The sequence below is a fragment of the Streptomyces tauricus genome (assembly GCF_014650955.1).
Taxonomy (GTDB): Bacteria; Actinomycetota; Actinomycetes; order Streptomycetales; family Streptomycetaceae; genus Streptomyces; species Streptomyces tauricus.
This window is the reverse complement of record NZ_BMVY01000011.1, coordinates 1-115,343: the sequence shown is the minus strand read 5'-3', so window position 1 is coordinate 115,343 and position 115,343 is coordinate 1. Positions and strand designations below refer to the sequence as shown.

Below are 115,343 nucleotides of genomic sequence, written 5' to 3'. Positions count from 1 at the left end.
CCGTACTGGTCCTCGTACTCGGTGACGCGCCCGGCGGCGGGGCTTTCGGCCGGGCGTACGCGCTGACCGCCGTCCTCGCCCTGGTGGCCGCCGGAGTGGCACTGCGGACCCTGTCACCTCCTGCGGCGGCCGTCCGGGCGGATGCCGGGGACGAGCGGTGACGCTCCCCCGGGTGATCGAGCCCGGAGCCGGTCCCACCACCGTCGTCGGCGGCACCCCCGTCTCCTTCCTCGTCACCGGGGACGACACGGCCGGCCGCTTCGGCCTCACCGAGCACCGGCTCCCGCCCCGCGCACCGGGCGCACCCCTGCACTTCCACAACGAACTGACCGAGATGTTCTACGTGGCGGGCGGCGACGTCCTGCTCACCCTGGGCGCGGAGCGGCGCATCGCCGGACCCGGCACGTTCATGATGGTGCCGCCCGGCACGAACCACGCGTTCGGCAACCCCGGCGCCGACCCCGCCACCCTGCTGGTGATGTTCACCCCGGACGGCGGCCGGGAGAAGTACTTCCGCGAACTGGGTGAGCTGCTGAACTCCTCGCCCGAACCGACCCCCGAGATGATGGCGGAACTGGCGCGCAGATTCGACCAGTTCCCGGCGACCGAGGGCCTCATCACCCCTGAGAAGTCCCCCGACACATCCTTCGACGCACACAACGAATGAGGAGAGAACCGTGCCTGTGGTGACCGTGGACTGGTGGAAGGGCAACGACCGACAGAAACGAGCCGATCTCGTGGACGAGTTGACCACGACCGTGGCCCGGATCGCGGGATGCCCGAGAGAGGTCGTGACCGTGCTCGTGCGGGACGTCGAGCAGGATCACTGGGGCCGTGGAGGCGTGCTGGCCGACACGCCGATCGAGGAGCCGGCGGAGCCCGCGCCGGTGCCCCCGGACGCCGAACCCGTGCTGTCGAGGCGCCCTTGACAACAACGGACGCACACGGCCGGTGGCCGACGGTTCCCGCTGTCGGCCACCGGCCGTGTGCGCTCGCGCGCTCGTTCTCGAACGCTGTTCGGGCCGGGGACTTCGTCCGCGGGCCCGTGGGGGCTGGTCGCACGGTTCCCCCCGTCCCTGGAATGCGGGCCCGCGCTCCCGCCTCTCGGCCCGGCCGGGAAGCGGACGGGAACTACGCTCTGCGACACAGCCGCTGCAGAAACGATGCTTCCCGCCGTGCCGTTCCCGCGCGCCGGGAACGGCCTCTTCGCGGCAGCGGCACCCGGCCCTCAACACCCGCCCGCGGTACACCCGTTGCGCCCGGTCCGTTCACGCGTCGGCGACCTGCGCAAAGCCTAAACCCCTACAAAAACTTGTCCGATATCCACCAGCGCGCCCCACGCCGCCGACACGAGACATATGAAGCCGCACCGGTCGGTACACATTGTGGGCCAGGATGTACACGACACGACGGCCGCCCAGCGCGGTTCCCTGCGGACATCGAGGAACGGGAAGCGCTCCGCGGTCCCGCCGCGAGCTCCTCCCCGCAGGCGAGCAGCGGGATGGCGGCCGCCCCCGGACCGAGGAGAGGGCACGCGCCATGCGCCAAACACCGCCCGTACGCTTTCGCATCCTCGGATCTCTGGAATGTTGGGACGGGGACGAGCGCGTCCACGTCGGCGGGCCCGTCAGCGAACGCGTCCTGGTGACGCTGCTCCTCGAACCCCAGCGCGTCCTGCCGGTGCACCGGCTCGTCGAGGCGGTCTGGGACGAGGACGCCCCCGCCACCGCGGCACACCAGGTGCGCAAGGCCGTCGCCGAACTGCGCCAGCGCATCCCCGACGGACGCACCCTCATCGCGACGGACGGCCCCGGCTACCGTGCCGCGGTCACCCCCGAACAACTGGACCTGCTGCAGTTCACCGACGCCCTGCGGCGGGCCCGCGACCACGCCGCCGCGGGCCTCACCGCGGAGGCGACGGCACTCCTGCGCGAAGCCGTCGCCCTGTGGCGCGGCCCGGTGCTGTCCGGCAACGGCGGGGCGGTCGTCGACGCGGCCTCCGCGTCGCTGGAGGAACGCCGCATGACCGCCGTGGAGCAGCTCTTCGACCTCAGGCTGGAGGCCGGCGAGGGCGCCGAACTGGTGGCCGGGATCCGCGAGGCGATCGGCGGCAACCCGCTGCGCGAGACCCTGCGCGGCCAGCTCATGCTCGCCCTGTACCGCTCGGGCCGCCAGGCCGAGGCTCTGGAGGAGTACGGGAACATCCGCGCGCTGCTCGACGAGGAACTCGGCATCCAGCCGGGCGACGCCCTGCGCGAGCTGCACCAGGCCATCCTGCGCAACGACCCCTCGCTGACCGTCGCCGCCGCACCCTCGCCGGCCGCGGCCCCCGCGGTGACGGGCAGCCGTTCCACCCTGCCTTACGACCTGCGGGACTTCACCGGCCGCGAGGAGGAACTGCACAAGCTGCTGGGCTTCGTGGAGGGCGCCACCGGCTCCGGCCCGCTCATCATCGCCATCGACGGCATGGGAGGCAGCGGCAAGACCTCCCTCGCCGTGCGCGCCGCACACCAGCTCGCCGAGCAGTACCCCGACGCCCAGCTCCACCTCGACCTGCGCGGCTACACCCCGGGCGAGGAACCCCTCGCCCCGCCCGCCGCGGCCGAGGCCCTGCTGCGCATGCTCGGCATCCCGGGCGAACGCATCCCCGACGACCCGCAGGGCCGGATCAACCTGTGGCGCTCCACCATGACCAAGCACCGGATGATCCTGCTCCTTGACAACGTAGTCGACGAGGCTCAGGTCAAGCCGCTCCTCGCCTCGCCCACCGGCACGGTCGTCCTGATCACCAGCCGCGCCCTGCTCGTGGACCTCGACGCGGCGCACTCCGTCTCCCTGGGCACGATGGCGCCGCCGGACAGCGTCGCCCTGATCGTCGGCATCATCGGGGAGCGCCGGGCGGAGGCCGAGCCCTCGGCCGTCGCCGACCTCGCCGACCTGGCCGGCCACCTCCCGCTCGCCCTGCGCATCGCCGCGGCACGGCTGCGCAAACGACCCCGCTGGACCGTGCGCTACCTCGTGGACCGGCTCCGTGACGACACCCACCGCCTCGCCGAACTCAGCGCCGGCGAACGCAGCGTGGAGGTCACCCTGCGCCTGTCGTACGAGGGACTGGGCGCCGACTACCGCAAGTCCTTCCGGCTCCTCGGCCAGTACCCGGGCGCCGATCTCGACGTCTACACGGCGGCGGCCCTGCTCGACCTGGGAGTACGGGACGCCGAGGACGTCCTGGAGTACCTGCTCGACATGCACCTCGTCCAGCAGCACGAGCCCGGCCGCTACGCGTTCCACGACCTGGTGCGCAGTTTCGCCCTCCTGCTGTCCCACACCCGGTCCTCCGGCGGCACCGGCGAGTTCTCCGAGGAGGCGGCGGGCGCGGTACGCCGGCTTCTGGAGTTCTCGCTCACCGCCTCGGACGCCGCCTGCGACCTGCTCTTCCCCGGCCGGGTGCGGATGGCCCGCCCGGCGCCCTCGTTCCGGCCGGAACTGGCCCCGCTGTCCACGCCGGAAGCCGCCCGCGACTGGTTCGAACGCGAGCAGGACAGTCTGCTCGCGGCGATCGCCCTGGCCTTCCGCCGGGGCCTGGACCGCGAGGTCGCCCTGCTCGCCGCGAACGTCGTCTTCCACCTCGATCTGCGGGGCAGGCTCGACGACTTCCTCGCCCTGTGCCGCACCGCGCTCGCCGCGGCCCGCCGGCTGAACGAGGCCGATCTCCTGCGGCTGAGTCTGTCCAACCTGGCGGTCGCCTGCTGGAAACGCGGCAGGTTCGAGGACGGCATAGCGGCGGCCGTCGAGGCCCACGAACTGGCCGTGGAACTGGGCGACCGGCGCGGCCAGGCCAAGGACACCGGCGTACTGGGCCTGCTGCTCGCCACCACCGGCCGCTTCGACGAGGCGCTGCCCCGCCTGGAGCAGTCGATCGCCCTCAAGCGCGAACTCGGCGCCGAACGGGCCGAGTCGGAGTCCCTGTCGAACGTCAGCGGCGTCTACATGGAACGCGGCTGCTTCGAGGAGGCGGTGAGCGCGGCGACCCGCTCCATCGAACTCGCCCGCACACTGGGCGCGTCGGAGAAGGAGCTGGTGGGGCTGACCGATCTCGCGCAGGTCCAGCTGGCCATGGGTGAGGTGGCGACGGCCGCCCGTACGCTGGCGGCGGCCCGCGAGCGTGCCCCCGGGGCGCTGGCCCCGGCCGACCGGGCGCTGCAGCTCGTCCTCTCCGCGGAGGCCGAGGGGCGGCTCGGGCGGCGGCAGCAGGTGCTGTCCTGGGTGGAGGAGGCCCTTGCCACCAAGGGTCTTGAGGACGCGCCCGTACGGGAGGTCACCGTGTGGAACACCGCGGGGCGGTTCTTCCACCGGGACGGCGACCACGAGCGGGCGCTGGGCCTGCACCGGCAGGCCCATGTGTCCGCGGCCCGGCTCGGCCACCGGGTGGAGGAGGCCTACGCCCTGGACGGCATCGCCCGGGCGCTGGCGGCGCTCGGTGACGCCGAGGGGGCGGCCGAGCGGGGGGCTGCCGCGGAGGAGGCGTTCCGCGCCATGGGGATTCCGGGGCGGTTCCGCCGCGCGGACTGACGTCCGGACTGATGTCTCTGCCGGGTGAACGACCACATGCCGATGCCCGCCGTTCGTCACGGCGGGCATCGGCAGGTGGGGCGAGGTTCGGCGGTTCGGCGGTTCAGCGGGCGGGGCGGACGCGCCGCCCGGGGACCGAACCTTCAAGCGGCTCAAGCGGCTCAAGCGGCTCAAGCGGCTCAGGCGGCTCAGGCTGCGAGGAAGTTGGGCCCCTCGTCACCGTTCACACCGGCCGTGACGACATTCGGACCCTCGTCGCCCTCCACACCCGCCGTGACGACATTCGGACCCTCGTCGCCCTCCACACCCGCCGTGACGACATTCGGACCCTCGTCGCCCTCCACACCCGCCGTGACGACATTCGGGCCTTCGTCGCCTTCCACGCCGATCGTGATGATGTTCGGGCCCTCGTCGGAGGCGGGCGTCGAAGCCGGGCCGCGGTCCGAGGCGATGTCCTGGGCGAGGGAGAGGCCGGGGACGGCGTTCGGGCCCTCGTCCGAGGCGGGGCTCGCGGCGGCCGTCCCGGCGGCGACACCGGCTGCGAGAGCCAGAGTGACCGCCGCGGAGGCGAAGAGACCGGCCGAGGTTCCGAAGCCCTTGAGAATCATGATGTCCGCCTTCTGTCGTCGCGATCTGCGGTGCTGACAGAAAGAAAGGTCGCGTCGGGCGCTCCCGGCCCGTTCCGCTTCCGTTACCGGCCCGTCGGGTGCGGCGGGGAAGCACCCGGGAACCCCGTCGGTACTGCCCGCGCACGCCGACGACGACCGCCCGCACGGCCTGCTGCGGGCCGTGCGGGCGGCGTACGACATACGAGTACGACAGGGGTGTACGACAGCGGCGTACCGGACCTCAGATGTGGTCGGGGCGCCGGCTCACCTCCGCGCGCAGCAGCCGTGCCGCCGCGGTGACCGTCTCCGCCGCCTCCTGCGTGGACTCCGCGCTCAGCAGCACATAGCCGTCCTCGCCGCCGCCGTGGCCGGGGATGTCGTCCCCGGACGCGTACGGGAAGTGGACCCGGTGCACGCCGGGCAGCTCGGACACCGACTCGAGGCCCGACACCGACAACAGCCGTCCCACGGGCAGCCGGTAGGACGCGACGGCGGCGTACCGGTCGGCCGTCGGCACGTTCACGGGTTTCCCGGCCAGCGCCTGGACGAGTTCCGCCTCGGCGCTGAAGCCCGTCGCGAGCTCGATCAGCGAGGCGAGCGGCTCGTCCGGGTAGTCGGCCCGGGAACGCACCACGCGTGGGCCGTCGGCCGTCAGGACGACCACGGTGTAGGCGTAGCCGAACTCGTACCCGGCGAGGTCGAGCAGCTCGGTCGCGATCGCGCGGGCCTCCGCCTCGTCCCGTTCCCCCAGGGGCGCGGGGAAGAGATGGCTGCTGGGATGCCAGGCGCCGTGCAGTGCCACGACGCCCACGACCCGGTGCATCCCGTCGACGGTGAGCGTCACGACCCCGTACTCCGGGCCCTCCAGATACTGCTCCACGAGATAGGAACGCTCACCCGCCGGCTCGCTGCGACAGGCCGCGCTCTGCGCGGAGGGCGGCAGGGTGCGTACGGTGACCGGCGCGCCGATCTCCTCGACCGCGGCGGGCAGTTCCTGGGCCGTACGGGCCTGTGCGGCGGGCACGTACGAGTGCCTGCTGCCGTTGAGCAGGGCCCTCATGGCCGCGGGCTCGCCCAGCAGTCGGGCCGCGTCGACCGGGTTGGGGGTCACGTCCAGGCGGGCCGCGGTCTTCGCGACGGCGGGCAGGGCCGCCGTGCCCGCGAAGGCGAGCAGCCGCTGCGTCCCGTGGACGCGGACCGCGGCCTCGATGGCCTCGGTCAGCGCGGTCTCGTCCGTGAGGTCGACGAGATCCACCGGTGTCCCGGGGGGAACGCCGTCGTCCGGACAGTCCGCGGAAGCCGGCGAGTCCGGGGGAAGAGAGGCGTCCGCGAGCACCCGTACGGCAAAACCCGCCGCGACGGCCTCGCGGACGAGGCGGGTCGAAGGACAGAGCAGCAGCAGGCGCTGCGGGGCACTGTCCGGGGGGTGAGGCTCTCGGTAGCGGTCGGCCGTCGCGCTCATGGCTGGCTCCTCGTCTCCTCGACGGCGGGCGGGATCCGGCGGCTGTCGCGCTCGCCCGTGTCCCGCGTGCCCCGGACAACTGACGGCCGGGCACCTGATGGCCGGTCAACTGGTGGTTCGTACATGTGTGGATGCTTCCTTGATACATGGCGGCGCCGGACCGACTGTTCCGGTCATACCCACGCGTTTCCGCGCGGAGTGGCGCTCGACGGGAGTGTCCCGCCGCCCGTTCCCGGATCCCTCCCCGTACGTTCCCGGCCGGGCCCGCGAGCCGCTCCCGCGCGCCGGTGGACGGGGGGAACGGGGCGGGAAGGGAGCGGGAACGGGCTGGGGCACGGTCTTCTCGGGACCTCGACCACAGGTGCGGCCGTCGGGCTCCCCCCTCCTCACCGGGAGCGGAACGTCCCCCGCGTACCGTCCCGGACCCGTCCACGGCCGCCTCTTCCTCACCGACTGGAGCCCCCTTGAGCGCCACCGACAAGGAACCCGCTGACAAGGAGCCCGCCTCTGTCCTGCCCTTCCGGCGGACCGACGCGGCCGGCACCCGGGCCGCCGTGCCGACGGCCACCCCTCCCTCCCTCCCCGGTACCGGTCCGCTGCGCCTGGCACGGGTGATGCGGGAGGACCTGCGTGTCGTCGTCGAGCGCGACCCCTCCGTCCGCGGCCGTCTCGAAGCCGCGCTGCACCCCGCGCTGACCGCCCTGTGGACGCACCGGATCGCGCACCGGCTGCACACGGGCGGACACCGGATGACGGCACGGCTGCTGGCCCGCTGGGCCCGCCGGCTGACCGCCGTCGAGATCCACCCCGGAGCGGTACTGGGCCGCCGGGTGTTCATCGACCACGGAGCCGCGGTCGTCATCGGTGAGACGTGCACGGTCGGCGACGACGTGACGATCTACCACCAGGTGACGCTCGGCGCGGTCGGCTGGTGGAGCGACAACAACAGGCCGCAGGGCGATCGCCGGCATCCGGTCGTGGGCCGCAACGTCATCCTCGGCACCAACGCCACCGTGCTCGGCCCGGTGACCGTCGGCGACGACGCGATCATCGGCGCGCAGGCCCTCGTCAACAAGGACGTGCCGGAAGGGGCGCGGATGCTGGCCGCCACCGCTTCCGGGCGCAGGCCGGGACGGCCGTCCGAGGACACCATCGCGAGCATCGCCTCGGCCGGTTCCTGGTAGCGGGTCCTCCGCCGCCCGCTCCCCCGTCGCCCGCCCCTCCGCCTTCCGCGCCACCGGGCCGCCTCCCTCGGGTCCGTCTCCCACCGGTCCGTCCCCCACCGGTCCTTCCGCCCGCGGGCCGGTCTTCCCGCCCCTTCCGCCCGCAGGCCCAGATCTGACAAGGAATCACACAATGCGCACCCTCGCACCGCACACCTCCCGACCGTCCCTGGTCCGGCCGGCCGTCGCCGACGGCATCGACGACCTGGTGGGCGCCACACCGCTGGTCCGGCTGAGGCTCGAAGGCCTGGCGCCGGGCGCCGAGATACTGGCCAAGCTGGAGGCCGCCAACCCGATGTCCAGCAGTAAGGACCGGGCGGCCCTGTACATGCTCAGGGCGGCCGAGGCGCGCGGTGACCTGGCGCCGGGCGGCACGATCGTCGAGGCCACCTCGGGCAACACCGGTATCTCGCTCGCCGCCCTGGCCGCGGCCCGCGGCTACCGCTGCGTCATCGTGCTGCCCGACAACGCGACGACCGAGCGGGTGCGGCTGCTGGCGGCGCTGGGCGCCGAGGTCGTCCAGACCCCCGCCGACCGGGGCTACCCGGGAGCGATCGAGAAGGCCGAGGAGATCCACGCGTTCACCCCGGGCTCCTGGTTCCCCTGCCAGCACGAGAACACGGACAACGTCGAGGCCCACTACGCCACCACCGGTCCCGAGATCACCGCCGCGCTCACCGCGACCGGCCGCCGCGTCGACACCCTCGTCTGCGCGGTGGGCACCGGCGGAACCCTCACCGGGATCGCCCGTCATCTGCGGGAGCACGACTCCGGGGTACGGATCGTCGCGGTCGAGCCGCAGGGGTCCCCGCTGCTGTCGGGCGGACAGGCCGGGCGGCACCGCATCCCCGGCCTCAACGGCGGTTTCATCGCCCCGACGACCGACGTCTCCCTGATCGACGAGGTGATCGCCGTCAGCGACGCCGACGCGCTGCACACCGCCCGTCGACTCGCCGCCGGGCAGGGCCTGTTCGTCGGGGTCTCCTCCGGTGCGGCCGTGCACGCCGCGCAGTCGGTGGCCGCCCGCCCCGAGTACCGGGACAAGACCGTCGTCACCGTCCTGCCGGACACCGGCGAGCGGTACCTGAGCATGTGGGAGGACCCGTCATGACGCTGCTGGTCTCGACGCTGAAGAGGTTCGGCGACGCCGTCAAGGTCCGGATCGGGGAGACGACCACCACCCGGTACATCGCGCTCGCCGAGACCACCGACGGCCGCCTCGGCCTCTTCCACCACCACATGCTGCCGGGCGCCGCCGGAGCGGCCCCGCACTACCACACCCGTATCTCGGAGTCCTTCTACGTCATCTCGGGCGAGGTCACCGTCCACGACGGCACGGGGTGGCACAAGGCCCACGCCGGCGACTTCCTGCACGTGCCGGAGCACGCCGTGCACGGCTTCCGCAACGACAGCGACGCACCGGCGGAGATGCTGATCATCTTCACGCCGGCGGAGAACCGCGAGGCCTACTTCACGGGTCTGGCGGAGCTGCTGGCCAACGGCAACACGCCGTCCCGGGCCGAGATGGTCGCGCTCATGGAGAAGTACGACCAGTTCGAGATCGACGAGCCCTGACCTCCCACCTCCGTCCCTGTTCCTCCGCTCCCGTCCCGCTCGGCAACCCTCACCTCAGGAGTCATCACATGCATCCCGTCAACTGGGCCCGATTCGGCCTGCTCGCCGCCCTGTGGGGGTGCAGCTTCGCCTTCATCAAGGTGTCGCTGGACGCCTTCGCCCCGCTCCAACTCGCCTTCGGGCGGCTCCTCGTGGGCGCCCTCGTCGTCGGTCTGATCCTCGCCGTGAGCAAGGGCTCCTTCCCGCAGCGCAAGGTCTGGGGGCACATCGCCGTCGCCTCGGTGTTCGGCAACGTCGTGCCGTTCACCCTCTTCGCCGTCGGCGAGCAGCACACCACCGCGACCATCGCCGGGGTCATCCAGGGCGCCACGCCGCTGGTCACCCTCGGGCTCGCCGCCGTGGCCATCCGCACGGAGAAGCCCACGGCGCGCAAGGTGACCGGGCTCGTCATCGGCTTCGTCGGACTGATCGTCGTGGTCGGACCGTGGCGGACCCACGGCTTCGGCTCCATCGGCGGCCAACTGGCGTGTGTCGGGGCGGCCGTCAGCTACGCGATCAGCTTCGTCTACCTGCGTCGCTTCATCTCCCCGTACAAGATCCCGGCGCTCGCCGTGACCGCGGCGCAGCTCACCTCCGCCATGGTCATCACCGGTCTGATCACCACGTTCAGCATCGGCTGGGACCTGCCGGGCGAGCTGACGGCCGGTCCGCTGCTGTCCCTCCTGGTCCTCGGCGGCGCCTCCACCGGTATCGCCTTCGTCCTGATGAACCGGCTCATCGCGGACGCGGGTCCGACCACGGCCTCCGGCGTCAACTACCTGGTCCCGGTGTTCTCCGTGATCGTCGGTGCGGCGGCCCTCGGCGAGTCCGTCACCTGGAACGTGCCGGTGGGCGGCGCGGTGGTCATCGCGGCGCTGGCTCTCGCGGAGGGCCGGCTGCCGCTGCCGGCGCGCCGCGCCACGGAGGCGCCGGCCGCCGCCGCGGTACCGCCCGCGCCGGTCCCGCCCGCTCCCGACCCGACGGACCGGGCCGACCCGATCGACCGGACCGAGCGGGCCGACCGGGCCCAGCCCGTGGTCGCCCGGGAGGTCTGCTGAGCCGGCCTGTCCCGGCCTGTTCGGGCCCACCCGGACCGGTCGCGGCCTCTCCAGGCGACTCCGCGCACAGCAGCACGCCGCACGGCGCGCCCCCTGCTCAGGGGGCGCGCCGTGCGGCGTTCGCGTGGGGCCGGCTGCCGGCTGCCCGCGTGTCCCGGCCCCGAGGTCCGGGGCCTCGGGCCCGGGGCCCGGGGCCCGGGTACGTGAGGGCGAGCCGCGCAGTTCCCCGCGCCCCTCAAGGCAAAAAGACTGCGCCGTTCCCCGCGCCCCTTGCGGGGCGCAGCCCCGAGGGGCGCGGGGAACCGCGCGACCGGCCCCACCGGCCCCGCGGCCGAGAACGCGCACCTCCCTGTGCCCGCAGCGCGGCGCGCACCACCCCGCGCGCACCACCCGGCGCCCGTCGCCCCGCGCGCCCCGCCCGGTTCCCGCGTGCGCTCCCCCCTCCGGGAGCGACGTGGGACACGACCGGGAACCCGCCGCGCGAGTCTGCGTGAGGCAGAGAGAAGGAGCCACAGCAGCCCCTCCGGCCACTGCGACCCCATCCGCACACCTCTCCCGCCTCCCCCATCTCCCCTCCCCCAACTCCCCCACCGCGTCAGCGGGTCGGCGCCACCGCGCCGGCCCTCGTACACAGGAAGCAGCCACCGGCATGCCCCCATCCACCGCATCCGCCTCCGCACCCGTGTCCTCTCCGGGCGTCACCGCCCTCGGTGATGCCCGGATCATCACCGCGGCCGAGTTCGAGTTCCGCCCCGTCGCGGGCGCCGGCTCCGGCGCGCGCACCACGGTCGCCACGCCCGTCAGTCCGGCCGCGGGCGCCACCCACGTCACCCTGCACGTCGTCCGGATAGCCGCCGGCGAGTCGTTCACCCCCGAGCACAGCGCAGCCGAGGAGAACACCGTCGTGGTCTTCTCGGGCACCGGCACCGCGTCCGTCGGCGACCTCGACGCGCCCGTCGAGCGCGGATCCGCCGCCTACGCGCCCACCGGTCGCGCCCTCACCCTGACGGCGGACGGCAGGGGGCTGACCGCGTACGTGTGGCGCACCCCCCTCGCGGGCGCCCCCGTCGGCAGCGACCCGAACCTGCACTCCTCCCTCTGGGACGACACCACCCAGCTGCGCGGCTTCGGCGGCACCGGGCAGGTCGACGCCGCAGAGCGCCGGGCCACCATGAACTTCGTCTTCTGGCCCGGCAACGGCAGCAGCCGTCTGTGCCTGCACTGCGGTATCCAGCAACCGGGCGAGACCTTCAACGTCCATCTGCACCCCGACAGCGACGAGGCGTTCATCGCCTTCGAGGGCGTCGGCCAGATGTATCTGCGCGACCGCTGGATCGACGTGAGCGCGGGCGACGTCCTGTACGCGTCCCCCGGAGTGCTGCACGGCGCCCGCAACCCGCACACCGGTCCCACCGCCCGCCGCTTCGTGACGTGCGGCGGACCCAGCCCCTTCGACCCGGCGCTCTACTCCGCCGCCGGCTACTCCTCACAGGTCAGGTGAACGCAGCGTGTGCCGCATATACGGAACCTTCAACGTCCAGTCCGACGAGGCCGAACTGCGCCGCGTCGCCGATCTGATGCACCACGGCGGCCCCGACGCCCAGGGGGTCGCGCACCGGCCCGACTGGGCCCTCGGCAACAACCGTCTGTCGATCATGGACCCGGAGGGGGGCGCCCAGCCCTACCACCTCGGTCGCGTCACCGTGGTCTTCAACGGTGAGATCTACAACCACCACGAGCTGCGTTCGCGCCTGGCCGGCCTCGGCTTCCACTTCGACGACCTGTGCGACGGCTCGATCCTGCCCGCGCTGTACATCACCTACGGGGACCGGTTCGCCGAGCACCTGGACGGTATGTACTCGGTGGCGGTCATGGACCTGCGGGAGACCCCCCGCATGGTGCTGGCCACCGACGACTCGGGCATGAAGCCGCTCTACTACCACTGGGACCGTGCCGCGGGCCGCTTCCACTTCGCCTCCGAACTGCCCGCGCTGCTGGGCTTCGCCGGGGTGAGGGCCGAGGAGGACGAGGCGGGTCTCGACGCCTACCTGACCTCCAAGACGCCGTTCGGCAACCGGACCATGTTCCGCGGGGTGCAGGTGTTCCCGCCGGCCGCCACCGTCGTCCTCACCCACCGGGACGGACTGCGGATCAAGCAGCGTCCGATGGCCCACGAGCAGGGCCTGCGCCCCGACAAGGACCGCACCCTGGAGGAGGCGGGCGACCAGCTGCGCGCCCTGCTGTCCGAGGAGGTGTCCCGCCTCCTGATCGCGGACGCGCCCGTCGCGGCCGTCACCTCCGGCGGCCTCGACTCCAGCCTCGTCACCGCGCTCGCGGCCCGGGCGTTGCGTGACGGCGGCGGCACCGGCAGCCTGCACACCTTCAACATCGCCTACACCGGCACCTGGCCCAGCGACGAACGCGCCTACGCCGCCGAGGTGGCCCGCGCCGCCGGCACCACCCACCACCAGGTCGAGGTCGATCCCGCCACCTTCCCCGACCTCATGACCGACGTCGTACGCCACCTGGGGCAGCCCAACGCCGACCCCATCACCCTGTCCACGTTCTCCCTCTTCCGCGCGGTCCGTGACGCCGGCTTCAAGGTCGCCCTCACCGGCGACGCGGCCGACGAACTGTTCAGCGGCTACTCCCGGATGACCCAGGCGGTCGCGGCGCACCACGGTTCGAGCTGGATCGACGGCTACCTCGACCACCTCGCCGCCGTCCCGCGGGCGCTGCGCCAGAGCCTGTACACCGACGAGTACGCCTTCGCGGTGAACGCCGTGGGCCCCGCCCTGCCGTCCGGCATCCGGCGGATCCTGCACAGCAGCCCCGGCACCCGGCTGCAGCGCATCGGCGCGGTCGAGCAGCGCTACCGGCTGCCCGCCTACCACCTGCGGCGCGTCGACCATCTGTCGATGGCCAGCTCGGTCGAGGTGCGGCTGCCGTTCACCCAGCCGTCCGTCGTGCGCTTCGCCTCCACCCTCACCGACGAGCAGCGGCTCGTACCTGGCCTCGGGGTGAAGCGGGCCCTGTACCAGGCCGCGCAGGGGCTGATCCCGCGCAGTGTGCTGGAACGGCCCAAGCAGCCCTTCACGCTCCCCGTCACCGCGATGCTCACACCCGGCCAGCGGCTGTGGACCCTCGCCCGTGACGTCCTGTCCCCGCACACCCTGCGCGCCGACGGCCGGATCCGCCCCGAGCGGGTCGACGCCCTCTTCGACGAGCAGGCCACCCGCCCCAGCGACACCGTCTCCCTGGCCCTGTGGTCCCTGATGTCGCACCAGCTGTGGCGCCAGGAGTTCTTCGCCACGGCCGGCACCCCGATCACCCTCCACACTCCGGTACGCGTTCTCCAGGAGGCGGCGTGACTGTCAGCCTCGCCCGAGCGCACGGCACCCCGTGCCCGACGGCCGTCATGGACGCGCGCACCCTGCCCGACTCGGAACCCGAACTCCTGGCCCGGCTCACCGAGTTACGGACGGCCCTCGCCGACCAGGGAGCCTCCGACGTCCTGAAGAACGCCCTCGTCCAGCCCTCCCGGCATCCCCTGTTCGACCTGGACTACCGCTTCGTCCAGTCGATGCCGGACCGTCTCGACAGCTTCGACCTGCGCGGCTCCTGCGGCCACTCCATCCTGGCGGCGGTCGAGGCGGCGGCCCGTACCGGCATGATCCAGCCCCTCGTGGCGGGCTGCCGGGTCCGGGTCAACGTCCTCAACAACGGGGACAACGTGGTGTGCGAGGCGGAGGAGACCGACGACGGCGGCACCCGTTTCACCGCCCACTTCCTCTGCTCGCCGCCACGGCCGGTGAACGAGCTGCTGATCACCGGTGAGCCCGTCACCGGCATCCCCTTCGAGGGGCGTACGGTCCCCGTCTCGCTGGTCTCCATGGGCAATCCGTACCTCTTCGTGCACGCCGCCGAGCTCGGCGCCCACACGGTCGAGGACCTCTTCGCCGACGACCTCGTCCTGTTCGACCGGATGAAGAGGCTGCGTCTCGCGGTCTGCCGGGCCCAGGGCTGGGACACCACCGGTGCCTTCCCCAAGGTGGCGGCACTGCTCCCCGACGGTCCGGGCGCCCTCGCGGTCCGCGCCATCTCCGTACCGTCCTGGCACCCGACGGTGGCACTGACCGGCGCCACCTGCCTCGCCGCGGGCGCCGCCGTGGAGGGCACGATCCCCTACCTGCTGTCCGGTGTCTCGGAGCAGCCGGACAACGACATGCTCTCCCTGCGCACACCGGGTGCCACGGTCCGCGCCTCGGCCCGTATCGCGGGCGGCCCCGGCGACCGCCGGCTCGCCTGGATCTCCGTCGCGGAGAAGCAGGTCGACTACCGCGGCCTCTTCCTGCCCGCCCCCACCTCCGAGGAGTTGTCATGGCTTCCGCTGACAGCCTGACCGTGCCCGAAGCCCCGGCGCTGACCGACGTGCCGCTCCCCGCGCCGGCCACCGGGCTGCCCGCCGGCCCGTCCACCGGGCTGACCCCGGCGATACGTGAGCGTCTCGCCGCCGCCGCCCGCGACGCCGACGTGAGCGGCGAACCCGACCGGCCGGCGCTGGCCCTGCTGCGCGAGAGCGGACTGCTCGGGCTCGCCCTGCCGTACGAGTACGGCGGCACCGGCGCCGACGCGCACGGCCTCAACTCGGCGGTCGCGCAGGTCGCGCAGGTCAACGCCTCCGCCTCGATCATGCTGTTCCAGCACTACGCGGTCAGCAGGCGCATCCTCGAACACGGCAGTCCCGCCCTGCGGCGCCGGCTGCTGCCCCAACTCGCCCGCGGTGACTGGCTCGCCGCCTCCGCCTGGAGCGAGACGGGTGCGGGCGCGAACAAGAAGCACCTGTCCACCGTCGCCCGCCGCACCCCCGACGGAGGCTGGGTCCTGGACGGCGCCAAGTCCTTCACGACCAGCGCCGGTCTGGCCGACATCTACCTGGTGCTCGCCCAGACCGAGGAGCCCGCGCCGGACGCCGCCCCGGACACCGGCTACGGCTCCGCCGGCCAGACCTTCTTCCTCGTACCGGCGGACGCGCCCGGTCTGGAACCCGACACCTCGCTGCGGCTGACCGGCATGCGCGGTTCGGCGACCGGTTTCGTCTCCGTGCGCGACTGCCACGTACCCGACACCGCGCGGCTCGGCCCGATCGGCGCCGCCGCCTCGATCATCGCCGGGGTCCGGGACAGCGGTGCCACGCTCGGTGCCGTGTCCGTCGGCCTGGCCGAGGCGGCCCTCGATCTCGCCCACCGGCATGCCGAGCGGCGGGGTCTGCTGGCCCAACAGGCCGTCCGGCACCGGCTGGTGGAGATCGCGGGCGAGGTCGAGGCCGCCCGCGCGATCGTCGAGCGGGCCGGCCGGCGGACCGCCGACGACCCGGGGATCGCCACGCTCCACTCCAAGCTCGTCGCCTCCTCGGCCGCCGAGCGTGTCATCAACGCCGTCGAGCGGATGCTCGGCTCGGCCGGCTATGTCGCCTCGAACGAGATCAACCGCTACGGACGCGACGCACGTGCCGTCGCCCTGATGGGACCGACCAACGACCTCTGCAAGGAACTGGTGAGTCTGCCGTGGAACAGTTGAATCCCGAATCCGCCGACCTTCCCGCCCTCTTGTCCGCCGACCTCCGTACCGTCTCGTCGGCCGACCTGCCCGCCGAGCTGGTCGTCGAAGGGGGCCGGCTCGTCACCCCGGACGGTGTCCGCGACGGCACGGTGGTCGTCCGGGACGGGCACATAGCGGCCCTCCTCGCGCCGGGCGAGCCGCTGCCGCCGGGCCCGCGTCTCGACGCCGCCGGCCGTTACGTCCTGCCGGGCCTGATCGACTCCCACGTGCACTTCCGCACACCGGGACTGGAGTACAAGGAGGACTGGGAACACGGCAGCCGGGCCGCCCTCGTCGGCGGGGTGACGACCGTGCTGGACATGCCCAACACCCGTCCGCCGTCGCTGGACGAGTCCAGCATGCTCGCCAAGGCCGCGGTGATCCAGGGCACTTCGTGGATCGACTACCGCTTCCACATGGGCGCCGACCCCGACCACCCGGAGCTGCTGGCCGAACTGGACCCGCGGATCGCCAGCTCGGCGAAGGTGTTCATGGCCGGCCATCACACGGCCCCGGTCGTGTTCCGCGACGGCGAGCAGCTGCGGCGGGCCTTCGCCGCCGCCGCCCGCGGTGGTGTCCGGCTCGTCCTGCACGCGGAGGACCAGCACGTCTTCGACCTGCTCGACGCGAGTGCGGGCGCCCCGGACTCGTACGCCGGGTACGAGCCGCACCGGCCGCGGTCCGGTGGGATCGTCGCCGTCGCCAATGTCGTCCGGTTGGTGCGGGAGTTCGGCACGAAGACGCACATCCTCCATGTGTCGTCGGCCGAGGAGGCCGACCTGCTGTCCGCCGCGGCGGCCGAAGGGCTGCCGCTCACCTACGAGGTGACGGGGCATCACCTCTCGTTCACCCACGACGACACCACCCGGCGCGGTCCACGGACCCGGCTCTCCCCCGCCATCCGCGAGTGCCGTGACCAGAAACGGCTGTGGCAGGCCGTGCTGCGCGGCGAAGTCGTCACCCTGGGCAGTGACCACGCCCCGCACACCGTGGAGGAGAAGAACCGTCCGCCGGCCGACGCGCCGCCCGGTCTGCCCGGCGTCCAGGAGCTGGCCACGGCCGTCTGGACCGGTCTGCGGACCCGGGACATCGCCCCGGACGAGGCAGCCTCGCATCTGGCCCGGCTCATGGGCGAGGGACCCGCCCGGCTCTTCGACCTGCCCGGCAAGGGCCGCCTCGAAGCGGGCGCGGACGCGGACCTGACCCTGCTGAACCCGTCCGACCGCTGGCAGTTCTCCGCGCACGACGTCCAGGCGCTGTGCGGCTGGTCCGCGTACGAGGGCTGGACCTTCACCGGACGCTTCACCACCACGGTGAAGGGCGGCCAGGTCGTGTGGGACATCCGGGACGGCTTCTCCGGCCGCCCCGAGGGCCGCTGGCTGCAGGGCTCGGCCCGGCCTCTGGAGGTGGCCCGATGACGTCGACCCTGCTCGAATCCCAGTCACCGCCCGGCACGTCTGCGCCCAGCACGTCGCAGCCCGGCGCGTCTCAGCCCGTATCGCCGGCTCAGGATCTCGCGGAGGCCTTCCGCGCCGCGATGTCCGCCCTGGCCGCCCCCGTCACCCTGGTCACCTGCTACGACGACCTGGGCAGGCCGCGCGGCCTGACGGCCAGTGCCGTCAGCTCGCTGTCGCTGGCCCCGCCGCTGTTCCTCGTCTGCCTCGACCGCACCTCCCGTACGCACGACACGCTGACCGGCGCCGAGGACTTCGCCGTGCACCTGCTCGGCCCGGGCGAGGAACACCTCGTCAAACGCTTCATGCGGCCGGCCGAGCACCGCTTCGACGGCATACCCCTGGCCGCGGATTCCCACCGGGCCCCCGTCATCAGGGACGCCTCTCTCACCCTGCGCTGTGTCCGCCACGACGTCCTGGAAGGAGGCGACCACACGATCCTCGTGGGACGGGTGACCGCTGTGGGCGGCGAGCCCGCGCACTCGGGCGGCCTGCTCTGGCACCGACGGGGCTTCGCCCACGCGCGACGCCCATGACCCGGACGGGGGCTGCCGACCGCGTCGCGGTCGGCAGCCCCCGTCCGGGATCCGGCACCCTGTGATCGAACAGGTCAGAAAAAGACAGCAGACAGTTCGTCGCCGGTGTGGTTACCATGCGGGCGATGAACACCTTCTCCTTTTCCGGATTGGGGGAATCATTCGCGCAAGGTGAGTGCTGATGGCACCTCACTTCGCGAATGGGATTCCTTCCCACCTGCTGATGTGGCGGCGCGTACGTGAGTACGCCGTGCCACCGTCCATGATCGAGAACGCCACCGCACGGCGTGCGGTCGGCGACTGGGCGGGGGCTTGCGCCGCCGCTCGTGTATACGTCGATCTCGATCTGCGCGCCGTGCGCCGTCGCCACGGCACCCATGTAGTCACCCGGCTCCGGGACGACCTGCGCCGACTGGCGCCGGATCTGCTCCGCTGGCACATGCCCCGGATCGCCCCGGACGGGCGGCTCCGGCCAGGCCTCACGCTCTCGCTGGCCCGTTACGGACCTTCCGGCGGCGCGCCCCTGCATCTCGTGGTGCGGACACCGCCGGCCTGGGCGGACGGCGGGCAGCGCATGTCCCTGGCGCTGTGGGAGGGGTCGGCGAACGGCCTCCCCGCGCACCACCCCCATCCCCATCCCGAACGGCGTTTCCGGCTCGATCTGCACCGGCATCTCTGGGACGCCGGGCGCAGCGGTGAACTGGCGGCGCGCTGCGGGGCAGCGGACACCTCGCCCTGGGCGAAGCGGAGTTGGGCCGCCGAGGCCCAGTCGCTGTTCCGGGCGGAAGGGCTGCCCCGTGGAGCCTTCACCGTGCGGCTCGGGGCGGGCAGGCGCGCCGTACTCGAACTCGTCGCCCCCGACGACAGCCATGTACCGACGGTCCGTTCCCTGCGCGAGGGGGCGCTGCCGCCGCAGGAGGTCGCGGCCCTTCCGGTGCTGCCGGAGGTGGCGGCCCGGGTCCTGCCGGACCTGGAACTGCTGCGGACGGGGCTCCTTCCGCCCGGGCGGCTGCATCCGCTCGTCGCCGCGGCCCTTTCGGGACACGGATCGGCGCCGGTCCGCGGCCCCGTTCCCGAGCCCGGCGATCCGCATCGCGTGGAGTGCCGTGGCGAGACCCACCGGATCGCGCTGCGGGACGGAGTGCTGACCGCGGTCGACCACGACCCCGCCCAACTGCGGCGCGAGGAACTGCTCGTGGCGCTCGGCGGGCCCGCGCTGCCCTGTCTGCGGGCGATCGACACGGTGCACCGGGATCCCGAGGCACTGCCCGCGGTCCGGGAACGGCTCCGCCACGGTGATGTCACCGGGGCACTGGCCGTTGTCGAAGGCCTGCTCGGCCCTGACGCGGTCCTGCGGGACGGGCCGCTCCGCGAGGAGCTGGAGCAGGCCGCGGCCCGCCATGTCGACCACGGGCTCTTCCGCTCGGGACTGGTCGCCGTGCACCCCGCCGCCGGTACGGCGGGGGACGAGGACGGCTCGGGGACGGTACGGGCCAAGGCCGGCCACCGCCCCCGGCTCGACCGTTCCGTCCCGCTTCCGATGCGCAGCAAGCTGACCGGCCGGTCCCGGCCCCGCGCCGGCCTGGCCTCGTGACCGGCGACGTCCTCGCCGAAGCCCCTTTCCTTTCTCCAGACCCCCTCCAGGTGATGCCCATGACGCTCAGCACCCTCCTGCCCACCCCCGTCCCGGCCGACGGCAGCCCCGTACCCGTACCCGCTCGTGGATCCGGAGCGGACGCGGACACCCATCTCGCCGTCGCCGACGGCCTGCTGGCCCTCCTGCGGACGACCACCACCGAGCCGCGCCCCGACGAACAGCTCGAAGCGCTCATGCTGGCCGTGGCGGCGGACCTGCCCGTGCTGCTCTGGGGTGAGCCGGGGATCGGCAAGACCGCGGCGCTGACCCAGCTCGCCGCCTCTCTCGACCTGCCGCTGACGACCGTCATCGCCAGCGTCCATGAACCGTCCGACTTCTCCGGGCTGCCCATCGTGGGCGAGGACCCCGCGGTGCAGGGCGTGCCGATGGCACCGCCGCAGTGGGCCGTGGAACTCGTACGGGCCGGCCGCGGGCTCCTCTTCCTGGACGAACTGTCCACCGCCACCCCGGCCGTGCAGGCCGCCCTGCTCCGGGTCGTCCTGGAGCGGCGGGTCGGCGCGCTGCAACTGCCGCCGGGCGTACGGATCGTGGCCGCCGCCAATCCGCGCGCGTCGGCGGCGGACGGTTGGGAGCTGAGCCCGCCGCTGGCCAACCGGTTCGTGCATCTGTACTGGGTGCACGACCAGGAGGTGGTGGTGCGCGGACTGGGCGGTGTCTGGCCGCGTGCCGAACTGCCCCGGTTGGCGCCGGAGTCGCTGCCGGAGGCGGTGGCGTTCGCCCGGCGCGTGGTCTGCGGCTTCCTGACCGCCCGGCCGACGCTGATCCACCGGCTGCCGAGCACCGAGACACGGCGCGGCGGTGCGTGGCCCTCCCCCCGGAGCTGGGACGCCGCGCTGACCCTGCTGGCCTTCGGTACGGCCGCCTCGGTCTCCCGCGAGGTGCTGGCCCTGCTCGTACGGGGTGCGGTCGGCGACGGGCCCGGACTCGAACTCCTCGCCCATCTGGACCGGATGGACCTGCCGGACCCGGAGACCCTGCTCGCCGACCCGGCCGCCGCCGAGCTGCCGGAGCGGGGTGACCTGCGGCAGGCCGCGCTGGAGGCGGTCGTGGCCGCCGTCGGAGCACGGCCGGAACGGGCACGCTGGGAGGCGGGCTGGGCCGTACTGGTACGGGCGTTGGAGACCGGCACCGCAGACCTGCTGGTCGCCCCGGCGACGGCCCTGGCCGCGCTGCGGCGCGACGACTGGGAGGTGCCAGGGACCATGGACCGGCTGGCCGGAGTGGTGGGTCTCGTCCGGCGGGCGGACCGGTCGGTGGAGCGGGTCGCGGCGGCGGCCGCGGCGGCCGAGCGCGCGGCGGCGGGGACCTGCCGATGACGGACACCCCAAGGGTCCCGAGGACCTCGAAGCCCCCGGCGCCGCACCCACGGTCGCCCGCCCGGCCGCGTCCGCTGCCCCGGCCCGCGCCGCCGCGACCTGTGCGGGCCGCCCCGCCCAGGGCTCCCGGCCGCGTCAGCGGGCCGGCCGACCGGGCCGGACTCCCCCTGGACATGGAGAAGTTGCTGGCCGCCCGGCTGCACGCGGTGAAGGTACGCCCCTACCTCGCCGGTGCGCTCTTCGCCCTGCATGTGGTGGAGGACCGGTCGGTGCCGACGATGGCGGTGGACGCGCACTGGCGCTGCTATGTGTCCCCCGCGTTCGTGGCGCGCCTGCCGGTGGAGGAACTGGCGGGTGTGTGGGTGCACGAGGTCTCCCATCTGCTCCGGGACCACCACGGCCGGGGCGAGCGGTACGCGCGGCGGCAGGAGGAGTTCGGACCGGGCGAGCGAAGCGAGATGGGGGTCCCCCCAGCCGAAGGCTGGGGGAGGCTGCGCCGGAACATCGCCGCGGACTTCGAGATCAACGACGACATCTACGGTGACGGTCTGCCCCGGCCCACCGGAGCGGTGCTTCCGTCACTGCTGGGGCTGCCGGAGGGGCTGCTGATGGAGGAGTACCTGGCGAGGTCGTCGATGCTGGGGGTCTCCTCGGACCTGGCCTGGCTGGACTGCGGCAGCGGCGCCGACGGGCAGCACCGGCCGTGGGAACTGGGGCCCGACGGAGCACACGCGCTGAGCCGGCAGCAGCAGGACGCGGTCCGCTTCCGGGTCGCGGAGGGCATCAAGGGCCGGCCGGGCGAGGCGCCGGAAGGATGGCGCCGGTGGGCGGACGAGGCGTTCCAACCGCCGCAGCCGTGGCGGCAGTTGCTGGGCGCGGCGGTGCGGTCGGCGGCGGGTGCGCCGGGCGCGGGCGAGAACCACAGCTACCGGCGCCCGTCCCGGCGCTCGGCCGGTGTCCCCGGGGTGGTGCTGCCGAGTCTGCGCCGTACGCCGCCCGGTGTCTGCGTCGTCATCGACACCTCCGGGTCCGTGAGCGACGCCGAACTGGGCAGCGCGCTGCTGGAGGTGGCGGCGATCTCACGGGCCGTGGGCGGGCGGCGCGACCTGGTCTCGGTGATCTCCTGCGACGCGGCGGCCGGCGTCGCCGTGCCGCTCTGCCGCGCGGAGAACATCGAGCTGGTCGGCGGCGGGGGCACGGATCTGCGCTCCGGGTTCGCCCGGGCCCTGCGTGCCCGGCCGCGCCCCGACGTGATCGTCGCCCTCACGGACGGCCAGACCCCCTGGCCGTCCGCGCCACCGCCCTGCCGTACGGTCGTCGGTCTCTTCCCCCGTCCGGCCCGCGCCGCGGACGAGGAGGACCCCGACTACGTACCGGACGCTCCGCCTTCCTGGGCGCGGGTCGTCACGATCGGCTGAGGGGCCGGGTGGCGGTCGCCGCTGCCGCTCAAGTGGCCACCGCCGCCGCGGAGCCGGCCGAGGTGAGGCGTCGCTCGGCGATCCGCCGGGCGGCCCGCACCGGGGTGACGCCACTCGTGCGCGCGAGGCCGAGGATGTGGCCGACGGTGTCCCCGATGCCCGCCACCCGCTCCAGGGCGGCCTCGTGCCCGTAGCCCTCCGACTCGCGGCTGAGCGTGTAGGCGACACCTCCGGCGCCGGCCACGTAGTCCGGCACCCAGACGATGCCGCGCTCCGCGAGGGCATCGGCGACCGACTCCTCGGCGAGCTGGTTGTTGGCCGGGCCGACGACCAGCGGCGCGGTGAGCCGGGCAACACTCGCCGCGTCGAACACCCCGCCCACGGCGGCCGGCACGAGAATGTCGGCCGGGGCCGACAGGGCCCGGCCGGGCTCCACCCACCCGTACCCGCTCGCCAGCGCGGCCTCCTTGCGGGAGGGGTCCACGTCCGACACCACGACGTGCGCCCCCTCCGCGGCCAGACCGGCGGCGACCCGGCTGCCGACCGAGCCGAACCCGCTGACGACCACCGTCCTGCCGGCGCAGGAGGCGTCGCCGAAGACATGCCGGGCGCCGGCCCGCAGAGCGGCCAGGACACCGGTGGCGGTGGGGCCGCCGGAGTCCCCGGTGCCGCCGTGCTCCTCGGGCGCGCAGTACGCGTACGGCGAGAAGCGGCGCAGGACCACCATGTCCGCGGGGCCGGTGCCGATGTCGGGACCGGTGCGGTAGGAACCGTCGAAGGAGGCGACCAGTTCGCCCAGGTCCTCCAGTGCGGACTCCCGCAGCTCCGGGGTGAGTTCGGTGTCCCTGTCCAGGGCGATCACGCTCTTGCCGCCCCCGAAGTCCAGTCCGGCCACCGCCGACTTGTACGTCATCGCCTCCGACAGGCGCAGCGCGTCGGTCAGTCCGTCCTGCCAGGTGTCGTAGCGGCGCATCCTGCAGCCGCCGGCCGCCGGCCCCAGCACGCGGGAGTGGATGGCGACGATCAGCGACAGGCCGGAGCGCTGTCCGCGGCGGACGACGACCTCTTCATGTGCGAATGCTTGACTCATGGCGCCGAAGCTAGGCTGATGCGCGGACCACCGGGAGTTGCGCCGAATCAAATTCGGCGGGCGGACAGGGGAGGAAGCCGTGGACGAACTTGATTCGGCGATCGTGCGCGAACTGCAGGCCGACGGTCGGCAGTCCAACCGCGCCCTCGCCGGGAAGCTCGGCATCGCCCCCTCGACCTGTCTGGAACGCACGAGGCTCCTGCAGCGGCGCGGCATCATCCAGGGCTACCGGGCCGAGGTCTCCTTCAAGGCCCTCAACCGCTCGGTCCAGGCCATGGTGTTCACCCAGGTACGCCCGCTGCGCCGGGACGTGGTCACCGCGTTCGAGCAGTCGGTGACCCGGCTGCCGGAAGTCGTCTCCGTGTACACGATGGCCGGGAGCGACGACTTCCTCGTGCATGTCACGGCCCAGGACATCGACCACCTGCACGCCTTCCTCCTGGACCAGTTCACCAACCGCCGCGAGATCATCGCCTTCCGCACCTCGATCATCTACCAGCACCTGACCAACCCGGTCCTCGGCCCGCTGCCGCCCGCGGAGTAGGGACGCGGCGGCGGCGTGACGGACCGCTCTTGCGACCCGACCGAGCAATGACACGACCACGGCGGTCACTTCATCCCGTGGGAGAACCCCGACGCCTGGATGGGCGACCTGCGCCGCATGTTCCGGGGCCGCAGGCCCTGAGCGTGCGCGGGCGCCAGACGTCCCGGCTCGACGCCCGAGGGCCCGTACAGCATCAGCTGTACGGGCCCTCGGAAACGAGTAGCGGGGACAGGATTTGAACCTGCGACCTCTGGGTTATGAGCCCAGCGAGCTACCGAGCTGCTCCACCCCGCGTCGATGCCTCCACCCTACGGCATGGACGGCACCTCTCTGACCAGGGGCGCAGGAGATCGGGAGGACATACCCGGACCGCGGTGTGGGTAACTTCCCCCGCATGGCTGCCGTGTTGTTCGACTTCTCCGGGACCCTCTTCCGTATCGAATCCACCGAGACCTGGCTGCGGGCCGTACTGGCCGAGGCCGGGACATCCCTGCCGGAGCAGGAGCTGCTCCGGACGGTGAAGGAACTGGAGGCGGCGGGCGCGCTGCCCGGCGGGGCTCCGCACAGGGGCCCCGTGCCGCCGGAACTGGCCTCGCTGTGGGGCATCCGCGACGAGAGCGCCGAGGCGCACCGGGCCGCGTACACCGGAGCGTGCCGTCAGGTGGCGCTGCCCGCTCCGGAGCTGTACGACGCGCTGTACGACCGGCACATGGACCCGGTGGCCTGGCGTCCGTACGCCGACGCGATCGACGTGCTGCACACGCTTCGCGACCGCGGGGTCGCGATCGGGGTGGTGAGCAACATCGGCTGGGATCTGCGGCCCGTGTTCCGCGAGCACGGCCTCGACGCGTACGTGGGGGCCTACGTCCTGTCGTACGAGCACGGTGTCCAGAAGCCGGACGCCCGGCTCTTCGCGACCGCCTGCGACGCGCTCGGGGCCGATCCGCGCGAGACCCTGATGGTCGGGGACGACCGGCAGGCGGACGGCGGAGCGGCGACCCTGGGGTGCCGGGTCCACTTCGTCGACCATCTCCCGGTGAGCGACCGGCCGAACGGACTCCGCCCGGTACTGGACCTGATTCCCGCCTGATCCCCGCCCGACCCGCGCCAGATCCCGGGCCGTCCCTCAGCTCCGAGGAGCCCCGCAGGAAGGGCGCGCCGGTTCCTTGCCGACCGCCCGGGACGATCCCCCGCGTCGCCCCGGACGGACGGCAGCCCGGAAGTGATCCCCGAGGGGACCGGCCCGGACGCGCTGAGTATAGTTGGCTGGCAGCCAGTCAACGCAGGAGTACATAGGATGTCCCCTCGCAGCGCATCGGTCAATGAAGAGTTGCGTCGGCGTTCCCGCGAGAGGCTTCTGCAGGCGGCGCTGGAGCTCGTCGGCGAGCGGGGGTACGACGCCACGACGCTGGGCGACATCGCGGACCGCGCGGGCTCCGCCCGGGGCCTCGTCTCGTACTACTTCCCCGGCAAGCGTCTGCTCGTCCAGTCCGCGGTGCACCGGCTGATGCACCGCACGCTGGAGGAGGCGCTGGAGCGCGAGCCGCGCACCGAGGACGGTCAGGAGCGGATGGCGCGGGCCATCGACGCGATTCTGGGCCTGGCCCGGGACCACCCGGTGCTGATGCGCCAGCACATGGCGGGCATCCTCCAGGGCGAGGGGTTCAAGCAGTGTCCGGAGCAGCGCCGGCTGGCGGAACTGCTGAGCGACACCATGTCCCGCTACGGCTCACCGGACACCGCCGCCGACTACCCGATGCTGCGGGCGCTGCTGATGGGCGCGGTGTACGCGGCCCTGGTGCCCGGGGTCCCGATGCCGGTACCGGTGCTGCGGGCCGAGCTGTTCCGGCGTTACGGGCTGGAGTGGGAGCGGGGTGCCCCGCCGGGCGCCGAAGCGCCCGGCGGGACGTACCACGAGGACCTCTCACGGTTCTTCGCTCCCGGGAGCCGCGAGCTCGACGAAGGCCGCGGTCACGGTGGCGTGGCGAACCAGGAGACGGACGCGGCCGGTCAGTCGAAGTAGTCCGGCTGCGTCTGGACGTTCAGCTCGTTCAGCCGGTTCTTCTTCGCCGGATCCGTACGACGGTCATTGATCTTCAGAACGTCGAAGCCCTTGGCGATGTCGTTCGAGTAGATGTAGCCGTTGTAGTAGTACGCGGACCAGGAGCCGCCGGTGACCATGGTCGTGGTGCTCAGCGGACCGCGCTCGAAGAAGGCGATCTCCTTGGGCTTCGAGGAGTTCGTGAAGTCCCAGACGGAGATACCGCCCTGGTACCAGGCCTGGACCATGATGTCCTTGCCCTTGACCGGGATCAGCGAGCCGTTGTGGGCCACGCAGTTCTCGGTGTCGGCCTGGTGGCGCGGGATCTTGAAGTAGCTCTTGAAGACGAGCTTGCGCTTGTCACCCTTGCCGACGATGTCGTAGATGCCGTCCGCGCCGCGGTTCGGGCCCACGGCCTCGTTGCAGGTGGCCGCGCCGCCGCCGCCCAGCTCGTCCGTGAAGACGACCTTGTCGGCCTTCTGGTTGAAGCTCGCCGAGTGCCAGAACGCGAAGTTCACGTTGTCCTGGACCTGGTCGATGATCTTCGGGTTCTCCGGGTCCTTGATGGAGAACAGGATGCCGTCACCCATGCAGGCGCCCGCGGCGAGGTCCTTGGAGGGCAGCACGGTGATGTCGTGGCAGCCGGTGGTCTTGGAGACGCCCGGGTTGGTCGGGCCACCCGGGTTGCCGCCGCCGTCCGCGCCCTCACCGGGGAACAGGACGGGGAAGTTGACGACCGCTGCCTTCTCGGGCGCCTTGCGCGGCACCTTGATGATCGAGATGCCGTCGTGCGGCGGCTGGCAGTCGGGGAACGTGGCGCTCGGCGAGTACGAGGACACGTAGATGTAGACGTTCTTGCGCTCCGGCACCAGCGTGTGGGTGTGGGAGCCGCAGGCGGTCTCGACGGCGGCGACGTACTTCGGGTTCTTCTTGTCGCTGATGTCGAAGACCTTCATGCCCTCCCAGGAGGACTTCTCGGTCGCGGGCTGCGTGGTGCTGCTGCAGGAGTTGTCGCTGCGCGAGGAGTCCGTGGACAGGAAGAGCAGGTCGCCGGAGACGGTGATGTCGTTCTGCGAGCCCGGGCAGAGCACCTGGGAGACCGTCTTCGGGGCCTTCGGGTTGCTGATGTCGAAGATGCGGAAGCCGTCGTAGTTGCCGGCGAACGCGTACTTGCCCTGGAAGGCGAGGTCCGAGTTGGTGCCGGGCAACGCGTCCTTGGGGATGTTCGCGAGGTGCTGGATGTTGTCCGAGTGGACGATCTCGTCCTGCCCGGGTATCTCGCCGCTCGCTATCGCCGCTCGGGCCTCGGCCGCCTCGCTCTTGGAGACCTTCTCCGAAGTCACCGGAGCGTCCCCGGGGTCGGGGGTCGCGACCGCGGGACCTGCCGTGAGCAGGGCGGCCAGCAGGCCGGCCGCGGTGGCGGCAACTCCCAGGCGTCTGCGCCGCGTTCGGTGATTGTTCAACAGGGTCACTGCGTCCTCCCTAGTAGCCGTTCGCAGTCGAACGGTTCAGGTACCTCCGCAGTATCGTCTTCAGCATGCACAGATCAACAGGTGGCAACGCATTCGTAATGAATGTTTTTGATCATTGGCGCGCGGAAGCGTGCTAGGACGGTCATCAACACTCACGAGGTGTCTGCCGATTCATGTGCCGCAGGAGGTCACTGTGCTAGCTCGCCGTACGTCCCGCCGTCTGATCACGGCGTCCGTGACGGCCGCCGTCCTCGCGCTCGGCGGCTGCACGGGCTCCGACGACGACACCAAGGCCGCGCCCGAGACCGGCCCTTCGGTGATCGCACCGGGCAAACCGGGTGAAGCCGCCGAGACGCTGTCCGCCTCGGACGCCGCGAAACAGCGCTCCGACGACGACACCCCCAACTCCGCGGACTTCGACTACGCCCGGATGATGATCGAGCATCACACCCAGGCCATCGAGATGACCGAACTCGCCCCGAAGCAGGCCTCGTCGACGCCGGTGAAACGGCTCGCCGAGCGGATCGCCGCCTCCCAGGGCCCGGAGGTCGAGACGATGGAGGCCTGGCTCAAGAACCACGGCGGCGACAAGAAGAGCGGCAAGGGCACCGGGCACCACCACGACGTGATGCCGGGCATGGCGACCGAGGCGCAGCTGAAGACGCTGCGCGCGGCGAAGGGCAAGGCGTTCGACGAGCTCTTCCTGAAGCTGATGATCACCCATCACAACGGGGCGATCACCATGGCCACGGACGTCCTCTCCCAGGGCAACAACATCCAGATAGGCGAGATGGCCGACGACGTGATCGCCCAGCAGACAAGCGAGATCAGCCGCATGCGAGAGATGTGACGCGCCCCTTCAAGGACGCCCCTCAGGGGCGCGGGGAACTGCGCGGCGGGCCACGACGAACCCGCACCCGAGAGCCACGTGGCGGGCGGCGGGCGGCGGGCCAACTCGACAGCTGACGTCAACGCCGAACGTGGCGCGGCGCCAAGAGCCCCGCGTCCCGCGCCCCCGCGATCAGCCGAAGCGACCGCCGCCGGCTGTACCCCGTCGCGGACATCACCGCGAGCACCGGATCCCGCCCCGCCCGCTGGGCCGCCAGATACTCCCCGGCGACCAGGCGACGGCTCTCGACACCGCGCGGCAGCGCAGGGCGCGCGTGCCGCTTGTCCGGGCTCCCGTCACCGCCCGCGGCGCCCGCCTCCACGGCCGCGCCCCCGCACGCCTCGAGGAGCGGCCCCTCGATCCAGTCGGCGAGGACCGCCATGTCGTCGAGGGAGAGAGCGGGCCGGGCGCGTACGTCCTCGATGCAGACGCAGCCCTCGCACACCGCCGCGAGCAGGTCGACACCGGCGCCGTCGGCGAAGCTCAGCCGGACGTCGCACCACGTCGTGGCGGTGTCGTTCTCCCGCACTTCCCAGGCGCGCCGCACGGACACCGCCCCGTCCGGCTCATCACGATCAGAAAGATTAAGAAAGGATGTTTCCAGCACATACGCAACGTAACCTCATGATCACATTCATTGCGGACAGGCACGCACGGGAGGTCCGCGCGGCACACTGTCGGCGCAGCGACCGGTCCCGGCCGGTTCCCGCCCCTCCCCCGGCGCGCGGTGCGGTGCGATGCTGGAAGACCAGCGAGCTCCTCGTTCTCCTCGGGGAAGGGGTTGTGCCGTGCTGCAGGTCGCCGTCGTCGGCTCGGGGCCGAGTGGGGTGTACGCCGCACAGGGTCTCGTCCAGCAGGACCAGGTGCCCGGGATCCGGGTGGACGTGCTGGACCGGCTGCCGTGCCCGTACGGCCTGGTGCGCTACGGGGTGGCGCCCGACCACGAGAAGATCAAGTCGTTGCAGGGCACGCTGCGTACGGTCCTGGAGCACGAGCGGGTGCGGTTCCTCGGCGGGATCCGGATCGGCCCGGACGGTCTGCCCGCCACCCGGCTGCGCGACCTCTACCACGCGGTCGTGTACTGCGTGGGCGCCGCCACCGACCGGCGTCTCGGGGTGCCGGGCGAGGAGTTGCCGGGCAGCTGGTCGGCGACCGACTTCGTGTCCTGGTACAGCGCGCATCCGGATGTCGAGTCCGACGGCTTCGTGGTCGGCGCGCGGGCCGCGGTCGTCATCGGCGTGGGGAACGTGGCGGTGGACGTGACCCGGATCCTGGCGCGCGGCGCCGCGGAACTGAGTGCGACCGACATGCCGCAGGCGGCCCTCGCCGCACTGGCCGGGAGCCAGGTGCGGGAGATCCAGATGGTGGGGCGGCGCGGTCCCTCGCAGGCCCGCTTCACCACCAAGGAACTGCGTGAGCTGGGCGGCCTGCCGGACACCGAGGTGGTCGTGGATCCGGCGGAGCTGGCGCTCGATCCGGCGTACCTGGATCCGTCCGCGCTGCCCGCCGCGCAGCGCCGCAACGTGGAGGTGCTGCGCGGGTGGACCGAGCGTCCGCCGGCCGCCGGTTCCCGGCGGATCCGGCTCCGCTTCTTCCTGCGACCGGTCGAACTGCTCCCCGACGGCATCGGGCACGTGGGCGCGGTCCGCTTCGAACGGACCCTCCCGGACGGCCTCGGCGGCGTGACGGGGACGGGGCGGTACGAGGACGTCGAGGCCCAGTTGGTCCTGCGCTCGGTCGGCTACCGCGGGGTGCCGCTGGAGGGGCTGCCGTTCGACGCGGACCGCGGTACCGTCCCGCACCTCGCGGGCCGCGTCCTGCGGGCGGGCTCGGTCGCGCCCGGCGAGTACGTGGCGGGCTGGATCAAGCGCGGCCCGACGGGCGTCATCGGCACGAACCGCCCCTGCGCGAAGGAGACGGTGACGTCACTGCTGGAGGACGCCCCCGCCCTCGTGCACCGCGAGGTCCCGCGCGACCCGCTGGCCGCGCTGCGCGCGGAGGGTCTGCGCCCGGTCGAATGGTCCGGCTGGCAGGCGATCGAACGGGCGGAGGCGGCCCTGGGCGCCTCCCTGGGCCGGGGCGTGGTCAAACTCCCCGACTGGCAGGCCCTGATGACGGCGGCCGAGGCCAAAGACCCCCTGTAGCGGCCACCCCGTCAGGGCCGCGGAACCGCGCGAGCAGCAGCCCCTTCAAGGGCTTCAGGGGCGCGGGGGAACTGCGCGACCGGCCCCCACCGGCCCGCGGATATCCACGAACCCCTCCGGGCAGGACACCAGGCGGCAACACCCCGGAAATCAACAAACTGTTTAACGCCCGTACGGTCACGTGCAGTCCCCACTCCCCCGCCGCTCCTGGAGTGCCCATGGCAACCCCTGCCCCCGTACCCACCCCCGCTCCCGCTCCCGCACGGCAAGTGCACCCCGTGGACGAGGTCCCGCCCGTCCACAAACTGGCCGCGTTCGGCCTCCAGCACGTCCTCGCGATGTACGCGGGCGCCGTCGCCGTCCCCCTGATCGTCGGCAGCGCGATGAAGCTGTCGCCCGCGGACATGGCGTACCTGATCACCGCGGACCTGCTGGTGTGCGGCATCGCGACGCTCATCCAGTGCGTCGGCTTCTGGCGGTTCGGGGTACGGCTGCCGATCATGCAGGGCTGCACCTTCGCGGCCGTGTCTCCGATGGTGCTGATCGGGACGGGCGGCGGCGGACTGCCCGCGATCTACGGCTCGGTGATCGTCGCCGGTCTCGCGATCATGCTGCTCGCACCGGTCTTCGGGAAGCTGCTGCGGTTCTTCCCGCCGCTCGTCACGGGCACGGTGATCCTGATCATCGGCCTCTCGCTGCTGCCGGTGGCCGGCAACTGGGCGGCGGGCGGCGCGGGTTCACCCGACTTCGGCGAGCCGAAGAACCTGGCTCTCGCCGCCTTCGTACTCGCGGTGGTCCTCGGCGTGCAGCGGTTCGCGCCGGCGTTCCTGAGCCGGATCGCCGTACTGATCGGCATCGTCGTGGGCCTCGCGGTCGCGGTCCCGTTCGGCTTCACGGACTTCGGCGGGGTCGGGGACGCGCACTGGCTCGGCATCAGCACGCCGTTCCACTTCGGCGCCCCCACCTTCGAGGCGTCGGCGATCGCGTCGATGCTGGTCGTGGCACTGGTGACGATGACCGAGACGACCGGCGACTTCATCGCGGTGGGCGAGATGACCGACCGGCGGATCGAGCCCCGGACGCTGGCCGACGGCCTGCGCGCGGATGGTCTGTCCACCGTCCTGGGCGGCGTGTTCAACACCTTCCCGTACACGGCGTACGCGCAGAACGTCGGCCTGGTCGGCATGACACGGGTCCGCAGCCGCTGGGTCGTGGCCGCCGCGGGTGGCATCCTCGTCCTGCTCGGACTGCTGCCCAAGCTGGGCGCGGTGGTCGCGGCGATACCGGCTCCGGTGCTCGGCGGCGCGGGCCTGGTCATGTTCGGCACGGTCGCCGCGAGCGGGCTGCGGACCCTGGCCCAGGTGGACTTCAAGGGCAACGACAACCTGACGGTCGTGGCCGTCTCGGTGGCCGTGGGCATGCTGCCGGTCGGCGTTCCGACGGTGTACGAGAAGTTCCCCGACTGGTTCCAGACGGTGATGAACAGCGGTATCAGCGCGGGCTGCCTCACGGCGATCGTACTGAACCTGCTCTTCAACCACCTTGCGGGCAAGGGCGGTTCGGAGGCGGGGACCGCAGAGGCAGCCGGCGCGGAGGGCGCCGGTGCGGAAGGTACCGGGATTCCCGCGCAGGGCGGTTCAGCGGCTCCCGAGGCGGACGGCCTGGCGCGCGGCGGCGGCGAGGACGCTGTCGAGAAGTCCCGGGAAGAGGCCGTCTAGGTCGTCCCGGCGCAGCCCGTTCATCTTGGCGGTGCCCCGGTAGATCTGCCGGATCACCCCGGCCTCGCGCAGCACCCGGAAGTGGTGCGTGGTCGTGGACTTGGTGACGGGCAGGTCGAAGTGCGAACAGGACAGCTCGTCGCCGTCGGCGGCGAGCTCCCGCACGACCTGGAGGCGCAGCGGGTCGGAGAGCGCGTGCAGCACGGCCTCCAGCCGGATCTCCGCGCGCGGCGGGTGCGGCAGATCACGGCTGCTGCCGGTCGGGGCGGCGATCGTCACGGCGGCTCCAGTGCGTCGGGTCCGGAGGTCTCCCCGGAGTTCCCCATTGTACGAGAACTCTCGTAGTTTGACATCCGCCGTACTACGATGTCTATCGTACGAGTAGACAACCCGGCCCCCCCATGATTGGAGTCCGCCGTGAGCGCGCTCTTCGAGCCCTACACCCTGCGCGAGCTGACCGTCCCGAACAGGGTCTGGATGCCGCCGATGTGCCAGTACTCGGCCGCGCCGGAGGGCGCCGACGTGGGCGCGCCGAACGACTGGCACCTCCAGCACTACGGGGCGCGTGCCGCCGGCGGAACGGGCCTGATCATCGTCGAGGCCACCGCGGTCAGCGCCGAGGGCCGCATCTCCCCGTACGACCTGGGCATCTGGAACGACCGCCAGGTCGAGGCGTTCCGGCGGATCACGCGCTTCCTGGTGTCGCAGGGCACGGTCCCGGCGATCCAGCTCGCGCACGCCGGCCGCAAGGCCTCCACGGACCGCCCCTGGACGGGCGGCGCGCCGGTCGGACCCGACGCGCACGGCTGGCAGGCGCTCGCGCCGAGCCCGCTCGCCTTCGACGAGAGCCACCCCGTGCCGACCGAGCTGACGGTCGACGGGATCCGTGAGGTCGTCGGCCAGTTCGCCGACGCCGCACGGCGGTCGCTGGAGGCCGGCTTCGAGATCGCCGAGATCCATGGCGCGCACGGCTACCTGATCGGCGAGTTCCTCTCCCCGCACTCCAACCGGCGCACGGACGCGTACGGCGGCTCGTACGAGAACCGGGTGCGCTTCGCCCTGGAGGTCGTCGACGCCGTGCGCGAGGTGTGGCCCGCCGACAAGCCGCTGTTCTTCCGTATCTCGGCCACCGACTGGCTGGAGGAGAACGGCTGGACGGCCGACGACACGGTCCGTTTCGCCGCCGAGCTGACCGCCCATGGTGTCGACCTGCTCGACGTGTCCACGGGCGGCAACGCGGCCGGTGTACGCATCCCGGTCGGGCCCGGCTACCAGGTCCCGTTCGCCGCCCGCGTCAAGGACGAGACCTCCATGGCCGTCGCCGCCGTCGGTCTCATCACCGATGTCGAGCAGGCCGAGAAGATCCTCGCCAACGGCGAGGCGGACGCCGTGCTGCTCGGCCGGGAACTGCTGCGCAACCCCTCGTGGGCCCGGCACGCGGCCCGCGAACTCGGAGCCTCCGTGCACGTACCGGACCAGTACCACCGCTCGGTCTGACCTGATCTAGCGGCGGCCGGCGAGCCAGTCCGCGAAGCGGGTCCCGGCGAGGTGGGCCCCGGGGCCGGGCAGCAGCTCGCGGCCCCGGGGGTGCGCGCCGAAGTAGCCGACGGACTCGTCGGTGACGACCTCGCGCGGGTCCTTCTCGGCCGCCAGGCCCGTGCGGACGAACTCGTCCAAGTGCAGCTCCTCGGGGCCCGCCACCTCGGTGGTGCCCTTCAGCGGGGCCGCCACGGCGACCCGGGCGACCGCCGCGACCACGTCGTCGGAGGCGAGGGGCTGCAGGAGCGAGGAGGGCAGCCGGACCGTGTCGCCCTCGGTGGACCCGGCCGCGATGCCCTTCACGAACTCGAAGAACTGCGTGGCACGGACGATGGAGTACCCGATGCCGGACTCCTTGATCAGTTCCTCCTGGGCGACCTTGGCGCGCAGGTAGCCCGAGTCGGGGAGCGCGTCGCTGCCCACGACCGACAGGGCGACATGGTGTCCCACGCCCGCCGCGGCCTCGGCCGCGAGCAGGTTGCGCGTGGACGTGCGGAAGAACTCCAGTACCGCGCTGTCCTCGAAGGAGGGCGAGTTCGACACGTCCACGACGACCTCGGCACCCTTCAGCGCCTGGTCGAGGCCCTCGCCGGTGATGCTGTCGACGCCGGTGTTCGGGGAGGCCGGGAGGACGTCGTGGCCGTCCGCCCGGAGCCTGTCCACCAGCTTCGACCCGATGAGCCCGGTACCGCCGATCACTACGATCTTCATGGTGCGACCTTTCCGGTTTCGTCCGTCGGAATCGGACGTGTTCACCATGCTGACCGGGCAGGACCCGGATCTGTGACAGCCGGCGCCACCTCAGCCGGTCTTCCACCTCCATTGGGGGCCGACCCGCTCCCACTCCGTGTCCCACTGGTCGAACCGCCGGCGCTCCAGGCGCCCCGTGACCAGCCGCCCGCCCGCGAGGGGCACGAGCGCCGCGCTCGCGCCCACCAGGACCCCGATCAGCCCCGCCCGCAGGCTCGCCTGGGCCTCCGTGGCGGGCCTGGTGACCTGGCGCCCCTGGAGATCGCTCCACACCGTGACCCGGGTCCCCGCCGCGCTGCCCGGGTCGACCCGGGTCTGCCCCTCGTGGGTGGAGCCGTCCGCGCCGGACCAGCGGACCTCGGCCCACACCTGCTCGGAACCGGAGGCCGTGCCGGGTGCGCGCTCGGTGAGCCGCGCGGTCACGGGCCGCCACTCCACGCGCTCCCGCGCGAGGCCGAGTTCGACCGACCGCGTCGCCCACAGGCCCGCGAGTGTCCCCACGAGCACGGTGAGGAGCCCGACGGTGAGCATGGTCCACGCCTCGATCCTGTCGCTGCGCCGCCGCAGCGGATTGGGCCACCAACGCCACAGCAACGCCCTCGGACCACGCAAAGCCGCCATCGGGGCCCCTCTCCACACGCGCACACCGGACCCCCTCCCATACGGGAGAGGCCGCCCGGTTGCTCACGAGACCTGCCCCACATCGCCGCCGCACCGCCGACACCCCCCGGGAATCGCCCTGACCTGCACCGATATGCCGTCCGGGGGTGACTGTCAGTGGTGGGGTGCAGACTGGCCGATATCTGAGACAACGACGTCCGGAGGTGGATCGGCATGACCGAGGTTCTGCTCACGGTTGGCACGCGCAAAGGACTGTTCGTCGGGAGGCGGCGCGGCGGCGCGTGGGAGTTCGACGACAGCCCGTATTTCAACGCCCAGGCGGTCTACTCGATCGCGATCGACACCCGGCGGGACGTGCCGAGACTCCTCGTGGGAGGTGACAGCGCGCACTGGGGCCCGTCGGTGTTCCACTCCGACGACCTGGGCCGCAGCTGGACCGAACCGGCCAAGGCGGCCGTCAAGTTCCCCCAGGACACGGGTGCTTCGCTGGAGCGGGTCTGGCAGCTGCACCCGGCGGCGGCCGAGCCGGACGTGGTGTACGCGGGCACGGAGCCCGCCGCGCTGTACCGCTCGACGGACCGCGGCGAGTCCTTCGAGCTCGTCCGCCCGCTCTGGGAGCACCCCACCCGCTCGCGGTGGGTGCCGGGCGGCGGCGGTGAGGGTCTGCACACGATCCTGACCGACGCCCGCGATCCGCGGGCGGTGACGGTCGCCGTGTCCACGGCCGGTGTCTTCCGTACGCAGGACGGCGGGGAGAGCTGGGCGCCGGCCAACTCCGGGGTCTCTGCGGTGTTCCTGCCCGATCCGAACCCGGAGTTCGGCCAGTGCGTCCACAAGGTCGCGCAGGACGCGGCCACTCCCGACCGGCTCTATCTGCAGAACCACTGGGGGGTGTACCGCAGCGACGACGCCGGGGCGCACTGGACGGACATCGGCGGGGGCCTGCCGTCCACGTTCGGCTTCGCCGCGGCCGCGCACCCCCATCGCGGCGACACGGCGTACGTGTTTCCCATCAACGCCGACTCCGACCGGGTGCCGGCGGACCGCCGATGTCGTGTCTTCCGCACGGCGGACGCGGGCAAGAGCTGGGAGGCGCTGACCGCGGGGCTGCCGCAGGAGGACCACTACGGCACGGTGCTGCGGGACGCGCTGTGCACGGACGGCGCGGACCCGGCGGGCGTGTACTTCGGCAACCGCAACGGCGAGGTGTTCGCGTCGGCCGACGACGGCGACACGTGGCAGCAACTGGCGTCGCACCTCCCGGACGTGCTCTGCGTACGAGCCGCGGTGATCGCTTGACCCCGCGCACACGACCGGCCTCCGCCACAGGGCCGGTCTCCGTCGCACAGGTGCGCCCTGCCGCACGGCCGGTCTCCGCCGCACGGCCGGTCTCCGTTACGCGGCCGGGGCGGCGCGGGCGGTCGGGGCGGGTGGGTCCGTCGGGTGTCAACGCCCGCCGGTGGCACCGTGGATGTCACCAACGGGCGTGCGGTGGCCTCGGGTTGTTCGGCGGCCCGTGTACGGCAGTAGGGTGACGCCGTGGCACCACGACCGTTGCATGAGATTGTCGAACCCGGCTGGGCCAAGGCCCTCGAACCGGTGGCCGGACGGATCACGGAGATGGGGGACTTCCTGCGGGCCGAGATCGCCGCGGGACGCACCTACCTACCCGCGGGCCCGAACGTACTCCGCGCCTTCCAACAGCCCTTCGACGACGTCCGGGTCCTCATAGTCGGCCAGGACCCCTATCCGACCCCGGGGCACGCCGTGGGGCTGTCGTTCTCGGTCGCGCCCGAGGTGCGACCGCTGCCCGGCAGCCTCATCAACATCTACCGGGAGCTGGGCACCGACCTGGGCCTGCCCCCGCCGTCGAACGGAGACCTGACCCCCTGGACCAAGCAGGGCGTGCTGTTGCTCAACAGGGCGCTCACCACGGCCCCGCGCAAGCCGGCCGCACACCGCGGCAAGGGCTGGGAAGAGGTCACCGAACAGGCGATCCGGGCCCTGGCCGCCCGGGGAAGGCCGCTGGTGTCGATCCTGTGGGGGCGCGACGCCCGCAACGCCCGGCCCCTGCTCGGCGACCTGCCGTCGGTGGAGTCCGCGCATCCGTCGCCGATGTCGGCGGACCGCGGCTTCTTCGGCTCGCGGCCCTTCAGCCGGGCCAACGACCTGCTGACCCGTCAGGGCGGCGAACCGGTGGACTGGCGGCTGCCGTGACCGGTCCCGGCGGCGGGACCGGCAGCGGGACGACCGGCGGCGGGACCGGCGTCCTGGGGGTGGACTCCGGCGGGTCGGGGATGCGCGTCGTCCTGGCCGTCGACGGGGGCCGGACCACGGCCCCCCTGGCGTCCGGCGAGCCGGTGCGCACCGGACCGCGCGGTATCGACGCCGGACATCTGCTCGGCCAACTCCTGCCGATGGCACGGCAGTTGATGGCCGACACCGGGGTCGGCACGCTCCGGGCCGTCACCGTCGGGGCCGCCGGGCTCACCACTTTGGGTGACTCGCTGCGCGCCGAACTGCCGTCGGCGCTGGCCCGTGAGCTCGGCGTACGGCGGCTGGCCCTGGTCGCCGACGCCGTCGCCGCGTACACGGGCGCGCTGGGACAGCGGGTGGGCGTGGTCGTCGCGGCCGGCACCGGGATGATCGCGATCGGCACGGACCTGCGTGAGTGGCGCAGGGCGGACGGCTGGGGCCATCTGCTCGGCGACAGCGGCAGCGGCGCCTGGATCGGCCGGGCCGGCCTCGACGCGGCCCTGCGCGCCTACGACCGGCGGCCGGGCGGCTCGGCGCCGCTCCTGGCCCGTGTGGAAGCCGTGTTCGGCTCCGCTCCCGCCGTACCGGGCCGGCTCTATCCGCGCCCGGACCGGCCGGCCGTACTGGCGGCCTTCGCCCCCGAGGTGGCCGCCTGCGCCGACGGCGGCGACCCGGTCGCGACCGGCGTCCTGGCCACCGCGGCCCGGCACATCGCCGACTCGGCCGCCGCGGTGTGCCCCACGGAGGCGGACATGCCGTCCACGGGGGCCGACGGGGCGGGCGAGGTGTGCCTCGCGCTCACGGGCGGACTGTTCAGGATGGGCGACCCCCTCCTCGTACCGCTGCGGGCCGCGCTGGCGGAGCGGCTGCCGTACGTGCGGGAGGTGCCGGCCGCGGGCGACCCGCTCGACGGGGCCGTCGGCATCGCCGTCGAGCTGGCCGACGACCGGCTCGCGCTGCCGCGCGACGACAGCATGCTGTACGTCGTACGGGACGTCCCGGACGGCGCCGAACAGGGCGTCGCGCGTGCCGCGGATACCCCGGACATCCGTTCGCAAGATCGCTCTCCGTGATCCACAGATAACCAGGGAGATCGCTCCGCGCGTAACTCATCAGACAAAACCGGACGGATACCGCTCACCTGCACCCTCCCCGAACAGGGGAGCCCAGGAAACCAGTAACATTCGGCGCCATGAGCTCCCCCACTGGGCCCGCGTCCGGCCTGCCAGTACGAATGCCGCGACCCCGCCAGCCCGGTCGGCACCGCCGGCCGGAACCGCTGGCGGCTCCCGAGGGCGCGCCCGCGCTCGTCCTCGCGGTGCCGGGCACGCCCAGCGCCGCCACCCGCAGCCTCGTCGAGGAGGTCGTGAGCATCGCGCGCTCCGAGCTGCCCGGCCTCGACGCCAGGATCGGGTACCTCGACGGGGACGACTCCGAGTTCCCCACCCTCCAGTCGGTGCTCGCGCACGCCTCCGAGGAGCGTGCGCAGCGCTTCGAGCAGGCCCGCGCGGCCGGTGTGGACGTGGTGGAGCCCGACGGGCCCGTCGCCGTGGTCGTGCCGCTGCTCGCCGGTCCGGACAACGCGCTGCTGCGCCGCGTCCGCCAGGCCGTCATGGACAGCCGTGTCGCGGCCGACCTGACGGATGTGCTCGGCCCGCACCCGTTGCTCGCCGAGGCGCTGCACGTCCGCCTGTCCGAGGCGGGTCTGGCGCGCGCCGACCGGGCCAGGCTGTTCACCGTGGCGACCGCCGCGGACGGCATCATCCTGGCGTCCGTGGGCGGCGAGGAGGCCGTGCAGGCGGCCGGGATCACCGGCATGCTGCTGGCCGCGAGGCTCGCCGTGCCCGTGATGGCGGCGGCGCTGGACGAGGAGGGGTCGATCGCGGCCACCGCCGAGCAGCTGCGAAGCTCGGGTTCCCAGCAGCTGGCGCTCGCCCCGTATCTGATCGGCCCCGAGCTCGACCCGGGTCTGCTCGACGAGGCCGCGAAGGAGGCGGGCTGTTCCGCCGCCGAGGCGCTGGGCCCGTACCCGGCGATCGGCAAGCTGGCGCTCGCCAAGTACACGTCGGCGCTCGGTATCGCACCGCCGCAGCCGCAGGGCGCGCCGGTCCGCTGACGCGCCGGCCGGACGGTCACGCACAGGCACCAACCCCGAAGGGCCCGCTCCGTCTCCGGAGCCGGGCCCTTCGGGGTTGGTGCCTTGGGGGACTCTCAGTCGAGCACCACGCAGGACGCCGCGGGCGCCTTGACCGACCCGCCGCGCTGCGGGATGCCCGTGTCGGGGTCCACCGAGAACCAGGCGACATGGCCCGACCGCTCGTTGGCCACGTACAGGAAGCGGCCTGTCGGGTCCAGGGCCAGGGCGCGCGGCCAGGTGCCGCCGCAGGGGACCGTGGCGACCAGTCTCAGGCCCTCGTCGGGTGCGCCGGGCACGAGCACGGAGACGACGTCCTGGCCGCGCGTGGCGGTCCACACGAAGCGGCCGTCGGGCGACACGACGATGCCGGACGGGTAGGCGTCGCCGTCCGGGGGGTCGGCCAGCACGGCGGTCTTCCCCACCGGCTTGAGCGCGCCCTTGACGGCGTCCCAGCGGCAGGCGGTGACGGTCGGCGAGAGTTCGTTGAGGACGTACGCGCGTTCGCCGTCGGGGTGGAAGGCCAGGTGGCGGGGTCCCGAACCGGGCCGCAGCGCGATCTCCCGGTGCAGCGCGAGCGTGCCGTCGCGCAGTGCGCACACCCGGACCGAGTCGGTACCGAGGTCGACGCTCACCGCCCACCGGCGGCTCGGATCGGGCTGGACGTGGTGGGCGTGCGGGCCCTGCTGGCGCTGGGTGTGCGGCCCGGCGCCCTCGTGCTGCAGCACACCGGAGACGGCGCCGAGGCTCCCGTCGTGGCGCACGGGCAGGGCGCTGACGCTGCCTGAGCCGTAGTTGGCGGTCAGGACATGACCGTCGAAGAGGCTCAGGTGCGTGGGCCCGCTGCCGCCGACCCGTACCAACGGGCCGGCCAGGGACGGCTCGTCGCCCTTCACCCGGTAGGCGGCGACCGCGCCCTGTGTCGTCTCGCTCACCGCGTAGAGCATGTCCCCACCGGGCGACAGGGCCAGGTACGAGGGGTCGGCGACGCTGTTCACGGCGCTCAGCAGCGTCAGTGCGCCGGTGTCCCCGTCCACGGCCGCGGTGAGCACCCCCAGGCCGCCCGCCGCCGTGAAGGAGCCGATGTAGGCCCGCCGCTGCCGTCCGCCGCCGCCGTCCGTCACTGCGTCCCCTCTCGGTGCCACGTCATCGCCACGCCCTTCTCGCGTTCCTGGGCCGACGGTAGCAGCGAATGGCCTAGACCAAACGACTAGACCGGACCGGAAGTCCCAGGCGTCTCACCTCGCGCGAGGACGTGAAGCGGCAGATCTGCCCCACGGAGCCGGTGCCGGGGCGGGTCGACGCCCCGGCACCGCCGCGTCACTCCTCGTCGCGCAGCCGGGCCGCCAGGGATATCAGGGGCTCGGTCAGCTCCGTGTGGCCCGCGGCGGTCAGCCGGGTGACCGCCGCGTCGATACGGGTGAGGGCGGGTGCGGGGCGTTCCAGGTAGATGCCCTCCACGGCGCCCGCGAGCCGGACGCACTCGGCCCACTCCTCCGCCCACTCCTCGGCGCGGTCCGGCTCCGGGCTCCGTTCGTCGAGCAGGGCGACGGCCCTGTTCAGCGCGGTCAGGGCGTCCTCGTACGTGCCGGCGTAGGCGTTGACCCGCCCGTGTTCGTACGCCAGGGCCGTGTCGAGGGAGCGGCCGTGCGCCTCGTACCCGGCGGTGCGGGCCTCGTCGGCGATCCGGCCGGCGACGGCGAGGAGGTCGAGGGCGTCGGCCAGCCCGTCGGCGCCCTGCTGCTGGGCCTGGAGGCGGGCCAGTTCGCGCACGCAGTTGCTGACCTTCTCGTAGCGCGGGGCCCGTGCGTGGGCGGCGAGCGCCTGGTCCGCCGCCTGGCGGGCCCGGCCGAACTCGCCCGACTCGCCGAGGAGTACGGCCGTCTCCGCGGCGATCATGGCGTGGCTCCCCGGGTCGTCGTCCCAGCCGGCCGACTCGGCCGCGAGGGTGACGAACTCCGCCGTGGCCGCCTTGAGGTCCTCCCCCGCGTGCAACGCGCGGGCGCGGGTCAGGCGCAGCTGAGCGAGGAGCCGGTCGTCCAGCTCTCCGGCGGCGGCGTCCGGTTCGGCCAGTACGGAGTCGAGCAGGGCGATGCAGTCCTCGACGCGGCCGAGTTCGAGGCTGAGCTGGGCCGCGTTGCTGTAGGCGCAGAACGCGTCCGTGCGGCTGCCGCGGCGCAGGTGCGCCTCGGCGGAGAGCGTCAGGTGCCGCAGGGCCTCGTCGGGCCGGCCCAGGTGCATACAGGCCTCGGCCAGATCGCCGTGGAGGCGATCGGTGCCGACCGCGTCGGCCGGCCAGTCCGCGGCCAGTCGCAGGCTTTCGGAGAAGTCCGCGTAGGCGGTCGTGGCGTCCCGGAGGCCGAGCTGGAGCCGGCCGCGCAGACCGAGGGTGCGGGGCAGGTGCCAGGCGGGCCCCTGTGCCTTCAGCCGGTCGAGCAGGGCGTCGATCTCGGCGACCGCGGCGGGCAGGTCGCCGGAGAGGGCGTGGGTGCTGGCCCGTAGCAGCAGGGCGTTGGAGATCTGCCCGGGGAGGTCGTGCCGGACCGCGAACGCGTGCAGCAGGTCGGCCTCGGCGAAGACGGGCGCGGCATGCTCCTCGCTGTGCGAGGTCTGCAGGCGCAGGCCGAGCGCGGTCGCCCGCATCCGCAGCAGGCGGGCCTCCTGGTAGGGGGCGAGGCCGGGGGTCTCCTCGTGCAGGCGGACCATGGCGGCGTGGGCGGCGGTCAGCACGGCGACCTTCGCCTCGGCCGCGTCGGTGTCCGTACCTGTCGTGTCCGTACCTGTCGTGTCCGTCGTGTCCGTCGCGTCGGTGTCCGGCGCGGGGATCTCGGCGGTGGCGAGCAGGGCGGAGGCGCGGGCGAGCGCCGCGTGACCGGGCGCTCCCGCGTCGTCGTACAGACCCGCGGCCTCCTCGTGGAGGTCGGCGGCGTCGGCGTACTCGTCCCTCTCGCCCGCCCGGTTCCCCTCGTCGGCCAGCAGGTCCGCCCGCAGCCGTACGAGCGGCCCCACGGCCGGGTCGTCGGGGTGGACGTGGCCGCGGGCGGTGACGAGCGTACGCAGCCGCGCCCAGCAGGCCTGTGCGTCCGGGTGCCCCTGCTCGTCCAACGCCCGCGCGCGCACGATGAGTTCGGGCAGCGAATCGGGGACGGCGGTGACCGTACGGGGGGGGGCAGCGGGTGCGGGTGCGGCGATGGGTTCGGCCGGGGCCAGGTCGTCCAGGCCGCGGGGGCGCAGGGTCAGTTCCAGCGACTCCAGGAGCGGGGCACGGTCGAGCCGGGACCTGCGGCGGTCGGTGTGGACCGTGGTGCCGTTGCGGGTGTCGAAGCGGGCCGCGAGGTCGTCGGCGCGGCTCTTCACCTCGGCGCGCAGCGCGGCCACGGTCCACGTCCGGCCCGCGTACCCGGTGGTGGGCAGGGCGTCGTGGCCGAGGAGTGCGACGCGCTGGAGGAGGACTTCCACGCCGGTGAGGAAGTCGAGCTGGTCCAGCGGCGATTCGACCTCGTCGAAGAGGTTCCGGTTCTCGGACAGCAGTTCCAGGCCGCGTGCCTCGTTGCCGGTCAGCGCGCAGAACTCCAGGTGCCGGCCGACCTCCCCGGCCATCGACGTGTTGCGGCGGCAGCCGCGGTAGCCGACGAGATGCAGTCGCGTACCCGTTCGAGGCTGCCGGCGCCGGCTGTGTGGGCGGTGCGCAGGCTCACGGCTGTCGGCTGGCGGCTAGCGGCTAGCAGCTAGCAGCTCACGGTTGGGCGGCTGCCGGCTCGCGGCTCATCTGGTCGCGGTGTCGGCGAGGTGATGGGCGCCCAGGGGCCGCCCGGGGGGGCCGGGGGGTAGTGCGGGGTCAGGCCGTCGTCAGCTGAGGCTGGGGGCGGGCCCGCAAGGGCACGGCGAGGGCCTGCAACGCCTGTTCCAGACCGTGCAGATGGGTCAGAGCCTGCTCAGCACCGGAAGGGTGCGCCGCGGCGACGGGTACATCGACTTCACCGCGTGCCGCGGCGGGCCCGGTCAGGGCCTCGACCGCCGCTTGCACCCGCCAGCAGGCGGCGGCGAGCCTCGCGTCGTGGGAGGCGTCGGGATCCGCGGCGATCGATGCCAGGCCGCGCACCTCCTGGGCGCACCGGTCGAGCAGTTCGACGACCTGGCGGGCTCTAGCCCTGCGGGCCCGCAGCGGCGCGAGCGGATGGACCAGCGGGGCCAGCGAGAGACGCACCCGGCCCAACAGCGGTTCCAGCTCGGCGACATACCGCGCCGGGTCCGCGGTCGGGGACCCGGCCAGGCGGGCGGCGGCCTCGGAGGTGCAGGCATGGACGCAGTGCAGCGCGCGCTCGATCCAGGCGTCGGTGGTGGCGTGCGTGGTCACCGGCAGCACCAGCAGGACGGCGAGCGCCGCGCCGAGCGCCCCCGCCCCCGTCTCCAGCACGCGCAGCATGAGCAGCGCCGGATCGAGCACCCCCAGCAGCCCGTACAGCAGGCCCGCCATCACCGTCACCGCCAGCATCATCCACGTGTAGGACACCGCGGCCGCGTAGAAGATGCCGAAGACGCAGACCGCGACGAGCGCCGCGGTGGGAGCGACGGCTCCCTCCAGCGGAACCGCGATCACCAGGCCGACGGCGATACCGATGACGGTGCCCAGGACCCTCCGGAAGCCCCGCACCAGGGTCTCGCCGCGTGAGGACGTGTTGACGAAGATCCACCAGGCGGTGCCTACGGCCCAGTACCAGCGTTCGTGCGACAGGACCTGGCCCGCGGCGATCGCGAACGCGCAGGCGGCCGTCGCCTGGAAGGCCTGGCGGGTGGTCGGCCGGGCGAGGCCACGGCCGGTGGGGGGCGCGGGCGCGGCCGGTGCCGGGGTGCGCCGCTCGATGCACCACGCGCCGAACCGCACCGCCGAGGACGCCGCCAGCGACAGGGCCATCGCGGCGTACAGCTGCGGAAGCTGGGCCGGGACCGCGTGCAGGAACTGGGTGATGAAGAAGGTCATGAACGCGAAGATGCCGAGCGCGTGGCCGCGGGGGCCCCAGCGGCGGGCGTACACCCCGCCGAGGACGACGGCCAGCCAGACGGCGTCGCGGACGGTCGGTACGGCGTGCAGTACGGCCGCGAGGGCGAGTACGGGGAAGCCGACGGCGGGCAGCAGGGCGGTGGTGACCGCCTGGCCCCGCACGGTCGCGTCGCCGACCGTGAACAGCGCGAGGAGCGCGGTGAGACCCCCGGTGATCGAGGCGGGCAGCGAGAGCCCGGCAAGCTCCGACAGGGCCACCGCGAGACCGATGCCGAGCACCGCGCGCAGCGAGATCCGCAGCCGTACCAGGCCCGGATCCGGAGCCATGAACATCTTCTTCACCGTCTGCTGCCCGCCCCCGATTCGCGTCGACACCACCTGTGGGTGTGTGGCCCGGTGGGCCTCTGGCCCCGCGGACACCGCCCACAGGCATGGGAATGGCGTCGTGGGTCCGGTCCGGCTTCCTTGCCGTCCGGCGCGTCACGACGCCATCGATACGCCCACGTTAAGCAGGAGAGGGGCAGTGGCTCAACAGGCTTCTGATCCACTGAGCCATTGGTACAGTCAGGAACGATCACTCCGTACCGCAGGGAGACCAACGGACCATGGCCGTGGACGAGCTCGACACCCGCATCCTCCGGCTGCTCCTGGAGAAGCCGCGCACCAGCGTGCGGGAGTACGCCCGGGTCCTCGGGGTCGCCCGCGGCACGCTGCAGGCGCGGCTCGACCGGCTGGAGCGGGACGGGGTGATCACCGGGACGGCTCCCTCGCTCTCCCCCGCCGCGCTGGGCCACCCCGTGCTGGCGTTCGTGCACATCGAGGTGACCCAGGGGCATCTCGACGACGTGGGGGACGCGCTGGCCGCCGTGCCGGAGATCATCGAGGCGTTCTCGATCACCGGTGGCGGGGATCTGCTGACGCGGGTCGTGGCGCGGGACAACGGGCACCTGGAGGATGTGATCCAGGCGCTGATCAGTCTGCCGGGGGTCGTTCGTACGCGGACGGAGGTGGCGCTGCGGGAACGGGTGCCGCAGCGGGTGCTGCCGCTCGTGGAGTCGATCGGCCGTTCGGCCCGGGGCTGATCATTGGCATCCTGGATGCCATGAGCGATCTCGACGGCATCTCGGTCATCTTCGATCTCGACGGCACCCTCGTGGACAGCGAGCCGAACTACTACGAGGCGGGCCGGCAGACGCTCGCCGGGCAGGGCGTCACGGACTTCACGTGGGCCGACCACGAGCGGTACGTCGGTATCAGCACGCAGGAGACGATCGCGCTCTGGAAGGAGCGGTACGGGCTCGACGCCTCGGCCGAGGAGCTGCTCGCGGACAAGAACCGGCGGTATCTGGAGCTGGCCCGGGCGTCGACCCCGGTCTACCCGGAGATGCGCGCGTTCGTGGAGCTGCTGGCCGGGGACGGGGTTCCGATGGCGGTGGCGTCCGGGTCGTCGCGGTCCGCCGTCGAGGCGATCCTTGCGGGTACGGGGCTGGACGCGCGTCTGCGGGTCGTCGTGTCGGCGGAGGAGGTCGCCCACGGCAAGCCCGCGCCGGATGTCTTCCTGGAGGCCGCGCGGCGGTTGGGGGTCGCGCCGGGGCGGTGTGTGGTGGTGGAGGACGCGGTGCCGGGGGTGGTGGCGGCGGGGGCTGCGGGGATGCGGTGCGTTGCCGTGCCGTATGTCGTGGCGCAGGCCGAGGATTCCGTGTTCGCCGCGGCGGGGCTTGTCTTCCGTGGCGGCCAGGGGGAGTTCACGGCTCGACAGGCATACGACTGGCTCGCGGGGTCGCCGGCTTGAGTGGTTGCGCAGTTCCCCGCGCCCCTGAAAGGCCAAAGACTGCGCCGTTCCCCGCGCCCCAAAAGCCAAAAGACTGCGCCGTTCCCCGCGCCCCTGGAGGGTGGAAGGCTGCGCTGTTCGCCGCGCGAGAGGAGCGGGAAAACTGGGGCGCAGCCCCGTTTTCAGGGGCGCGGGGAACTGCGCGGCCCACCCCGACCGGCCCGCAGGTTTGGGGGCGCGGGGAACGGCGCGGCCCACCCGCACCGGCCCGCGGGGGAAAACTGGCGCGCACTGCCGTTTTTTGGGGCGCGGGGAACTGCGCAATCCGCCTCCGCCGGTCTGGGGCGAGGGAAGCTGGGGTGCAGCCCCGTTCGCACAGGGGCTACATGCCTGACGCGTCCAGTAGCGCTGTCGCCGTGGACGTCGTCAGACCCGTCAGCGTTTCCGCCTTCGCGCCCGCCCGCGCACTCGCCCCGTCGAAGACGAGCGTGAGCTGGCGGGCCAGCAGCTCCGGGTCACGGGCGCCCCCACGCTCCGCGTCCGCGCGGAACGCCTCGGTCAGGGCGCCCTTGACGCGCAGGGCCACGACGCTGGCCGGGTGCTCGGGGTCCTTGAGCTCGACCAGCGCCGACAGGTACGGACACCCCCGGTAGTCGTCCTCCGCAGACACCCGCTCCAGCTGCTCGAAGACGTACAGGATCCGCTCCCGGGGCGAGCGCGGGTCCTCGGGGCCGAGGTGCAGCATGCGGCCGTACTCCGGTGCCCGCCGCTCCAGGCTCGCCGCGAGCACCTCGTCCTTGCTCGCGAAGAGCTGGTACATGGAGCGCTTGGACACCCCGGCGGCCCGGCAGAGCGCCTCGACGCCGAGGGAGACGCCGTCGCGGTAGAAGAGTTCCGCGGCCGCGTCGAGCAGCCGGTCCCTCGTGGATGCCTTGTCCGTGGTGGTGGCCATGGGGCGAGGCTACCTCCGTCCCCCGGTCAGTAGAAACCGATCGGTCTACCGGCTGCCGGTCAGGCGACCAGCTGCGGGTACAGGACCGAGATGTCGGCCGACAGACCGGACTTGACCTGGCGGGTCAGGTCGTCGGCGAGCACCTCGAAGGCACCGCTCTCGATGCCGGCGAGCGCCTGCGCCGCCACGTCCACGGGCGAGGACTTGGGCGCGTCGATCGCCGCGGTCATGTCGGTGTCGACGTAACCGACGTGCAGCCCGGTGACGCTGATCCCGCGCGGGGCGAGGTCGAGCCGCAGGGAGTTGGTCTGGGACCAGAGCGCCGCCTTGGACGCGCTGTACGAGCCGGCCAGGCCGATCCACGACAGGACGGAGTGGACGTTCAGGATGTGGCCGCCGCCGTTGCGCTCGATCACGGGGACGAACGCGCGGGCGGTGAGCAGCGGCCCGTAGAAGTTCGTCTCGAAGTCCTTGCGCACGTCGTCGACCGGGGAGTCCAGGAACGACGTCTGCATGGAGACGCCCGCGTTGTTGATCAGGATGGTGACATCGCCGGCCTGTTCGGCGGCTGCCGCGACGGAGGCGGGGTCGGTGACCTCCAGGGCCAGCGGTACGGCCCGGGTGTCCTTGACGGTCCGCGGGTCGCGGGCGGTGGCGTACACCTTCTTCGCGCCCCGCTCGAAGAGCCCTTCCACCAGCGCCTTGCCGATTCCCCTGCCGCCACCGGTGACCAGGACGACGGAACCCTCGATTGCGGTCATGACTCTCTCCGAACCTCAGAACGCAGGATGCGGAAACCGATCGGTTTCCCTTCCCTCAAAAGGTAAACCGATCGGTTTCACGGCGCAAGTCGCACGCCGCGCGTCGAACGTCACACCGCCGGAGAGCGGACGGAGAGCGGACGCGAAAACGGGAGTGGCCCCAGCTGTCACAGCTGGGGCCACTCCCGTCGACGGGTTGCTTCCGTGCTTACGCTCCGCTCGCGCCGAGCATGTCCTCGCGCTCCACGAGCTTCACCCGCTCGCGGCCCTGCGGCTCGCCGAGCGCCTTCTCCGCGGCGTCCAGGCGGTACCAGCCCTCCCACGTGGTGAAGCGGACGTTCCGCTCGGTGAGGAACGCGTCCACCGCCTCGGGCTCCGGCGAGGCGGGCGTCTGCAGACGGCCGTTCCCGTGGTCGTCGAGCAGGCTGGCGACCGTCTCGTTGGCGTCGCCCTTGGTGTGGCCGATGAGGCCCACCGGACCGCGCCGGATCCAGCCGGTGACGTACGTCGACGTCAGGTGCTCGCCGGTCTCCTCGATCACACGGCCGGCCTTGTCCGGGACCGTGCCCGACTCGACGTCCCAGGGCAGCTTGGGCAGCTTGTCGGAGAGGTAGCCGACGGCACGGTAGACCGCGCCGAGGTCCCAGTCCTTGAACTCGCCGGTGCCCTTGACGTTGCCGGTGCCGTCAAGGGCGGTGCGCTCGGTGCGCAGACCGACGACCTTGCCGTCCTCGCCGAGGATCTCGGTCGGCGACTCGAAGAAGTGCAGGAACAGCTTGTGCCGCCGCTCGCCGATGTCGCGGATCGCCCAGTTCTCCAGGGTCTTCGCGACCATGTCGGCCTGCTTGTTGCCGCGGCGGGTCGCGATCGAGCCCTCGTCGTAGTCGATGTCCTCGGGGTCGACGATGACCTCGATGTTCGGGGAGTGGTCCAGCTCCCGCAGCTCCAGGGGGCTGAACTTCGCCTGCGCCGGGCCGCGGCGGCCGAAGACGTGGACCTCCAGGGCCTTGTTGGCCTTGAGCCCCTCGTGGACGTTCGGCGGGATCTCCGTGGGCAGCAGTTCCTCCGCGGTCTTGGCGAGGATGCGGGCCACGTCGAGCGCCACGTTGCCGACGCCGAGGACGGCGACCTTCTCGGCCTCGAGCGGCCAGGTCCGCGGCACGTCCGGGTGCCCGTCGTACCAGGACACGAAGTCCGCCGCGCCGTACGAGCCGTCCAGCTCGATGCCGGGTATGTCGAGGTGCCGGTCGGCCGTCGCCCCGGTGGAGAAGATCACCGCGTCGTAGAAGGCGCGGAGGTCGTCGAGGTTGATGTCACCCGGGTAGTCGACGTTGCCGAAGAGGCGGATCTGCGGCTTGTCGAGCACCTGGTGCAGGGCCGTGATGATGCCCTTGATGCGCGGGTGGTCGGGGGCGACGCCGTAGCGGATCAGGCCGAAGGGGGCCGGCATCCGCTCGAAGAGGTCGATGGAGACACCGGGCTCGACGGCCACTGCGGACTTCAACAGCGCGTCGGCGGCGTAGATCCCGGCGGGGCCGGCTCCGACTATGGCTACCCGCAGGGGGCGAGGCATGATCAGGTTCCCTTCGAGCGGTGATCAGGAGTACTCACCGGGAGCCTAAACTAAGGTAATCCTAAGTCAGTAGCCGGGCTGGATCTATGACCCCATAAGGCCGACTTATGAGTGATATCCGTGCCTGTCCGCACCGGACGGCCGACCGGTCGGCCGACGGAACGGCCACCTCGGCCCTCTCGGTCGTCGCGGGACGGCCGCCGCCTCAGCTGTCGTAGTCCACGGTCAGCGTCTCGGAGACCGGGTACGACTGGCAGGTCAGTACGTAACCCGCGTCGACCTCGTTGTCCTCCAGCGCGAAGTTGCGGCGCATGTCGGCCTTGCCGTCGGTGATCAGAGCACGGCAGGTGCCGCAGACGCCACCCTTGCAGGCGAAGGGCAGATCGGGCCGGGTCCGCTGGGCGCCTTCCAGGATGCTCCGGTCCCTGACCAGGGCCGAGGTGGTGGAGCGGCCGTCGAGGGTGACGGTGACCTGACTGACGGGCCCCTCCAGGGCCGCCTCCTCGTGACGCACCTCTCGTACCGGTTCGTCGTCGGCGTAGAACAGCTCCCGGTGAACCCGGTCGCCGGGCACGCCGAGGCCGGTCAGGACCCGCTGGGCGTCGACGACCATGCCGTGCGGCCCGCACAGCCACCAGTGGTCCGCGGACTCCACGTCGACCAGCGAGCCGACCAGCGCCGAGAACCGCTCCGCGTCGAGGCGGCCGGACAGCACCTCGGCCTCGCGGGGCTCACGGGAGAGCACATGGGCGAGCTGGAAGCGGGCGGGATACAGGTCCTTCAGGTCCGCCAGCTCGTCGGCGAACATCACCGTGTCCGTGCGGCGGTTGCCGTAGAAGAGGGTCACCGTGGAGCGCGGGTGGGCGGCCAGGACGGACTCGGCGATGGAGAGCATCGGCGTGACACCGGAACCGGCCGCGACCAGCACGTGGTGGCCGGGTGCGGCGAGGTCGGGCGTGAACGTGCCGGTGGGGGCCATCACCTCGACCGTGTCGCCGGGGCGCACCTCCCGCACGAGCCAGGCCGAGAACAGACCGCCCGGCACCACCCGCACCCCGATGCGCGGCACCGAACCGGCCGGTGAACAGATCGAGTACGAACGCCGCTCGTCCCGTCCGTCGACCACGCGCCGCAGTGTCAGCGACTGGCCGGGCGCGAAGGCGAACTCCGCCGCCAGCTCCGCCGGGATCTCGAAACTCACGGCGGCCGCGTCCTCGCAGAGCGGCTGGACGGCGGCGACGCGCAGGGTGTGGAAGGCCGGGCGGCGGCGGACCCGGGCGGGCACGACCGGCGCGGGGGCGGGGGCCGTCGCGACCGCGGCCGGGGCCTGGGCCGCCGGGACCGTGGCGCCTTCCGCCGGGTGTTGACTCAGGCCTTCCATCAGATCTCCTTGACGTACTCGAACGGTTCGCGGCAGGCGCGGCAGCGGTGGAGCGCCTTGCAGGACGTGGCCGAGAAGCGGGACGTCTCCTCGGTGTCCGTCGCGCCGCAGCGGGGGCAGGGCACCGTGCGGCGGGTGGGGGTCAGCACGAGGGGCACCGGACCTGCGGCGCGCCGGGGGGCGGCTCCCGGCGGCGCGATCCCGTGCTCGGTGAGCTTGCGGCGGCCCTCGGCAGTGATCCAGTCGCTCGTCCACGGCGGGTCCAGGACCGTACGGATCTCCACGCGGGTGTACCCGGCGCCGCGCAGGCGTGCCGCCACGTCCGCGCGCATCTCGGCCATCGCGGGGCAGCCCGAGTAGGTGGGTGTCAGGCGCGCGACCACGGTGCCGTCCGCGCCCACCTCTACCCCGCGCAGCACGCCGAGGTCGGCCAGTGTGAGCATGGGCAGTTCGGGGTCCGGCACCTGTTCGGCGATGTGCCAGGCGCGCCGCGCGTTGCCCACCGCGGTCACCATGTCGCCCCCGGGTGCGCGCGGGCCACGCTCTGCAACTCGGCCAGCAGCGGCGCGAGATGCTCGGTGTGCTCCCCTGCCCTGCCCGTGCCGGGCAGCGGCCGGTAGACCGGCATGGGGAGCCCGGCCGCCTCGGTGACCTGCCGCAGGACGGCGACCACCTCGTCCCGTACGTCGTAGGCCGTGAACAACTCGCCGAAGTACGGGGCGATCCGCTCCATCGCCCTGCGGGTACGGCGGTGCGACTCCTCCGTACCGTCGCCCAGGCGCACGACCCACTCGGCCGCGTACTGCCGGTGGTACGTCAGTTCCTTGACGCCCTTCGCCGCGACGGCGGCCAGGACGGGGTCGGGGTGTGACGACAGCTCCTCGAAGTGCGCGAGCCGCCAGCTGGACAGCACCAGGAGCCGGACGACCGAGAACGCGAAGTCGCCGCCCGGCAGTTCGGCCAGCCGGACGTTCCTGAAGTCGTCCGCGCCCCGGAAGTAGGCGTACGCGTCCTCGCCGCGTCCGGTGCCGTCGACCTGGCCCGCGCGGGCGTAGAGCAGGCGGGCCTGGCCGAGGAGGTCGAGGCCGATGTTGGCGAGGGCGACCTCCTCCTCCAGCTCGGGGGCGCGGGTGGTCCACTCGGCGAGGCGCTGGGCGCTCACCAGGGCGTCGTCGGCGAGGGCCACGCAGTCCGCGGCCAGCGATGCGGCGTCGACGCCCTCGGGCACGGTGGTGTCCACCCCGTGGAGTGGGTCCTCGAAGCCGGTGCCGTACGCCCAGCGGGTGTCGTCCTCGTGTCCCTCGGCGAGGGACAGATAGACATGGTCGTCGCTCATGCCCTGCTCCTCAGATGTGCGGGACGTCGTCGGGGATGTCGTAGAACGTCGGGTGGCGGTAGACCTTGTCGGCGCTCGGCGCGAAGAAAGGGTCCTTCTCGTCTCGGGTGGAGGCGGCGATGTGCTCGGAGCGCACCACCCAGATCGAGACGCCCTCGTTGCGGCGGGTGTAGAGGTCGCGCGCGTGGGTGAGGGCCATCGTGTCGTCGGCGGCGTGCAGGGAGCCCACGTGGACGTGGTTGAGTCCGCGCTTGCCGCGCACGAAGACCTCGTACAGCGGCCAGTCACCCTTGGCTGCCACGTCCTGCGTGGTGTCCGGGGTCGCACCGGGGGTGGAGTCGCTCATGCCGTCGCCCCTTCCTGCGCACGCGCGCGCCGGGCCCGCTTGGCGGCGTGGGCCGTGGCCGCCTCCCGTACCCAGGCGCCGTCCTCGTGGGCGGACCTGCGCCGCTCCACCCGCTCCGCGTTGCACGGTCCGTCGCCGCCGATGACCCGCTTGAGCTCGGACCAGTCGGGGGTGCCGAAGTCGTGCCGGCCGCGCTCCGCGTTCCAGCGCAGCTCCGGGTCGGGCAGTGTCACGCCGAGCTTGTCGGCCTGCGGGACGGTCATGTCGACGAACCGCTGGCGCAGTTCGTCGTTCGTGTGCCGCTTGATCTTCCAGGCCATCGAGGCCGCGGAGTTGGGCGAGTCGCCGTCGGGCGGGCCGAACATCATGAGCGAGGGCCACCACCAGCGGTTCACGGCGTCCTGGACCATGTCCCGCTGGGCCTCGGTGCCGCGCATCATGGTCAGCAGCAGTTCGTAGCCCTGCCGCTGGTGGAAGGACTCCTCCTTGCAGATCCGCACCATCGCGCGCGCGTAGGGCCCGTACGAGCTCCTGCACAGCGGGACCTGGTTGCAGATCGCCGCGCCGTCGACGAACCAGCCGATCACGCCGACGTCGGCGAAGGTCGGGGTCGGGTAGTTGAAGATCGACGAGTACTTCTGGCGCCCTTCGATGAGCCGCTCGGTCAGGTCCGCGCGGTCGGCGCCCAGTGTCTCGGCGGCCGAGTACAGGTACAGCCCGTGGCCCGCCTCGTCCTGCACCTTGGCGAACAGGATGGCCTTGCGGCGCAGTGACGGGGCGCGGGTGATCCACTCGCCCTCGGGCTGCATGCCGATGATCTCCGAGTGCGCGTGCTGCGCGATCTGCCGGACGAGCGTCTTCCGGTAGCCGTCGGGCATCCAGTCGCGGGGCTCGACGCGCTGGTCCCGCGCGATCGTCGCGTCGAAGTGCTCCTGCAACGACTGCTCCGGGAGGGGCGTCCCGGCGGAGTGTGTCGTGGTCATCGATACCAGCTTCCCTACCGACCATTCGTTCGGTATCAGTGTGGCGTCTTTCCGGCGGCCGGGCAAGACCCGGGTGCGAGCAGCGGCGCCTCAAACCGGCCGGCGCCGCCCCGAACAGGTGAAGCGGACGCATACGGCGTCCGGACCGGCGCGGGGAGCACACCGTCGCCGTCCCGCCGCCCCGCGCGGCGGATCACCACTCCCGGGGCGTGAACACGCCCCTTTCACGCGGTTCCCCGCCGCCACCCGCGGCTGTTTGGCTTTACAGGCGGCACGCACTGTCCAGCCCACCCCAGGAGGTGCCGGCCGCCGCCCCGCCACTCACGTATCCCGCGCACGCATTCGGATCCCGTATTCGGAGGACATGTGACTGCCCCGGAAAGTCCCCCCGACAGCGCCGTCGGCCCGCCCGACGCCGGAACACCGTTCACCAGTCTCGGCACCCGGGCCGCGCGCCAGCTCACGACCACCACCAAGTCCGCCCCGCAGATGCAGGCCATCACCTCGCGGTGGCTGCTCAAGATGCTGCCGTGGGTGGACGTCAAGGGCGGCACCTACCGGGTCAACCGGCGGCTGCAGCTCCGCGTCGGCCGGGGCCGGGTGCAGTTCGACCACAACGGCGCCGACGACATCAAGGTCGTCCCCGAGACACTCACCGAACTGCCCGCCCTGCGCGGCTACACCGACACGGCGGCCCTGCGGGAGATCGCCGCGCGGTTCCGCGTACGGGAGGTGCGCGCCGGCCAGGTCCTCTTCGGCGCCGGGCAGCCCGTCACGGACGCGTATCTCGTCGTCCACGGCCGCTTCACCCGCTACGCCCCCGGCAAGTACGGCGAGGAGGAGGTCACCGGGGTCGTCACGGACGGCGACCAGCTGGGCGACGAGGCCATCGGCCAGGAGGACCCGCGCTGGCACCACTCGGTACGGGCCGACACCGCGGGCGTGGTGCTGACGCTCAACTGGGACAGCCTCGAACAGTTCGTGGAGCGCACCCCGTCCCTCGCCGCTCAGCTGGCCGCGTTCGCCGAGCGGCAGAGCAAGCCCATGAACCGCAAGGGCGAGGCCGACGTCCCCCTGCAGGCGGGACACGTGGGTGAGCCGACCCTCTCCGGCGGCTTCGTCGACTACGACCTCGCCCCGCGCGAGTACGAGCTGTCGCTCACCCAGACCGTCCTGCGCGTCCACACCCGCGTCGCGGACCTCTACAACAGCCCGATGAACCAGACCGAGGAGCAACTGCGCCTGACCATCGAGGAGATCCGCGAGCGCCAGGAGTGGGAGCTGGTCAACAACCGCGAGTTCGGGCTGCTGCACAACGTCGACCACGCCCAGCGCGTCAGCACGTTCTCCGGCCCGCCGACCCCCGACGACCTCGACGAACTGCTGTCGATGCGCCGTAAGACCCGGGTGTTCCTGGCGCACCCGAAGGCGATCGCGGCCTTCTTCCGGCAGTGCAACCGGCGCGGTCTCGTGCCCGGCACGACCACCCTCGACGGTCACGAGGTGCCGGCGTGGCGCGGTGTGCCGTTCCTGCCCTGCGGCAAGATCCCGATCAGCCCGCAGCACACCAGCAGTGTCATCGCCCTGCGCACCGGAGAGGCCGACCAGGGTGTCGTCGGCCTCTACCAGACCGGTATTCCCGAGGAGTACCAGCCGGGGCTCAACGTCAGGTTCATGAACGTCGACACCAACGCGATCATGAACTATCTGGTCACCGCCTACTACTCGATGGCGATCCTCGTTCCCGACGCGGCGGGCATCCTGGAGAACGTGCAGGTCGGGAGGACCGCCGAGTGAGCGCCCCGCCCGTGTCCCACCCGGGCCCGCGACTGCCGGGGCCGCCGAACCTCGCCCGCGCCACCACCGGTCGCCGCGGTGGCGCCGTGCCGGGGCTGCGGTACCGGCCCGCCGTGCCCGCGGACCCGGAGAAGGCCGCGGAGATCGACCGCAGACTGGAGGACTGGGCCCGCGCGCTCGACCTGTTCCCGCAGAGCTGGACGGGGGACTTCGCGGGGTTCCAGTGCGGCCGTGCCGTCGTGCTCCAGCACCCCGGCGCCATCAGCCTCGACCACCTCATGGCGGCCGGGAAGCTGCTGCTCGCGGAGAACGTCGTCGACGACTGCTACTGCGAGGAGGTCGAGGGCAGGGGCGGCGCGGCCCGCGGCCTCGGCGGACGGCTGGTCATCGCCCAGTCCGCGCTCGATCCGTACCACGGCACACCCGAACTGGAGGAGGAGTGGCGCCGCGGCATGGAGGCCGACGGGCCGCTGCGCTCGTACCACCACGCCCTGCGGGACTACCGCGAACTGGCCACCCCCAGCCAGAGCGACCGGATCGTGCACGACCTGGCCCGGCTGCACATGGGCTATCTCGCGGAGGCCGCCTGGTCCGAGATCCGGTACGTGCCGCAGACCTGGGAGTACCTGGTGATGCGGCAGTTCAACAACTTCAGGCCCTGTCTGTCGATCGTCGACGCCGTCGACGGCTACGAACTGCCCGCGGCGCTGTACGCCCGGTCCGAGATCCAGCGGATCACCGCGCTCGCCTGCAACGCCACGACGATCGTCAACGACCTGTACTCCTTCACCAAGGAGCTGGCCTCCGACCCCACCCATCTGAACCTGCCCCAGGTCGTCGCCGCCAACGAGCGGTGCGGGCTGAAGGCCGCCTATCTGCGGTCCGTCGAGATCCACAACAGGATCATGGAAGCGTTCGAGGAGGAGTCCGCGGCCCTGTCCGCCACCTCACCCCTCGTCGCGCGCTACGCCGAGGGCCTGGCCGCGTGGGTGTCAGGAAACCACGAATGGCACGCCACCAACTCCCACCGCTACCACCTGCCCAACTACTGGTGACACCCGCCGTCCCGGCCTACCGCCACCGAACAACGAGGAGTGCCCACTTGACCATCACCAACGAAGAGACCACCGCGGCGTCGGTACCGAGCCAGTCCACGTACCAGACCCGCGTCGCGGACTACTGGAACGCGGAGGAGAACCCGGTCAACCTCGAACTGGGGAAGATCGACGACCTGTACCACCACCACTACGGCATCGGAGCCGTCGACCGGTCCGTGCTCGACGAGGGCCGCGGCGCGGACCCCGACCGGATCACCGCCGAACTGCACCGGCTGGAGCAGGCGCAGGCCGATCTGCTCGCCTCCCGGCTCGGCGACCTCTCCCCCGCCGACCGGGTCTTCGACGCCGGCTGCGGGCGCGGCGGCGGCAGCGTGGTGGCGCATCTGCGGTACGGCTGCCACGCCGACGGGGTGACGCTCTCCCGCAAGCAGGCCGACTTCGCCAACGAGCAGGCCCGTAAGCGGGGCATCGACGACAAGGTGCGCTACCACCACCGGAACATGCTCGACACGGGTCTGGAGAGCGGCGCGTACGCGGCTTCCTGGAACAACGAGTCCACGATGTACGTGGAGTTGGACCTGCTCTTCGCCGAGCACGCCCGGCTGCTGCGCCGCGGCGGCCGCTATGTGACGATCACCGGCTGCTACAACGACGCCTACGGTCGGGCCTCCCGTGAGGTGTCGCTCATCAACGCGCACTACATCTGCGACATCCATCCGCGTTCGGAGTACTTCCGCGCGATGGCCCGCAACCGGCTCGTACCGGTCCAGGTGCAGGACCTCACCGCCGACACGATCCCCTACTGGGAGCTGCGGCAGCAGGCGGACCATCTGGTCACCGGCATCGAAGAAACGTTCCTGAACGCTTACCGGAACGGCAGTTTCCAGTACCTGCTCATCGTGGCCGACCGTGTCTGACGTGCCCTGAACCGGAACCGGGCCCGGCCGTCGTGATCGACGGCCGGGCCCGGGCTCCCGGCCTTCAGGCCGCCTCCGCGGCCTCCGTCGCGTCCCGCCTCACCCCGTCGCGGTGGATCGGGGTTCCCGACCCCGTGAGGGGGACGCCCGTTCCGCCGCGCCGGGCGGCGACGATCTCCGCCGCGATGGACAGCGCGGTCTCCTCGGGCGTACGGGCCCCGAGGTCGAGGCCGATCGGCGACCGCAGCCGCGCCAATTCCTCCTCGGTCAGGCCGACTTCGCGCAGCCGCCGGTCGCGGTCCGCGTGGGTGCGGCGCGAGCCCATGGCCCCGACGAACGCGACCGGCATCCGCAGTGCCTGCTCCAGCAGGGGGATGTCGAACTTGGCGTCGTGGGTGAGCACGCACAGCACCGTGCGCCCGTCGGTGGCGGTGCCCCGCAGATAGCGGTGCGGCCAGTCGACGACCAGGTCGTCGGCCTCGGGGAAGCGGGCCCGGGTGGCGAACACGGGACGGGCGTCGCACACCGTCACGTGGTAGCCGAGGAACTTGCCCGCCCGCACGAGCGCCGCGGCGAAGTCGATCGCCCCGAACACGATCATGCGCGGCGGCGGCACGTTCGACTCGACGAGCAGGGTGAGCCCGCCGGGGCAGTTGCTGCCGTCCTCCGAGAGGTCGAGGGTGCCGGTGCGTCCGCCGTCCAGCATCGCCCGCGCCTCGGCCGCCGCCGTCCGGTCCAGCTCCGCGGAGCCGTTGCCGTAGGACCCCTCGTACGAGCCGTCGGGGTGCACCAGCAGGGCCTTGCCGAGGAGTTCGGCCGGGCCCCGGACGACCCGGGCGAGCGCCCTGGGTTCGCCCGAGGTGACGGCCGAGAGCGCCGAGCGGAACACCTCGCGGACCGGTGCCTGTGCGGCGACCGGGGTGATCATGATGTCGAGCACCCCGCCGCAGGTCAGACCGACCGCGAAGGCGTCCTCGTCGCTGTAGCCGAACCGTTCGAGGACACTCTCGCCGTCCTGGAGCGCCTGCACGCACAGGTCGTACACCGCTCCTTCCACGCAGCCGCCGGAGACCGAGCCGATGACCGTGCCCCCGCTGTCGACGGCGAGGGCCGCGCCCGGACCGCGCGGTGCGCTGCCGCCGACGGCCACGACGGTGGCGACGGCGAACTCACGGCCCTCCTCGACCCAGCGGGTCAGCTCGTCGGCGATGTCAAACATGCGGGCCCGCCGTGATGACGCGGTCCGGCCGGATGGGCAGGTCGCGGTGGCGTACGCCGGTCGCGTGCCAGACGGCGTTGGCGATCGCCGCCGCGGCGCCCACGATGCCGATCTCGCCGATGCCCTTGATCCCGACCGGGTCGTCCGGGTCCGTGTCGTCCACCCAGTCCGCCTCGACGAGCGGCACGTCGGCGTTGCTGGCGACGTGGTAGCCCGCGAGGTCGGCGCCGTAGAGGGCGCCGGTGTTCCGGTCCCTGACCGCCTCCTCGTGCAGGGCCATGGAGATGCCCCAGATCATGCCGCCGGTGAACTGGCCGCGGGCCGTGAGCGGGTTGATGATGCGCCCCGCGGCGAACACGCCGAGCATCCGGCGCACACGCACCTCTCCGGTGCTGACGTCCACGGCGACCTCGGCGAACTGCGCCCCGAAGGAGTGTCGTTCCTTCTGGGCGAGGGCCCCGACGGCGGCGGTGGTGTCCGACCGTACGGTGATGCCCTCCGGCGGGATGGTGTCGCTCAGGGCGAGCCGCTCCCGCAGTTCCCCGGCGGCGGCCGTGACCGCCCAGGCCCACGACCGGGTGCCCATCGATCCGCCGGCGATCATCGCCGGACCGAAGTCGCTGTCGCCGATCCGTACCCGCACGCGGTCGGTCGGCACCTCAAGGGCGTCGGCGGCGATCAGGGTGAGCGCCGTCCGGGCCCCGGTTCCGATGTCCGCCGCGTTGATCCGCACGGTGAAGGTGCCGTCGGCCTCCGCGGTCGCGGCGGCCGTGGACGGCATCGCTCCCACGAAGAAGGAGGCCGCCGCCGTGCCCGTGCCGATCAGCCAGCGCCCTTCCCGGCGCAGGCCCGGCCGCGGGTCACGGTCGGCCCAGCCGAACCGGCGGGCGCCCTCCTCGAAGCAGGCGGGCAGGTTGCGGGTGCTGAACGGCAGCCCGGAGACCGGACCCACCGCGGGCTCGTTGCGCGTACGCAGCTCGATCGGGTCGATGCCGAGCTTCTCGGCGAGTTCGTCGAGGGCGGACTCCAGCGCGAACGAGCCGGGCGCCTCACCGGGGGCGCGCATGAACGTCGGGCTCGGCACATCGAGCCGTACGACCCGGTTGGCGGTGTGGTGGGCGGGGGCGTCGTACATCACGCGGGCCACACCGGCGCCCGACTCGATGAACTCGTGCACGGTGGAGGTGAGGCTCAGGCAGCTGTGCTCCAGCGCGCGCAGCCGTCCCTCGGCGTCGGCGCCGAGCCGCACCCGCTGGGTCGTGGGGCTGCGGTAGCCGGCCAGCGAGAACATCTGGCGGCGGGTCATGACGACCCGGACGGGGCGGGACAGGACGGTCGCCGCCATCACCGCGGCCACCTGGTGGGCGCGGACGCCCTTGCTGCCGAAGCCGCCGCCGACGTGCTCGGAGCGCACGTGCACCGAGGCCGGGTCGAGCGAGAAGAGACTCGCGAGTTCGGCCGCGACCCAGATCGTGCCCTGGTTGGAGTCCACGACCTCGAGACGGCCGCCGTCCCACAGGGCGGTCGCCGCGTGCGGCTCCATCGAGTTGTGGTGCTCTTCGGGCGTGGTGTACACCGCGTCCACGGTGACGGGGGACGCGGCCAGTTCGGCTTCGAGGTCGCCCTTCTCCGTCACGGCCGGTCCGCCGGGGCCGGGGATCGAGTACGCGTCGGGGTGTTCTTTCGCGAAGGTGACGTCGTGCGCCTCCTCCTCGTAGTGCACCACCAGCGCCTCGGCGGCCTCCCTGGCCTGCTCGGACGTCTCGGCGACGACCAGCGCCACCGGCCAGCCCGCGTGCGGCACCCGGTCGTGCTGGAAGACGGCGATGGTCGGGTCCGGCGGCATGCCGAGCATGCCGACGTAGTCGGTGTCGACGCGCGGGGCGTTCCCGTGGTGCAGGACCGCGAGGACGCCCGGCATGGCCAGGACCGGAGCGTCCTCCACCGAGCTGATGCGGCCACGGGTGACCGTGGACAGCACCAGCCAGCCGTGGGCCAGTTCGGTGAAGGGGATCTCGGCCGCGTAGCGGGCCGCTCCGGTGACCTTGTCGCGGCCCTCCACGCGGGTGTGCGCGGTGCCGACGGCGGGGACCGCCCTGAGTCCGGTCGTGGTGGTGGTCATCGGGCGGCCTCCTCGGCGAGTTCGCTCAGCACGGCGACGACGAGGTTGCGCATGAGTGTCACCTTGTATCCGTTGTGCGGCAGCGGCCGGGCGGCCGCCAGTTCGGCGTCGGCGGCCGCGGCGAAGGCCTCGGCGTCGGCCGGGCCACCGGTCAGGGCGGCTTCGGCCGCGTGGGCGCGCCAGGGTCGGGACGCGACGGCCCCGAAGGCGAGGCGCACCTCGTGCACGACGCCGTCCCGTACGTCGAGCGCGGCGGCGATCGAGCCGATCGCGAAGGCGTACGAGGCCCGCTCGCGCACCTTGCGGTAGCGGGAGTTGGCGGCCACCGGGGCGGGCGGCAGGACGACGCCGGTGATCAGTGCCCCCGGCGGCAGGGCGGTCTCCAGGTGCGGGGTGTCGCCCACCGGCAGGTAGAAGTCGGTGAGGGGCAGCTCCCCCGGCCCGTCGGCCGTCTCGTACGTGACGACGGCGCCGAAGGCCGTCAGCGCGACCCCCAGGTCGGAGGGGTGGGTGGCCACGCAGTGGTCGGAGGCGCCGAGGATGGCGTGGTTGTGGTGCTCGCCCTCGATGGCGGGGCAGCCGCTGCCGGGGTCGCGCTTGTTGCAGGGCTTGGTCACGTCGGCGAAGTAGCCGCAGCGGGTGCGCTGCAGCAGGTTCCCGCCGACGGTCGCCATGTTGCGCAGCTGTCCGGAGGCGCCGGCGAGTACCGCCTGCGTCAGGGCCGGGTAGCGGCGGCGCACGTCGGGGTGCGCGGCGAGGTCGCTGTTGGTGACGGTCGCGCCGATGCGCAGCCCGCCGTCCTCGGTCGGCTCGATGCGGTCCAGCGGCAGCTCGCGTACGTCGACGAGGCGGCCGGGCCGCTCCACGCCGGTCTTCATCAGGTCGACGAGGTTGGTGCCACCGCCGAGGAACCGGGCGTCCGGGTCGGCGTCGAGCAGTGCGAGGGCGCCGGAGACGTCGAGGGCGCGCTGATATCCGAACTCCTTCATGCCGCTGCCCCTTCGTGCTCGGTGCCCTGCTCGGCCCGGTCGGCTCGCGCGGCGGCGTCTGCCTCGGCCGCGCGGGCGACCGCCTGCACGATCGACACGTAGGCGCCGCAGCGGCACAGGTTGCCGCTCATCCGTTCGCGGATCTCGTCGGGGGTCAACGGCGGCGGTCCCGCCTCGGGGCGTACGTCGTCGGTGACGGCGCTCGGCCAGCCGGCGGCGTGCTCCTCGATGACCGCGACGGCCGAACAGATCTGGCCGGGTGTGCAGTACCCGCACTGGTATCCGTCGAGGTCGAGGAACGCCTGCTGGACGGCGTGCAGCTGGTCGCCCTCGGCGACGCCCTCGATGGTGGTGATCTCCCGGCCCTCGGCCGCCACCGCCAGTTGCAGACAGGCGACGGCCCGCCGTTTGTCGAGCAGGACGGTACACGCCCCGCATTGCCCCTGGTCACAGCCCTTTTTGGTGCCGGTCATATCGAGGCGCTCACGCAGGGCGTCGAGCAGGGTGGTGCGGTGGTCGACGGTCAGGGTGTGCTTCTCGCCGTTGATGTTCAAAGTGACGGCGCTGTACGTCGACGGGGGCGCTGTGGCCATGATCAGCCTTCTTTCACATTCCCGGGCCACCCCACGAGGACGGTCCGGCAGGCAGAGAGAACGGAAAAACGCTATAGACGTAAGGGACGCGCAGACGCGTCGGAGATGGGGCCGGCGGATGTGTCGGGTGGGGGCACCGCCGCGTGTAGCGGTGGCGGGCCGGAAGCGTGCAGGATGCAAGCAGACAGGGCCGCGGCCGACCACCGCCACCTGTCCAGGCCGGACGACGCACCGGTAAGGTGTACCTAACCGGACAGTTGTCCGCTCACGAGAAAACGTAGTGGACACTTGTCCGCTTAGCAAGGACGGGATTCGGCCACGAACCCGCGAGGAGGACGCGTGCGGCACAAGAAGGACGCACCTCTGCGCTCGGACGCGCAGCGGAACCGCGAGCGCATCCTGGAAGTGGCCGTGGCCGAGCTGACGCTCTGCGCGGACGCGCCGCTCAGCGTCATCGCCAAGAAGGCGGGCGTCGGGCAGGGCACGTTCTACCGCAACTTCCCCAACCGCGAGGCTCTCGTCCTGGAGATCTACCGCCACGAGATGCAGCAGGTCGCCGACGCGGCGTGCGAACTGCTCGACACCCACGAGCCGGAGCGGGCCCTGCGCGAGTGGATGGACCACCTCGCCCGGTTCGCCATGACCAAGGCGGGTCTGGCGGACGCGATCCGGCAGGCCACCAGCGCCCCGGGCAGCCCGGCGAAGCCGGAACCCACTCCGGTGGCGTCCGCGGCGGACCGGCTGCTGCGCGCCAACGAGGAGGCGGGCACCATCCGCCCGGGCGTGACCTCGGACGACTTCATCCTCGCCATCGCCGGCCTCTGGCAGCTCGACCCCCACGGGGACTGGCAGGCGCGCGCGGCCCGCCTCCTGGACTTCGTCATGGACGGGCTGCGCGCGGGGGCCCCGGGCCGGTGAGGACCGGCTCCCGTGGCCTCAGGTCAGGTGTTCGTCCCGCAGGGCGCCCCAGTCCTGCGGGCCGACCTGGTGGAACAGGGTCGCGGTGACCGCGGCCAGCCCCGTCCAGCCGGTCTGGTGGGACGCGCCGAGGCCCGCCCCGTTGTCGCCGTGGAAGTACTCGTAGAAGAGCAGCAGGTCCTGCCAGTGCGGGTCCTTGGCGAACTTGGCCTGGGCTCCGTGCACCGGTCGGTGCCCGTCGGGGCCGCGCAGGAACGTCGCGGTGAGCCGGCCGGAGAGCTCGCGGGCGACCTCGTAGAGGTTCATCCGGTGTCCCGAGCCGGTCGGGCACTCCACGGTGAACTCCTCACCGTGATAGGCGTGCAGGTTCAACAGGGCCCGGATCAGCAGGACGTTGACCGGGAACCACACCGGGCCGCGCCAGTTGGAGTTGCCGCCGAACATGCCCGAGTCGGACTCGGCGGGCAGATAGCCGACACCGTACGTCTGCCCCTGCACCTGGAAGCTGTACGGGTGGGCGGCGTGGCGGCGGGAGAGCGAGCGGATGCCGTACGGGCCGAGGAACTCGTCCTCGTCGAGCATGCGGGCCAGGACGCGCCGCAACCGGTCGGGGCCGAACAGGGCGAACAGATGCCGTCCGCGCACACCGGACCCCTCGGCCTGCTGCGCGGACACGACGGCCTGCACGGCCGGGTGCCGGTCGATGAACTCCCGGGCTCCCGGAACCAGTTCGGGGAAGCGCTGATCGGCCCAGCCGCCGACCACGCTGGTGGCGGCGAGCGGGATCAGCCCGACGAGGGAGCGCACCCTGAGCCGGATCGCCCGGCCGTCGGGCAGCCTCAGGACGTCGTAGAAGAAGCCGTCCTCCTCGTCCCACAGGCTCTCGTTGTCCTTGCCGACGCGGTTCGTGGCGACCGCGATCCACGCGAAGTGCTCGAACAGGGTCTGCGCCTGCTCCACGTACACCGGGTTCTCGACGGCCAGCTCGATGGCGATCTCCAGGAGGTTCTGGCAGTACAGCGCCATCCAGGCGGTCCCGTCGGCCTGGTCGCCGGCCGCCGGTCGGCAGGGGCGCGCTGCGGTCGAAGACACCGATGTTGTCGAGGCCGAGGAAGCCGCCCTGGAAGACGTTGTTGCCGTCGGCGTCCTTGCGGTTGAGCCACCAGGTGAAGTTCTTCATCAGCTTGAGGAAGGCGTTCTCCAGGAAGGCGCGGTCGCCGTGTCCGGTGCGCTGCTTCTCCAGCTCGTAGACGAAGAGGGTCGCCCAGGCGTGCACCGGCGGGTTGACGTCGCCGAAGTTCCATTCGTACGCGGGGATCTGGCCGTTGGGATGCAGATAGAGGCGCCGCAGGAGCAGGTCCAGCTGGCCCTTGGCGAACTCGATGTCGACCATCGCGAGGGCCAGGGTGTGGAAGGCGAGGTCCCAGGCCGCGTACCACGGGTACTCCCAGGTGTCCGGCATCGACATGATCTCGTCGTTGACCATGTGGTACCAGGTGCTGTTGCGCAGGCGGGGGTCGGCGGCGAGCGGGTCGACGCCGTGTTCGGCCAGCCAGCGCTCCACGTCGAGGTGGTAGTACTGCTTGCTCCACAGCATCCCGGCGAGTGCCTGCCGGACCAGCCGCCGCTCGTCCTCGTTCGTCCCGTCCGGGGTGACTCCGTCGTAGAAGGTGTCGGCCTCGGCCCTGCGGGCCCGCATCACCTGGTCGAACTCCCCCCAGGGTTCCGCGAGTTCGACGGCGTCCGTCAGCCGCAGCCGGATCCGCGCGCTTCCGCCGCCGGGCACGGTGAGCACACTGTGCAAGGCCGCCTTGGTGCCGGTCCCGGCGGGGTTGACGGCCGCGGTGTCGCCGTGGACGACATGACGGCCGATGCCGTCCTTCACGTACGGGGAGGGGTTCGGACTGCCGAAGATGCGCTCGTCGTTCGTCTCGTTCTCGGTGAACAGTGACGGGACGTCGCTCTCGCAGTACAGCCGCCGCGTGCCCAATTCCTCGTGCTCGGCGAGGATTCCGCCGGGCATCCGCCGCAGACTCGGCACGGCGGTGCCACCGGCCCAGGACCAGGTGTGCCGGAACCAGAGGGTCGGCAGCAGATGGAGGGTGGCCTCCTCCGGGCCGCGGTTGTGCGCGGTGATCTCGACCAGCAGATCCTCCGGGCCCGCCTTCGCGTACTCGACGAACACGTCGAAGTAGCGGTCCGCGTCGAAGACACCCGTGTCCAGCAGCTCGTACTCGAAGTCCTTGCGGCCCCGGGCCCGGTTGGTGGCGACGAGGTCACCGTAGGGGAACTCCCCCTGCGGGTACTTGTAGAGGAACTTCATGTACGAGTGGGTGGGGGTGCTGTCGAGGTAGAAGTAGTACTCCTTGACGTCCTCGCCGTGATTGCCCTCGCTGTTGGTCAGGCCGAACATCCGCTCCTTGAGGATCGGGTCGCGGCCGTTCCACAGGGCCAGGGCGAAGCACAGCCGCTGCTTGTCGTCGCTGACACCGGCGATCCCGTCCTCGCCCCAGCGGTAGGCGCGCGAGCGCGCCTGGTCGTGGGTGAAGTACGCCCAGGCCTCCCCGTCGGGGCTGTAGTCCTCACGGACCGTCCCCCACTGCCGCTCGCTCAGATACGGCCCCCAGCGCCGCCAGGGCGCCACCCCCTCGTCGGCCTCGGCCAGTCGCCGCCGCTCGACGTCCGGTGCGCCACTGTCAGTTGTCATCGCCCGTCCTCCTCACAGCCCGGCACGTGCGTCCACCATCGGACGGTTCCGGCCGGGCCGCAATGCACCGCGGGAGGGTCGGCGGTACGACGTGGGCGGACGATCGCACTCCGCTGACCAGCGGGGACGGCGGTCGATCGAGGCGACGGCCGGTCAGGGCGACGGCCGGTCAGGCGGGGCGGCCGGTCAGGCCGGGCGGTCCCACAGGACGTGCAGGCTGAGCGGCTTGCGGAAGACCAGTCCGTACGGGGTGGCGGCACGGGCCGGGTCGAGACGCAGGGCGGGAAGGCGTTCGAGCAGGTGCCGCAGCGCGATACGGGTCTCCAGGCGCGCGAGATGCGCGGCGAGGCAGTAGTGCGGGCCGTGGGCGAAGGCCAGCTGGAGACGGGCGTTCTCGCGGCGGACGTCGAACCTGTCGGGGTCGGGGAAGACGTCGGGGTCGCGGTTGGCGCCGGCCAGGGAGACCGTGACCAGGTCGCCCCGGCGGACGGTGACCGGGCCGAGGACGGTGTCGCGGGTGGCGTAGCGGTCCACGACCGCGGCCCCCGGTTCGAGGCGCAGCGACTCCTCGATCGCGCCGTCGAGCAGGTCGGGGTCGGCGCGGACGAGGGCGAGCTGGTCGGGGTGGCTCAGCAGATGCAGCAGCGCGTTGGTGATCATGCCCTCGGTGGTCTCGATGCCGCCGAACATCAGGACCGCGGCGTTGGACGCCACTTCGGAGGGGGTCAGCCGGCCGGCGGCGGAGACGAGGAGCGAGGCCGCGTTCCGGTCGGCGACGGTGGCCTCCACGGCGGCCCGCAGCTGGGCGTAGGCCGCGGTGCCGGCGGAACCCGCCTCCTGTCCCGCGGTGATGTCCGAGACCGCCGCCACGATGGAGTCGTACCAGGACAGGACCGTGGCGGTACTCGTGCCGACCAGCCCGAGCGCCTCGGTCACGACGGCGACCGCGAGCGGACCGGCGAAGGCGCGGCGCAGGTCGGCGGTGCCGGCCGGTACCAGTGCGGTGATGAGCCGGTCGCTCTCCTCCTCGATGAACGAGGCGAAGCCGTCGTGGACGGCCCGGGGGCGGAAGGGCGCGGTGAAGGGTTCGCGGTGGCGGGCGTGCGGGTCACCGTCCAGGGACAGCATGCTCGGCCCGACGACCTGCGCGGTGGAGAACCGGGGGTCGTCGACCGTGAAGGTCCCGGCGTCCCGCATCACGCTCATCGCGAGGTCCCGGCGGGTCACCAGCCAGCCGTCCAGCTCGGGCAACCAGGACACGGGTTCGTCCGCGCGGAGTCGCGCCAGGCGTGTGTGGGGGTCCCGGGTGAGTTCGGCGAGCGTGGTCGCGGCACCGAGGGGGAAGGACGCGGTCGCGGCGCCGGACGGGGCGGAACCGGCGGCGTTCATCGCGGAGTCCGGGCGGGTATGGGGTAACCGATCACACGCAAGGCTAACAATCGCGTCCTCAGCCCGGCTCGGTCGCTCCTCGGTGGACGCGGTAGTTGGTGAGCACGGCGGTGACCACTTCGGTACGGGACCGCAGCCCGGTACGGGTGAACAGCCGGGTCAGGCGGTTGGCGACCGCGTCCTCGCTGAGCCGCAGCACCGTGGCGATCTGGCGGTTGGTGAGTCCTTCGGCGATCAGGGTCGCGAGCAGCTGTTCGTTCTCGGCGGTGGCCTGTCTGCGCCCGGGGACGGGGGTTCCGGCCTCGCGCATGGCGGTCCTGGTGTGGAAGCGGGGCAGTGCGGCGCGGGTCTCGCCGAACAGTTCGTACGCCTCGTGCAGCAGGGCGGGCAGGCCCGCGCCCGCGCCCGCGGCGGCGACGAGGGTCACGGCCGTCTCGTAGGGCTGGCGGCGGGAGCGGGCCAGTTCCAGGGCTTCCCGCAGGTTCCCGCGGACGGTCCCGAAGCCGCCGTCCGGGCCGCCGTGCGGGACCTGTCCGTCCTGGCCGTTCCGGTGCAGGACGCGGGCCGAGGCCAGCAGGTACCTCAGCCGGGTCCGTGCGTCGCCCGTGCGGTCGGAGATCCGCCGCAGGTGGCGCAGGCAGGTCGCCGCGTCCGCCGTACGTCCCTCCTCCGCGTGCGTCTCGGCGAGCGCGGCCCACAGTTCGCCGGTGCCGGCGATCTGTCCGCGGACCGCTGCCTCGTCCAGGCCGCGGCGCAGTACCTTCTCGGCGCCGGCCGGATCACCGAGCGCCCGCAGCACCTCCGACTCGACGGCGTCCAGGGAGTACTCCAGCGGGCCTTCTCCGTGGCCGCGCGCACTCCCGCCGCGCGCGCTGTCGAGGAGGCGGCGGGCGCTCGTGGGGCGGCCCCGGGCCAGCAGGACGGCCGCGGTCCGCGCCGGGATCAGATGGCTGTCCGCTGCCGGGGTGCTCGTCTGGTTGTTCGCCAGCATCCAGCGGGCAGACTCCAGTGCCTCGTCCCAACGCCCCTGGAGATGGCGCCACAGGAAGAGGCTGCGCGGGGCCAGCAGGTCCGCCGTCAGTCCCCGTGCGTCCAGCAGGGCTTCGGCCGCGCGCAGGTCCCGGCCGCTGAGCAGCTCGTCGAACATGGTGGTGGAGAGGGCATGGACGTGACCGCGGTCGAGGTACGACGCCTCCGGGAAGGCCAGTGACTCCCGGAAGCGCTCCGGGCGGCCCAGCGCCAGTTCCGCGACGGCCCGGAAATAGGCGGGCTTCACCCGGGCGTGGGCATCGGCGGTCCACACCGGCTCGGTCCGTGACAGCAGGTCCAGTACCTCCTGCCACCTCTCCAACTGGCTCAGGGCCAGGGCCCGGCCGGTCACGACGGCCGGGCCGGGCAGCCGCAGTTCGTCCCACCAGCGCGCCGTGGTCAGCCGGGACAGGGCCCGCCAGTCCAGGTCGTTGGCCGTCGCCGCCGTGAACAGACTGGCGGTGTCCTGCAGTTCCCGGGGGTCGAGGACGTCCGCGAGGTCGCGCAGGATCGACTCCGCGATGGTTCGCGCGGTGTGGTGGTCGCCCGCGTTGTAGGCGGCCTTGGCGTACCGCTGCAGGGCCGCGACCCGGTCGGCGGGCCGCTCCACGAGGTGGCAGGCCGCCCGGCACCACCGGAGGACTCCCCTGCCCTCGGAGTCGGGGTGCAGTCTCCGGGCGGCGGCCGTCAGTTCGGTGACGGCGCGGTCGGGGTCGACGAGCGATCCCGCTTCCGCGACCCGGTCCGCGAGGTAGGCCACCGCGTCCGCCTCGTCCGGCAGGGCCGCGAGCACGGGTCTTCGTCTTCGCGGAGGGGCGCCCTCCGCGCTCGCCGCGTCCTGCTCCGCCCACAACGCCTCCACCGCGGCGGCGGACAGCCGACTACGCTCCAACGGCCCGAGCCGCTCCCGAACGGCGAACGCCACAAGAGGCAACCTGAACCGCCAGCCGTGCGGGGGTGTGTCGTCGGGGCCGGGGACCTCGACGACCTGGGGGCCGACATCGCGGGCGGCGCCGCCCGTGAGGCCGCCCGTGCCGGACCCGAGGACGCCGTCGTCAGCGGCCCCGGTGGCTGCAGCGCCGGGCCCGGGCACCACGGGAGCGTCGGACCCGACGCCACCGGCGTCGTCAGGCCCGTCGGCCGCAGCGGCATACCCGCCGGCGGTCGCGCCGAGCCCCACGGCCGCAGCCTCGTCGGCTCCAAGGGCGGCCGGGTCGGCGGAGCCCCGCGTGCCGGCGTCGGCGTCGGCGCGGTCCGGGATGTCGGTGGCGGCGCTGTCCGGTGCGGGGAGGGGTTCGGTGAGGTCCGCTGTGGTCAGGGTGTGGAGTGCGGTGTTCACCGTGGTCGGGGGCAGGCCGGTCGATGTCGCTATCAGGTGTGCGGCTCGGTCGCCGAGTGGCCACAGGATGCTCAGCGCGCCGGCCACCGTGCGGCACGGCTCGCCCAGTGCGTCCAGCGCCGTCATGAACCGGTCGTTGTCCGACAGGACCGGTGTCGGGCTTCTCGCGCCGACGAAGGCGTGGCCGTCGGCCACCCTGATCGCGCCCTGCCGCGTCCACCCGGTGAGCAGCGCGTCGACCGCGCCGGGCACCCCGAGGGTGAGTTCCCGCACCCGTCGGGCCAGCGTCGTGTCGGGTGTGGCCCGCAGCCGGCGTGCCACCACGGTGGTGGTCTCCTCCGGTCCGAGCCGGGGCAGGACGATCGGGTGGGCGCCCCGGACGGTCCCCAGCCCGGTCGCCCGGCGCCCCTCGCCGCGTCCCACTTCCGAGGCCAACAGCCGTACGGTGTGCGGCACTCGTGCGAAGTCGGTCTCCCGGAGCACGGTCAGCGAACCGGCGTCGGCATGCTGGATGTCGTCCATCACCACCACCACGGGCGCGGACACAGGCACGGGTCTCGTGAGAGCGGCGCGCAGCAGGCCCGCCATCGCCGTCCCGTCGCGCCGCTCGGCCGCCCGCAGGGCCTCCGTGGCCGGCCGCGTCGACGGGCGGTGCTCCTCCAGCGCCATGATCAACCGCAGCGCCAGCAGAAACGGCCGTACGTCGTCGCCGGGAACGCAGCCCACGTCCAGCACGACCGCCCCCTCCGCGCGGAGCAGTTCACCGACCGCGTGCACGAACTCGGTGCGCCCGGTGCCCCGTTCGCCGCGGACGAGTACCAGGCGCGGCCCGCCCGGATCACTCAGCCGGTCATGGGCCTCGGCCGACTGCCGCTCGTGGCCCACCGGTCGGCCGGCGGTACGGTCCAGGCTCACGGCCGTACCCCCGTGGAGCAGCCAGGGGTTTTCGGACGGAGCAGTCATGGTCCACCGCGCTCTCCTCGACGACATGGGCCGGGCGGGCGGTGACGCGCCCACACGGGGAGAGCGCCGGCGGCCGGCCCTTCGTCCGGGCTTTCGGCCGGCGACAGCCATTATGGTCATGTGCCGGTGGCTGTTTACATGTGGTCGTTTCCGCTGGTCATTCGCGTCCGGCGAGTACCGGATCAGGAGGCGTGGACGTGCGTGACGGCGGACCTGTCATAGGCCGGGAGAGCGAGCTCCGGGAGGTGACCCGGACTCTGCTGTCCACCGGTGACCCGGCCCGCGTCCTGCTGCTCGTCGGCGCGGCCGGAACCGGCAAGACCGCCGTACTGGAACACGCCCGGCGAGCCGCGGTCGAGGAGGGCGCCAGAGTCCTGCGGCTGCGCTGCCACGACGGCGGAAGCACGCCCGGCGCCGCCGCCCTGGCCGACGGCGTCCACAGCGCACTCGCCAAGCTCCACGGTCGCCGGACCACGGTCCGCGTCAGCGGCGCTCGCCGACCAGGACGCCAACGCGTAGTCTCGTACGGTGAGTTGAGTCAGCTCTCCGCCTTGAGTGAAGCGCTCACCGAGGCCGCCCGTGACTCCCCCTTCGCGCTGCTGCTCGACGACGTCGACCGGCTGCCGTCGGCCACGGCCTCCGCCCTCGGCCTGCTGATACGTGTCTTCCGCCCGGCCGGTGTGCCGATGGTGATGGCCGGCCGACCGGCACACCCGAGAGACGGCGGAGCTTCCCAACTGACCTCGGCCGCGGACAGGTTGCTCGAACTGCCCCCGCTGCGGCCCGCCGACGTGGAGGCCCTGATGGTGCACGTGCTCGGCCGCCCGGTCGAGCCGGCCCTGGTGACCGCGGTACTGCGTGCGCTGGGCCCGATGGCGGGCACCCCCGAGGCCGTCCTGTCGGTGCTCGACTCGATGGACGGGCGCGGCGGCCTCCTCGAACTCGGCGGCCATGTCTGCCTGACCGAACCGGAACAGGCACTGCGGCTCACCACGGACCTGGCACAGCTCAGGCGGCTCTGCTGGCCAGGCGAGCCCCCGGACACCGCCGATCTGGACGCGGCCGCCGCGGTGGCCCGCGCCCTCGAACACGCCGAGATACGGTTCGACGATCTGCACCGGCTGAAGCCGGGCGGCCCCCGGCGGGCCGGCCTCGTCGACCGCGCCCTGACACCGCTGGTCGGGGACGGGATCCTGACCGTGGACGAGGACGGCCGGGCGTCGTTCGCCGTCCCGGCGCTCGCGGCGGCGCTGCGCGCCCTGCCCACCCACCACGAGGTGTCGTCGTTGCACGCCCTGATCACCAGATCGCTGAGCGACCGGCTGGGCGCGGAGACCGCGGGAGGCGGCCATCCCCGCCTCGCCGACCATGTGACCGCCGCCGGGGCCGAGTTGGACGACGCGCTCGCGGTCGACGTACTGCTGGCGGCGGCCCGTACGGACGCCAGGTCCGACTGGCCGCGGTCGGTCCGCGCCTACTCCTCGGCGCTGGGACGCCTGGCTCCGTACGACCGCAGGACGCCCGGAGTGCTGTACGAGTCCGCCGAACTCAGCCTCCGCCACGCCGACCATCCCGGCGCGCTGGCCCTGGGCGAACCGCTGCTCGCCTGCCTGGACGCGTCCCCCGCCGAGCGGGACGGGAGCGAACCCCAGGACGGGGACAGGGACCTGGACCTGGATCGGGATCAGGATCAGGATCGGAACCGTCTGGTGTACGTCACCGAAGTGTGGGCCCTGGCGTCGCTGCACGAGCACCGGTTGCCGTACACCGACGCCGACGCCGACGGCCCCGGCTTTGACTCCGGCTCCGGCTCCCCGAACACAAGCGTCGCGGAACACCTGGCCGCCGTGGAGGGCTTCGCGGCGCTGGCCGGTCCGTACGGGATCGGCCGGGTGGCGGACCGACCGGCGGGCGAGGGCCGCCGGACGACGTTCCCCCCGGTCGTCGGCCGGCGGCCTGGATCCGGTCCGCTGCCCTCGCCCGCGGAACTGCGGCTGCTCGCCGCCGCCGCGGGCGGACGCGCCGAACTGCTGGCGGCCCTGGGCACCCTGCCGTCGGAAGCCGACAGCGCGCGCACCGTGGACCGGCTGCGGCACGCGGCCACCCACGCGGACCTCGCCGACGCCCTGGCCGCCGTACTCGGCGACCGGTACACGGGGGCGGGTGACAGCACCGCCACGCGGTACCACGCCATGGTGCGCTCCTATCTGGAGGGTGACTGGGACCAGGCTCTCTCGGCCGCCCGCCGGATCGAGGCACGCAGCCGGACCCGCGGCACGGAAGCCGCCACCGCCCAGTGCGCCCGCGCGCTGGCGGCCGAGATCCACTGCGCGCGCGGGGAGTTGGGGCACGCCCGGGCCTGGCTGGAGCTGGTTCCCGACAGCGTGGCCCACCCACTCGTCGCCTGGGCGCGGATGAGTCTGCGGTACTGGTCGGGCCGGACGGCCCAGGCGCTGGAGGGAGCGCGCGAGGACGTACGGCGGGCGCGCGGGAGCGGTCTGCTGTCGGGCATCGAGAAGGTGCTGCTGCGGCACCTGTCGTACGCCCTGCTGGAAGGCATGCCGCAGGTCATGCGCCGGACGCTGGGCGAACTGGAGGCACTGCACGAGGAAGTGGGCTCCGCCATGACGCGCGAGACGGTGCTGCTGGGCCGGGGCCTGGTGCACGGAGAGGTGGACGGAGCGCTGGCCGCCCTGCGGTCGGTGGACCAGCGGGGTGATGTGTACATGGGCCTGCTCTGCCGTCTGTGCCTGGTGGAGATCGGCGACGACTCCGACCGGCGGCTGGCCGAGGCCTCGTACCTCGCGCAGTCGCTGGGGATCGGACGCGCGACCCGTACGACCCTGGGTCATATGGCGCGGCGCCGGAGTCTCGTACTGCCGAGACTGCGGCCGGCCAGGGACCGGTTGAGCGAGGCGGACATCAGGCTGACCGTGCTGGTCAGTGACGGGGCGACCAACCGGCAGATCGCGGCGCGGCTGGCGTCGAGCGAGAAGACCGTGGAGCGGCGGCTGACCCAGTTGTTCCAGCGCACCGGTTGCCGCTCCCGGGCCGAACTGGCCGCGGCCTGGCTGGACGGCAGCCTCGCCGACCGCGGGCTGGTGCCGGACGGTGTGCCCGGCACCTCCCGGTGACCAGCGGGTCGTCGAAGGGGACAGAAGGGTCGGACGGGTCGTCGAAGGGGACGGAGGAGCGGACGGGTCGGACGGGTCAGGAGAAGCGGGCGGTGTGGGTGTCGACGAGGACACCCAGGCGGCCGGTGTCCAAGGAGCCGTCGGTGTTCACCCCGATGTGCCATTGAGCATCGGTGATCCAGCCGAGTACCAGCAGCGCGTCGGTCTCGCGCAGCGGGGCGTCGCTCCATCTCTCGTCCCGGAACTGGGCGGCGGTGACCACGAAGAGACGGCGGGCGTGCGTTCCGCCGGCCGTCGCCCCCGCGGCCGTCCCGCCGTCCTCGTGGGCCAGGGCCTCCTTCCGGGTGGCCGCGGGGTACAGCCGGGCCGAGCGCGCGCCCAGTCCGTCGGTCACCGGAGGGGTGGTCGCCGAACCCACCAGGACGACCGTGGCGAGGTGCCCGACCGGCCCCGAGACGACTTCGGTGATGAGGGCCTGCGCCAGACGCAGCACCTCGTGGTCGTCCCCCGTCAAGGCGATCGGCCCCGACAGCTGGGCGAGGTCGACCAGCACCCTGTCTCCCCTGTGCAGGCCGAGGGTGACGGTCAGGGAGTACGGATGCGTGGGTCCGCCGCCGGAGGCGCCGGCTGCGCGCAGGCTCGCCGGGTCCAGCGACCACTCCTTGCCCGAGACGTCCGACGTCCACGGCGAGGGCGCCGCCGCGTCGGCCTGCGCGAGCTGCACGGTGAGCCGCTGTCCCGAGTGCACGACCGTCTGTACGTCGGGCAGCCGGCGCGCGTCCCTCGCACGCCCCTCGGCCAGTGCCTGCAGCCCCAGGGCGACGGCCTCCAGTACTTTCCGGTCGGCGCCCGGCCCCGCGGTACGGGCCTGTCCGGCGGAGGAACCGAGTTTCCGCCGGGTCAGTACGGCAGCGGCCCCGAGCAGCACCAGGCCGAGCACCGCGAACAGGACAAGGGACACGATCATGCGACTACCTTTGTTGCTAGAAGTGGCAGAAGTTGCGGTGCGTTGCCGGGCATTTGCCACGAGCGGCCGAGCGCGGCCAGGAGTGGTCACGGGCCGCACGGCATCCCGCACGCACGCTCCGGCATCCGGAGTGCGTCGGAACGCGCTCTCACCCCATCGTCGTGCCGCCGGCTCCCCCGGTGAAGTCGTCCCCGCGAACCTTGCCGTTCCGTACAGAAAGTTCTCGCGCACCTCCGGCCGAGCCGCCTTGCGCAGTGGCGGCTTGAGCTGGGCGGCCGCGTACTCGCGCCAGGTTTCCCTCGGTTGTGGGGCCGGGGGCCCTCGGCACGGCTGTCCGGTCTCCGCGGGTGGCAGCATCAGCTCCCGGAACATCTGGACGACCACATTCCCCATGGGCGACCACAGGAGCGAAGCGGGAGGGCCCATGCCCCAGCAGGTACTCACCGAGACCGTGCGCGTGGCGATCCACGCGCCCGCGCCCTTGGTCCGTGCCGGACTGGCCGGCTTCGTCGCCCTGGACCCACGGCTGCGTGAGCTGCCGCCGGACAGGATCCGGGAGGCCGACGCGATCGTGGTCGCCGTGGAGATGGCGGACGCCTCCGCGCTGGACCTGCTCCCCCGCCTGAGCGACGCACCCGACGCACGCTTCCTCGTGGTCGTGGGCAAGGAGTGGCGGGCCGATCTGGCGGCGGCACGGCAGCGGGGCGTACGCGCCGTCGTGTGGTGGGACTTCTGCAGCCCGGACGTCTTCGTCCGGACCGTGCGGGGTGTGGCGGGCACCGACGGGAGCGCTCCCACCCGCGTCCGGACCGCCGCACCCAGGCTGAACTCCCGCGAGGTGGACGTGTTGCGCCTGATCGCGGAGGGAAAGCAGTGCGACGAGATCGCGCTCGAACTCTCCTACTCCGAACGCACGGTGAGATACATCCTGTACGGGGCGATGAAGCGCACCCGGACCCGCAACCGCGCGCACGCCGTGTCCTACGCGATACGGGCCGGGCTGATCTGAACCTTCACGCCCGCAGTGAACCGTCAGGCCAGCAGCGAACCGTCAGGACCGGAGCGGACCGGAGCGGGCCGCGCGGGCCGTGGGGAGGTAGCGCAGGCGTTCGGGGAGCAGCGGGACGAGGGCACGGACCAGGGCGCCGAGCCAGAGGCGGCGGAGCAGAGGGCCCGAGCCGGGCGGCGGCGGAACGCGGCGGCGCGGCCTCCGTGCACGACGGGTGTGCGACCCGCAGAAGCAGCAGTTGGGGCGCCATGAGCGTCGAGCGGGCGTCGCCGAAGTACCGCCGGGCCGTACCGCCCCGGTGTGGCGTCCGGACGGCTGTCGATCCGTCAACTCCGTTATCTGATTCGGGTGTTGATTCGGCGGATGTGTGCGGCAGAGCGGTCGTGGCGCCTTCGGGTCTCCGTTGTGTCGGGAGTATTGACGTGCCTCCTGAAACAAGTCAATAGTTTTTGTATCTTCGACTCATCGATGGCCGTGGAGATCGGCGCCGAGTGCGCGTCGCCGCTGTCGCCCGGCCCCGCGGAAGGGACTTCCCATGAGCGCCAGTAGGTGCACCCAGTAGGTGCACGCCGACCGGCTGGTCGACGCCGAGACCGTGAACTTCACCGACCTGAAAGTACACAGCAGGCATCGATAGGAGACCCACCCATGGGCCGCTACAGCCGGCTCCACCGCATCGAGCAGATGGACCCGCGGCAGGACTACGAGGAGATCTTCCGTCTCCTCACCGAGTATGAGTTCCCCTGGGACTATCTCCAGGGCGTCTCGGTCGCCTTCCTGCGCGACTACGGCGTGCCGCGCATATCCCGACTCCTCGACCTCACCCAGGAGTTCGAGCGCGCCGGACAGAAGCGGTACGACGACACCGTGCTGATCGCCCACGAAATGGTGCGCGCCGGCATGGACTCCGAGCAGGGCAGGGCCGCCGCCCGCCATCTGAACCGGATCCACGGCCGCTATCGCATAGCCGACGAGGACTATCTCTACGTCCTGGCCACCACCGTCGTCGGTCCCAAGCGCTGGATCGACCGGTTCGGCTGGCGGCGGTTGTCCCCGCAGGAGACCGAGAGCCTCGCGCTCGTGGGGCGGCGCATGGGCGAGCTGATGGGCATCGCCGGACTGCCCGTCGACTACGCGGGTTTCGCCCGCCTCCACGACTCCTACGAGCAGCGGATGTTCGCGTACGACCCGGCCAACCGGCGGGTCGCGGCGGCCACGTTGCGGGTCGTCACCCAGTGGTACCCGCACTGGCTGCGGCCGTTGGTGGCGCGCGCCTTGCTCGCCGTGCTCGACGACTCGTTACTCACCGCGCTGGGCTTCCCGCCGCAGCCGCGCCGGGTGCGGACCGCCACCCACCGCGCGCTGCGGGCCCGGGCCGCCCTGGTGCGCCGGCTGCCGCCCCGGCCCACCTGGCACCCGTACCGGCCCAAGCCCCGTACCTACCCCTTCGGCTGGACGCTGGACGACCTCGGTCCGTACTGGGCCCACTCCAGGCCGCTGCGACCGCTCCCGGACGAGGACGACGGGAGTCCCGTACGCGAGGACCCGAGCCCCGCACCCGGCGACCGGAGTCCTGTACACGACGACCCGAACCCCGTGTCCGGCGACCGGAGTCGGCCCTCCTCCGACGCGAACGGACAGCGCACCCCACCGGCCGGTGGCGGTCCCACACATCAGGAGCTTCGATGACAAGTACGGACCAGGACGCGGCGACCCGCCCCGCCACCTTCACCGTCCGCTCCCCCGCCACCGGCGATCCCGTCGGCGAGCACCCCGTCCACGGTCCGCAGGAGGTGGCCCGCGCCGTGGAGCGGGCCCGGACCGCCGCGGCCGGGTGGGCGGCGCTGTCCGCGGCGCACCGACGCGCACACCTGCTGCGGTGGAAGCGCGCGCTCGCGTCGTCGCTCGACGCCGTCGCGGAGACGATCGCGGCGGAGACGGGGAAGCCGCGCGGCGACGCGGTACTGGAAGTGATCCTCACCCTGGAGCACCTGAACTGGGCGGCCCGCAACGCCGACCGGGTGCTGCGCGGGCGGCGCGTACGCAGTGGTCTGCTGGCGGCCAACCAGCGGGCCTCGGTGGTCCACCGGCCGCTCGGCGTGATCGGGGTGATCGGCCCGTGGAACTACCCCCTCTACACGCCCATGGGGTCCATCGGTTACGCGCTGGCCGCCGGTAACGCCGTGGTGTTCAAGCCGTCCGAGCACACCCCCGGTACGGGCGTACTGCTGGCCGAACTCCTGGCCTCGGCCGTGCCCGAGCACGCCGGTCTGCTCACCACCGTGACCGGTACGGGGGCCACGGGTGAGGCACTGGCCGGGTCGGACGTCGACAAGGTGGCGTTCACCGGCTCCCCCGGCACGGCGCGCAAGGTGATGGCGGTGTGCGCGCGGTCGCTGACACCCTTCCTCGCCGAGTGCGGCGGCAAGGACGCGACTATCGTCACGGCCGACGCGGATCTCGACGCGGCGGCCGACGCCGTGGTGTGGGGCGCGCTGAGCAACGCCGGGCAGACCTGTGCGGGTGTCGAGCGCGTCTATGCCGTGCGGGAGGTGCACGCCCCGCTGTGCCGCAAGGTGGTCGAGCGGGTCCGTGCTCTGCGGGTCGGCCCGGTGCCTGACGCCGTCTACGGACCGATGACCATGCCGGCTCAGACGGCCGTCGTCCGGCGGCATGTGGAACAGGCGCTGGCGAGCGGCGCGCGCGCCCTGCTCGGCGACGCGACCTCGATGTCTACCTCGACCGCGACCTCCGGGACCTCCGGGACCTCCGCGCCCTCCGGCGTCTCCGGGACCTCCGCGACCACCGGGGCGTTCGTCGCGCCGGTCGTCCTGGCCGACGTGCCGGAGGACTCGCCCGCGATGACCGAGGAGACGTTCGGGCCGGTCGTGGCGATCAACGCGGTGGCGAGTGTCGACGAGGCCGTTCGGCGCGCCAATGCCTCGCCCTACGCGCTGGCCGCCTCGGTGTTCTGCCACGACCGGCGGGCCGGTGCCGCGATCGCCGCGCGGCTGCGGGCCGGAGCGGTGTCCGTCAACTCCGTGCTCGGTTTCGCCGCTGTCCCGGCTCTGCCGTTCGGCGGTTCCGGGGAGTCCGGCTTCGGAAGGATCCACGGCGCGGACGGGCTGCGGGCGTTCACCGCGCCCCAGTCGGTCACCGTGCAGCGCTTCACCCCGCCGGTGAACCTGACCTCCTTCAGCACGCCCGCGGCCGCCCGGGCCCGCGCGGTCGCGGCGGCACGCTGGCTCCACCGACACCGCTGACGGCGCGAGGCGGGGGGCGCGTATGCGTCGCCCCGGCCCCGCGGAGGTGTCAGGCGTCCAGGAGTGGGGCCAGGTAGCGGCGGGCGAAGGCGCGCGCCTGGTCCTCGTCCTCCATCTCGATGCAGCTCGACGGGTTCAGCAGGAAGGAGACGGCGACGCGGACCATGAGTTCGGCGACCGGCCGCGGGTCGGAGTCACCCCTCCCCTCGACCTGTTGGGCACGCCGCAGGTGTGCCGTCAGGTAGTCGCAGGTGGCTTCGAGCGACGGACCTCCCTGGACGGTCAAGTAGGGCAGCACGACTTCGGGTTCGAGGCGCAGCAGACCGCCGAAGAGCGGGTGGGCCCTGGTGTACCGCAGGGCCACCACGAAGCCTTCGACGACCCGCTCCTCCATGGTCGGCAGAGCGGCCACCGCGGTGTCGAGTTTCTGGAAGAACCTGCTGCCCTCGCGCAGCAGGCAGGCCTCGACCAGTCCGTCCTTGGTCTGGAAGCGGCGGTAGACCGTGACCCTGGAGACCCCGGCCCGCCTGGCGACGTCGTCCATGGAGGAGCGGCGCAGGCCGAACGTCGTGAACTGATCCAGTGCGGCGTCCAGGATGCGCCGCGCCACCTTTTCCTCCGTCTCGGGCCGGGCGATGGCCCGGGCGAGCAGGGAGTCATTCGCAGAAGTCGTCATGGTGCTCCCCACGATACCGCCCGAGATCCACCGAAGAGACTATGAAACAACTACCATCTCTTTGTAACCATCCGGAACCCGGAGGACCTCATGGGCAGTCGACTCACCCCGGAACAGTCCGACTTCGTCGCGGCGGTCCGCGACTTCGCCAAACGCGAATGCGGTACGCGTGAACTGCGGGACGCGTTGACCGGGGGCGGCCGGCACCCCCACAACGCCGAGCTCTACGGCAGGCTCGCCGAACTCGGCTGGCTCGGTGTGTGTCTGCCCGAGGAGTACGGCGGTTCCGGCGGCGGACTCGCCGACGCCTGTCTGTTCCTGGAGGAGACCTCGTACGGAATGATCCCGGCGGGCGGCTTCGTCACCAGCGTGATCACCGCCAAGGCCTACGAACGGTTCGGCACCGAACGGCAGAAGCGGCAGGTGCTCACGGATGTCGGGCGGGGCAGGGTCCTCGCGATCGCGATGTCCGAACCCGGCGCCGGTTCCGACGTGGGGGCGCTCTCGTGCCGCGCCCGGCGGGGCCCCGACGGCGACTGGCTGATCGACGGTCAGAAGACCTGGATATCCAACGCACACCTCGCCGACAGCATCCTGCTGGTGGCCCGGACCTCAGGGGACAAGCACGCGGGCCTGACCATGTTCCACGTCCCGGCCGGCACGCCCGGCGTGGAGATCCGGGGCATCGAGACCATGGGCGGCCGCGAGGTCAACGACGTTCATCTCACGGGCGTCCGGCTGCCCGCCGACTCCGTGGTCGGCGAGGTCGACGCGGGATGGCGACAGCTCATGGCGGGCCTCAACCACGAGCGGCTCTTCCTCGCCGCCTCGATGCTCGGCCTGGCCCGCCGCGCGTTCGACGACGCCGTCGGGTACGTACGCGAGCGGGAGCAGTTCGGCCGTCCCGTCGGCTCGTTCCAGGCCCTGCGCCACCGGATCGCCGATCTCGCCACGGAGATCGAGTGCACCCGGCTGCTGGTGCGCGAGGTGGCCCTGGACTGCGACGCCGAACCGGAGCGGCTGTTCCCGCGCGAGGCGTCCATGGCCAAGCTCAAGGCCACCGAGACCGCCAAGAGGGCGGCTCTGGAAGGGATGCAGATGATGGGCGGCTACGGCTACGCCACCGAGTACGACATGGAACGCCATCTGCGCGCCGCGGTCGTCTCCACCGTCTACGGAGGGACGAGCGAGATCCAGCGGGACGTGATCGGCAAGACCTACGGGCTGTAGCGGGCGGACCTCCGCGAACGGCGGGCGCCCCACTCCCCCCGGAGTGGGGCGCCCGCCGTCACGCACACCCGGCCCGGCGGTCAGTCCTCGTACAACTCCCCCAGCGCGACGGCGTACTTCTCCCGGATGACCCGGCGCTTCATCTTCAGCGACGGGGTCAGCTCCCCCGTCGCCGGGCCCCACTCCTCCGCGAGCAGCCGGTACCGCTTGATCTGCTCGGTGCGGTTCAGGCGCGCGTTGGCCGCCGCCACCGCCCGCTCCGCTTCCTCCCGTACGACCGGATGGGCCGCCAGGGACGCCATGGCCTCGGGGCCGCTGGCCTTGTCGATGCCGTGGGCCTCGGCCCAGGCGGGAGCGGCCTCCGCGTCGAGGACCAGCAGTGCCACGAGGTAGGAGCGGTTGTCGCCGTGCACCAGGGCCTGGCCGATCAGCGGGTGTGCCTTGAGGGCGTTCTCCACCAGCGCCGGGGAGACGTTCTTGCCCGTCGACGTGACGATCATCTCCTTCTTGCGGTCGGTGAGCCACAGATAGCCGTCGTCGTCGAGACGGCCGATGTCACCGGTACGCAGCCAGCCCTCCTCGTCCACCGCAGGTCCCACCGTGCCGTCCTCGCGCAGATAGCCGGAGAACACCGTCGAGCCGCGCACCTCGATCTCGCCGTCCCCGGCGACGCGGACCTCCACGGACGAGACGGGACGCCCCACCGAACCCAGCCGGAAACCGGTGCGCGGGCTGTTGGTGGTCGCCACTCCTGTGGTCTCCGTGAGCCCCCACGCGTCCATGATCACGATGCCGAACCCGGCCCAGAACCGCACCACGTCGATCGACATGGGAGCCGAGGCGCTGGCCGCCCAGCTGATCCGGTCCAGGCCGCCCGCGGCCAGCAACGGCAGCAGCACCTCGGCCCGTTGCCGGGCATAAGCCTCTTCGAGTGCGGCGGGTGGTCGCTCGCCCCGCTCCCGGTGCGCGACATGTTCCCGGGCCACTTCGGTGGCTTTCTCGATCGCCGCCTGCTGTTCGGCCGGCAGTAGCGACAGGACACCCCGTACGGCGGCCGCGAGCTTCTCCCATACCCGCGGCACGCCGAAGAACTGGGCCGGGCGCACCTTTCGCACGACCGCGGCGACGCCTGTCGGGTCGGCGCACAGATGGACGTGCGAGGCGCGGTGGCAGGGCAGGTAGATGCCGAGCATGCGTTCGGCGATGTGCGCGAAGGGGAGGTAGCAGATGTGCTCGACGTGCGGCGGCAGGTCGACCACCTCGTCCAGCGCCGCCGCGTTGGCCAGCACATGGCGGTGGTTCAGGACGACGCCCTTGGGTTCACCGGTGGTGCCCGAGGTGTAGACGACCGTCAGCGGGTCGTCGGGACGCACGGCGTCCAGGGCCTTCTCGAACCGCTCCGGCACCGGCTCGCGGCCCAGGGCGGCGAAGGGGTGGTGGCCGCCCCGCGCGCCGGGTTCCACCACGACGATCCGCTCCAGCGGGACGGCGGTCTCGGCCAACAGAGGCTCCCACAAAGCCATTTGGGCGGCCCCCTCGACGACGGCGAGCCGGGCCCGGCAGTTGCGAGCGATGTGGGCGACCTGCTCGGGGGCGGAGGTGCCGTAGACGGTGACGGGTACGGCACCGAGGCGCACCAGCGCCAGGTCGGAGAGCCAGTGTTCGGGCCGGTTGGCCATCATGAGCAGCACGTGGTCGCCGCGGCCGACGCCGAGCGCCGCGTAGCCCGCGGCGAGGCGGGTGGTGCGCTCCCGGACCTGCGCCCAGGTCAGCGTCACCCAGCCGCCGTCGTCCGGTGCGGGGTCGTCATGGCCGGTGTCGCCCGGTCCTGTGCCGCCCGGCCCGGTGCCGCCCGGTCCTGTGCCGTCCGGCCCGGTGCCGCCCGCTGAGGCGCCGGGCGGCTTCTGCCAGGAGAGGGCGGGCAGTTCGGCGTACAGACGCGCGTTGCGTTCCAGCAGCAGCGGCAGGGTCTGTTCGGCGGGGGGTCGTGCTGAGGATTCGGTTGTCACAGCCACTCCTTGACGCGCTCCACCAGACGGGCGGGTTCGGGCCCCACGGGCGTCACGTTGAGCATGGTGACGCCCGACTCCCGGAACGCCTCGACACGGTCCCGTACATAACCCTCGGGTCCGGCCAGGCTGACCAGTTCGCACAGCTCGGCCGGGACCGCGGCCTCCGCGTCCTTCTTGCGGCCGGCCAGGTAGTGCTCCTGGATCACGGCGGCCTCCGCCTCGTAGCCGTACGAGCAGACGAGGTCGTGGTAGAAGTTGCGGCCCGGTGCGCCCATGCCGCCGACGTACAGCGCGATGGTGGGCCGCATCAGATCGCGTACCGCCTCCGCGTCCTCCCCGAAGGCGAGGAGACCGCCGGCCACGACCGCCAGAGGACCGAGGGCCGGGTCGCGCAGCGCGGCGCCCTGCGCGAGGGATCCGCCCCACACCTTGGCCGCGTGCTCCGGTACGTAGAGGAACGGCAGCCAGCCGTCGGCGATCTCGGCGGTCATCCGGACGTTCGCGGGGCCGAGGGCGGCCACGTACACCGGGATGGTGTCGCGTACCGGGCGGGTCAGCAGTTTCAGCGGCTTGCCGAGCGTGCCGCCCTTCTGCGGCGAGAGGGGCATCTCGGTGATGCCGCGGTGCTCGATCACCTCGCGGCGCCAGATACGGCGGGCCAGTTCGACGGTCTCGCGGGTACGGCCGAGCGGCTTGTCGTAGGGGCGGCCGTGCCAGCCCTCGACGACCTGGGGTCCCGAGGCACCCAGGCCGAGCAGGGCGCGTCCGCCGGTGAGGGCGTCCAGTCCTGCGGCGGTCTGCGCGATCAGCGCGGGGGTGCGGGAGTAGACGTTGAGGACGGCCGAGCCGATCTGCATCCGGTCGGTCCTGGCGGCCAGATATCCCATGATCGTCGGCGAGTCGAAGCCGTAGGCCTCGGCGACCCAGACCGCGTCCAGGCCGGCCGACTCCAGGGCGGCGGCCCGGTCCGCGGCGGTGCGCGGGTCCCCGGCGTAGGTCAGGGGTGTGGACAGGTGCATCAGTTGACGTCCTTGGCTGCGGGGTCGACACGGTCTCCGGTTCAACCAGACCGAGAACTTACTGAGCGTTCGCTAAGACAGTAGAAGCAGGCGAAGAACGGGTCAACGCCTCGGAGACAAGGGATTCTCGATCGGAGTGACGGGGTGCCAAGAGGGGAAGTGACGTACAGACAGCGGGATTTCGGGCAGACTTCAGGCAAGGGGGCCCGTCCGCCGATACCAGTGCCTTCGCATCCCCTGATCGATCGATAAGTGACGGATCGCAGCGCACGGCGTCCCACCGACATACGATGTCACTCGCCACCGAGCCATCCGAGGAGCCCAGTTGAGCAGCGAACCGAGCCTGGCCGCCGTCGCGCCCGCACAGCACTGGCGCTCGTACGGTCCGCTCGATCTGCACCCCATCCTCCTGCACGCCATGGAGGCCTTCAACGAGCACGGCTACCACGGCACTTCGGTGCGGGACATCGCCACCCGGGTCGGCGTCACCGTGCCCGCGCTGTACTACCACTACGAGAACAAGCAGGCCCTGCTCACCACGCTGCTGGAGACGTCCATGAAGGACGTCCTGGACCGCTGCCGGGCCGCGGCGGCCGAAGCGGGCGACGATCCGCTGCCGCGGTTCTGCGGCATGGTGGAGTCGATCGTGCTCTACATGGCCAACCGCAAGGGCATGGCGTTCCTGGACACGGAGATCCGCAGCCTGGAGCCCGAGAACCGCGCCCGGTACGTGGCGCTGCGCGACTATCTGCAGCACATGCTGCTGGACACCGTCCGGGCCGGTATCCGCGAGGGCGCGTTCACCACACCGATCCCGGCCGACGCGGTGCGGGCGATCCTCATCATGTGCCAGGGCGTGGCCAACTGGTACCACGTGGACGGCCCGTTGACCGCGGAGGAGGTCGCCGAGCGGCACGTCCTGCTCAGCCTCGGCACGGTGGGCTATGCGGGGTCGCCCTTCGGCGAGTCCGAGTCCGACACCGACACCGGCGGCGGGGGTGCCGACGCGGACGGCGACGGGCGAGTCGGCCGCGTGGACCGTATCGGCCGCACCGGTCGTGCCGGGCGCACCGGGCGCACCGGGCGCACACGCCAGCCGCAGGCCGTCCGGCGTACACCGCCCGCCGAGCGCTGACGAACGCCCTCGGCCGTCATGCCCCCGGGCGGTCGGCCGTACGGGGTGCGCGGGGCCGCGTACGGGATACGCGGGCCGGCGTGCGGGAGGCGCTTAGGCGCTCAGGTCGGGTTCGCTCAGGTCGTGCCGGCCTGCTGGATGCTGTCGCCGCTGTTGCCGATCGCGATGTACGTGCCGATGCGCCGGAAGTCGTTCATCACGCCGAACATGCTCTTGTCGGACGGCAGGAGGGCCCGGACGGAAGCATCGTCCGCCAGCCGGGCGCGGAGCATCTCCTTGTAGGCGTTGTAGACCCTCGCCGTGTAGTTGGGCTCCTTCGCCGCGTTCATCCGGTAGTCGTTGGTGAGGGCGATGGAGGCCAGGTCCATCAGGTAGCAGTCGATCAGGTCCGTGACGTCCTGGGCCCGGGCCCCGTCCTCTCCCGCGCGGGCGTCCTCCGCCAGGACAGCGGCCATCTTCAGGACGATGTCGCGGTAGATCCGGTGCCGGGTGCTGCTGGGATAGGCGGCCATGATGTGGTCGGCCTGACCCGCGCCCTCGGTGTTCATGGTCCGTGGCGTCGTCAGATCGCCCAGGCCCGGTACCGCCAGCGGGACACCTTGGAACATCTCCTCCTCGTCGGGGATGTCCCGGTTCCGGGAGGCGAGGGGGTGCAGGCCGATCTCGTGGGCGAGCATGCCCATGATGTGGCCGATGCCGTACTTCTCGAAGTAGTAGCTGGCCAGATTGATGTCGACACCGGCGGCGCCGCGGTCCGTCACGTCGGCCGGGGTCTCCGTCGTCCGCACGTGCAGGGTGATACGGACGCGACGGTCACCGACGTACTCCTTGATGGTGTCGTGCTTCCGGAGCAGATCGATGACGCGGATCGCCTTGTCGCGGTATCTCTCGTTCGTGTGCTTCAGGTTGGTGAACTCGAAGTTCCCTGAGGAGAAGGGGGCGTAGAGGGTTGTCGCCTGGTTCGCGGCTTGGCCGGTTGACTGTTCGGCTGCCTGGTCGGACGCCGTGTTCGGGTCCTGCTGCATACGGGCCGGGATTTCGGCGCCGTCCGCGGTGTCGGCGCCGTCGGCCGGGCGGGGCAGGGAGACCGGGTCGACCCAGACCGCCTCGCGGAGGATCCCGTCGACCCCCTCACGGGCCTCCTCCCAGGTCTGCGCGATGCCCTGCTCACCCGGGTTGCCCTGCTCACCCAACTCAGGCTCGGGGTCGGGGCTGACGTCCCCGATCAGCGCGCCCAGCAGCGCCAGATGCCGTCCGCGGAGACCGCCCGCGGCGAGCGAGGAGTCCTCGGGGTCGGCGTTCAGGTCGCCGAGCAGGCTGCCCGGGATGTGCGGACGCTGCGGCGCGTCGGCATCCCGGTACTCGTCCCGCAAGCCGAGCTGATGGGTCAGCTCATGCACCAACTGCACCGGGTCGGCATCCGCCCACCACGTCACCTGATCCATGGTGCGATCCCGGCCCACCAAGTCCACGGTCAGATGCGGAGCCTCCGAGGCATCGACCAGCTCGACGGTCACGTGCAGCAGGTCACCATTCGGCAACCGGTGGCCGGGTTCGTTCAGGAACTCATGGACACCTGCGGAGAGTTGCTCGTACGCGTGCGCCGCCTGTGTGTCCGTACCGCGCAGCTGGAGACGAACGGTCAGGTCCGTGATCTGCTCGCCCTGGTACGAGAGCCGCCGGACGTCGAAGCCCGACCGCACGACGAAGCGCGGCCGGCTGTCACGCGGGCCCACCAACTGTGGCGTACCGGCCAGGGCTTGCTCGATGCTCATCCCTGACTGCTGAGCGCTGTCCGTGGCTTGCGGGAGCCGGGGGCGGGCCTCGTCCGGCGGGATGGGCCGCTGGATGCTGTCGCCGCGGTTGTTGGTCGCGAGGTTGGCTGCCAGCGTGGCGAAGTCCCGTACGACGCCGAACATGCCCTTGTCGGCGGGCAGCAGCGCACGGGCGGGGCTGTCAGCGGCCATGCGCGCGGCGAACAGTGCCTTGTAGGCGTTGTAGACCTTGGCCGTGTTACCGGGTTCCTTGGCCGCGTTCATCCGGTAGTCGCTGGTGATGGCGATGGAGGCGAGGTCCATGAGGTAGGTGTCGATCAGGTCGGTGACGTCCTTCGCCTTGGCGCCCTCCACACCTGCCTGCGCGGCCTCGGCCAGCATGTCGGCCATCTTCAGCACGATGTCGCGGTAGATCCCGTGCCGGGTGCTGCTGGGGAACGCGGCCATGATGTGGTCGGCCTGACCCGCGCTGTCGGTGTTCATCGTGCGCGGGGTCCGCAGGTCGCCCAGCCCTGGCACCGGCAGGGGGATGCCTCGGAACATCTCCTCCTCGTCGGGGATGTCCCGGTTCCGGGAGGCGAGCGGGTGCAGACCGATCTCGTGGGCCAGCATCCCCATGATGTAACCGATGCCGTACTTCTCGAAGTAGTAACTCGCGAGGTTGATCTGGACACCGGCGTCACCGAGGTCGCGTACGTCGGCGGGGGTCTCCGTCGTCCGCACGTGCAAGGTGATACGGACGGGACGGTCGCCGACGTAGGCACTGATCGTCGGGTGGTCCCGGAGCAGTTCGATGATGCGTACGGCCTTGTCGCGGTACTTCTCATCCGTGTGCTTCAGGTTGGTGAACTCGAACTTCCCCGACCTGAAGGGGGTGAGGGTCGGTTCGGCGGCGGCCGCGGTAGCCGTGGTGGCGGTGGCCGGTGTCGTGTTCGGGTCCTGCGGCATACGGGCCGGGACGTCGGTGACGGCTGTGTCACCCCCGTCACCCGTGTCACCCGTGTCACCCGTGGACGGTCGGGGCAGGGAGACCGGGTCCACCCAGACCGCCTCGCGACGGACCGTCTCGGCGCCCTCGCGCACCTCGTCCCAGCTCTGCTCGCTGTCCTCCTGCGTGCCTTGCTCCGAAGGCCGAGGGGTCACGTCCCCGATCAACGCGCCCAGCAGGGCCAGGTGGCGGCCACGGAGCCCACCGGCAGCCAGTGAGGAGTCCTCGGGAGCGGCGTTCAGGTCACCCAACAGGCTGCCCGGGATGTGCGGGCGCTGCGGGGCGTCGGCATCCCGGTACTCATCCCTCAAGCCGAGCTGATGGGTGAGCTCATGCACCAACTGCACCGGGTCGGCATCCGCCCACCACGTCACCTGATCCATGGTGCGGTCCCGGCCCACCAGGTCCACGGTCAGGTGCGGGGACTTCGAGGGATCGACCAGTTCCACGGTCACGTGCAGCAGGTCACCGTTGGGCAGCCGGTGGCCGGGGTTGTTCAGGAACTCGTGCACGCCCCGGCGGAGTTGCGCGAAGGTCTGCGCGTCCTGCCCGTCCCCGCCGCCACGCATCGCGACACGCACCGTGAGGTCGGTGACCGGATCGCCGTCGTAGGTGAACCGCCGCGCGTCGAAATCGGAACGCACCACGAACCGTGGCCGCTTGTCACGCGGCCGACTGGGACGCGGTTCTCTCGTCGACGTGGTGTCGGCCGGCCCATTCTGCGGGTCGGTCCGCGGCCCGGGCTCGGTGCCGCCCGGCGAGAGCCGCGGGCGCGCCTCGCCGGCATCGCTGCTGCTCGGCACGGGAGCAAGGGTCTGGATGCTGTCGCCCTGGTTGTTGAACGCGACGCTGCTGCCCAGACCGAAGAAGTTGCTCGTGACGTTGTACCAGCTCTTGTCGGCCGGGAGCAGCCGCCGTACAGGGCTGTCCTGTGCGAGCTGGGCGGCGAACTGTTCCTTGTAGGCGTTGTAGACCTTCGCCGTGTAACGCGGCTCCCAGGCCGCGTCCTTGCGCTTGTCGTTGGTCAGCGCGATCGTGGCCAGGTCCATGAGGTAGGTGTCGATCAGGTCCGTGACGTCCTTGGCCTTGGCACCCTCTTCCCCTGTCCGTGCCTCCTCCGCCAAGTCATGGGCCATGCCGACCACGATGTCCCGGTAGATCCGGTGCCGGGTGCTGCTGGGGAACGCGGCCATGATGTGGTCGGCCTGACCCGCGCCCTGGGTGTTCATGGTCCGTGGCGGAGTCAGGTGCTCCAGCCCCGGAACGGTCAGCGGCACCCCGGCGAACATCTCCTCCTCGTCGGGGATGTTCGTGTCCCGCGAAGCGAGCGGGTGCAGGCCGATCTCGTGGGCCAGCATGCCCATGATGTAGCCGATGTCGTACTTCTCGAAGTAGTAGCTCGCGAGGTTGATGTCGACACCGGCATCACCGCGGTCCGTCACATCGGCGGGAGTCTCGGTCGTGCGCAGGTGGAGGGTGATCCGGACCGGACGGCTCCCGACGTAGGCCCGGATCGTGTCGTGCTTGCGCAGCAACTCGATGATCCGGACCGCCTTGTCGCGGTACGCCTCGTTCGTGTGCTTCAGGTTGGTGAACTCGAAGTTCCCCGACTTGAAAGGAGTGAGGGTCGGCTCGACGGCGGGGGTGGTCGTCGGGGCCGGGGTTGCGTCGGCGTCGGACTGGGGCAGCCTGGGGCGTGCCTCGCCGGGGTTGCTGCCTCCGGTGGTCGGTTCCGGGGCAGCCGGCCGCTGGATGCTGTCGCCGCGGTTGTTGGGCCCCACGCTGGTGGCAAGCGCGGCGAAGTCGGCCAGGACACCGAACCTGCCCTTGTCCCCGGGCAGCAGAGCGCGTACGTGGCTGCCCTCGGCGAGGTGCTCGGCGAACTGGGTCTTGTAGGCGTTGTAGGACCGCGCCGTGTACGCCGGATCCCTCATCGCCCGCGCCCGGTGGTCGTTGGTGACCGCGATGGACGCCAGGTCCATCAGATAGGTGTCGAGGAGGTCGGTGACGTCCTTGGCCTTGGCACCCGCCACACCCACCCGTGCGTGCCGCGCGAGCACTTCGGCCATCTCCAGCACGATGTCGCGATAGATGCCGTGCCGGATGGTGTGCGGGAACGCGGCCATGATGTGGTCGGCCTGACCCGCCCCCTCCGTGTTCATGAAGCGCGGCGTGCTCAGGGTCTCCAGTCCTGGCACCATCAGGGGCATCCCCTGGTACAGCTCCTCCTCCTCAAGGATCTTCGTGTTGCTCGAAGCCAGGGGGTGAAGCCCGATCTCGTGGGCCAGCATCCCCATGATGTAACCGATGTCGTACTTCTCGAAGTAGTAGCTCGCGAGATTGATCTCGACACCCGCGTCACCCCGGTCCGTGACATCGGCGGGGGTTTCCGTCGTCCGCACGTGCAGGGTGATACGGACCGGACGGCCGCCGACGAAACTCTTGATGGTGCTGTGCTCATCCAGCAGCTCGACGATCCGCACCGCCTTGTCGACGTACCTGTCCGTCTGGTTCAAGTTGGTGAACTCGAAATTCCCCAGCTTGAACGGGCGGAGCACCGGCTCCGGCGCGGTGGGCGCCGTGCTCGTGTCGTCCGGGTCCTGCGGCGTACGGGCCGGGACGTCGGTGACCGCCGTGTCACCGTCGGCCGGGCGGGGCAGGGAGACCGGGTCCACCCAGACCGCCTCGCGGCGGACCTTCTCGGCACCCTCGCGCACCTCGTCCCAGCTCTGCTCGGTGTCCTCCTGCGTGCTTTGCTCGGAGGGTCGCGGGGTCACGTCCCCGATCAGTGCGCCCAGGAGAGCCAAGTGCCGTCCACGGAGCCCACCGGCAGCCAGCGAGGAGTCCTCGGGAGCGGCGTTCAGGTCACCCAGCAGACTGCCCGGGATGTGCGGGCGCTGCGGGGAATCGGCATCCCTGTACTCGTCCCGCAGACCGAGCTGATGGGTCAGCTCATGCACCAACTGCACCGGATCGGCATCCGCCCACCACGTCACCTGATCCATCGCACGGTCCCGGCCCGCCAAGTCCACTGTCAGATGCGGGGACTTCTCGGGATCGACCAGCTCCACAGTCACATGCAGCAGGTCACCGTTGGGCAGCCGGTAGCCGGGGTTGTTCAGGAACTCGGCGACACCCGCGCTGAGCTGTCCGAACACACGCGGCGTCTGCTCCGCCGCTCCCCGCATCGCGATACGGACCGTGAGGTCGGTGACCGGATCGCCGTCGTAGGTGAACCGCCGCGCGTCGAAGCCCGACCGCACCACGAACCGCGGCCGGCTGTCGCGAGCGCCCCGCAACTGCGGTGTGACGAGCGGGGCTTGCTCGACACTGCCCTCGTCCTGTTGCGCGTGGTCGGTGGTTTGCGGGAGCCGGGGACGGGCCTCGTCCGTGGGCGGAGAGGTGGGCGCGGGTGCGGGTACGGGTGCGGGCGGCTGGATGCTGTCGCCGCGGTTGTTGGTGACCACACTGGCGGTCAGTGTCGCGAAGTCCCGTACGACGCCGAACATGCCCTTGTCGGCGGGCAGCAGCGCACGGGCGGGACTGTTCGGGGTCATGCGCGCGGCGAACAGCGCCTTGTACTCGTTGTAGACCTTCGCCGTGTTGCCCGGTTCCTTCGCGGCTCTCACACGGTGGTCGCCGGTGATCGCGATGGAGGCGAGGTCCATGAGGTAGGAGTCGATCAGGTCCGTGGCGTCCTGGAGCTTGGCTCCCGGCACCTGCGCCTGCGCGAACTCCGCCATCATCTCCGCCATCTTCAGCACGATGTCGCGGTAGATCCCGTGCCGGGTGCTGCTGGGGAACGCGGCCATGATGTGGTCGGCCTGACCCGCGCCCTGGGTGTTCATGGTCCGCGGCGGAGTCAGGTGCGCCAGCCCCGGAACGGCCAAGGGCACCCCGGCGAACATCTCCTCCTCGTCGGGAATGCTCGTGTCCCGCGAGGCGAGCGGGTGCAGGCCGATCTCGTGGGCCAGCATCCCCATGACGTACCCGATGTCGTACTTCTCGAAGTAGTAACTGGCCAGGTTGATCTGGACACCGTCGTCGCCCAGGTCGCGTACGTCGGCCGGAGGCTCGGTCGTCCGCACGTGCAAGGTGATACGGACGGGACGGCCGCCGACGTACGCACTGATCGTCGGGTGGTCCCGCAGCAGTTCGACGACGCGGGTCGCCTTGGCCCGGTACCGCTCGTTCGAACTCTTCAGATTGGTGAACTCGAAGTTCTCCATCACGAAGGGCCCGGGGACGGGCGCGGCAGTGGTGTCCGCTGTCGCGTTCGGGCCCTGCGGCATACGCGCCGGGACCTCGGTGACCGCCGTGTCACCCGTGTCACCGGCGGACGGTCGGGGCAGGGAGACCGGGTCCACCCAGACCGCTTCGCGACGGACCTTGTCGGCGTCCTGGCGCAACTCGTCCCAGGTCTGCTCGCTGTCCTCCCCCGCGACACGCTCGTCGGGCCGCGGAGTCACGTCCCCGATCAATGCGCCCAGCAGGGCCAGGTGGCGTCCACGGAGCCCACCGGCGGCGAGCGAGGAGTCCTCGGGAGCGGCGTTCAGGTCACCCAGCAGACTGCCCGCAATGTGCGGGCGCTGCGGGGAATCGGCATCCCTGTACTCATCCCTCAACCCGAGCTGATGGGTCAGCTCATGCACCAACTGCACCGGATCGGCATCCGCCCACCACGTCACCTGATCCATCGCACGGTCCCGGCCCGCCAAGTCCACGGTCAGGTGCGGGGACTTCTCGGGATCGACCAACTCGACGGTCACGTGCAGCAGGTCGCCGTTGGGGAGCCGGTGGCCGGGGTTGTTCAGGAACTCGTGCACGCCCCGGCGGAGTTGCGCGAAGGTCTGCGCGTCCTGCCCGTCCGTGCCGCCACGCATCGCGACACGCACCGTGAGGTCGGTGACCGGATCGCCGTCGTAGGTGAACCGCCGCGCGTCGAAGCCCGACCGCACCACGAAACGGGGGCGCCTGTCCCGCGATCCACCTGAACGCGGCGTGCCGACCGGTCCGGTGTGCGGCGCCGCATCCGTGCCGATCCCCGTCAGCCGCGGGCGCGCTTCACCGGTCGGGGCGAGGGTCTGGATGCTGTCGCCCTGGTTGTTGAACGCGACGATGCTGCCCAGGCCCAGGAAGTTGCTCGTGACGTTGTACCAGCTCTTGTCGGCCGGAAGCAGCCGCCGTACCGGGCTGTCCTGCGCCAACTGCGCGGCGAACTGTTCCTTGTAGGCGTTGTAGACCTTCGCCGTGTAACGCGGCTCCCAGGCCGCGTCCTTGCGCTTGTCGTTGGTCAGCGCGATCGTCGCCAGGTCCATGAGGTAGGTGTCGATCAGGTCCGTGACGTCCTTCGCCTTGGCACCCTCCTCGCCCGTTCGTGCCTCCTCCGCCAGGTCATGGGCCATGCCCAGCACGATGTCCCGGTAGATCCGGTGCCTCGTACTGCTCGGGAACGCGGCCATGATGTGGTCGGCCTGACCCGCGCCCTGGGTGTTCATGGTCCGTGGCGGAGTCAGGTGCTCCAGCCCCGGAACGGTCAGCGGCACTCCTGCGAACATCTCCTCCTCGTCGGGGATGTTCGTGTCCTGCGAGGCGAGAGGGTGCAGGCCGATCTCGTGGGCCAGCATGCCCATGATGTAGCCGATGTCGTACTTCTCGAAGTAGTAGCTCGCGAGGTTGATGTCGACACCGGCATCACCGCGGTCCGTCACATCGGCGGGCGTTTCCGTCGTGCGCAGGTGGAGGGTGATCCGGACCGGACGGTCCCCGACGTAGGCCCGGATCGTGTCGTGCTTGCGCAGCAACTCGATGATCCGGACCGCCTTGTCGCGGTACGCCTCGTTCGTGTGCTTCAAGTTGGTGAACTCGAAGTTCCCCGACTTGAAGGGAGTGAGGGTCGGTTCGACGGCAGGGGTCGGCGCGCTGTCGGTGTCGGATTGAGGCAGCCTCGGGCGTGCCTCGCCTGGATTACCGCCCCCAGTCGGTTCGGGAGCGGTCGGCCGCTGGATGCTGTCGCCGCGGTTGTTGGTCCCCACACTGGTGGCAAGCGCCGCGAAGTCACCCAGGACACCGAACCTGCCCTTGTCCGCGGGCAGCAGAGCACGCACAGGACTGTCGTCGGCGATGTGCTGCGCCAACTGCGTCTTGTAGGCGTTGTAGGACCGCGCCGTGTACGCCGGATCCCTCATCGCCCGCGCCCGGTGGTCGTTGGTGACCGCGATGGACGCCAGGTCCATCAGATAAGTGTCGAGGAGGTCGGTGACGTCCTTGGCCTTGGCACCCGCCACACCCACCCGTGCGTGCCGCGCGAGCACTTCGGCCATCTCCAGCACGATGTCGCGGTAGATCCCGTGCCGGATGGTGTGCGGGAACGCGGCCATGATGTGGTCGGCCTGACCCGCCCCCTCCGTGTTCATGAAGCGGGGTGTGTTGAGGGTCTCCAGCCCCGGTACCAGCAGGGGCATGCCCTGATACAGCTCCTCCTCCTCAGGAATCTTCGTGTTGCTGGAGGCGAGGGGGTGCAGCCCGATCTCATGGGCCAGCATCCCCATGACATAACCGATGTCGTACTTCTCGAAGTAGTAACTCGCCAGGTTGATCTCGACACCCGCGTCACCGCGGTCCGTCACATCGGCAGGCGTCTCCGTCGTCCGCACATGCAGGGTGATGCGCACAGGACGGCCGTTCACGTACGACTTGATGGTGCTGTGCTCATCGAGCAGCTCGACGATCCGGACCGCCTTGTCGACGTACCTGTCCGTCTGATTCAAGTTGGTGAACTCGAAATTCCCCAGCTTGAACGGGCGGAGCACCGGCTCCGGCGCGGTGGGCGCCGTGCTCGTGTCGTCCAGGTCCTGCGGCGTACGGGCCGGAACCTCGGTGACCGCCGTGCCGTCGGCCGACCGGGGCAGGGAGACCGGGTCGACCCAGATGGCCTCGCGAAGTTCCGCGGTGGCTCCCTTTCGGGCCGCCGCCCAGCTCTGGTCGGCCGGGGCGGACTGGTCGCCGTTCTGCGAAGGCGCCGGGGTCACCTCGCCGATGAGCGCTCCGAGCAGGGCCAGGTGCCGGTCGCGCAGGCCGGCGGGGACGAGCGTGGAGTCCTCGGGCGCCGCGTCGAGGTCGCCCAGCAGGCTGCCGAGGATGTGCGGGCGGTGCGGGGAATCGGCGTCCCGGTACTCGTCGCGCAGGCCGAGCTGGTGGGTCAGCTCGTGCACCAACTGGACCGGGGCGGCGTCGGCCCACCAGGTGACCTGGTTCATCGCCTGGTCCCGGCCCACCAGATCCACGGTCAGATGCGGGGCGTCCGCCGCGCCCGGGGCACGCGGGACTTCGGGGAGGTCGACGTGTTCGACGGTCACGTGCAGCCGGTCGCCGTTGAAGAGGCGATGGGCCGGGTCGTTCAGGAACTCGTCCACCCCCGCCCTGAGCTGGTCGAACACCTGGTTGACCTGCTCGTCCGTGCCGCGCAGCGCGACGCGTACGGTCAGCTCCGTGACCGGCTCGCCCTGGTACGAGAACCGCCGGGCGTCGAAGCCGGAACGCACCACGAACCGGGGACGGGCGTCGCGCGGGCCGGCGGGGGTGCTGATGCCGGTGTCGCTGCTTGTGCCGGTACCGCTGCCGGTGCCGGTACCGCTGGCGGTGTCGGCCTGGGGAAGTCTCGGGCGTACCTCGCCGGTGTCGGCCGCGGCCTGCTCCGTAACACCCGCGGCGGGCTGGACGGGCTGCTGGATGCTGCGGCCGAGATTGTTGGTCGCGATCTTGCCGGCGAGTTGCGTGAAGGACCGTGCCACGCCGAACAGGGTCTTCCGCGAGGGCAGCAGGCCCTGGAGCACGGTGTTCCCCGCCAGCTCGGCGCGCAGCAGTTCCTTGTAGTGGTTGTAGACCCTCGCCGTGTCGTTGGGCTTCCCGACCGCGTTGAGCCGGTGGTCGTTGGTGACCGCGATGGAGGCGAGGTCCATCAGGTAGGTCTCGAACAGGTCGGTGATGTCCTGGGACTTGGCTCCCGGGACACGGTCCCGTACGCGTTGAGCGAGGACCTCGGCCATCTCTATGACGATGTCGCGATAGATGCCGTGCCGGATGGTCCTCGGGTGGGCGGCCATGATGTGGTCGGCCTGGCCCGCGCCGTCGGTGTTCATGAGGGGCGGAGTGGCCTGGTCGGTCAGTCCCGGTACCGGCAGGCTGTTCCCCCGGTACGCGTCCTCCTCCTCGGGGATGTCCGGGTTGCGGGAGGCGAGGGGGTGCAGCCCGATCTCATGGGCCAGCATCCCCATGACATAACCGATGTCGTACCCCTCGAAGTAGTAGCTCGCGAGGTTGATCTGGACACCGTCGGCGCCCAGGTCGCGTACGTCGGCGGGGGTTTCCGTCGTCCGCACGTGCAGGGTGATCCGGACCGGACGGCCGCCGACGTAGGACTTGATGGTGTTGTGCGCGTCGAGCAGCTCGATGATCTGGATCGCCTTGTCGACGTACCCCTCCGTCTGGTTCAGGTTGGTGAACTCGTAGTTCCCGAACTTGAAGGGGCGGAGGGCCGGCTCGGGCACGGGCGCAGGGTCCGGCGCGGGGTTCGGGTCCTGCTCCGGCCCCGTGGGGGCGTCGGTGCCGGTACCGGTACCGGACAACGTGCTCAGTTCGTACGCTTCCTCCTCCAGGTCTCCCGGGAGGTCGCTGCCGGTCGGTGACGGGGGCAGCGGAAGCGCGATCGCATCCCGCAGGTTCTGGTCTTGGACCGGGTCCTTCGGCGCCGGCGCCTTCGAACCCTTCAGTTCGGGCGCCTTCGAGCCCTTGGGTTCGGGAGTCTTCGAGTCCTTCGGCTCCGGAGTCTTCGGCGTGGGCGCCGGAGTGAGCAGGGTCAGCGGGACGAAGTCCCCGCCCCGGCGCCGGAGCCGGATGTGCGGGCCGCTGTCGCCGGACGGTCCCGCGTAGGTGTGGGCGGTGCCGTTCTCCTCGATCAGGGTGACGGTCGTGCCGGTCGCCGCGGCGGCCCACTCGGCGACCGCGCGGTCGGCGCCGGGACCCCACGGGGCCTGGGCGAGGTAACGGCGCAGATGGCCGTCGCGGGTGTGCTGGGACGGCGCCGGATCGCCGGGCCTGCCGGCGGGCAGCGGCGGGGGTGTGAAAAGCGTGTCGTGTGCCGCCCGGTCGCCGGGCAGGCCGTTCAGGCGCATCAGTTCGGCGGGCGGCGCCGCGGCGCGCCTGCGCAGCCGTGCCACCTCCGGGCCGACGACTCCGGGCTGTTGCGTGGCCTGGAGCAGGGCCGTGGAGAGCGCGCCGAAGAAGCCGTTGCCGCGGCCGGTGGGTGTGCCCTGGGTGTAGGTGGCGCCGTCGGGCGCGGTGAGGACGCCGTCGCGGTCCAGGCGGTAGCGCGGGCCGGTGCTGTCGGCGGGCGGCAGCCAGGGCGCGGTGCTGTGGCTGCGGTGCGCGGGCGGCTGCTCGGGGGCGGGGCGCGTGGTGCCGACGGCGGAGGTTCCGGTCGTCGTACCGGAGGCGACCGTGCTCGGCGGCAGCGCGGTGGCGACCGGAGCCGGGCTGCCGGGCGGGAGGGCGGCGTGGAAGAAGCCGTCGGTGGTGAAGAGGACCGGATCGGCGGCCGGGTCGACGGAGGCGGGGTCGACGCCGTGCGGGAGGAACAGCTGGTCGCGGCCCTCGCCGGTCACCACCGTGAGCGGTGTGCCGAGGACCCGGGCGGCGAGCGCGGGCAGCAGGTCGGCTCCGCCGTGGTCGCCCGCGCGGCGCTCGGGCGGTGCCGGTACACCGTCGGTCGCCTCCGTGCCGCCGTCCTGCCGCGGCTCGGTCGCGAACGGGCGGGACAGCGCCACCGTGGCGAGCGCCACCCGCTGGTCGGGGGTCGGCCAGTAGGTCTGCGGGAGGCGCCCGAAGGCGTCGAACTCGGCCTGTTGCGCGGGGGTGAGCACCACGCCCGCCGTGTCGAGTTCGGCCTGGGTGAAGGTGTCCGCGGCGTCCAGGGCGAGGGCGTCGAGCAGGTCCTGGTTGCCGTCCTCGCCCAGTGACCAGGCGAGGCGGTCGCGGGCGGCGCCGATGGCCTCCGCGGTGACCGCCGGGTCGCCGGGGGCGCTGCTGAACCGGGCGGCGAGGTCGTCGCCGAGCAGGTACGGCAGGCGGCCCCGGGTGTCGGCGGTGGCGAGCAGCGCGTGGAAGAACGAGGCGCCGTCGTGCGGCATGTCGTGCACCTCGCGCACCGTGGCGCCGTCCGGCGAGGTGAGGGTGTGCGGCGCGGAGTCGGTGGCGTCGGTGACGGTGTAGGGCTCGGGGGCCTCGGAGCGCCAGTCGGGCGCGGTGTACTCCTGCGGCGCGTCCGGCACCGTGACCGTGGCCGAACCCTGGTGGTGGGCGGTGAGCCGGGAGGCGGCGAGCTGCAGCCGGTGGTGGTCCGCGGCGGCGGCGTCGGTGCGCTGCTCCCAGCGGTACACCTCCGCGCGGGCGGCCTGCCAGGCGATGACGGCCGGGGAGTAGAGCACGTTCGGCGGCAGGTCGGTCGGCTCGCCGGAGTTGTCGTCGCCGAGCGCGGCCCGGTCCTCGTCGCTCAGGTCGAGCCAGGTCTCCCGGGAGCGCGCCCGGGCGTCGTAGTAGTTCTTCTCGGCCGTGGCGAGGTCGGCGGCCGCCTTGGCCTGGCTGTCCCAGGCCTTGAGTACCTCGTCGGTGAACGAGGTCTCGTCCAGGAGCCCGTAGTCACGGGCCAGGTCCTCGCGCAGCCAGACCAGGGCGGTGGTCTCGGCCTCGGCGGCGCGCGGGCCGCGCTTGGCCTTGCCGAGCGCGTACATCGCGCGGCTGTCGGTGAACCGGTGGTCCACCTCGGCCACCGACAGCCAGCTCACCGGCAGGGCGAAGAGCATGCTCCGGTCGGTGAGGACCTTGTTGTGGGTGCCGAGGGTGGTGTCCGTGGTGCTCTTGAGGGTGGTGCCGTCGTTCGTGCCGCCGATCGGGACCGTGGCGCCGGGGTTGGTGACACCGGCGTTGCTGTTGCCCGCCAGCGGCGCGGTGCCGACCGCGCCCTCGACGTTGTCGGTGATGCCGGCCTCGAACGCGTCGGAGGTCTTGGCCCGCTGCATGGCCTCCATGCGCGGCTTGTTCTCCACGGCGAGCAGCCGCGCGCCGCGGCGGTGCATCTTGGCGTAGAGGCGGGAGTCGGCGGTGTGGGACTGGCCGAAGAGGTGCGAGGACGCCTGGGTGGGCAGTGGTGTGCCGTTCGCGCCGAGCGCCTCGCGGAATCCGCCGGTCAGGCCGACCTGGGTGGTGGCCTCCTGCTGTGCCTGGCCGGGCGCGGTGCCGAGGCCGGTGAGTGAGGTGAGGCGGGCCATGCGTACCCGGCTGCCGAGGCCGGTGCCGGTGTGCCGGCTGCCGAGGTCGCTGTCCCCGAAGCCGTCCGCGCGGGCGGTGGCGAGGGTCAGGGCGTCGTGCACGTTGGCGGCGCCGCGGATGTCCACGGCGAGGATGCCGGAGCCGATCTCGTCGTCGAAGGGCAGGACGTCCGGGTCCGGGCTGCCGCCGGGGTCCCCGGCGGCGGAGGTCCGCCAGGCGGCGATGGACTCGGGGCGGGCCTGGGCGGCGGTCAGTACACGTACCGCGCGCTCGGGTTCCGGTACGTCCTGCTCGGTGAGCGCGCCGTCGGACCCGTCGCCGTCCGGGGTGAGCAGGCTGGACGGAAGGACCTCGTTGAGAGTGCCCACGGGGGTGGCGGGGACGTTGGGGGCCAGCGCGTCCCCGGTCGAGTTCGTCATGGTGACGGTGAGCTCGTAGCTGGTGATGACCTCGGCGTGGGCCTGGGTGGTGGCGATGTTGGGCATCGCGGTGGTGCCGGCGGTCTGGGTCCTGGCGCTGGACCGCTGTTTGGCCGCGGTGCCCTGGAGGGAGGGGTTGGCGATGAGGATGCCGTCCTCGGCGGCGCGCTGGCCCCCGCTGAGCGTCACGTCGGCGCCGCGGTCCTGCGAGATGCCGCCGGCGTCGTCGCGGGCGGTGGTGCGGTAGTCCTCCAGCTCGTAGCCGGTGCGCAGCCGGTCCACGGTGGTGGTGACCGGTGTCAGTTTGAACTGGAGCTGTCCGGGGCTGCCGTTGACGGGCAGGTGGAAGGGCTTCTTCCAGGTGCGGTAGCGGACCGGCAGGTTCAGCCCGTCGGTCGTCAGCTCGTGCAGGTGGGCGGCGAGGAAGTCCGGGGAGAGCCGCTGGAGGACCTGCTCCCGGTCGTGCGCGGGCACCCCGATCCGCTCCAGTTGCGGCATCAGCAGCTTTGCCACGTCGCCGGCGTCGAGCCGGCCGCTGGGGTGGGTCGGGAAGCGGCGGAACCGCAGGTAGGGGGGCAGCCGGTAGCCGCGGCCGAGGTTGTGCGGGGTGGTGGCGCCGAGTCCGTCCGGGGCGAGTCCGGCCTCGATGACGTCCTGCATCGGCAGGTGGAACATCACCGCGTCGCGGATGCGCTGGAGCGCGGCGGCGGCCCTGCGTGGGGCGAGGCTGTTGCCGAGGCGGTCGGAGACGAGTCCGGCCGCGGAGCTGATCCCGGCCCCGGCACGGGTGCCGATCGCGCCCATGGCGGCCGTCCACCGGTCCCGTACCGCGATGGTCTCGGCGGTGTCGGCGACGACCAGGTACATCCGCCCGGCGTAGGAGAGGGTGGTGTTACGTCCTCGGGTGAGGGTCTGCGAGACGCTGCGGCCCTTGCCCCAGGCGTACTGCAGGGCGGCCGAGTAGGAGCCGACCACCGCCGGTCCGCCCGGGGACCGCTGCAGGGGGGTGTCGGCGCCCTGGAGGCCGAGGGTGGTGCGCGAGCCGGTGCTCGCGCTGCCGTTGACGCGGTGTTCGTTGCCGACGGTCGTCTCGGAGCTGGCCGGCTTCGGGTCGCTCCTGACCTGGAAGTTGCTCAGCTCGCCGCGGATCACGCCCTTGAGGTAGTGGGTGCTGAACGGCCCCGCGCCGTTGAGTCCGGCGACGCGGGAGCCGAACGGGCCCAGGTACTGGCCGAGTTGACCGGCCACGCTGAGGTTCGCCATCGCGCGGCGCAGCGCGGTGCGTACCGGGGCGCCGGGTGCGCTGACGTGCCAGGAGGTGCCGGAGGCGCGGTCGGCGGTGTCCTGCATGAGCTGCTGGCGCTGCGGGCCGCCCTCGGCGCTGAGCACCACGTGCGGGGCGCTCAGCAGCTTCTTGGTGAGCTGCTGGTCGGCCGAGTTCGCATCCGGCAACGGGTGCGTGCCGTCGAGGAGTTGGTCCGCCACGGCACTGGAGAGCGGGGTCGGGGCGGGCGTGGTCGCGGCGGCAGGCGCCGTACCGGTCGACGTCGTACCGGTCGATGTCGTACCGGTCGGCGAGGGGTCGGCGGGGGCGTAACGGTCGGAGCCGTGCGCGGCCGGTACGGCCAGTTCCACCCGGCCGACGGTCTCGTTGCCCCGGGTGAACAGGGGCCGCTCCTCGACCTTGCTGACGAAGACACCCGCGCCGAGCAGGCCGACCGAGGCGAGCCTGGCCCAGCCGCGCGGGCGGCGGTGGCCCTCGAAGGTGGCGCCCAGTTCCACCTGGTAGCTGTAGAGGTCGGCGCCGGTCTGGTACATCAGGTGGTCGTGGACGACCGCGACCGTGTTCCTGGTGGCCTTCTGGTCGGTGTGCGCGTGCCGGAGCCCGACCGCCACGCTGCCTGCCTGGCGCGGCACCCCGGCCTCGGGGTCCTTGTCGTGGTCGCGCGGCCCGACGCCCATCTCGACACCGCCGGACAGGGTGACGGACGCCTGCTGTCCCTGGCCGGACACCTCGGTGCCGATCACCGCGTTGCGCAGCGAGCGCTCACTCATGGTGGTCTCGAACCGCCGGTCGGTGAGGCGTGCCCTGAGGATGAGCGTGTGGTGGCCGCGGCGCACCTTGCCGTCCTCGGTGAGGGTGACGGGGACGCCCGTGGTGGACAGGTCGTCCAGGCTCTGCGCCAGGCTGGGCCGGTTCAGCGCCTCGCGCACCTGGCGGTCGTTGTGCAGCGCGGTCCGCATCCGCCCGTCGCCGTACCAGAACTTGGCCAGCCGGGGATGCCGCAGCATGAACGGCGGCACGAACAGCGAGGGGTACGACTGGTGCAGCGTGTCCAGCACGGAGTCCGTGAAGGCCACCATGGGGTCCTGCGGGGCGGGCGGCGGCGTCTGGTTCTGGGCCGACGGCTGGGTCTGTGTCTGGGGCTGCCCCTGGGTGGACGGCTGCCCCTGGGTCTGCGGCTGGGACTGGGTCTGCACCGGAGGCGGGGGCGGAGTCTGGGTCTGTGTCTGCGGGGGTGCGACCGGGCGGAACCCTTCGGCACGGACCTGCCCGCTCAGGTGGACCGGGTCCTCCCGGGTGAGGTACCACGGCACCGGCGGCTCGGCGTCCGGGTTGGGGCCGGCCTGGCCGGGCGTACGGCTGTCCCAGCCCGCGAGGCGACGCGCGTCCTGGGTGGAGATCCAGTCCAGGCTGACCACCCGCACCGGCCGGGCGGCGGACGACGGCTCGCCGGGCTTGCGCACCATCAGGGTGCGTTCCACCCGGTAGAGCGCCACGGGCTGGTTGCGGATGCGGCCGGTGGTCTTGCGGGCCGCGTCGACGCCGAGGTAGTGGCCGCGCCCGGTGGAGAGGTCCGCGCGGACGAGGGGGCCGCCCTGGAGGCGTACGTCGGTCTCCAGGCCGGCGAGGGTGTAGTTCGGTCCCGCGGTGACCTGGAAGCCCAGCCGGGTGTCACGGACGTGCCCGCGCTCGTTCTGGTACGTGGTCTGGGTGAGGTCGCGCAGCTCCGCCTTGACCGACTCGGTGACCAGGGTCGCCCGGTGCGGCACCGACCGCTCCACGATCAGGTGTCCCAGCGGACGCTGTCCACTGCCCTGGGTCAGCTCGGGCCCGGTGACCGGCCCGGAGAGCCGCCCGAACAGGGCGAGCAGCCGGCCCGGCCGGACGTACGAGATCAGGGTGCGGTGCGCCGAACTGCCGGGCCGCGCACCGGAGATGGCGATCGCCACGTCCTCCGGCGGGTCCGTCAGGTGCAGCCCGGTCGTGTCGGTCATCCGCGGCTCGATGCCGGCCGGGAAGGTGAGCGTCCTCGGTGCCCGCTGCGGCCCCTTGTAGGGCACGGTGAGCTCGTCCGGCAGCCGCCAGCTCAGCCCGTCGCGCATCGCGAACTCGGCGGTGTGCACCTGCGTGCGCTGCCAACTCGGCGTCGCCGGGGGCGGAGTGGGCCGAGTGGTGGTCGTGGAGGTGGACGTCGTGGTGGGGGTGGCCGTGGTGGGGGTGGCCGTGGTGGCCTTCGGCGCCTCGGTGACGCGGTCCACCCGCACCCGGTAGTGGACGTCGTCCAGGTGCAGGTGTGACCCCTCCCAGTTGCGCCACTCGGACTGGTTGTACGCCTGGGTGCCCTGCGCGTAGTCGGTCTTGCGCGTCCAGCCCAGCGAGAAGCCGATCTTCAGCAGCCAGTTGAGCGGCGGGCCCATGCTGAGCCCGCCGGCGATCCGGCGCCCGAAACCCACGCTGCGCCCGCCGCCCGTACCGGCCTGACCGCGTCGCATGGTGTCGAGCCGGACGGTGCCGCCGCCCGTGTTGGAGAAGCGTTCCCAGCGGTGGTACGGGATGGCCTCGACCGTCATCTCGTGGCCGACCCCGGACTTCTCCCGGCCGACGAGACGCGCACCGCGCGGGGCGGTGAAGGCGTCGGGCTGCCGGATCAGCAGTCGCAGCAGTTCCGCCTCGTCGAACTGGGCGCGCAGCTTCGGCGGAAGTTTGCCCAGGATCTCCTCGGCCACCTGCTCGGGCGAGCGGAGGGTCGTCTTGCCGAGGCCGGTGAAGAGTCCGGTCCGACGGCCGGGCGGGGTCGCTGTGGCCGTCGCCGGGCCGGGTGGGGTGCCGTCGCCCGGATCGGCGTCCGGGCTGATCAGCACCGTGGGCAGCCGGCTGCCGTCCTCGAACGTGACGGTCCTCGGCGCCGGGCCCGGCGGCCGGGCGTCCGGGCCGGTCAGCAGCCGCGCCGGGCGATACCGTTCGAGCTGGGTCTCCAGCGGTACCGGGTCACTGCGGTCGGGGGTCTCGGGCGCGGGGGTGTCGAGGTCGGTGACCCCGCCCATGCTGCGCAGCCACTCCCCGAAGACACCGTCGGCGCCCGCATCCTGGGTGAGCGGGTCCTGGGTGACGGAACCCTGCGTGGCCGGGCCCTTGGTCGCGTTCGGATCCGGCTTGGTCGCGTTCGGGTCCGGCTTGGTGATGGCCGGATCCGGGACGGGGGTGAGCGGCGCCGAGGCCGGGACCAGCGCGTCGAAGTGGTCGGTGCCGTTGTAGGAGAGGTGCAGGGTGCCGCCCTGGCCGCCCGGGTTGAGGGTGTTGACGAAGGTGGTCCCCGGCACCCGCGGGTCGGGCTGGACGAGCCGCAGATCGAGGTCGAGGGTGTGTGCCAGCGCCTCCGGGAGCAGGTCGGCGAAGGGTGAGGCCCACAAGTCGGAGAGTTCGGCGGCCGCGGCCACGAGTCCCCTGGCTCCCAGGCGCCGGGCGTCGGCGGGGGTGGGCACCACGGCGGCGAGCTGCGGGTAGTCGCTCTCCCCGATGATCCGCTGCCACTCGGCCGCGTCGGCGCCGGTGACGACGTCCTGCGCGATCCGGTTCCAGCGCCTGGTGATGCGGTTCCGCTCGGCCGTGTTCCGCGCCCCGGCGAGGGCGCGCATCCGCAGGTCGTCCACCACGGAGAACACCGGGTCCGGGATCGCGCGCGCCATGGTGTCGCCCAGTTCGGACCCGGTGATCCGGTCACGCAGCTGAGCACGCAGCCCGGCGACGTTCCGCGCGGCCCACGCGGGCGGGACGGGCCGACTGCGCGCGCTGTCGAGCGCCGACCGGAAGAGGCAGTTACCGCCACCCGGGGTGGTGAGCCGCCGGAAGGCGATGCCGTCCGCGCGCACGATGCCCACCGAACCCGGCTTGTGCTTGCTGAGCAGCGTCAGGTCCTCGGCGATGCTCTCCGGGCGGCTCGGCGTGGGCGCCAGATCGGGTCTGCGGCGGGCGAGTTCGGCGGTGTCCTCGGGGCTCAGGTTCAGCTCGGACAGCGGCAGCGGGGTACCGGCGAGCGACCAGGTGATCTGCGCGGCGGGCGCGTAGGACAGACCGCGTACGTCCTCCGGCGAGACCATGGTGGTGGGCGGGAGCGCGGGCGGCGGCGGGGGCAGCAGGGCGTCGAGCGTGGTGGAGGGCCCGGCGGTGGACCGCAACTCGGCCGCGGCGCGCAGGAATTCGGTGTACTCCTCGACCGTGGGGTCGGCCGCGGGGTCGGTGCCGGGGCCAGTGCTGAGGCCTGGGGCCGTGGTACTCCGCCGGTCGACGGTCATCCGGCGCAGCAGGTCCGGAGTCATCCGGCCGTCGCCGTAACGGGCAGCGGTGTCCTGGCTGAGCCAGCGCAGGTTGTCCACGTAAGCGAGCCCGGCCAGCAACTCCCGGTTCTCCGGCCGCTGTTCGGCGTCCGGACCGAGGGCACCGCGCAGGGTGCGGATCTGCTGGAGGGTACGGGCCCGGGCGAAGGCGTCGGCCGGTTCCGGGCCCGCGTGCAGACCGGCGGCGCGGGCCAGATCGTCCAGGTCGGTGCCGCTGGGCTCCGGGGTGAACAGCCGCCACCTTCCCGGCCCGTCCGGGCCTTCGGTGAGCACCGCGCGGACGTTGCCGTCCCCGTCCCTGGCCGTGCCCACCTCGGTGGTCGGCGCGTACACCTGCCGCCCGGTGCGGTTCGCCACGTGCTGTGCCACGGGCAGTCCCGCGATCTCGGGCTGCCGCCCGGTCTCGCAGGAGAACAGCACCAGGGGCCGGTCCTGATCGCCGTCCTGCGCCCAGGAGTTGAGCACTTCACCGAGTTGCACACCGCTGACCTTCACGGTGGGGTGGGCCGCGTCGTCGGTGCCGAGGGTGACGGTACGAGGGGTGCCGTGCCCCGCGAAGTAGTCGGCGCCGCGCTCGGTGCCCGAGCCGGGCAGTGCGGTCGGCGGGCCGGTGAACACCGTACGCCGGAGGGGCGGCTCCGCGGCGGTGTCCGGAGCCGGGGAGGGGGAGACGGAGGTGGTGCGCACACCGCGGAAGGTGTCCTGGCCGAGCAGCGCGCGACGCGCCGCACCGTGCGCCGTGCCGTCCTCGGCCGGGTCCTGCGAGATGGTCAACATCTGCACGGCACGCCCCGGTTGAGGCTTCACCGCCGAGTTCGGCACCAGGCGGCGCAGCTGGGCGAGGGGGATCGTGTGGCCGTCCAGGGTGGTGACCGCCGACGCGTTCCCGGGCCGCGCGACGATGCGCCCGGTCGGCGGGAGCACCGCGGGCAGTGCCACGGGCGCCATCACCGGGGGCGTCACGGGGGTGCTGTCCGACGTGGTGGGTGACGGGGTGGGTGACGTATCGGAGGACGTGGTGGGCGGAGGCGGCGGCGGGGTGCCGCCGTCGCCGGGTCCGCGTCCGCCGCCGAGGCCGTTGACCTGTCCGCCGGTCGTGTCGCCGTTGCCCGACTCCAGGTGCAGGTCCGTGGCCGTCTCGGTCCAGGGACGGGACAGGTCGGCGAGCTTGGCCGTGACGGGAGGAGCGGTGTCCGTGGAGTGCGGACCGACCCCGTTGCCGTTCAGGCCGGTCGTCACCTCCGAGACCAGCTTGGGGCGCGCGGCCGGGGCGGGCGCCGGGTCGCTGTCGGTCGTCGCGCCGGCCTGCGGGGCGGGGCCGGAGGTCGTGGAGGGGGCCGCGCCGAGCGCGTCGGCGAGCGGCAGCAGCACGTTCGCGCCGGGGAAGTCGGTGTCCGGGGTGACCGCGGTGTCCGAGGTGCCGTCGGTCGTCATGGCGGGCGGCGGACCGGCGAGCGGGCGGACCCGGACCGGGGCGCCGGGACCCTCGCGGGTCAGCTCGACGGCGGCCCGTACCGGACGGCCCGTCCCGTCCGGCGCGACCGCCGGCCCGAGCACGACGGCCCGGTCGACCCCGGCCCCGTCCAGCAGCTCGGCCGCTTCCGGCGCCCCCTCCCCCGGCGGCGGCGCCTCCGAGACCACGATCGTCAACGGCGGTGCCTGGGTTGCCTCGGGGCTCGTGACGGCGGTGGGACCTGCCTTCACATCACGCGGGCCATCCAGGTCACGTACATCGCCGGTGTCGGCGTACGAGCCGGTGGTACTCACCTTCGGGGGCGCCGTGGTGATGTCGGCGTCCGGGGTGGGGGTGTTCTCGGCGGAGTCCGAAGTGACAGGTGTGTCGGCCGAGTTGACGGTCTCCGGAGAGGTGCTGGACTCCGACGACTGCGAGGCCTGCGGGCCGCTGTCCGTCGAGATCTGCGGGCCGCTGTCCGTCGTGACCTGCGGCCCGTCGTCCGTCGAGATCTGCGAGTCGTTGTCGGTCGAGGACTGCGATCCGTCCACCGAGGTCGTGCCGCCCGGGTCACGCGTGCCCTGGGACTGAGTGGCGGAGGGGTTCTGAGTGCTTCCGGCGCCGGGGGCGCCCCCCGGCCGGGCGCCACCGCTGTTGCCCGTACCGGTACCGGAGCCGGCACTGTTGCTCGTACCGGTGCTGTTGCCCGCGCCTGTGCCCGTGCCGGTGCCGGTGCCCGTGCCGGTGCCGGGGGCACTGGACGTGGGGCCGTTGGCGGCGACGGGACCGGCGGTCCCCTGCCCCGGTGTCTCCGCCATACTGTCGCCGCGCTCGGCCACCACGTCCGGCGAGTTCTGGAGGTTGCTCTCCGGCGAGTTCTGGAGGTTGCTCTCCGGGACGTTCTGGACGTCGTTCTCCGGAGAGTTGACGACCGGGTTCTCCGGCGAGGGTGCGGGGGCGGCACCGTCCAGGTCGACGGAGTTGTCGAGCGCGACGGAGTTGTCGAGCGTGGCGCGGTTGTCGAGCGTGGCGGGGTTGTCCACCGTGACCGGCGTGCCGAAACCGTCGAGGGCGCGGCGGACCTCGTCGGCGTCGATCTGGGCGGCGGGGCTGTTCCCGGCCGGGATCACGCGGACCTCGGGCAGCTGCGACAGGTTGCCGTGCAGATTGTCGCGGACACCGATCTCGGCGGCGCCCGGCGGCTGGGAGCCGCGCAGCTGGGCGAGATCGCGCAGGGCCTGCTCGCGGACCTCGGGGGAACCGTTGTGGACCTGCTGCCACAACTCGTTCTCCGCGGCGGTCACGGGCATCGGGCCCGGCGCGTACGCCGGCGGGTTCACGCTGCTGTACGGGGGCGGGTCGCCGACCGAATAGGGCGGAGGCAGGTCGCTTCCCGTGAAGTCCCCGGTGAAGTCTCCCGTGCCGGTGTTCTGTTGGGAGACGGCCGGGGGCGAGTTGCGCGTGGCTCCGCCACCGGAGGAATTCGAGGAGCCCAAGGAACCCGAGGAGCCCGACGTGTCCGTGTTCGAGGGGCCGTCGGCGCTGTCCGAGTCGCCGCGGGAGCGCGTGTCACCGTCGGAGTCCCGCGTGTCCGAGTCCGTGTTGCCGCCGGAGACGGTGGGCGGCTGGTTGCGCAACTTCTCGATGGCGTTGCGCAGTTCGGCGCCGCTGTTGACGGCAGTGGACGACAGCCCGCCCTCGACCGCGCTGCTGACGCCCGCGCCGACGAACGTCGACCAGCTGGTGGACCAGTCGCCGTCGAAGGCGCCCTTGATCAGGATCTCCGCGACCGCCTCACCTGCGCCGGCGGCGAGGAAGTCGGCGGTGCCCTTGAGGCCGTAGTGCCCGGCGAGCGCGCCCGGACGGTCGGCGTTGTGCTTCAGGATCTGGTTGTTGCGCCACAGGCTGGTGTTGTTCTTGAAGGACGCCGGGTTGAACCGGAACGAGAAGGAGTTCTTGTTCGTGAGGTTCGGGCTGTTCAGGTTCGGGTTGGGGCCGGGGCTGTCGACCGGCGGATTGTCGTTCTTGGAGCCGGGGCCGGGACCCGGGTCGGGGTTCGGCTTGGGGTTCGGCCCGTTGTTGTAGTCGAGCTTCGGGGGGTTGTTGAAGTTGGGACCGTTCTTGAAGTCGAGATCCGGACCGTTCTTCAGGAAGTTCTTGTCGAAGGCCTTGACGATGTCTTTCGCGAACTGGTCGAAAACACTGGTGAAGAAGCCCGCAGCGGCACCGAAGGCGGCGGACTTGAGGATGTCGTTCCAGTCGAACCCGTCGGGGCGGCGGCCGTTGGGGGCGAAGTTCATCATCGCGAGCCGCACCGCGAAGGTGGTGAACGCCTCGGCGAACGCCTCGGTCAGCGAGGGCGCCAGGTGCAGCCGCTGGAGCAGATGGCTGAGCGTGGTGAGGATCATGAACCGGCTGCGCAGCTTGGCCAGCATGATCTGGCTCGCTGAGGCGCCGCCGGTGAAGAAGGACATCGCCAGATAGATGGCGATCTCGATGAGCAGCCGGATGACCTCGGCGATGACCTGCCACTTGGACTCCATGATGTCCATGGAGGTCTTCCGGCGGCCCTCGGCGATCTTGTCGAGCTGGTCGGCGAACTCGCGCAGGTAGTTCTTGCCGCCGTCGTCGATGAGCATGCCCATCGCCTTGGCGTACGACTTGGAGAGGTCGTCGGGCATGACCTCGGCGATGTCGTGGATCGACTTCTCGATCAGCGACGAGACACGGTCGAGCTTGCGGCCGAGACCGGAGTAGGGCCGGCGGCTCTCGAAGGCCAGGTCCTCGTCGGCGTCGATGAGCTTCTCCCCGGTGAGGATGAAGAGCATCGCGTTGACCTCGGGCGACGCCATCATGCTCACCGGGGGCCACCACCCTGTGCGCCGTCCGGGCTGTTTGGTGTGCCGTTCGGGTCGCCTGGCGCGCCGTCAGGGCAGGCTCGCGCGGCGTTCGGGCAGGACGGAGCGGCCGCTCCCGGCATCATGACGCGGGAGCGGCCTTCGGTGCGGAGGTCAGCGGCGACCATGCCCGCCCGGGCCGCTGTTGCCGTCCAGCCCATGGGTGTCGATTTCCCTGTTGTTCTGCTCGATGTCCTCGATATTGGCGTCACGGGTGTTCTTCATCAGCCGGACCTGGCTGACCGTGGCGTCGGTGATGCCCACCAGTGCGTCGCGGATGGACATCATGGTGTCCTTGGTGGTCTGCCGCTCCTTCTGCTCCTGGGGCTTGGCCTTCTCGGCGAACTCGCCCTCCGTGCCGGGCCACCTGACCGTGGGGGCCAGTTCGTCGAAGAACTCCTCGGTCATGCTCCTGGTGAGGGCGCCGATCTCCTCGAGCTGCCCCGCCAGGGCCTCGATGCGCTGCGGGTCGACGTAGTAGCGCTGTCCCATGGTCAGTCCTCCCCGTCCTCGCCGAGCGCGTCCCGCCAGCCGGGGGCGGCCTCGACCTCGCGTGCCGTGTCCTCGTCGTCCTCGCGCAGCACCTCGGGGCCGAAGATACGCTCCCAGTCCAACTCGAAGCCCTTCAGCTCCGGCACGTCGGCGCTCGGCTCGGCGAAGGGTGCCATCGCCTTCATCACGTGCTTGTTCATCTTCAGGCGTGCGGCGTTCGCCGCCTCCAGGACGCTGGCGGACAGCTCCTGGTGGGACATGTCGCGGTACTTGTTCTCCAGGAACTCGATCCCGGTCAGCTCACCCTGCGGGCCCACGGTGGCGCGGACCGCGCGGTCGGAGGAGAGCACCGCGAACGACGCCTGGCGCAGCTCGCGCTCGGTGCGCGCGACCGCCTCCTGGGCGGCCTGGAGTTCGGCCATCGCCTTCTCCAGTCGCTTCTCCAGCGGTTCCGTCACGCCCGCCCCGCCCTTCTCGTCGGCAACTCCCCCACTGATCTTGCCTGGTGAGGGCCGCTTCGCGGAAGCCGGGAAGGGGTGGCATTCGTCTCTCCCCCGTGGTCGCGCCGGTCCCGACAGCGATCCCGCCGGTCTCCGCGGTGGTCATGAAGGGCCTCGTAGTGGTCACGAAGGTCCCCGCGGCGATCGCACCGGCCCTCCCCCGTGCTCACCGTCCGATCACGGCCGGCGTGCCGCCCTCCTCGGTGCCCCACACGTCCGCGTCCTCGTCCAGGTAGTCGACGGAGCTGGTGGCCCTGCGGCCCGGCTCCTGCTCCTCCTCGGTGGAGTCGCCACCGCCGCCGGTGGTGTTGACCCGGGAGGCCGGGGCCAGGAACGTGTCGCTGTCCTCCTGCCGGTTCCACGGGCTGCGCCGCCGGCGGTTGCGGCGCTCGCTCTCCTCGGCCGCGTCGACCAGGACGGAGCGCACCCGCTCGCCGTTGCCCTTCTCGGCGCCGCCGCCCATGCCGCCCGCGCCACCCATCGGCATACCGGGGCTGCCGGGCGTCCCGGGGGCGCCGGGGGTCCCGCCCGCGGCGGCCGCCGCGGTGGCGGCGCCGAGCGGGGAGGCCGTGCTGTCGGAGAGGGGGGCGACACCGGACGAGCTGAAGTCCGAGGACAGGGAGTCCGACCCGGAGAGGCCGCCGCCGGTGGACCCGAGTCCTGTACCGCCGCCGCCGAGGTTCAGCTCGGAGAGCGGTACGTCGCGGGACGTGGTGCCGTCGCCCCCGCCGCCCCCGCCCAGCCCGTCGATGTCTCCGACGCCGTTGAGGTCTCCGAGCCCGTCGAGGACGCTCGACCTGTCGTTGTTCGACGAGTTCAGGTCGTGCAGGTCCACCTTCTCGGTGTTGCCCTGCGCGTCGGTGACGGTGGCGATACCGGTGTCCGGGTCGATGACCTGCTTGCTGCCGTCCGGGAACGTGGTGGTCAGCTGACCGTTGTCCAGGGTGGTGAAGGACCCGTCCGGGTTGGCGACCCGTGCGCCGTGGGTGAGGTCGACGGTCTGGGTGTTGCCGTCGGCGTCGGTGGTGGTGAGCATGCCGTTGTCCGGGTCGAACGTGGACGAGCCGCCGTCCGCGAACGTGGTCAGGAAGTCGCCGCTGTCGTCGAGCTGGACCTCGCCGCCGGTCGGGGTCTCCAGGGCCGACTGGTCGGCGTTGAGGTCCCCGAGGTTGCCGAGCGACTCGGTGGTCACGTCGTTGTTGAGGTCGTTCAGATCGTTCAGGTCGTTGAGATCGCTCAGGTTGTTCAGGTCGTTGAGGTTGTTCTGACTGTTCTGGCTGTTGAGACTGCCCAGGTTGCCGAGGTTCTCGGTCGTCGTCCCGCCGTCCGGGTCGACAGTGGTCGCCTGGCCGGTCGACGGGTCGACGGTCTGGGTGGTGCCGTCCGGGAACGTGGTCGTCAGCTTCCCGTCGTCACCCAGCGACGTCACCGAACCGTCCGGGTTGGTCACCTTCAGACCGTCACCCAGATCCTGCGTGGTGACATTGCCGTCCGGCGAGGTGCTGGTCAGCGTCCCGGTGTCCGGGTCGAACGAGGTGGTGCTGCCGTCCGGGAAGTCGGTGGTCAGGTCACCGGCGTTGTTCAGCTGCGTACTGGCGCCGGTCGGGCCGTCGAGCACTCCGTCGCCGTTGGCGGTGCCGTTGAGGTCGGTGAGGCTGCCCAGGTCGGTCGTCGTGGTGGTGCCGTCCGGGTTGGTGGTGATCGCCTGGCCGGTCGTGGGGTCCACGGTCTGGGTCGTACCGTCCGGGAACGTGGTCGTCAGCTTCCCGTCGTCACCCAGCGACGTCACCGAACCGTCCGGGTTGGTCACCTTCAGACCGTCACCCAGGTCCTGCGTGGTGACATTGCCGTCCGGGGACGTGGTGGTGAGCGTCCCGGTGTCGGGGTCGAACGAGGTGGTGCTGCCGTCCGGGAAGTCGGTGGTGAGCTTGCCGCCGTCGGCCTGGGTGTTGCCGCCGGTCGGGGACTTGAGCGAGTTCAGCGAGCCGAGGTTACCGAGGTTCGAGGTGACCGGCCCCAGGTCGGTCTCGCCGTTGCCGTTGCCCTCGCCGTTCCCGTTGCCGTTGATGTCTCCGAGGTCGCCAAGGCTCTCGGTGGTGACCGGGTTGTTCTGGTTCAGCAGGTCGTCGAGGCTGTCCAGGTTCTGCTGGTTGGCCGGATTGTTGGGGTCGTTGATGCCTCCGAGGCTCTCCTGCACCTCCTTGGCCTGCTCCTCGGCCTCGCGCTTGGCCTCTTCCTGCTCGCGCTTCTGCTCCTCGCGGAGCTCGTCCGCGTACTTCTTGTCCTCGTCGCGCTGCTGGTTCTGCTCGTTGCGCAGTTCCTCGGCCTCACGCTTGGCCTCCTCCTGCTCCGCCTTCTGCTCGTTGCGGAGTTCGTCCTGGTACTTCTTGTCCTCCTCGCGCTGCTTGTTCGCCTCCTCCCGCAGCTCGTCCTGGTACTTCTTGTCCTCCTCGCGCTGCTTCTCCTGCTCGGCACGCAGCTCCTCCTGGTACTTCTTGTCCTCCTCGCGCTGCCGGTTCTGCTCCTCCCGCAGCTCGTCCTGGTACTTCTTGTTCTCCTCGTTCTGCCTCTTGATCTCCTCCTTCTCCTCCTCGGCCTTCTTCTCCTCGTACTCCTCCGAGGCCGTGCTGGTCGACTTCGGCTTGGGCACGTTGTCCGCGAAGTCCTCGCCGAGTTCGAGGAAGTGGTTGTTCAGGTTCGACTGCACCGTGGCGGCGGGCTTGCTCAGGTAGTCCTCGACGCCCTGGCTCCAGACCTTGACCGCCTTGTCACCGACCTTGGCCCAGTTGGCGATGTCGGTCAGGTCGCCGTACTCGGGGTGCGTCTGGGTGAAGCCGCCCTGCGGGCTGTGCCGGACGGTGGTGGTGTAGCGGTTGCTGGTGGACGTGATGTTCGTCTTGGCGACGTTGTTCGCGTCCACCCACTGGGCGAGGTCGTCCAGGACGTAGCGCAGCACCTGGTGCGGGTCGTAGTACGGGGACTTCGCCCAGGCCAGCCAGGCCTCCAGCAGCTTGCTGGCGGAGTCCTCCAGGTACTTGCGGCCGAGCGACAGGGCGCGCGAGTACACCGTGTTGCCGGTGCCGGTCTCGTCGCCGGTGCCGGCCGAGGAGTCGAAGGTCTCGATGTAGGCGTCGTAGTTCTCGCGGATCTTCTTCAGCAGGCTGCGGAAGACTTCCGCGGCCTCGCCCTTCCAGCTGGCGTCATCCTTGCTGAAACGGTCCTCCCAGTCCTTCAGGACCACCTGGTGGTCCCGGAAGAACTTGGCGGCGTAGTCGAAGGACTCGCCCGTCCGGTTGAAGGAGTTCAGGTCCACCGCGTCGCTGCCGCCCACGCTCAGGTTGCTGAACCGGGCGTTCTGGGTGCCGCCCCTCAGCAGCTCCAGGAGCGCCGTCCGCGGCCCGTTCATGTACCGGGCGAGCGGGATGGTGGACATCTTGTCCTTGTTGTAGTCCGTGAACTCGTTGCCCTCACGGACCTGCGCGTCATTGACGTTGTCGGAGCCGGGACCGGCGAAGATGATCTCCTCGCCGGCCTTCACGCGGCCCTCGAACACGATCCGGGCCTGCATGATCTTCGTCTTCTTGCCGCCGTCGAAGAAGAAGATGTCGTAGTCCTCGCCGGTGTTGGTCAGGAACCCGGAGTCCTTGACCATCAGGCTGAGGCTGCGCTCCTTGATGTCCATCCGGAAGAGCTTGCCGCCGTGGTCGGAGCGGAGCGTGTCGAAGATGGTGCTGCGGTCCGGCACCGGATAACCGGTGATGTGTTTGACCAGGGTGGCCCAGACGTCACTCGACGGGTCGCCGGCGTTGTCGAACTTGTCGAGGTTGGTGCCGGAGTTGGGGTCGTAGCGATCGGCCACCGGGCGCCCTTTCTGGTCGGTTGTCGTCCGCACCGGCACACCGTTTCTTCGTACGGGTGCGCGGGCGTGGGTGTCTTACGGAGCGCGCCGGCTGGTCGTGGCCACCGCCGGCACAGGCGGGGTCAGTCCTCGTCTTCTTCTTCCGTGCCGCCGGCCGTGAGGGTGTCGACCTCTTCGAACGTCTGCAGCAGGGTCTGCGCGTCGATCGCGTCCAGGTTCTTGTTCTTGGTCTTGTTGGCCTCCTCGATGGTGTCCGAGAGGGCTTCCTTCAGCTCTTTGAAGAGATCCATCTGGTCGCCCAGCAGCTTGTCGATGGCCTCCGCGGTGGTGCGGACGCCCTCGATCAGCTTCGGTCCCGAGACCAGGGGCTCGGTGGCCATCTTGCCGATGCGCAGGAGCTGCTGGTTCTGGTCGAGGTTGTCCGGGGTGGTGTGCCCGTCGACGAGGTGGCCGAGCGGGCGGATGGTGGATCCGTCGCCCTCTTCGCGGTGCTTCTTGGCCGCCGTGTAGACCGGCTGCACCTCGTTGTCCCGGAAGTTCTCCATCTGCTTGAGGTCGAAATGCTTGACGTCGGCCTTTTCACCGGCCATGGGACGATCTCCTGCTGCTGGGTGCCGGACGGGGGTACGGGCGGCCCGGTGGGCCGGGTGGGGCGGTGGGTGCGGACGGCGGCCGGTCCGGCGGACCCGGGGCCCGGGTCCGCCGGACC

General features: G+C 72.0%; 74 protein-coding genes, 1 tRNA gene and 2 pseudogenes (1 of these 77 running past the window's edge). 40 read left to right on the top strand and 37 right to left on the bottom strand.

Features of this window, described 5'->3' with window-relative positions; all coding sequences use genetic code 11:
- The 4 genes from IE278_RS19170 to IE278_RS19155 form a co-directional block, all read left to right on the top strand.
- Window positions 1-161 carry the final stretch of an MFS transporter gene (locus IE278_RS19170; RefSeq protein ID WP_189773883.1) on the top strand. It extends 1,312 nt beyond the left edge of the window, so only the last 161 of its 1,473 coding nucleotides appear in the window; its start codon lies beyond the left edge, outside the window; it ends in the stop codon at window positions 159-161.
- Between the two features lie 11 nt (window positions 162-172).
- Complete coding sequence (locus IE278_RS19165; protein ID WP_189773881.1) at window positions 173-667, top strand: cupin domain-containing protein; 495 nt, start codon at window positions 173-175, stop codon at window positions 665-667.
- Between the two features lie 10 nt (window positions 668-677).
- Entirely contained in the window at window positions 678-929 is a 252-nt protein-coding gene (locus IE278_RS19160; RefSeq protein ID WP_189773879.1) for a tautomerase family protein, read from the top strand.
- A gap of 610 nt (window positions 930-1,539) precedes the next feature.
- Window positions 1,540-4,572: an AfsR/SARP family transcriptional regulator gene (locus IE278_RS19155; RefSeq protein WP_189773877.1), complete on the top strand. Its 3,033-nt coding sequence runs from the start codon at window positions 1,540-1,542 to the stop codon at window positions 4,570-4,572.
- 188 nt (window positions 4,573-4,760) lie between these two features.
- On the opposite strand, the gene IE278_RS19150 is transcribed toward IE278_RS19155, so the two are convergent.
- Together IE278_RS19150 and IE278_RS19145 are read right to left on the bottom strand one after the other, a co-directional pair.
- The gene (locus tag IE278_RS19150) at window positions 4,761-5,180 is read right to left on the bottom strand and encodes a hypothetical protein (RefSeq protein ID WP_189773875.1); all 420 of its coding nucleotides are present in this window, start codon (window positions 5,178-5,180) and stop codon (window positions 4,761-4,763) included.
- A 241-nt stretch (window positions 5,181-5,421) separates the two neighbouring features.
- Window positions 5,422-6,642 (bottom strand): ATP-grasp domain-containing protein, encoded by a 1,221-nt coding sequence (locus IE278_RS19145; protein ID WP_189773873.1) that lies wholly within the window; start codon window positions 6,640-6,642, stop codon window positions 5,422-5,424.
- 614 nt (window positions 6,643-7,256) lie between these two features.
- On the opposite strand from IE278_RS19145, the gene epsC reads away from it, so the two are divergent.
- From epsC to IE278_RS19080, 13 genes are all read left to right on the top strand, one after another.
- Window positions 7,257-7,826 (top strand): serine O-acetyltransferase EpsC, encoded by a 570-nt coding sequence (gene epsC, locus IE278_RS19140; protein ID WP_189774127.1) that lies wholly within the window; start codon window positions 7,257-7,259, stop codon window positions 7,824-7,826.
- 172 nt (window positions 7,827-7,998) lie between these two features.
- The gene (locus IE278_RS19135) at window positions 7,999-8,976 is read left to right on the top strand and encodes a PLP-dependent cysteine synthase family protein (RefSeq protein WP_189773871.1); all 978 of its coding nucleotides are present in this window, start codon (window positions 7,999-8,001) and stop codon (window positions 8,974-8,976) included.
- A complete protein-coding gene (locus IE278_RS19130) occupies window positions 8,973-9,440 on the top strand; it encodes a cupin domain-containing protein (protein ID WP_189773869.1) in 468 nt (155 codons plus the stop codon). Before IE278_RS19135 ends, IE278_RS19130 begins: the two co-directional genes overlap by 4 nt.
- Before the next feature lie 68 nt (window positions 9,441-9,508).
- Window positions 9,509-10,537, top strand: coding sequence for a DMT family transporter (locus IE278_RS19125; RefSeq protein ID WP_189773867.1), 1,029 nt, complete (start codon window positions 9,509-9,511; stop codon window positions 10,535-10,537).
- 649 nt (window positions 10,538-11,186) lie between these two features.
- Complete coding sequence (locus IE278_RS19120) at window positions 11,187-12,038, top strand: cupin domain-containing protein (RefSeq protein WP_189773865.1); 852 nt, start codon at window positions 11,187-11,189, stop codon at window positions 12,036-12,038.
- 7 nt (window positions 12,039-12,045) lie between these two features.
- The gene (gene asnB / locus IE278_RS19115; RefSeq protein ID WP_189773863.1) at window positions 12,046-13,908 is read left to right on the top strand and encodes an asparagine synthase (glutamine-hydrolyzing); all 1,863 of its coding nucleotides are present in this window, start codon (window positions 12,046-12,048) and stop codon (window positions 13,906-13,908) included.
- Window positions 13,905-14,939, top strand: coding sequence for a PrpF domain-containing protein (locus IE278_RS19110; protein ID WP_246570395.1), 1,035 nt, complete (start codon window positions 13,905-13,907; stop codon window positions 14,937-14,939). Before asnB ends, IE278_RS19110 begins: the two co-directional genes overlap by 4 nt.
- Entirely contained in the window at window positions 14,918-16,117 is a 1,200-nt protein-coding gene (locus IE278_RS19105) for an acyl-CoA dehydrogenase family protein (protein ID WP_189773862.1), read from the top strand. The genes IE278_RS19110 and IE278_RS19105 overlap by 22 nt, the downstream gene beginning before the upstream one ends.
- A gap of 29 nt (window positions 16,118-16,146) precedes the next feature.
- On the top strand, window positions 16,147-17,556 hold the full coding sequence (locus tag IE278_RS19100; protein WP_189774125.1) for a dihydroorotase: 1,410 nt from the start codon (window positions 16,147-16,149) through the stop codon (window positions 17,554-17,556).
- Window positions 17,553-18,128 carry a flavin reductase family protein gene (locus tag IE278_RS19095; protein WP_189773860.1) on the top strand — a complete coding sequence of 192 codons (576 nt, stop codon included), beginning with the start codon at window positions 17,553-17,555 and terminating at the stop codon, window positions 18,126-18,128. The genes IE278_RS19100 and IE278_RS19095 overlap by 4 nt, the downstream gene beginning before the upstream one ends.
- 181 nt (window positions 18,129-18,309) lie before the next feature.
- Entirely contained in the window at window positions 18,310-19,722 is a 1,413-nt protein-coding gene (locus IE278_RS19090) for a hypothetical protein (RefSeq protein WP_189773858.1), read from the top strand.
- A 59-nt stretch (window positions 19,723-19,781) separates the two neighbouring features.
- Window positions 19,782-21,101: an AAA family ATPase gene (locus tag IE278_RS19085; protein ID WP_246570394.1), complete on the top strand. Its 1,320-nt coding sequence runs from the start codon at window positions 19,782-19,784 to the stop codon at window positions 21,099-21,101.
- 173 nt (window positions 21,102-21,274) lie between these two features.
- Window positions 21,275-22,519 (top strand): vWA domain-containing protein, encoded by a 1,245-nt coding sequence (locus IE278_RS19080; RefSeq protein ID WP_189773857.1) that lies wholly within the window; start codon window positions 21,275-21,277, stop codon window positions 22,517-22,519.
- Between the two features lie 28 nt (window positions 22,520-22,547).
- Here the strand turns inward: IE278_RS19080 and IE278_RS19075 are convergent, their stop codons facing one another.
- Window positions 22,548-23,609: a Glu/Leu/Phe/Val dehydrogenase dimerization domain-containing protein gene (locus tag IE278_RS19075; protein ID WP_189773855.1), complete on the bottom strand. Its 1,062-nt coding sequence runs from the start codon at window positions 23,607-23,609 to the stop codon at window positions 22,548-22,550.
- Window positions 23,610-23,688: 79 nt separating this feature from the next.
- On the opposite strand from IE278_RS19075, the gene IE278_RS19070 reads away from it, so the two are divergent.
- Window positions 23,689-24,153: an Lrp/AsnC family transcriptional regulator gene (locus tag IE278_RS19070; RefSeq protein ID WP_189773853.1), complete on the top strand. Its 465-nt coding sequence runs from the start codon at window positions 23,689-23,691 to the stop codon at window positions 24,151-24,153.
- Between the two features lie 220 nt (window positions 24,154-24,373).
- On the opposite strand, the gene IE278_RS19065 is transcribed toward IE278_RS19070, so the two are convergent.
- Window positions 24,374-24,447: transfer RNA gene (locus IE278_RS19065), tRNA-Met, on the bottom strand.
- Window positions 24,448-24,547: 100 nt separating this feature from the next.
- Here IE278_RS19065 and IE278_RS19060 point away from each other — a divergent pair.
- The gene (locus IE278_RS19060) at window positions 24,548-25,243 is read left to right on the top strand and encodes an HAD family hydrolase (RefSeq protein ID WP_189773851.1); all 696 of its coding nucleotides are present in this window, start codon (window positions 24,548-24,550) and stop codon (window positions 25,241-25,243) included.
- 207 nt (window positions 25,244-25,450) lie between these two features.
- Window positions 25,451-26,176 carry a TetR/AcrR family transcriptional regulator gene (locus tag IE278_RS19055; RefSeq protein WP_189773849.1) on the top strand — a complete coding sequence of 242 codons (726 nt, stop codon included), beginning with the start codon at window positions 25,451-25,453 and terminating at the stop codon, window positions 26,174-26,176.
- Here the strand turns inward: IE278_RS19055 and IE278_RS19050 are convergent.
- A complete protein-coding gene (locus IE278_RS19050; protein WP_189773847.1) occupies window positions 26,164-27,666 on the bottom strand; it encodes an LVIVD repeat-containing protein in 1,503 nt (500 codons plus the stop codon). The two genes, IE278_RS19055 and IE278_RS19050, sit on opposite strands and share 13 nt — an antisense overlap.
- A 193-nt stretch (window positions 27,667-27,859) precedes the next feature.
- Here IE278_RS19050 and IE278_RS19045 point away from each other — a divergent pair, with 193 nt between their 5' ends.
- Window positions 27,860-28,516, top strand: a complete 657-nt coding sequence (locus tag IE278_RS19045; protein ID WP_189773845.1) for a DUF305 domain-containing protein — start codon at window positions 27,860-27,862, stop codon at window positions 28,514-28,516.
- A 118-nt stretch (window positions 28,517-28,634) separates the two neighbouring features.
- On the opposite strand, the gene IE278_RS19040 is transcribed toward IE278_RS19045, so the two are convergent.
- On the bottom strand, window positions 28,635-29,108 hold the full coding sequence (locus tag IE278_RS19040) for a DUF6214 family protein (RefSeq protein WP_189773843.1): 474 nt from the start codon (window positions 29,106-29,108) through the stop codon (window positions 28,635-28,637).
- 235 nt (window positions 29,109-29,343) lie between these two features.
- On the opposite strand from IE278_RS19040, the gene IE278_RS19035 reads away from it, so the two are divergent.
- Together IE278_RS19035 and IE278_RS19030 are read left to right on the top strand one after the other, a co-directional pair.
- Window positions 29,344-30,699, top strand: a complete 1,356-nt coding sequence (locus IE278_RS19035) for an FAD-dependent oxidoreductase (protein WP_189773841.1) — start codon at window positions 29,344-29,346, stop codon at window positions 30,697-30,699.
- Between the two features lie 218 nt (window positions 30,700-30,917).
- Complete coding sequence (locus IE278_RS19030) at window positions 30,918-32,417, top strand: nucleobase:cation symporter-2 family protein (protein ID WP_189773839.1); 1,500 nt, start codon at window positions 30,918-30,920, stop codon at window positions 32,415-32,417.
- Here the strand turns inward: IE278_RS19030 and IE278_RS19025 are convergent.
- Window positions 32,337-32,696, bottom strand: a complete 360-nt coding sequence (locus IE278_RS19025) for an ArsR/SmtB family transcription factor (RefSeq protein ID WP_373312029.1) — start codon at window positions 32,694-32,696, stop codon at window positions 32,337-32,339. The two genes, IE278_RS19030 and IE278_RS19025, sit on opposite strands and share 81 nt — an antisense overlap.
- A gap of 138 nt (window positions 32,697-32,834) precedes the next feature.
- On the opposite strand from IE278_RS19025, the gene IE278_RS19020 reads away from it, so the two are divergent.
- Window positions 32,835-33,914, top strand: coding sequence for an NADH:flavin oxidoreductase/NADH oxidase (locus IE278_RS19020; RefSeq protein WP_189773837.1), 1,080 nt, complete (start codon window positions 32,835-32,837; stop codon window positions 33,912-33,914).
- Window positions 33,915-33,920: 6 nt separating this feature from the next.
- Here IE278_RS19020 and IE278_RS19015 read toward each other — a convergent pair whose 3' ends face one another.
- Together IE278_RS19015 and IE278_RS19010 are read right to left on the bottom strand one after the other, a co-directional pair.
- Entirely contained in the window at window positions 33,921-34,667 is a 747-nt protein-coding gene (locus IE278_RS19015; RefSeq protein ID WP_189773836.1) for an SDR family oxidoreductase, read from the bottom strand.
- Window positions 34,668-34,757: 90 nt separating this feature from the next.
- The gene (locus IE278_RS19010) at window positions 34,758-35,327 is read right to left on the bottom strand and encodes an Rv1733c family protein (protein ID WP_189773834.1); all 570 of its coding nucleotides are present in this window, start codon (window positions 35,325-35,327) and stop codon (window positions 34,758-34,760) included.
- 213 nt (window positions 35,328-35,540) lie between these two features.
- Here IE278_RS19010 and IE278_RS19005 point away from each other — a divergent pair, with 213 nt between their 5' ends.
- From IE278_RS19005 to IE278_RS18990, 4 genes are all read left to right on the top strand, one after another.
- Entirely contained in the window at window positions 35,541-36,626 is a 1,086-nt protein-coding gene (locus tag IE278_RS19005; RefSeq protein ID WP_189773831.1) for a WD40/YVTN/BNR-like repeat-containing protein, read from the top strand.
- A gap of 240 nt (window positions 36,627-36,866) precedes the next feature.
- Window positions 36,867-37,544, top strand: coding sequence for a uracil-DNA glycosylase (locus IE278_RS19000; RefSeq protein WP_189773829.1), 678 nt, complete (start codon window positions 36,867-36,869; stop codon window positions 37,542-37,544).
- Between the two features lie 80 nt (window positions 37,545-37,624).
- A complete protein-coding gene (locus IE278_RS18995; protein WP_189774120.1) occupies window positions 37,625-38,656 on the top strand; it encodes an N-acetylglucosamine kinase in 1,032 nt (343 codons plus the stop codon).
- 119 nt (window positions 38,657-38,775) lie between these two features.
- Window positions 38,776-39,699, top strand: coding sequence for a sirohydrochlorin chelatase (locus IE278_RS18990; protein WP_189773827.1), 924 nt, complete (start codon window positions 38,776-38,778; stop codon window positions 39,697-39,699).
- A gap of 95 nt (window positions 39,700-39,794) precedes the next feature.
- Here IE278_RS18990 and IE278_RS18985 read toward each other — a convergent pair whose 3' ends face one another.
- The 3 genes and pseudogenes from IE278_RS18985 to IE278_RS18975 all read right to left on the bottom strand — a co-directional run bounded on the left by IE278_RS18985 (window position 39,795) and on the right by IE278_RS18975 (window position 45,052).
- Window positions 39,795-40,841, bottom strand: a complete 1,047-nt coding sequence (locus IE278_RS18985; RefSeq protein WP_189773825.1) for a lactonase family protein — start codon at window positions 40,839-40,841, stop codon at window positions 39,795-39,797.
- 196 nt (window positions 40,842-41,037) lie between these two features.
- Window positions 41,038-43,362: pseudogene (locus IE278_RS18980) on the bottom strand (hypothetical protein); the annotation flags it as partial.
- A gap of 193 nt (window positions 43,363-43,555) precedes the next feature.
- Complete coding sequence (locus tag IE278_RS18975; protein WP_189774118.1) at window positions 43,556-45,052, bottom strand: FUSC family protein; 1,497 nt, start codon at window positions 45,050-45,052, stop codon at window positions 43,556-43,558.
- A gap of 272 nt (window positions 45,053-45,324) precedes the next feature.
- Between IE278_RS18975 and IE278_RS18970 the strand changes: the two genes are divergently transcribed.
- Both IE278_RS18970 and IE278_RS18965 read left to right on the top strand, forming a co-directional pair.
- Window positions 45,325-45,801, top strand: a complete 477-nt coding sequence (locus IE278_RS18970; protein WP_189773823.1) for an Lrp/AsnC family transcriptional regulator — start codon at window positions 45,325-45,327, stop codon at window positions 45,799-45,801.
- A 20-nt stretch (window positions 45,802-45,821) separates the two neighbouring features.
- Window positions 45,822-46,511 (top strand): HAD family hydrolase, encoded by a 690-nt coding sequence (locus IE278_RS18965; protein ID WP_189773821.1) that lies wholly within the window; start codon window positions 45,822-45,824, stop codon window positions 46,509-46,511.
- A 361-nt stretch (window positions 46,512-46,872) separates the two neighbouring features.
- Here IE278_RS18965 and IE278_RS18960 read toward each other — a convergent pair whose 3' ends face one another.
- From IE278_RS18960 to paaA, 8 genes are all read right to left on the bottom strand, one after another.
- Window positions 46,873-47,442 (bottom strand): TetR/AcrR family transcriptional regulator, encoded by a 570-nt coding sequence (locus IE278_RS18960; protein WP_189773820.1) that lies wholly within the window; start codon window positions 47,440-47,442, stop codon window positions 46,873-46,875.
- Window positions 47,443-47,501: 59 nt separating this feature from the next.
- Window positions 47,502-48,203 carry an SDR family oxidoreductase gene (locus IE278_RS18955; RefSeq protein WP_189773818.1) on the bottom strand — a complete coding sequence of 234 codons (702 nt, stop codon included), beginning with the start codon at window positions 48,201-48,203 and terminating at the stop codon, window positions 47,502-47,504.
- Between the two features lie 208 nt (window positions 48,204-48,411).
- Window positions 48,412-49,776, bottom strand: coding sequence for an FAD-dependent oxidoreductase (locus IE278_RS18950; RefSeq protein WP_189773816.1), 1,365 nt, complete (start codon window positions 49,774-49,776; stop codon window positions 48,412-48,414).
- A gap of 205 nt (window positions 49,777-49,981) precedes the next feature.
- Window positions 49,982-51,157 carry a 1,2-phenylacetyl-CoA epoxidase subunit PaaE gene (paaE, locus tag IE278_RS18945; RefSeq protein WP_189773814.1) on the bottom strand — a complete coding sequence of 392 codons (1,176 nt, stop codon included), beginning with the start codon at window positions 51,155-51,157 and terminating at the stop codon, window positions 49,982-49,984.
- Window positions 51,157-51,672, bottom strand: a complete 516-nt coding sequence (gene paaD, locus IE278_RS18940; RefSeq protein WP_189773812.1) for a 1,2-phenylacetyl-CoA epoxidase subunit PaaD — start codon at window positions 51,670-51,672, stop codon at window positions 51,157-51,159. The genes paaE and paaD overlap by 1 nt, the downstream gene beginning before the upstream one ends.
- Window positions 51,666-52,493, bottom strand: coding sequence for a 1,2-phenylacetyl-CoA epoxidase subunit PaaC (gene paaC, locus IE278_RS18935; RefSeq protein ID WP_189773810.1), 828 nt, complete (start codon window positions 52,491-52,493; stop codon window positions 51,666-51,668). The genes paaD and paaC overlap by 7 nt, the downstream gene beginning before the upstream one ends.
- Window positions 52,494-52,503: 10 nt before the next feature.
- Window positions 52,504-52,839: a 1,2-phenylacetyl-CoA epoxidase subunit PaaB gene (paaB, locus tag IE278_RS18930; RefSeq protein ID WP_189773808.1), complete on the bottom strand. Its 336-nt coding sequence runs from the start codon at window positions 52,837-52,839 to the stop codon at window positions 52,504-52,506.
- Window positions 52,836-53,822 (bottom strand): 1,2-phenylacetyl-CoA epoxidase subunit PaaA, encoded by a 987-nt coding sequence (gene paaA / locus IE278_RS18925; RefSeq protein ID WP_189773806.1) that lies wholly within the window; start codon window positions 53,820-53,822, stop codon window positions 52,836-52,838. The genes paaB and paaA overlap by 4 nt, the downstream gene beginning before the upstream one ends.
- 366 nt (window positions 53,823-54,188) lie before the next feature.
- Between paaA and IE278_RS18920 the strand changes: the two genes are divergently transcribed.
- The 3 genes from IE278_RS18920 to IE278_RS18910 are packed head-to-tail and all read left to right on the top strand — an operon-like array spanning window position 54,189 to window position 57,594.
- Complete coding sequence (locus IE278_RS18920; RefSeq protein WP_246570393.1) at window positions 54,189-55,619, top strand: family 2B encapsulin nanocompartment shell protein; 1,431 nt, start codon at window positions 54,189-54,191, stop codon at window positions 55,617-55,619.
- Complete coding sequence (locus IE278_RS18915; RefSeq protein ID WP_189773803.1) at window positions 55,616-56,674, top strand: family 2 encapsulin nanocompartment cargo protein terpene cyclase; 1,059 nt, start codon at window positions 55,616-55,618, stop codon at window positions 56,672-56,674. The genes IE278_RS18920 and IE278_RS18915 overlap by 4 nt, the downstream gene beginning before the upstream one ends.
- Window positions 56,675-56,721: 47 nt before the next feature.
- The gene (locus IE278_RS18910; RefSeq protein WP_246570392.1) at window positions 56,722-57,594 is read left to right on the top strand and encodes a geranyl diphosphate 2-C-methyltransferase; all 873 of its coding nucleotides are present in this window, start codon (window positions 56,722-56,724) and stop codon (window positions 57,592-57,594) included.
- Between the two features lie 64 nt (window positions 57,595-57,658).
- Here IE278_RS18910 and IE278_RS18905 read toward each other — a convergent pair whose 3' ends face one another.
- The 4 genes from IE278_RS18905 to IE278_RS18890 are packed head-to-tail and all read right to left on the bottom strand — an operon-like array spanning window position 57,659 to window position 62,517.
- Window positions 57,659-58,813, bottom strand: a complete 1,155-nt coding sequence (locus tag IE278_RS18905; protein ID WP_189773791.1) for an XdhC family protein — start codon at window positions 58,811-58,813, stop codon at window positions 57,659-57,661.
- On the bottom strand, window positions 58,806-60,935 hold the full coding sequence (locus IE278_RS18900; protein WP_189773789.1) for a xanthine dehydrogenase family protein molybdopterin-binding subunit: 2,130 nt from the start codon (window positions 60,933-60,935) through the stop codon (window positions 58,806-58,808). Before IE278_RS18900 ends, IE278_RS18905 begins: the two co-directional genes overlap by 8 nt.
- Window positions 60,932-61,924 (bottom strand): FAD binding domain-containing protein, encoded by a 993-nt coding sequence (locus tag IE278_RS18895; RefSeq protein WP_189773787.1) that lies wholly within the window; start codon window positions 61,922-61,924, stop codon window positions 60,932-60,934. Before IE278_RS18895 ends, IE278_RS18900 begins: the two co-directional genes overlap by 4 nt.
- The gene (locus tag IE278_RS18890; protein WP_189773785.1) at window positions 61,921-62,517 is read right to left on the bottom strand and encodes a 2Fe-2S iron-sulfur cluster-binding protein; all 597 of its coding nucleotides are present in this window, start codon (window positions 62,515-62,517) and stop codon (window positions 61,921-61,923) included. Before IE278_RS18890 ends, IE278_RS18895 begins: the two co-directional genes overlap by 4 nt.
- A gap of 339 nt (window positions 62,518-62,856) precedes the next feature.
- Here IE278_RS18890 and IE278_RS18885 point away from each other — a divergent pair, with 339 nt between their 5' ends.
- The gene (locus IE278_RS18885) at window positions 62,857-63,435 is read left to right on the top strand and encodes a TetR/AcrR family transcriptional regulator (protein WP_189773783.1); all 579 of its coding nucleotides are present in this window, start codon (window positions 62,857-62,859) and stop codon (window positions 63,433-63,435) included.
- An 18-nt stretch (window positions 63,436-63,453) separates the two neighbouring features.
- Here IE278_RS18885 and IE278_RS43195 read toward each other — a convergent pair whose 3' ends face one another.
- The 4 genes and pseudogenes from IE278_RS43195 to IE278_RS18870 all read right to left on the bottom strand — a co-directional run bounded on the left by IE278_RS43195 (window position 63,454) and on the right by IE278_RS18870 (window position 70,862).
- Entirely contained in the window at window positions 63,454-64,017 is a 564-nt protein-coding gene (locus IE278_RS43195) for an MGH1-like glycoside hydrolase domain-containing protein (RefSeq protein ID WP_373312028.1), read from the bottom strand.
- A 604-nt stretch (window positions 64,018-64,621) separates the two neighbouring features.
- Window positions 64,622-64,828: pseudogene (locus IE278_RS43190) on the bottom strand (hypothetical protein); the annotation flags it as partial.
- A 1,500-nt stretch (window positions 64,829-66,328) separates the two neighbouring features.
- The gene (locus IE278_RS18875) at window positions 66,329-67,531 is read right to left on the bottom strand and encodes a cytochrome P450 (protein WP_189773781.1); all 1,203 of its coding nucleotides are present in this window, start codon (window positions 67,529-67,531) and stop codon (window positions 66,329-66,331) included.
- Window positions 67,532-67,589: 58 nt separating this feature from the next.
- Window positions 67,590-70,862: a helix-turn-helix transcriptional regulator gene (locus IE278_RS18870; protein ID WP_246570391.1), complete on the bottom strand. Its 3,273-nt coding sequence runs from the start codon at window positions 70,860-70,862 to the stop codon at window positions 67,590-67,592.
- A 191-nt stretch (window positions 70,863-71,053) separates the two neighbouring features.
- On the opposite strand from IE278_RS18870, the gene IE278_RS18865 reads away from it, so the two are divergent.
- Window positions 71,054-73,996 carry a helix-turn-helix transcriptional regulator gene (locus IE278_RS18865; protein ID WP_246570390.1) on the top strand — a complete coding sequence of 981 codons (2,943 nt, stop codon included), beginning with the start codon at window positions 71,054-71,056 and terminating at the stop codon, window positions 73,994-73,996.
- Window positions 73,997-74,072: 76 nt separating this feature from the next.
- Here IE278_RS18865 and IE278_RS18860 read toward each other — a convergent pair whose 3' ends face one another.
- Window positions 74,073-74,963: a heme biosynthesis HemY N-terminal domain-containing protein gene (locus IE278_RS18860; protein ID WP_189773779.1), complete on the bottom strand. Its 891-nt coding sequence runs from the start codon at window positions 74,961-74,963 to the stop codon at window positions 74,073-74,075.
- A 424-nt stretch (window positions 74,964-75,387) separates the two neighbouring features.
- Between IE278_RS18860 and IE278_RS18855 the strand changes: the two genes are divergently transcribed.
- The 3 genes from IE278_RS18855 to IE278_RS18845 all read left to right on the top strand — a co-directional run bounded on the left by IE278_RS18855 (window position 75,388) and on the right by IE278_RS18845 (window position 79,235).
- Entirely contained in the window at window positions 75,388-75,972 is a 585-nt protein-coding gene (locus tag IE278_RS18855) for a helix-turn-helix transcriptional regulator (protein ID WP_246570389.1), read from the top strand.
- A gap of 648 nt (window positions 75,973-76,620) precedes the next feature.
- Window positions 76,621-77,661, top strand: a complete 1,041-nt coding sequence (locus IE278_RS18850) for an oxygenase MpaB family protein (protein WP_246570388.1) — start codon at window positions 76,621-76,623, stop codon at window positions 77,659-77,661.
- Window positions 77,658-79,235 (top strand): aldehyde dehydrogenase family protein, encoded by a 1,578-nt coding sequence (locus IE278_RS18845; RefSeq protein WP_189773777.1) that lies wholly within the window; start codon window positions 77,658-77,660, stop codon window positions 79,233-79,235. Before IE278_RS18850 ends, IE278_RS18845 begins: the two co-directional genes overlap by 4 nt.
- A 49-nt stretch (window positions 79,236-79,284) precedes the next feature.
- Here IE278_RS18845 and IE278_RS18840 read toward each other — a convergent pair whose 3' ends face one another.
- Complete coding sequence (locus IE278_RS18840; protein WP_189773775.1) at window positions 79,285-79,911, bottom strand: TetR/AcrR family transcriptional regulator; 627 nt, start codon at window positions 79,909-79,911, stop codon at window positions 79,285-79,287.
- 90 nt (window positions 79,912-80,001) lie between these two features.
- On the opposite strand from IE278_RS18840, the gene IE278_RS18835 reads away from it, so the two are divergent.
- Window positions 80,002-81,141 carry an acyl-CoA dehydrogenase family protein gene (locus tag IE278_RS18835; protein ID WP_189773773.1) on the top strand — a complete coding sequence of 380 codons (1,140 nt, stop codon included), beginning with the start codon at window positions 80,002-80,004 and terminating at the stop codon, window positions 81,139-81,141.
- An 80-nt stretch (window positions 81,142-81,221) separates the two neighbouring features.
- Here IE278_RS18835 and IE278_RS18830 read toward each other — a convergent pair whose 3' ends face one another.
- On the bottom strand, window positions 81,222-83,150 hold the full coding sequence (locus tag IE278_RS18830) for an AMP-dependent synthetase/ligase (RefSeq protein ID WP_246570387.1): 1,929 nt from the start codon (window positions 83,148-83,150) through the stop codon (window positions 81,222-81,224).
- The gene (locus IE278_RS18825; protein WP_189773771.1) at window positions 83,147-84,172 is read right to left on the bottom strand and encodes an LLM class F420-dependent oxidoreductase; all 1,026 of its coding nucleotides are present in this window, start codon (window positions 84,170-84,172) and stop codon (window positions 83,147-83,149) included. The genes IE278_RS18830 and IE278_RS18825 overlap by 4 nt, the downstream gene beginning before the upstream one ends.
- Before the next feature lie 325 nt (window positions 84,173-84,497).
- On the opposite strand from IE278_RS18825, the gene IE278_RS18820 reads away from it, so the two are divergent.
- Window positions 84,498-85,307 (top strand): TetR/AcrR family transcriptional regulator, encoded by an 810-nt coding sequence (locus IE278_RS18820; protein ID WP_189773769.1) that lies wholly within the window; start codon window positions 84,498-84,500, stop codon window positions 85,305-85,307.
- Window positions 85,308-85,423: 116 nt separating this feature from the next.
- On the opposite strand, the gene IE278_RS18815 is transcribed toward IE278_RS18820, so the two are convergent.
- The 5 genes from IE278_RS18815 to IE278_RS18795 all read right to left on the bottom strand — a co-directional run bounded on the left by IE278_RS18815 (window position 85,424) and on the right by IE278_RS18795 (window position 115,224).
- Entirely contained in the window at window positions 85,424-109,741 is a 24,318-nt protein-coding gene (locus tag IE278_RS18815; RefSeq protein ID WP_444546113.1) for a DUF8616 domain-containing protein, read from the bottom strand.
- Window positions 109,742-109,897: 156 nt separating this feature from the next.
- Window positions 109,898-110,275, bottom strand: coding sequence for a hypothetical protein (locus tag IE278_RS18810; RefSeq protein WP_189773767.1), 378 nt, complete (start codon window positions 110,273-110,275; stop codon window positions 109,898-109,900).
- 2 nt (window positions 110,276-110,277) lie between these two features.
- The gene (locus IE278_RS18805) at window positions 110,278-110,733 is read right to left on the bottom strand and encodes a YbaB/EbfC family nucleoid-associated protein (RefSeq protein WP_189773766.1); all 456 of its coding nucleotides are present in this window, start codon (window positions 110,731-110,733) and stop codon (window positions 110,278-110,280) included.
- A 208-nt stretch (window positions 110,734-110,941) separates the two neighbouring features.
- Window positions 110,942-114,634 carry an AAWKG family protein gene (locus IE278_RS18800; RefSeq protein WP_189774106.1) on the bottom strand — a complete coding sequence of 1,231 codons (3,693 nt, stop codon included), beginning with the start codon at window positions 114,632-114,634 and terminating at the stop codon, window positions 110,942-110,944.
- 122 nt (window positions 114,635-114,756) lie between these two features.
- The gene (locus tag IE278_RS18795; RefSeq protein WP_189773764.1) at window positions 114,757-115,224 is read right to left on the bottom strand and encodes a type VII secretion system-associated protein; all 468 of its coding nucleotides are present in this window, start codon (window positions 115,222-115,224) and stop codon (window positions 114,757-114,759) included.
- Window positions 115,225-115,343 lie beyond the last annotated feature (119 nt).

Excerpts from the sequence above, each read along its gene's own strand:
- IE278_RS19130 (WP_189773869.1), top strand. The coding sequence starts at position 8,973 with ATGACGCTGCTGGTCTCGACGCTGAAGAGGTTCGGCGACGCCGTCAAG.
- IE278_RS18860 (WP_189773779.1), bottom strand. The coding sequence starts at position 74,963 with ATGATCGTGTCCCTTGTCCTGTTCGCGGTGCTCGGCCTGGTGCTGCTC.
- IE278_RS19055 (WP_189773849.1), top strand. The coding sequence starts at position 25,451 with ATGTCCCCTCGCAGCGCATCGGTCAATGAAGAGTTGCGTCGGCGTTCC.
- IE278_RS18825 (WP_189773771.1), bottom strand. The coding sequence starts at position 84,172 with ATGCACCTGTCCACACCCCTGACCTACGCCGGGGACCCGCGCACCGCC.
- IE278_RS19135 (WP_189773871.1), top strand. The coding sequence starts at position 7,999 with ATGCGCACCCTCGCACCGCACACCTCCCGACCGTCCCTGGTCCGGCCG.
- IE278_RS19075 (WP_189773855.1), bottom strand. The coding sequence starts at position 23,609 with ATGAGTCAAGCATTCGCACATGAAGAGGTCGTCGTCCGCCGCGGACAG.
- paaC (WP_189773810.1), bottom strand. The coding sequence starts at position 52,493 with ATGAGCGACGACCATGTCTATCTGTCCCTCGCCGAGGGACACGAGGAC.
- IE278_RS18835 (WP_189773773.1), top strand. The coding sequence starts at position 80,002 with ATGGGCAGTCGACTCACCCCGGAACAGTCCGACTTCGTCGCGGCGGTC.
- IE278_RS18840 (WP_189773775.1), bottom strand. The coding sequence starts at position 79,911 with ATGACGACTTCTGCGAATGACTCCCTGCTCGCCCGGGCCATCGCCCGG.
- IE278_RS19095 (WP_189773860.1), top strand. The coding sequence starts at position 17,553 with ATGACGTCGACCCTGCTCGAATCCCAGTCACCGCCCGGCACGTCTGCG.
- IE278_RS19085 (WP_246570394.1), top strand. The coding sequence starts at position 19,782 with ATGACGCTCAGCACCCTCCTGCCCACCCCCGTCCCGGCCGACGGCAGC.
- IE278_RS18970 (WP_189773823.1), top strand. The coding sequence starts at position 45,325 with ATGGCCGTGGACGAGCTCGACACCCGCATCCTCCGGCTGCTCCTGGAG.
- paaB (WP_189773808.1), bottom strand. The coding sequence starts at position 52,839 with ATGAGCGACTCCACCCCCGGTGCGACCCCGGACACCACGCAGGACGTG.
- IE278_RS19105 (WP_189773862.1), top strand. The coding sequence starts at position 14,918 with ATGGCTTCCGCTGACAGCCTGACCGTGCCCGAAGCCCCGGCGCTGACC.
- IE278_RS18855 (WP_246570389.1), top strand. The coding sequence starts at position 75,388 with ATGCCCCAGCAGGTACTCACCGAGACCGTGCGCGTGGCGATCCACGCG.
- epsC (WP_189774127.1), top strand. The coding sequence starts at position 7,257 with ATGCGGGAGGACCTGCGTGTCGTCGTCGAGCGCGACCCCTCCGTCCGC.
- IE278_RS18905 (WP_189773791.1), bottom strand. The coding sequence starts at position 58,813 with ATGTTTGACATCGCCGACGAGCTGACCCGCTGGGTCGAGGAGGGCCGT.
- IE278_RS18845 (WP_189773777.1), top strand. The coding sequence starts at position 77,658 with ATGACAAGTACGGACCAGGACGCGGCGACCCGCCCCGCCACCTTCACC.
- IE278_RS19150 (WP_189773875.1), bottom strand. The coding sequence starts at position 5,180 with ATGATTCTCAAGGGCTTCGGAACCTCGGCCGGTCTCTTCGCCTCCGCG.
- IE278_RS19015 (WP_189773836.1), bottom strand. The coding sequence starts at position 34,667 with ATGAAGATCGTAGTGATCGGCGGTACCGGGCTCATCGGGTCGAAGCTG.
- IE278_RS19155 (WP_189773877.1), top strand. The coding sequence starts at position 1,540 with ATGCGCCAAACACCGCCCGTACGCTTTCGCATCCTCGGATCTCTGGAA.
- IE278_RS18890 (WP_189773785.1), bottom strand. The coding sequence starts at position 62,517 with ATGGCCACAGCGCCCCCGTCGACGTACAGCGCCGTCACTTTGAACATC.
- IE278_RS19060 (WP_189773851.1), top strand. The coding sequence starts at position 24,548 with ATGGCTGCCGTGTTGTTCGACTTCTCCGGGACCCTCTTCCGTATCGAA.
- IE278_RS43195 (WP_373312028.1), bottom strand. The coding sequence starts at position 64,017 with ATGCTCGACGAGGACGAGTTCCTCGGCCCGTACGGCATCCGCTCGCTC.
- IE278_RS18895 (WP_189773787.1), bottom strand. The coding sequence starts at position 61,924 with ATGAAGGAGTTCGGATATCAGCGCGCCCTCGACGTCTCCGGCGCCCTC.
- IE278_RS18960 (WP_189773820.1), bottom strand. The coding sequence starts at position 47,442 with ATGGCCACCACCACGGACAAGGCATCCACGAGGGACCGGCTGCTCGAC.
- IE278_RS18875 (WP_189773781.1), bottom strand. The coding sequence starts at position 67,531 with ATGAACGCCGCCGGTTCCGCCCCGTCCGGCGCCGCGACCGCGTCCTTC.
- IE278_RS18995 (WP_189774120.1), top strand. The coding sequence starts at position 37,625 with ATGCGCGTCGTCCTGGCCGTCGACGGGGGCCGGACCACGGCCCCCCTG.
- IE278_RS18850 (WP_246570388.1), top strand. The coding sequence starts at position 76,621 with ATGGGCCGCTACAGCCGGCTCCACCGCATCGAGCAGATGGACCCGCGG.
- paaA (WP_189773806.1), bottom strand. The coding sequence starts at position 53,822 with ATGACCACGACACACTCCGCCGGGACGCCCCTCCCGGAGCAGTCGTTG.
- IE278_RS18900 (WP_189773789.1), bottom strand. The coding sequence starts at position 60,935 with ATGACCACCACCACGACCGGACTCAGGGCGGTCCCCGCCGTCGGCACC.
- IE278_RS18955 (WP_189773818.1), bottom strand. The coding sequence starts at position 48,203 with ATGACCGCAATCGAGGGTTCCGTCGTCCTGGTCACCGGTGGCGGCAGG.
- IE278_RS18870 (WP_246570391.1), bottom strand. The coding sequence starts at position 70,862 with ATGACTGCTCCGTCCGAAAACCCCTGGCTGCTCCACGGGGGTACGGCC.
- IE278_RS19145 (WP_189773873.1), bottom strand. The coding sequence starts at position 6,642 with ATGAGCGCGACGGCCGACCGCTACCGAGAGCCTCACCCCCCGGACAGT.
- paaE (WP_189773814.1), bottom strand. The coding sequence starts at position 51,157 with ATGGAAGGCCTGAGTCAACACCCGGCGGAAGGCGCCACGGTCCCGGCG.
- IE278_RS18795 (WP_189773764.1), bottom strand. The coding sequence starts at position 115,224 with ATGGCCGGTGAAAAGGCCGACGTCAAGCATTTCGACCTCAAGCAGATG.
- IE278_RS19090 (WP_189773858.1), top strand. The coding sequence starts at position 18,310 with ATGGCACCTCACTTCGCGAATGGGATTCCTTCCCACCTGCTGATGTGG.
- IE278_RS19125 (WP_189773867.1), top strand. The coding sequence starts at position 9,509 with ATGCATCCCGTCAACTGGGCCCGATTCGGCCTGCTCGCCGCCCTGTGG.
- IE278_RS18990 (WP_189773827.1), top strand. The coding sequence starts at position 38,776 with ATGAGCTCCCCCACTGGGCCCGCGTCCGGCCTGCCAGTACGAATGCCG.
- IE278_RS18815 (WP_444546113.1), bottom strand. The coding sequence starts at position 109,741 with ATGATGGCGTCGCCCGAGGTCAACGCGATGCTCTTCATCCTCACCGGG.
- IE278_RS19030 (WP_189773839.1), top strand. The coding sequence starts at position 30,918 with ATGGCAACCCCTGCCCCCGTACCCACCCCCGCTCCCGCTCCCGCACGG.
- IE278_RS19080 (WP_189773857.1), top strand. The coding sequence starts at position 21,275 with ATGGAGAAGTTGCTGGCCGCCCGGCTGCACGCGGTGAAGGTACGCCCC.
- IE278_RS18975 (WP_189774118.1), bottom strand. The coding sequence starts at position 45,052 with ATGTTCATGGCTCCGGATCCGGGCCTGGTACGGCTGCGGATCTCGCTG.
- IE278_RS18950 (WP_189773816.1), bottom strand. The coding sequence starts at position 49,776 with ATGCCTCGCCCCCTGCGGGTAGCCATAGTCGGAGCCGGCCCCGCCGGG.
- IE278_RS18810 (WP_189773767.1), bottom strand. The coding sequence starts at position 110,275 with ATGGGACAGCGCTACTACGTCGACCCGCAGCGCATCGAGGCCCTGGCG.
- IE278_RS19120 (WP_189773865.1), top strand. The coding sequence starts at position 11,187 with ATGCCCCCATCCACCGCATCCGCCTCCGCACCCGTGTCCTCTCCGGGC.
- IE278_RS19005 (WP_189773831.1), top strand. The coding sequence starts at position 35,541 with ATGACCGAGGTTCTGCTCACGGTTGGCACGCGCAAAGGACTGTTCGTC.
- IE278_RS18965 (WP_189773821.1), top strand. The coding sequence starts at position 45,822 with ATGAGCGATCTCGACGGCATCTCGGTCATCTTCGATCTCGACGGCACC.
- paaD (WP_189773812.1), bottom strand. The coding sequence starts at position 51,672 with ATGGTGACCGCGGTGGGCAACGCGCGGCGCGCCTGGCACATCGCCGAA.
- IE278_RS19010 (WP_189773834.1), bottom strand. The coding sequence starts at position 35,327 with ATGGCGGCTTTGCGTGGTCCGAGGGCGTTGCTGTGGCGTTGGTGGCCC.